106 protein-coding genes and 1 tRNA gene (1 of these 107 only partly in view) are annotated in these 114648 nt (G+C 63.6%); 47 read left to right on the forward strand and 60 right to left on the reverse strand.

The window, feature by feature from the left end; all coding sequences use genetic code 11:
* Positions 1 to 286 (forward strand): hypothetical protein (locus ACKVEX_RS04890; RefSeq protein ID WP_473214579.1); only part of this gene is annotated, 286 nt, incomplete at its 5' end.
* A gap of 58 nt (positions 287 to 344) precedes the next feature.
* On the opposite strand, the gene ACKVEX_RS04895 is transcribed toward ACKVEX_RS04890, so the two are convergent.
* Positions 345 to 1388 (reverse strand): nucleoside monophosphate kinase, encoded by a 1044-nt coding sequence (locus ACKVEX_RS04895; RefSeq protein WP_473214580.1) that lies wholly within the window; start codon positions 1386 to 1388, stop codon positions 345 to 347.
* Between the two features lie 466 nt (positions 1389 to 1854).
* Between ACKVEX_RS04895 and ACKVEX_RS04900 the strand changes: the two genes are divergently transcribed.
* Complete coding sequence (locus tag ACKVEX_RS04900) at positions 1855 to 2505, forward strand: hypothetical protein (protein WP_473214581.1); 651 nt, start codon at positions 1855 to 1857, stop codon at positions 2503 to 2505.
* A gap of 17 nt (positions 2506 to 2522) precedes the next feature.
* On the opposite strand, the gene gloA is transcribed toward ACKVEX_RS04900, so the two are convergent.
* From gloA to ffh, 4 genes are read right to left on the reverse strand one after another with little or no spacing between them, the layout of a single operon-like run.
* Positions 2523 to 2906: a lactoylglutathione lyase gene (gene gloA / locus ACKVEX_RS04905; RefSeq protein ID WP_473214582.1), complete on the reverse strand. Its 384-nt coding sequence runs from the start codon at positions 2904 to 2906 to the stop codon at positions 2523 to 2525.
* Between the two features lies 1 nt (position 2907).
* Positions 2908 to 3714, reverse strand: a complete 807-nt coding sequence (locus tag ACKVEX_RS04910; RefSeq protein ID WP_473214583.1) for a M48 family metallopeptidase — start codon at positions 3712 to 3714, stop codon at positions 2908 to 2910.
* Positions 3696 to 4445, reverse strand: coding sequence for a competence/damage-inducible protein A (locus ACKVEX_RS04915; RefSeq protein ID WP_473214584.1), 750 nt, complete (start codon positions 4443 to 4445; stop codon positions 3696 to 3698). The genes ACKVEX_RS04910 and ACKVEX_RS04915 overlap by 19 nt, the downstream gene beginning before the upstream one ends.
* Positions 4446 to 4458: 13 nt before the next feature.
* Positions 4459 to 5817, reverse strand: coding sequence for a signal recognition particle protein (ffh, locus tag ACKVEX_RS04920; RefSeq protein ID WP_473214585.1), 1359 nt, complete (start codon positions 5815 to 5817; stop codon positions 4459 to 4461).
* A gap of 198 nt (positions 5818 to 6015) precedes the next feature.
* On the opposite strand from ffh, the gene ACKVEX_RS04925 reads away from it, so the two are divergent.
* The 12 genes from ACKVEX_RS04925 to ACKVEX_RS04980 all read left to right on the forward strand — a co-directional run bounded on the left by ACKVEX_RS04925 (position 6016) and on the right by ACKVEX_RS04980 (position 18583).
* Positions 6016 to 6843 carry a cytochrome C assembly family protein gene (locus ACKVEX_RS04925; protein WP_473214586.1) on the forward strand — a complete coding sequence of 276 codons (828 nt, stop codon included), beginning with the start codon at positions 6016 to 6018 and terminating at the stop codon, positions 6841 to 6843.
* An 85-nt stretch (positions 6844 to 6928) separates the two neighbouring features.
* Entirely contained in the window at positions 6929 to 8218 is a 1290-nt protein-coding gene (locus ACKVEX_RS04930) for an HlyC/CorC family transporter (protein WP_473214587.1), read from the forward strand.
* A gap of 87 nt (positions 8219 to 8305) precedes the next feature.
* Positions 8306 to 10024 (forward strand): type IV-A pilus assembly ATPase PilB, encoded by a 1719-nt coding sequence (gene pilB, locus ACKVEX_RS04935; RefSeq protein WP_473214588.1) that lies wholly within the window; start codon positions 8306 to 8308, stop codon positions 10022 to 10024.
* Between the two features lie 29 nt (positions 10025 to 10053).
* A complete protein-coding gene (locus tag ACKVEX_RS04940; protein ID WP_473214589.1) occupies positions 10054 to 11286 on the forward strand; it encodes a type II secretion system F family protein in 1233 nt (410 codons plus the stop codon).
* A 118-nt stretch (positions 11287 to 11404) separates the two neighbouring features.
* Positions 11405 to 12256 carry a prepilin peptidase gene (locus tag ACKVEX_RS04945; protein ID WP_473214590.1) on the forward strand — a complete coding sequence of 284 codons (852 nt, stop codon included), beginning with the start codon at positions 11405 to 11407 and terminating at the stop codon, positions 12254 to 12256.
* 208 nt (positions 12257 to 12464) lie between these two features.
* Positions 12465 to 12755: an FmdB family zinc ribbon protein gene (locus tag ACKVEX_RS04950; protein WP_473214591.1), complete on the forward strand. Its 291-nt coding sequence runs from the start codon at positions 12465 to 12467 to the stop codon at positions 12753 to 12755.
* Positions 12756 to 13010: 255 nt separating this feature from the next.
* Positions 13011 to 14825 (forward strand): aspartate--tRNA ligase, encoded by a 1815-nt coding sequence (gene aspS / locus ACKVEX_RS04955; RefSeq protein ID WP_473214592.1) that lies wholly within the window; start codon positions 13011 to 13013, stop codon positions 14823 to 14825.
* Between the two features lie 86 nt (positions 14826 to 14911).
* On the forward strand, positions 14912 to 16588 hold the full coding sequence (locus ACKVEX_RS04960) for a tetratricopeptide repeat protein (protein WP_473214593.1): 1677 nt from the start codon (positions 14912 to 14914) through the stop codon (positions 16586 to 16588).
* Positions 16589 to 16603: 15 nt separating this feature from the next.
* Complete coding sequence (locus tag ACKVEX_RS04965; RefSeq protein WP_473214594.1) at positions 16604 to 17014, forward strand: guanyl-specific ribonuclease; 411 nt, start codon at positions 16604 to 16606, stop codon at positions 17012 to 17014.
* Entirely contained in the window at positions 17011 to 17526 is a 516-nt protein-coding gene (locus tag ACKVEX_RS04970) for a barstar family protein (protein ID WP_473214595.1), read from the forward strand. The genes ACKVEX_RS04965 and ACKVEX_RS04970 overlap by 4 nt, the downstream gene beginning before the upstream one ends.
* A gap of 8 nt (positions 17527 to 17534) precedes the next feature.
* Positions 17535 to 17957 carry a dihydroneopterin triphosphate diphosphatase gene (gene nudB, locus ACKVEX_RS04975; protein WP_473214596.1) on the forward strand — a complete coding sequence of 141 codons (423 nt, stop codon included), beginning with the start codon at positions 17535 to 17537 and terminating at the stop codon, positions 17955 to 17957.
* A 206-nt stretch (positions 17958 to 18163) separates the two neighbouring features.
* Positions 18164 to 18583, forward strand: a complete 420-nt coding sequence (locus ACKVEX_RS04980; protein ID WP_473214597.1) for an Hsp20/alpha crystallin family protein — start codon at positions 18164 to 18166, stop codon at positions 18581 to 18583.
* Positions 18584 to 18942: 359 nt separating this feature from the next.
* Here ACKVEX_RS04980 and ACKVEX_RS04985 read toward each other — a convergent pair whose 3' ends face one another.
* Positions 18943 to 20286: a UDP-glucose dehydrogenase family protein gene (locus ACKVEX_RS04985; protein WP_473214598.1), complete on the reverse strand. Its 1344-nt coding sequence runs from the start codon at positions 20284 to 20286 to the stop codon at positions 18943 to 18945.
* A 291-nt stretch (positions 20287 to 20577) separates the two neighbouring features.
* Here ACKVEX_RS04985 and ACKVEX_RS04990 point away from each other — a divergent pair, with 291 nt between their 5' ends.
* From ACKVEX_RS04990 to ACKVEX_RS05015, 6 genes are all read left to right on the forward strand, one after another.
* Positions 20578 to 21753, forward strand: coding sequence for a right-handed parallel beta-helix repeat-containing protein (locus ACKVEX_RS04990; protein ID WP_473214599.1), 1176 nt, complete (start codon positions 20578 to 20580; stop codon positions 21751 to 21753).
* A 245-nt stretch (positions 21754 to 21998) separates the two neighbouring features.
* Entirely contained in the window at positions 21999 to 22907 is a 909-nt protein-coding gene (gene argB, locus ACKVEX_RS04995; RefSeq protein WP_473214600.1) for an acetylglutamate kinase, read from the forward strand.
* Between the two features lie 105 nt (positions 22908 to 23012).
* Positions 23013 to 24635: an acyl-CoA ligase (AMP-forming), exosortase A system-associated gene (locus ACKVEX_RS05000; protein ID WP_473214601.1), complete on the forward strand. Its 1623-nt coding sequence runs from the start codon at positions 23013 to 23015 to the stop codon at positions 24633 to 24635.
* Between the two features lie 247 nt (positions 24636 to 24882).
* Entirely contained in the window at positions 24883 to 25131 is a 249-nt protein-coding gene (locus tag ACKVEX_RS05005) for a type II toxin-antitoxin system Phd/YefM family antitoxin (protein ID WP_473214602.1), read from the forward strand.
* The gene (locus tag ACKVEX_RS05010; protein WP_473214603.1) at positions 25121 to 25402 is read left to right on the forward strand and encodes a type II toxin-antitoxin system RelE family toxin; all 282 of its coding nucleotides are present in this window, start codon (positions 25121 to 25123) and stop codon (positions 25400 to 25402) included. The genes ACKVEX_RS05005 and ACKVEX_RS05010 overlap by 11 nt, the downstream gene beginning before the upstream one ends.
* Before the next feature lie 36 nt (positions 25403 to 25438).
* Positions 25439 to 26695 (forward strand): pyridoxal-dependent decarboxylase, exosortase A system-associated, encoded by a 1257-nt coding sequence (locus tag ACKVEX_RS05015; protein ID WP_473214604.1) that lies wholly within the window; start codon positions 25439 to 25441, stop codon positions 26693 to 26695.
* A gap of 7 nt (positions 26696 to 26702) precedes the next feature.
* Here the strand turns inward: ACKVEX_RS05015 and ACKVEX_RS05020 are convergent, their stop codons facing one another.
* A complete protein-coding gene (locus ACKVEX_RS05020) occupies positions 26703 to 27251 on the reverse strand; it encodes a Uma2 family endonuclease (RefSeq protein WP_473214605.1) in 549 nt (182 codons plus the stop codon).
* Between the two features lie 162 nt (positions 27252 to 27413).
* Between ACKVEX_RS05020 and ACKVEX_RS05025 the strand changes: the two genes are divergently transcribed.
* Positions 27414 to 29240, forward strand: coding sequence for an asparagine synthetase B family protein (locus ACKVEX_RS05025; protein WP_473214606.1), 1827 nt, complete (start codon positions 27414 to 27416; stop codon positions 29238 to 29240).
* Positions 29241 to 29347: 107 nt separating this feature from the next.
* On the opposite strand, the gene ACKVEX_RS05030 is transcribed toward ACKVEX_RS05025, so the two are convergent.
* Both ACKVEX_RS05030 and ACKVEX_RS05035 read right to left on the reverse strand, forming a co-directional pair.
* On the reverse strand, positions 29348 to 29509 hold the full coding sequence (locus ACKVEX_RS05030; RefSeq protein WP_473214607.1) for a hypothetical protein: 162 nt from the start codon (positions 29507 to 29509) through the stop codon (positions 29348 to 29350).
* A gap of 234 nt (positions 29510 to 29743) precedes the next feature.
* Complete coding sequence (locus tag ACKVEX_RS05035) at positions 29744 to 30250, reverse strand: DUF4351 domain-containing protein (RefSeq protein WP_473214608.1); 507 nt, start codon at positions 30248 to 30250, stop codon at positions 29744 to 29746.
* A gap of 4 nt (positions 30251 to 30254) precedes the next feature.
* On the opposite strand from ACKVEX_RS05035, the gene ACKVEX_RS05040 reads away from it, so the two are divergent.
* Complete coding sequence (locus ACKVEX_RS05040) at positions 30255 to 30626, forward strand: hypothetical protein (protein WP_473214609.1); 372 nt, start codon at positions 30255 to 30257, stop codon at positions 30624 to 30626.
* 66 nt (positions 30627 to 30692) lie between these two features.
* On the opposite strand, the gene ACKVEX_RS05045 is transcribed toward ACKVEX_RS05040, so the two are convergent.
* The 4 genes from ACKVEX_RS05045 to ACKVEX_RS05060 form a co-directional block, all read right to left on the reverse strand.
* Positions 30693 to 31064, reverse strand: coding sequence for a type II toxin-antitoxin system VapC family toxin (locus ACKVEX_RS05045; RefSeq protein WP_473214610.1), 372 nt, complete (start codon positions 31062 to 31064; stop codon positions 30693 to 30695).
* Complete coding sequence (locus ACKVEX_RS05050; RefSeq protein ID WP_473214611.1) at positions 31061 to 31261, reverse strand: type II toxin-antitoxin system VapB family antitoxin; 201 nt, start codon at positions 31259 to 31261, stop codon at positions 31061 to 31063. The genes ACKVEX_RS05045 and ACKVEX_RS05050 overlap by 4 nt, the downstream gene beginning before the upstream one ends.
* Positions 31262 to 31463: 202 nt before the next feature.
* A complete protein-coding gene (locus tag ACKVEX_RS05055; protein ID WP_473214612.1) occupies positions 31464 to 31886 on the reverse strand; it encodes a PIN domain-containing protein in 423 nt (140 codons plus the stop codon).
* On the reverse strand, positions 31883 to 32137 hold the full coding sequence (locus ACKVEX_RS05060; protein ID WP_473214613.1) for a FitA-like ribbon-helix-helix domain-containing protein: 255 nt from the start codon (positions 32135 to 32137) through the stop codon (positions 31883 to 31885). The genes ACKVEX_RS05055 and ACKVEX_RS05060 overlap by 4 nt, the downstream gene beginning before the upstream one ends.
* Before the next feature lie 25 nt (positions 32138 to 32162).
* Here ACKVEX_RS05060 and ACKVEX_RS05065 point away from each other — a divergent pair, with 25 nt between their 5' ends.
* A complete protein-coding gene (locus tag ACKVEX_RS05065; RefSeq protein WP_473214614.1) occupies positions 32163 to 32579 on the forward strand; it encodes a helix-turn-helix domain-containing protein in 417 nt (138 codons plus the stop codon).
* Between the two features lie 259 nt (positions 32580 to 32838).
* Here ACKVEX_RS05065 and ACKVEX_RS05070 read toward each other — a convergent pair whose 3' ends face one another.
* The 3 genes from ACKVEX_RS05070 to ACKVEX_RS05080 all read right to left on the reverse strand — a co-directional run bounded on the left by ACKVEX_RS05070 (position 32839) and on the right by ACKVEX_RS05080 (position 35174).
* Entirely contained in the window at positions 32839 to 33729 is an 891-nt protein-coding gene (locus ACKVEX_RS05070) for an Rpn family recombination-promoting nuclease/putative transposase (protein ID WP_473214615.1), read from the reverse strand.
* 528 nt (positions 33730 to 34257) lie between these two features.
* Positions 34258 to 34425 (reverse strand): DUF4351 domain-containing protein, encoded by a 168-nt coding sequence (locus ACKVEX_RS05075; protein ID WP_473214616.1) that lies wholly within the window; start codon positions 34423 to 34425, stop codon positions 34258 to 34260.
* Positions 34426 to 34925: 500 nt separating this feature from the next.
* Complete coding sequence (locus ACKVEX_RS05080; RefSeq protein ID WP_473214617.1) at positions 34926 to 35174, reverse strand: acyl carrier protein; 249 nt, start codon at positions 35172 to 35174, stop codon at positions 34926 to 34928.
* Positions 35175 to 35631: 457 nt separating this feature from the next.
* Between ACKVEX_RS05080 and ACKVEX_RS05085 the strand changes: the two genes are divergently transcribed.
* Complete coding sequence (locus ACKVEX_RS05085; RefSeq protein WP_473214618.1) at positions 35632 to 36348, forward strand: class I SAM-dependent methyltransferase; 717 nt, start codon at positions 35632 to 35634, stop codon at positions 36346 to 36348.
* On the opposite strand, the gene ACKVEX_RS05090 is transcribed toward ACKVEX_RS05085, so the two are convergent.
* On the reverse strand, positions 36315 to 39668 hold the full coding sequence (locus ACKVEX_RS05090) for a VanZ family protein (protein ID WP_473214619.1): 3354 nt from the start codon (positions 39666 to 39668) through the stop codon (positions 36315 to 36317). The two genes, ACKVEX_RS05085 and ACKVEX_RS05090, sit on opposite strands and share 34 nt — an antisense overlap.
* Before the next feature lie 150 nt (positions 39669 to 39818).
* Here ACKVEX_RS05090 and ACKVEX_RS05095 point away from each other — a divergent pair, with 150 nt between their 5' ends.
* Positions 39819 to 41000 carry a polysaccharide lyase domain-containing protein gene (locus tag ACKVEX_RS05095; protein ID WP_473214620.1) on the forward strand — a complete coding sequence of 394 codons (1182 nt, stop codon included), beginning with the start codon at positions 39819 to 39821 and terminating at the stop codon, positions 40998 to 41000.
* Between the two features lie 301 nt (positions 41001 to 41301).
* A complete protein-coding gene (locus tag ACKVEX_RS05100) occupies positions 41302 to 42153 on the forward strand; it encodes a GNAT family N-acetyltransferase (protein ID WP_473214621.1) in 852 nt (283 codons plus the stop codon).
* 4 nt (positions 42154 to 42157) lie between these two features.
* Here ACKVEX_RS05100 and ACKVEX_RS05105 read toward each other — a convergent pair whose 3' ends face one another.
* The 6 genes from ACKVEX_RS05105 to ACKVEX_RS05130 form a co-directional block, all read right to left on the reverse strand.
* A complete protein-coding gene (locus ACKVEX_RS05105) occupies positions 42158 to 43339 on the reverse strand; it encodes a sugar-transfer associated ATP-grasp domain-containing protein (RefSeq protein ID WP_473214622.1) in 1182 nt (393 codons plus the stop codon).
* Positions 43336 to 44199 (reverse strand): hydrolase 1, exosortase A system-associated, encoded by an 864-nt coding sequence (locus ACKVEX_RS05110; RefSeq protein ID WP_473214623.1) that lies wholly within the window; start codon positions 44197 to 44199, stop codon positions 43336 to 43338. Before ACKVEX_RS05110 ends, ACKVEX_RS05105 begins: the two co-directional genes overlap by 4 nt.
* Complete coding sequence (locus ACKVEX_RS05115) at positions 44193 to 45023, reverse strand: hydrolase 2, exosortase A system-associated (RefSeq protein ID WP_473214624.1); 831 nt, start codon at positions 45021 to 45023, stop codon at positions 44193 to 44195. Before ACKVEX_RS05115 ends, ACKVEX_RS05110 begins: the two co-directional genes overlap by 7 nt.
* A gap of 183 nt (positions 45024 to 45206) precedes the next feature.
* Positions 45207 to 46007: a dimethylarginine dimethylaminohydrolase family protein gene (locus ACKVEX_RS05120; protein WP_473214625.1), complete on the reverse strand. Its 801-nt coding sequence runs from the start codon at positions 46005 to 46007 to the stop codon at positions 45207 to 45209.
* Complete coding sequence (locus ACKVEX_RS05125; protein WP_473214626.1) at positions 46004 to 47620, reverse strand: amino acid adenylation domain-containing protein; 1617 nt, start codon at positions 47618 to 47620, stop codon at positions 46004 to 46006. Before ACKVEX_RS05125 ends, ACKVEX_RS05120 begins: the two co-directional genes overlap by 4 nt.
* 98 nt (positions 47621 to 47718) lie before the next feature.
* Positions 47719 to 47967: an acyl carrier protein gene (locus tag ACKVEX_RS05130; protein WP_473214627.1), complete on the reverse strand. Its 249-nt coding sequence runs from the start codon at positions 47965 to 47967 to the stop codon at positions 47719 to 47721.
* Positions 47968 to 48268: 301 nt separating this feature from the next.
* On the opposite strand from ACKVEX_RS05130, the gene ACKVEX_RS05135 reads away from it, so the two are divergent.
* Complete coding sequence (locus ACKVEX_RS05135) at positions 48269 to 50668, forward strand: hypothetical protein (RefSeq protein WP_473214628.1); 2400 nt, start codon at positions 48269 to 48271, stop codon at positions 50666 to 50668.
* Between the two features lie 600 nt (positions 50669 to 51268).
* A complete protein-coding gene (locus ACKVEX_RS05140; RefSeq protein WP_473214877.1) occupies positions 51269 to 52213 on the forward strand; it encodes a glycosyltransferase in 945 nt (314 codons plus the stop codon).
* 52 nt (positions 52214 to 52265) lie between these two features.
* On the opposite strand, the gene ACKVEX_RS05145 is transcribed toward ACKVEX_RS05140, so the two are convergent.
* The 5 genes from ACKVEX_RS05145 to ACKVEX_RS05165 all read right to left on the reverse strand — a co-directional run bounded on the left by ACKVEX_RS05145 (position 52266) and on the right by ACKVEX_RS05165 (position 59064).
* Positions 52266 to 53711, reverse strand: coding sequence for an oligosaccharide flippase family protein (locus ACKVEX_RS05145; RefSeq protein WP_473214629.1), 1446 nt, complete (start codon positions 53709 to 53711; stop codon positions 52266 to 52268).
* Between the two features lie 306 nt (positions 53712 to 54017).
* Positions 54018 to 55136, reverse strand: a complete 1119-nt coding sequence (locus tag ACKVEX_RS05150; RefSeq protein WP_473214630.1) for a CapA family protein — start codon at positions 55134 to 55136, stop codon at positions 54018 to 54020.
* A gap of 119 nt (positions 55137 to 55255) precedes the next feature.
* Positions 55256 to 56935, reverse strand: coding sequence for an asparagine synthetase B family protein (locus tag ACKVEX_RS05155; RefSeq protein WP_473214631.1), 1680 nt, complete (start codon positions 56933 to 56935; stop codon positions 55256 to 55258).
* Between the two features lie 56 nt (positions 56936 to 56991).
* A complete protein-coding gene (locus tag ACKVEX_RS05160; RefSeq protein ID WP_473214632.1) occupies positions 56992 to 58353 on the reverse strand; it encodes a putative O-glycosylation ligase, exosortase A system-associated in 1362 nt (453 codons plus the stop codon).
* A gap of 6 nt (positions 58354 to 58359) precedes the next feature.
* Entirely contained in the window at positions 58360 to 59064 is a 705-nt protein-coding gene (locus ACKVEX_RS05165) for a tetratricopeptide repeat protein (protein ID WP_473214633.1), read from the reverse strand.
* Positions 59065 to 59316: 252 nt separating this feature from the next.
* Between ACKVEX_RS05165 and ACKVEX_RS05170 the strand changes: the two genes are divergently transcribed.
* The 4 genes from ACKVEX_RS05170 to ACKVEX_RS05185 are packed head-to-tail and all read left to right on the forward strand — an operon-like array spanning position 59317 to position 64521.
* Positions 59317 to 60549 (forward strand): glycosyltransferase, encoded by a 1233-nt coding sequence (locus tag ACKVEX_RS05170; protein ID WP_473214634.1) that lies wholly within the window; start codon positions 59317 to 59319, stop codon positions 60547 to 60549.
* On the forward strand, positions 60546 to 61943 hold the full coding sequence (locus tag ACKVEX_RS05175) for a phenylacetate--CoA ligase family protein (RefSeq protein WP_473214635.1): 1398 nt from the start codon (positions 60546 to 60548) through the stop codon (positions 61941 to 61943). Before ACKVEX_RS05170 ends, ACKVEX_RS05175 begins: the two co-directional genes overlap by 4 nt.
* A complete protein-coding gene (locus tag ACKVEX_RS05180) occupies positions 61940 to 62902 on the forward strand; it encodes a polysaccharide deacetylase family protein (protein ID WP_473214636.1) in 963 nt (320 codons plus the stop codon). Before ACKVEX_RS05175 ends, ACKVEX_RS05180 begins: the two co-directional genes overlap by 4 nt.
* Positions 62903 to 62913: 11 nt before the next feature.
* Positions 62914 to 64521: a hypothetical protein gene (locus ACKVEX_RS05185; protein WP_473214637.1), complete on the forward strand. Its 1608-nt coding sequence runs from the start codon at positions 62914 to 62916 to the stop codon at positions 64519 to 64521.
* A 57-nt stretch (positions 64522 to 64578) separates the two neighbouring features.
* Here the strand turns inward: ACKVEX_RS05185 and ACKVEX_RS05190 are convergent, their stop codons facing one another.
* The 8 genes from ACKVEX_RS05190 to cysD all read right to left on the reverse strand — a co-directional run bounded on the left by ACKVEX_RS05190 (position 64579) and on the right by cysD (position 71597).
* On the reverse strand, positions 64579 to 65832 hold the full coding sequence (locus ACKVEX_RS05190; protein ID WP_473214638.1) for a TIGR03087 family PEP-CTERM/XrtA system glycosyltransferase: 1254 nt from the start codon (positions 65830 to 65832) through the stop codon (positions 64579 to 64581).
* The gene (locus ACKVEX_RS05195; protein ID WP_473214639.1) at positions 65819 to 67033 is read right to left on the reverse strand and encodes a TIGR04063 family PEP-CTERM/XrtA system glycosyltransferase; all 1215 of its coding nucleotides are present in this window, start codon (positions 67031 to 67033) and stop codon (positions 65819 to 65821) included. The genes ACKVEX_RS05190 and ACKVEX_RS05195 overlap by 14 nt, the downstream gene beginning before the upstream one ends.
* A gap of 175 nt (positions 67034 to 67208) precedes the next feature.
* A complete protein-coding gene (locus ACKVEX_RS05200) occupies positions 67209 to 67628 on the reverse strand; it encodes a PIN domain-containing protein (RefSeq protein WP_473214640.1) in 420 nt (139 codons plus the stop codon).
* Positions 67629 to 67640: 12 nt separating this feature from the next.
* Positions 67641 to 67880 (reverse strand): antitoxin, encoded by a 240-nt coding sequence (locus ACKVEX_RS05205; protein WP_473214641.1) that lies wholly within the window; start codon positions 67878 to 67880, stop codon positions 67641 to 67643.
* Between the two features lie 231 nt (positions 67881 to 68111).
* On the reverse strand, positions 68112 to 68411 hold the full coding sequence (locus ACKVEX_RS05210; RefSeq protein WP_473214642.1) for a CcdB family protein: 300 nt from the start codon (positions 68409 to 68411) through the stop codon (positions 68112 to 68114).
* Positions 68411 to 68653 carry a type II toxin-antitoxin system CcdA family antitoxin gene (locus ACKVEX_RS05215; protein WP_473214643.1) on the reverse strand — a complete coding sequence of 81 codons (243 nt, stop codon included), beginning with the start codon at positions 68651 to 68653 and terminating at the stop codon, positions 68411 to 68413. The genes ACKVEX_RS05210 and ACKVEX_RS05215 overlap by 1 nt, the downstream gene beginning before the upstream one ends.
* 137 nt (positions 68654 to 68790) lie before the next feature.
* Positions 68791 to 70698 carry a sulfate adenylyltransferase subunit CysN gene (cysN, locus tag ACKVEX_RS05220; protein WP_473214644.1) on the reverse strand — a complete coding sequence of 636 codons (1908 nt, stop codon included), beginning with the start codon at positions 70696 to 70698 and terminating at the stop codon, positions 68791 to 68793.
* Positions 70698 to 71597: a sulfate adenylyltransferase subunit CysD gene (gene cysD / locus ACKVEX_RS05225; RefSeq protein WP_473214645.1), complete on the reverse strand. Its 900-nt coding sequence runs from the start codon at positions 71595 to 71597 to the stop codon at positions 70698 to 70700. The genes cysN and cysD overlap by 1 nt, the downstream gene beginning before the upstream one ends.
* A gap of 121 nt (positions 71598 to 71718) precedes the next feature.
* On the opposite strand from cysD, the gene cysQ reads away from it, so the two are divergent.
* The 4 genes from cysQ to ACKVEX_RS05245 all read left to right on the forward strand — a co-directional run bounded on the left by cysQ (position 71719) and on the right by ACKVEX_RS05245 (position 73995).
* On the forward strand, positions 71719 to 72504 hold the full coding sequence (gene cysQ, locus ACKVEX_RS05230) for a 3'(2'),5'-bisphosphate nucleotidase CysQ (RefSeq protein WP_473214646.1): 786 nt from the start codon (positions 71719 to 71721) through the stop codon (positions 72502 to 72504).
* Positions 72505 to 72599: 95 nt separating this feature from the next.
* The gene (locus ACKVEX_RS05235) at positions 72600 to 72842 is read left to right on the forward strand and encodes an AbrB/MazE/SpoVT family DNA-binding domain-containing protein (protein ID WP_473214647.1); all 243 of its coding nucleotides are present in this window, start codon (positions 72600 to 72602) and stop codon (positions 72840 to 72842) included.
* Positions 72835 to 73239 carry a type II toxin-antitoxin system VapC family toxin gene (locus ACKVEX_RS05240; RefSeq protein ID WP_473214648.1) on the forward strand — a complete coding sequence of 135 codons (405 nt, stop codon included), beginning with the start codon at positions 72835 to 72837 and terminating at the stop codon, positions 73237 to 73239. Before ACKVEX_RS05235 ends, ACKVEX_RS05240 begins: the two co-directional genes overlap by 8 nt.
* 297 nt (positions 73240 to 73536) lie before the next feature.
* Positions 73537 to 73995 (forward strand): DUF411 domain-containing protein, encoded by a 459-nt coding sequence (locus ACKVEX_RS05245; protein WP_473214649.1) that lies wholly within the window; start codon positions 73537 to 73539, stop codon positions 73993 to 73995.
* Positions 73996 to 74064: 69 nt separating this feature from the next.
* On the opposite strand, the gene ACKVEX_RS05250 is transcribed toward ACKVEX_RS05245, so the two are convergent.
* From ACKVEX_RS05250 to ACKVEX_RS05300, 11 genes are all read right to left on the reverse strand, one after another.
* Entirely contained in the window at positions 74065 to 76005 is a 1941-nt protein-coding gene (locus ACKVEX_RS05250; protein ID WP_473214650.1) for an XrtA/PEP-CTERM system amidotransferase, read from the reverse strand.
* 50 nt (positions 76006 to 76055) lie between these two features.
* Positions 76056 to 77246, reverse strand: coding sequence for a TIGR03088 family PEP-CTERM/XrtA system glycosyltransferase (locus ACKVEX_RS05255; RefSeq protein ID WP_473214651.1), 1191 nt, complete (start codon positions 77244 to 77246; stop codon positions 76056 to 76058).
* On the reverse strand, positions 77243 to 78763 hold the full coding sequence (gene xrtA, locus ACKVEX_RS05260) for an exosortase A (RefSeq protein ID WP_473214652.1): 1521 nt from the start codon (positions 78761 to 78763) through the stop codon (positions 77243 to 77245). The genes ACKVEX_RS05255 and xrtA overlap by 4 nt, the downstream gene beginning before the upstream one ends.
* A gap of 10 nt (positions 78764 to 78773) precedes the next feature.
* Positions 78774 to 79820: a FemAB family XrtA/PEP-CTERM system-associated protein gene (locus ACKVEX_RS05265; RefSeq protein WP_473214653.1), complete on the reverse strand. Its 1047-nt coding sequence runs from the start codon at positions 79818 to 79820 to the stop codon at positions 78774 to 78776.
* Between the two features lie 17 nt (positions 79821 to 79837).
* Positions 79838 to 80677: an XrtA system polysaccharide deacetylase gene (locus tag ACKVEX_RS05270; protein WP_473214654.1), complete on the reverse strand. Its 840-nt coding sequence runs from the start codon at positions 80675 to 80677 to the stop codon at positions 79838 to 79840.
* Positions 80678 to 80684: 7 nt separating this feature from the next.
* Complete coding sequence (gene wecB, locus ACKVEX_RS05275) at positions 80685 to 81833, reverse strand: non-hydrolyzing UDP-N-acetylglucosamine 2-epimerase (RefSeq protein WP_473214655.1); 1149 nt, start codon at positions 81831 to 81833, stop codon at positions 80685 to 80687.
* Positions 81823 to 82911 carry an XrtA/PEP-CTERM system-associated ATPase gene (locus ACKVEX_RS05280; RefSeq protein WP_473214656.1) on the reverse strand — a complete coding sequence of 363 codons (1089 nt, stop codon included), beginning with the start codon at positions 82909 to 82911 and terminating at the stop codon, positions 81823 to 81825. The genes wecB and ACKVEX_RS05280 overlap by 11 nt, the downstream gene beginning before the upstream one ends.
* 11 nt (positions 82912 to 82922) lie before the next feature.
* On the reverse strand, positions 82923 to 84482 hold the full coding sequence (locus tag ACKVEX_RS05285) for a TIGR03016 family PEP-CTERM system-associated outer membrane protein (protein ID WP_473214657.1): 1560 nt from the start codon (positions 84480 to 84482) through the stop codon (positions 82923 to 82925).
* The gene (locus ACKVEX_RS05290) at positions 84448 to 85410 is read right to left on the reverse strand and encodes an XrtA-associated tyrosine autokinase (RefSeq protein ID WP_473214658.1); all 963 of its coding nucleotides are present in this window, start codon (positions 85408 to 85410) and stop codon (positions 84448 to 84450) included. Before ACKVEX_RS05290 ends, ACKVEX_RS05285 begins: the two co-directional genes overlap by 35 nt.
* Positions 85411 to 85422: 12 nt before the next feature.
* Positions 85423 to 86973, reverse strand: a complete 1551-nt coding sequence (locus tag ACKVEX_RS05295) for an XrtA system polysaccharide chain length determinant (protein WP_473214659.1) — start codon at positions 86971 to 86973, stop codon at positions 85423 to 85425.
* A gap of 64 nt (positions 86974 to 87037) precedes the next feature.
* Positions 87038 to 87634: an XrtA/PEP-CTERM system exopolysaccharide export protein gene (locus tag ACKVEX_RS05300; RefSeq protein ID WP_473214660.1), complete on the reverse strand. Its 597-nt coding sequence runs from the start codon at positions 87632 to 87634 to the stop codon at positions 87038 to 87040.
* Between the two features lie 350 nt (positions 87635 to 87984).
* Here ACKVEX_RS05300 and ACKVEX_RS05305 point away from each other — a divergent pair, with 350 nt between their 5' ends.
* Both ACKVEX_RS05305 and ACKVEX_RS05310 read left to right on the forward strand, forming a co-directional pair.
* A complete protein-coding gene (locus ACKVEX_RS05305; protein WP_473214661.1) occupies positions 87985 to 88662 on the forward strand; it encodes an N-acyl amino acid synthase FeeM domain-containing protein in 678 nt (225 codons plus the stop codon).
* 102 nt (positions 88663 to 88764) lie between these two features.
* Positions 88765 to 90171, forward strand: coding sequence for an MBL fold metallo-hydrolase RNA specificity domain-containing protein (locus ACKVEX_RS05310; protein ID WP_473214662.1), 1407 nt, complete (start codon positions 88765 to 88767; stop codon positions 90169 to 90171).
* A 105-nt stretch (positions 90172 to 90276) separates the two neighbouring features.
* Here ACKVEX_RS05310 and ACKVEX_RS05315 read toward each other — a convergent pair.
* From ACKVEX_RS05315 to ACKVEX_RS05340, 6 genes are all read right to left on the reverse strand, one after another.
* Positions 90277 to 90369: transfer RNA gene (locus ACKVEX_RS05315), tRNA-Ser, on the reverse strand.
* 101 nt (positions 90370 to 90470) lie between these two features.
* A complete protein-coding gene (locus tag ACKVEX_RS05320) occupies positions 90471 to 91880 on the reverse strand; it encodes an HlyD family type I secretion periplasmic adaptor subunit (RefSeq protein WP_473214663.1) in 1410 nt (469 codons plus the stop codon).
* 1 nt (position 91881) lies between these two features.
* On the reverse strand, positions 91882 to 94062 hold the full coding sequence (locus tag ACKVEX_RS05325) for a type I secretion system permease/ATPase (protein WP_473214664.1): 2181 nt from the start codon (positions 94060 to 94062) through the stop codon (positions 91882 to 91884).
* Positions 94063 to 94181: 119 nt separating this feature from the next.
* On the reverse strand, positions 94182 to 98246 hold the full coding sequence (locus ACKVEX_RS05330) for a calcium-binding protein (protein ID WP_473214665.1): 4065 nt from the start codon (positions 98244 to 98246) through the stop codon (positions 94182 to 94184).
* A gap of 130 nt (positions 98247 to 98376) precedes the next feature.
* The gene (locus ACKVEX_RS05335; RefSeq protein WP_473214666.1) at positions 98377 to 99222 is read right to left on the reverse strand and encodes a hypothetical protein; all 846 of its coding nucleotides are present in this window, start codon (positions 99220 to 99222) and stop codon (positions 98377 to 98379) included.
* 17 nt (positions 99223 to 99239) lie between these two features.
* Entirely contained in the window at positions 99240 to 99830 is a 591-nt protein-coding gene (locus ACKVEX_RS05340) for a hypothetical protein (RefSeq protein WP_473214667.1), read from the reverse strand.
* A 397-nt stretch (positions 99831 to 100227) separates the two neighbouring features.
* Between ACKVEX_RS05340 and ACKVEX_RS05345 the strand changes: the two genes are divergently transcribed.
* The 9 genes from ACKVEX_RS05345 to ACKVEX_RS05385 all read left to right on the forward strand — a co-directional run bounded on the left by ACKVEX_RS05345 (position 100228) and on the right by ACKVEX_RS05385 (position 108235).
* A complete protein-coding gene (locus ACKVEX_RS05345; RefSeq protein WP_473214668.1) occupies positions 100228 to 100653 on the forward strand; it encodes a c-type cytochrome in 426 nt (141 codons plus the stop codon).
* 37 nt (positions 100654 to 100690) lie between these two features.
* Positions 100691 to 102073, forward strand: a complete 1383-nt coding sequence (locus tag ACKVEX_RS05350; protein WP_473214669.1) for a cbb3-type cytochrome c oxidase subunit I — start codon at positions 100691 to 100693, stop codon at positions 102071 to 102073.
* Between the two features lie 167 nt (positions 102074 to 102240).
* Positions 102241 to 102855, forward strand: a complete 615-nt coding sequence (locus tag ACKVEX_RS05355) for a cytochrome c oxidase subunit 3 (protein ID WP_473214670.1) — start codon at positions 102241 to 102243, stop codon at positions 102853 to 102855.
* 11 nt (positions 102856 to 102866) lie between these two features.
* Positions 102867 to 103229 (forward strand): cytochrome C oxidase subunit IV family protein, encoded by a 363-nt coding sequence (locus tag ACKVEX_RS05360; protein WP_473214671.1) that lies wholly within the window; start codon positions 102867 to 102869, stop codon positions 103227 to 103229.
* Positions 103226 to 104026: an AAA family ATPase gene (locus ACKVEX_RS05365; RefSeq protein WP_473214672.1), complete on the forward strand. Its 801-nt coding sequence runs from the start codon at positions 103226 to 103228 to the stop codon at positions 104024 to 104026. The genes ACKVEX_RS05360 and ACKVEX_RS05365 overlap by 4 nt, the downstream gene beginning before the upstream one ends.
* 29 nt (positions 104027 to 104055) lie before the next feature.
* Positions 104056 to 104463 carry a magnetosome magnetite crystal formation protein family gene (locus tag ACKVEX_RS05370; protein ID WP_473214673.1) on the forward strand — a complete coding sequence of 136 codons (408 nt, stop codon included), beginning with the start codon at positions 104056 to 104058 and terminating at the stop codon, positions 104461 to 104463.
* A gap of 51 nt (positions 104464 to 104514) precedes the next feature.
* A complete protein-coding gene (locus tag ACKVEX_RS05375) occupies positions 104515 to 105582 on the forward strand; it encodes a 4Fe-4S binding protein (protein WP_473214878.1) in 1068 nt (355 codons plus the stop codon).
* A 7-nt stretch (positions 105583 to 105589) separates the two neighbouring features.
* Positions 105590 to 107458: a nitric oxide reductase activation protein NorD gene (locus ACKVEX_RS05380; protein ID WP_473214674.1), complete on the forward strand. Its 1869-nt coding sequence runs from the start codon at positions 105590 to 105592 to the stop codon at positions 107456 to 107458.
* Between the two features lie 6 nt (positions 107459 to 107464).
* Positions 107465 to 108235: a Crp/Fnr family transcriptional regulator gene (locus ACKVEX_RS05385; RefSeq protein WP_473214675.1), complete on the forward strand. Its 771-nt coding sequence runs from the start codon at positions 107465 to 107467 to the stop codon at positions 108233 to 108235.
* Between the two features lie 112 nt (positions 108236 to 108347).
* On the opposite strand, the gene ACKVEX_RS05390 is transcribed toward ACKVEX_RS05385, so the two are convergent.
* The 7 genes from ACKVEX_RS05390 to ACKVEX_RS05420 form a co-directional block, all read right to left on the reverse strand.
* A complete protein-coding gene (locus ACKVEX_RS05390; protein ID WP_473214879.1) occupies positions 108348 to 109871 on the reverse strand; it encodes a cytochrome D1 domain-containing protein in 1524 nt (507 codons plus the stop codon).
* Positions 109872 to 110109: 238 nt separating this feature from the next.
* Positions 110110 to 111315, reverse strand: a complete 1206-nt coding sequence (nirJ, locus tag ACKVEX_RS05395; protein WP_473214676.1) for a heme d1 biosynthesis radical SAM protein NirJ — start codon at positions 111313 to 111315, stop codon at positions 110110 to 110112.
* A gap of 64 nt (positions 111316 to 111379) precedes the next feature.
* Positions 111380 to 111871: a siroheme decarboxylase subunit beta gene (gene ahbB, locus ACKVEX_RS05400; protein ID WP_473214677.1), complete on the reverse strand. Its 492-nt coding sequence runs from the start codon at positions 111869 to 111871 to the stop codon at positions 111380 to 111382.
* Complete coding sequence (locus ACKVEX_RS05405; protein ID WP_473214678.1) at positions 111871 to 112395, reverse strand: Lrp/AsnC family transcriptional regulator; 525 nt, start codon at positions 112393 to 112395, stop codon at positions 111871 to 111873. The genes ahbB (ACKVEX_RS05400) and ACKVEX_RS05405 overlap by 1 nt, the downstream gene beginning before the upstream one ends.
* On the reverse strand, positions 112388 to 113434 hold the full coding sequence (gene ahbB, locus ACKVEX_RS05410) for a siroheme decarboxylase subunit beta (RefSeq protein ID WP_473214679.1): 1047 nt from the start codon (positions 113432 to 113434) through the stop codon (positions 112388 to 112390). Before ahbB (ACKVEX_RS05410) ends, ACKVEX_RS05405 begins: the two co-directional genes overlap by 8 nt.
* A gap of 2 nt (positions 113435 to 113436) precedes the next feature.
* Complete coding sequence (locus ACKVEX_RS05415; protein ID WP_473214880.1) at positions 113437 to 114624, reverse strand: cytochrome D1 domain-containing protein; 1188 nt, start codon at positions 114622 to 114624, stop codon at positions 113437 to 113439.
* Positions 114624 to 114648, reverse strand: the 3' end of a protein-coding gene (locus tag ACKVEX_RS05420) for a c-type cytochrome (protein WP_473214680.1). 338 nt of this gene lie beyond the right edge of the window; the window shows 25 of its 363 coding nt (coding positions 339–363); its start codon lies off the right edge, out of view; the stop codon is at positions 114624 to 114626. Before ACKVEX_RS05420 ends, ACKVEX_RS05415 begins: the two co-directional genes overlap by 1 nt.

Raw genomic sequence — 114648 nt, forward strand, 5'->3', positions numbered from 1 at the left:
GCACCACTCTCTCCTGGCCATTCCTCGCTCCGACCTCGCTCCCTGGATCTGGCCCGAAGTCCGCAAAGGCCGCAACGCAGGCCCATACAGATCAGAGGGTTACGCGCGGACGAATCAAGCGGTTGGATTGCAGCATTGGGTAGCAAAGGAAATGATCGTGTGCGTTGCGTTTGCGTTGCGTTTTATCGGTGCCGGCATGTTCATCGGCGAGCCACCCGCCTTCGATGCCATCGTCGATCGTCTGCGCGCGCTGAAAGCAGCGATCAATGGGTGCGGCAATGGTTGAAGCGTAAGCGTCCGACCCGGAGAGCAGACGAGGTTGCGGACTTCGCCAATCTTTTGGGCTACTCGCCTTTAGGATAAGGCCTCAGACCCAGCAGTATCTCCGCTTTTTCGCTCAGGGGCTCCGCCATCAGTTGAGGATCGGTGTATTCGGCGAGCTGATCGCGCAGCAGGGCATAAACGGTTTCGCGGTCCTGGCTCGTGTCCAACTCGACGCATTTGCCTTTGCTCTTGAACAATTCAACCGTAGGCAGAGTCTCCGCCTTGAAGGTGTCGAACCTCAGCTTCATGGCCTCGACGTTGTCGTCTGCCCGGCCGGAGTATCTGGCTCGGCCCAGAATGCGCCGTTCGAGCACCTCGAACGGGCACTCAAAGTACAACATGGTGGGCAACTCCGCCGTGCGGCCAAAGACTTCGTACCACGCCTCGAGGTTGGACAGCGAACGGGGAAACCCATCGATCAGGAAGTTTCGCTTACCGGTGGTCCGGGTGGTCCGTTCCATGGCGTCTTTCAACAGACGCACCACGATTTCATTGGGCACCAGTTTCCCTGCGGCGATGTATTCCTTGATGATCTCGGTCGTCGGCCCCCCGGCCGCCTGCTCGGCCCGCAGTAAATCGCCGGTTGAAAGGTGCGTCCAGCCCAGCTGGATTTCCGCCAGTTCACACATGGTGCCCTTGCCGGCGCCGGGACCACCCAGCACGTAAACCACATTGGGCGACGGGCAAGGCTGTCTCGGGTCGACGTAATGGATCACCACCTTGGGCGCGGGCGCGACACCCATCTTGTACACATTCCACGCCCGGTCCGTGGGCGGCAATTCGTCATCGCAGGTGATCTCGTAGGCAAGATGGCCATCCAGCCGGCTGATCCGCCACGACTTGTAACTGTTGGAGTAGGACAGTGCGGGGCTTCTGGCCGCCTTGCCATCGGCGCGGTCCCAGGCCATCCTGCCATTCCAGTAACCCTTGCTGGAAACGGTACCGGACTCCGACTTGGCGGGCGGCGCTTCGGAAGGCACATACAGGCCATCGACTTCCGGCAGGCCGGATCCGGTGACCTCGATGAACAATGTGTTGGTCAAGGCTTGTGTTCCTTTCGTCATGAATTCTCTCGTTTACGATTGACAGCTTGGCAGGATGCGTTGGCCTGTGCTGCGTGATGGGTCTCTCCCAGCAATTGAGGGTAGAGCGGATCAAGGCGACTCGCCGCAAATCAGCGAATGAACCGGACAACGCATTGTCCCCCGAGCTTCAATCCGGTTCAACGCGAACCGCACCCTCTAACAGGGCCTCGAATACATCCAGCACACTCGCGCACGCGCTTTCGCAGCCAAGGCCGTCGGCAAACCAGCGTAAGACAGCCCTTCGATTCACTGCTTTCAAGCTGGGAGCCGCAGTTGACGGGCGTATCCGCGAGGCATCGCCAAGCGTGCGTATTTCTACGGATGGCCATGTCCCTCCGGTCGATGACATACTCCCTTATCGAGGCGGGCAGGACCGTCGGCCGAGAGGCGCCTGTGATCCAGTTCGTATTGCAGCGACCCGCATAACCCCATGACCCATTCCCGAATGCGCCAGACCTGGTTCTTCGCGATCTGCCTCGCCAGCGTCTGCGCGACGCTGGTCGTGCTTGGCGCCGGCAGGCAGATCGCTCACAGCGCGAAACTTCTGCATGAACAGGCGATGTCGATTGGCCAGAGCATCGCCACCCTTTCCGCACAGGAAGTGGCGGCAAACGATCGCATCGCGTTGGCACGGCGGCTCGAGGCCTTCAACGATTTCGCCTCGGTCAGCGCCATCGTTGTGTCGGACCGTCGCGACGAACCGCTCGCCGCCGTTCGGCGGAATCTTGCCGGAAACCTCAGTGCCGCCGCAGTGCGGGACGTGTCGACGATCGCAACCGTACCGGAACTCGGCGCTTCCGTCTGGCCGCGGCTAAGTGCAGAAACCACATCGGTTCGGGTTCCGGTCGGAGAGATCGCGCCCATCGGTTGGGTGCGGCTAGAATACTCGCTCGCGTCGATCCTCCCCGGACACATGCTGCTCGAAGGGCTTCTGGCAGGGTTGTTGCTGACGACCGTTGCGACGGTCTTGTTCGCGGCCCTGGGCCGTAACGGTTCCAGCACCGAACAGGCGGGCCTCACCGTTCCGCACACTCACGCAGCGACGTCCCTCACGCCGTCCACCTCCGAGTCGCACAAACCATCCGCCAGAGCCTGACCCGCGACGCGCCGATATCAGCCGCGCTGGATGAGTTCCACCTTGTAACCATCCGGATCCTCGACGAATGCGATCACCGTCGTGCCGTGCTTCATCGGCCCCGCCTCGCGCACGACTTTTCCACCACGCGCGCGAAGCTCGTCGCAGGCCTTGTATGCATCCGGCACCGCGATCGCAATATGCCCGTAGCCGTTGCCCAGATCATAGGACGCGGTGTCCCAGTTGTGGGTCAGTTCGAGCACGGCGGCCTCGGACTCGTCCTGAAAACCGACGAAGGCCAGCGTGAACCGCCCCTCCGGATAGTCCTGGCGCCGTAGCAGACGCATGCCCAGAACCCCGGTGTAAAAGGCCAGCGAGCGATCCAGATCGCCCACTCGCAGCATCGTGTGCAGCAAACGCATGTCAGTCCTCCCGAATATCAGTGCCGGCGGTCGCGTCGATCAACGGCAGATCGCCCGCGGCCTTGCGCAGTTCGGCGCGCGCGGCGCGCCAGTCCGGATAAAGCGCCTCCACCACCGCCCAGAAGCGCGGCGAATGATTCATCTCGATCAGATGCGCGACCTCGTGCGCGACCACGTAGTCGCCCAGTGCGGCCGGCAGGTGAACCAGCCGCCAGTGCAGGCGGATGCCGCTCATGGCGCTGCAGCTGCCCCATCGGGTGCGGGCCGACGACACGCGCACCTGGGGACTGACGCGTCCGAGCCGATGACAATATTCGTCCACGCGTCCCGCGAACCACGCGTGGGCGCGCTTCTTCAGCGCCACGATCATCGCCTTGCGCGGATCGACGCCCGCCGCCAGCCGTAGCTCCTCGCCGCCATCGGACGCGGCGCTCCAGTGCGTGCCCCGCGGCCCGGCCAGCAGCCTGAGGCGACACGGGCGACCGAACAACGGAAAGATCGCGCCGTCCACGACCTCGAAGCGCTGCCGCGTCAGCCGTTCGGCACGCGCGTCGAGTTTGCCCAGCAGCCAGTTCGAATGACTGTGGATGAAGCGTTCGATATCCTCGATCCGGGCCCGCGCCGGCGCCGCGACCCGCACACCGGCGGCATCGACCTGCAGCGCAAAGCTGCGCCGCGCCGACCGCCGCAGCGCATAGGGAACCTCCCGCTCGCGCACCAGGATGCGGCGGACGCTGCCGCGGTTCTGCCGACCCCCTTCCACCTTGGGGTCGCCATCGAGAAGGCGCTTCAGGGCTTGTCCCGCCACACGTATCCTCGCGCCGCGACACTGTCCTTGATCACACGCATCGCCGCATCGACTGCAGCACACGGCCCCTTCATGCCGAGTTCGACCGAACGCTGCAGCCCCTCGCCGGCCACGGTCGGCAGGCTGAACAGCGTCGCATCCGGAAACTCGGCGGTGACCTGCTCCATCAGATCGATCAAGCGCCCTTCATAGGCGTCCTCGACGGTGATCGATAGCTCCACGTAATCCTCGGCATGATGCTGTGCCGCGAAGCGGGTATCGAGCACCCATTCCACCATCGGCCAGGCCATCACCGGAAAACCCGGCACGAAGAAATGGTTGGCGATCGAAAAACCCGGGATCTGGTTGTAAGGATTCGGGATGATCTCGCTACCGACCGGAAAGACACCCATCTGCAGGCGATGCGGCGTGATCTCGTCGCCGAAGCGCCCGCGGATCGCCACCTCCGCCTCCGGATGCAGCGCAAGCTCCAGGTCCAGCGCCGCCGCAGCCGACTGACGGGTCCGGTCGTCCGGTGTTGCGCCGATGCCGCCGAAACTGAATACCACGTCGCCACTCGCAAAACTCTCGCGCAAGGTCTGCACCAGGCGCCCGGGCTCGTCGCCCACATAACGCGCCGACGACAGCTTCAGGCCGCGCGCGCCCAGCAGTTCGATCAGCTTGACCAGATGCTTGTCGGTGCGACGCCCCGACAGGATCTCGTCACCGATGATGATTGCCCCGAAATTCATTTTTTCACCCCGATCACCTTGGCATGCCGGGCAGCATGCCCTTCATGCCGCGCATCATCTTCTGCATGCCGCCCCTGGAGAACTGCTTCATCATCTTCTGGGTCTGCTCGAACTGCTTCAGCAGCCGGTTGACCTCCTGCACCGACACCCCCGCGCCCGACGCGATCCGGCGCTTGCGGCTCGCCTTCAGGATCTCGGGTTTGGCGCGCTCGCTCGGCGTCATTGAATTGATGATGCCCTCGATGCGGCCGATCTGCTTCTCCTCCGCCCCGCCCTGCAACTTTCCCGCGGCCTGGGCGAACTGCGCCGGCAGCTTGTCGAGCATGGACGACAGCCCCCCCATCTTGCGCATCTGCGCAATCTGCTCCTTGAAGTCGCTCAGGTCGAAGCCCTTGCCGGTCTTGAGCTTCTTAGCGAAGTCACGCGCCTTCTCCTCGTCGACACCGCGCCGCGCCTCCTCGACCAGACCGAGAATGTCGCCCATACCGAGGATCCGGCTGGCCATGCGCTCGGGGTGAAACTCTTCCAGCCCGGACAGCTTCTCGCCGACACCGGCGAACTTGAGCGGCTTGCCGGTGACGTGACGCACCGACAGCGCCGCGCCGCCGCGTGAATCGCCATCGAGCTTGGTCAGCACCACGCCAGTCAGCGGCAGGGCCTCGTTGAACGCCCGTGCGGTGTTCACCGCATCCTGACCGAGCATCGCATCGACCACGAACAGCGTCTCGACCGGTTTGACTGCGGCATGCAGCGCGGTGATCTCGGCCATCATCGCTTCATCGATCGCCAGCCGGCCGGCCGTGTCGACCAGCACCACATCATAGTAATGGCGACGCGCATGCTCCAGCGCAGCCTTCGCGATATCGACCGGCTTCTGGTCGATGCTGGACGCGAAGAAATCCACGCCGGCCTGACCCGCGACGGTTCTCAGCTGCTCGATCGCCGCCGGGCGGTACACGTCGGTGGACACCGCCAGCACTTTCTTCTTCATCCGCTCGTGCAGCAACTTGGCGAGCTTGCCGGTGGTCGTGGTCTTGCCGGCCCCCTGCAGGCCGGCCATCAGGATCACCGCGGGCGGCTGGGTGGACAGATCGAGGCCGGTGTGGGTGCCACCCATCAAGGCCTTCAGTTCGTCATGCACCACGCCGACCAGGGCCTGACCGGGCGTCAGCGAGCCGATCACCTCCTGGCCGACCGCCTTCTGCTTCACGCGTGCGACCAGGTCCTTGACCACCGGCAGCGCGACGTCCGCCTCGAGCAGGGCCATGCGCACTTCGCGCATCGCCTCCTGGATGTTGTCTTCGGTCAGACGGGCCTGTCCACGCAGGGTCTTGACGACTTTGGAGAGACGCTGGGTAAGATTGTCGAGCATAAGGGTCCGGGCTGGGAGTATCAGGGGGAACGAGGGGGCGGATCGGGCTCGATCGGGCGCGGATCGAACAACCCGCTCACGCGCCGCAAGCGTTTCATCCGGGCAACGGAATCGACCTCGATTCCGGGCGACGCGAGCCATCGGGCGTCACCCAAATCCGCCAGTCTTCGCGAGCCATGGAGTAAACTGTGAGCATCTATGCTGACCATTCTACTTCATCTGTTCGCCGCCCTGCTCTATGGCGCCTTGGGGCTGTGGTTCTGGCGCACCTGCGTTGTCGAACCCGGAGCGCAGCCACGCCAGTGCATGACGAACGCCGAGCGCCTCGTATTGCTGGCCGCGCTGGTGCTGCATGGCCTGGCCCTGCATGGGTCGATGTTTCCAGGTCAGGACATGCGTTTCGGGTTCGGCCTGGCCGTCTCGCTGATCGTCTGGCTGGCGGTCTGCTTCTACTGGATCGAGACCTTCTATGCCCGCCTGGATGGCCTGCACGTGATGGTCCTGCCGGCCGGCGTCGTCGGAAGCCTGCTCCCGCTGATCTTTTCCGGGCCGCACGTGCTGATCAACGCCGCCTCGCCCGCGTTTCGCGCGCACTTCATCGTCGCGATGCTCGCGTACAGCCTGTTCACGCTCGCGGCCTTGCACGCGATGCTGATGGCGGTGGCCGAGCGCCAGCTGCACAGTGGCCGCATCAGCCGCGCCGTCGCGAGGCTGCCGCCGCTGCTGACCATGGAAACCCTGCTGTTTCGCCTGATCACCATCGCGTTCATGCTGCTGACGCTGACGCTCGCGTCGGGCATCGTGTTCTCCGAAACGCTGTTCGGCCAGCCCTTCCGCTTCGACCACAAGACGGTCTTCGCGATCACGTCATGGATGCTGTTCGGCGCCCTGCTGTTCGGTCGTCGGGTGTGGGGCTGGCGCGGTCGGGTCGCGCTGCGCTGGACGCTGGCCGGTTTCATCGCGCTGGTGCTCGCCTACATGGGCAGCCGTTTCGTCGTCGAGGTATTGCTTGATCGGGCCGCCTGAATCCATGTCGAGAATTCATGCCGGCCGATCCGCAGCGGCGTCCGCATCCGCCTCGACCATGACGACCCTCTGACGCGCGGCCGCAGTGGACGCCTTCTCGATTCAGACTCAGTTTGCCGCACTGGCCGTGCTGCTGGTGATGTCCGGCATGTCGTCGATGACCGAGACGGTCATGATGGCCTCCAATCGCTATCGCCTCCGAGCGCTGGCGAGCAACGGGCATCGAGGCGCACGCCTGGCGGTCGAACTGCTCGACAAGACCGACCGACTGCTCGGCGTCATCCTGCTGTTCAACAATCTGGTCAATGTCGCCGCGGCGACACTGGCCAGCGTGATCACGATCAACCTGGTCGGCGAGGAAGGCTGGGCGCTCGCGGCCGGAACCGTGCTGCTGACCTTTTTCATCCTGGTCTTCTCCGAGATCACGCCCAAGGTCATCGGCGCCCAGCATGCCGACCGGCTCGCGCTGATCGTCAGCTATCCGCTGACCGGCCTGCTCAAGCTCTCCTACCCGGCCGTCTGGTTCGTCAATCTGTTCGTGTCCGGGATCCTGTGGCTATTGCACCTGCAGCCCAAGGGCAACGCCCAGGCCAGCCTGTCGATCGAGGAGTTGCGCTCGATGGTGCTGGAGTCCGGCCAGTACATTCCGCAGAAGCACCGCGACATCCTGGTCAACCTGTTCGAACTCGAACACATCACGGTCGAGGACGTGATGACCCCACGCGGCTCGATCGAGAGCATCGACCTGCGCCAGGCGCCGGACAACATCCGAGAGCAGATCGCGACCTGTTATCACACGCGTCTTCCGGTGCTCGACGGCGAAAACGAACGCGTGATCGGTGTGCTCCATCTGCGTCGAATGCTGGCCCGCGCGCTCGATGCCGGCTTCGACGCAGAGGCGATCCGCGATCTCGTGGCCAAGCCCTATTTCATCCCGGCCGATACGCCGCTGTATTCCCAGCTTCAGTTCTTTCAGGAGAACCACCAGCGCCTCGCACTGGTGGTCGACGAGTACGGCGAACTGCTCGGTCTGCTCACGCTCGAGGACATCATCGAGGAGCTGATCGGAAAATTCACCACCACGCTGCCCGACAGCAGCCACAAGCTGGCCTGGGGCCAGGACGGCAGCGTCCTGGTCGACGGCAGCCAAAACCTCAGGGAACTCAATCGACGGCTGGGCCTGGAACTGCCGATCGAAGGCCCGAAGACCCTGAACGGGCTCATCCTCGAACACCTTCAGGACATTCCGGAGGCCGACCTGGCCTTCAGAATTGCCGGCGTGGTCATCGAGATCATCCAGACGGAGGACAAGATGGTACGCATGGTCAGACTGTTCCGGACCGAATCGGAGCGCGACCATGCCAGTCAGGATTGAGCCCCGCGCATGCCATGGGATTGTGGCTGACCCTTTACAACGCGCCGCAGCAAGGGCAACATCAGGCGTCGCTCAATTAGAGTAACCATGGCAGCCAATCCGCAGATCCCTCTGAGCGGGCTCGCCCGCGCGCTGATCCAGCAAGGTCGGCTTTCGGAAGCCGACGCCGTGTCGTGCACCAGCGCCGCCAAGGCGAGTCCCAGCGGATTCATCCTCGAACTGGCCCAGCGCAAGCTTCTAAGCACGCGGGACATCGCATGTGTCGCCGCCGAAACCTTCGGCTATCCCGCAATCGACATCAGCACCCTCGACCCCGCCACCGTCCAGCGCGACGCGATCGATCGCAAGCTCATGGGCAAGCATCAGGTCATCCCGCTGCTGAAGCGCCAGAACCGGCTCATCATCGCCACCGCCGATCCGTCCAACATGCGGGCGCTGGACGAGATCCGGTTCCAGAGCGGCATGCAGGTCGATCTGGTCGTGGCCGAGGCCGACAAGCTCGGCCGTCTGGTCGACAAACTGTCCGAATCCGCCGAACAGACGCTCAAGGAGTTGACCGGCGAAGACTTCGACATGGACCTCCTCGACCAGGAGGCGCCGGGCACCTCTCCGGAAGGCGACGATGCATCGCAGGAGGTGGACGATGCGCCGGTGGTGCGCTTCATCCAGAAGGTGCTGATCGACGCGATCAACGAGGGTGCATCCGACGTCCATTTCGAGCCATACGAAAAATACTACCGGATCCGGGTTCGCACTGACGGCGTGCTACGCGAGATCTCCCAGCCTCCGCTGGTCCTGAAGGACAAGATCGCCGCGCGGATCAAGGTCATCTCGCGCCTCGACATCTCGGAAAAGCGCGTGCCCCAGGACGGCCGCATGAAGCTGGTGCTGTCCAAGAACAAAGCCATCGACTTCCGCGTGTCGTCGCTGCCGACGCTGCACGGCGAGAAGATCGTGATGCGTATCCTGGATCCCAACTCGGCCATGCTCGGCGTCGATGCGCTAGGTTACGAGCCCGAACAGAAAAAGGCCCTGCTCGGGGCCATCGAGCGGCCCTATGGCATGATCCTGGTCACCGGCCCGACTGGCTCGGGCAAGACCGTATCGCTGTACACCTGCCTGAACATCCTCAACACCGCGGGCGTGAACATCTCCACCGCCGAGGATCCGGCCGAAATCAACCTGGCCGGCATCAACCAGGTCAACGTCAACGAGAAGGCCGGGCTCACCTTCGCTGCGGCCTTGCGGGCGTTTCTGCGGCAGGATCCGGATGTCATCATGGTCGGCGAGATTCGCGACCTGGAAACCGCCGAGATCTCGATCAAGGCCGCACAGACCGGCCACCTGGTGCTGTCGACGGTCCACACCAACGATGCGCCGACCACCCTCGAGCGCCTGAAGAACATGGGCGTGGCGCCCTTCAACATCGCGTCGTCCGTGATACTTATCACGGCACAACGCCTCGCGCGGCGACTATGCTCATGCAAGCAGCCGGTCGACATCCCGGTCGAGGCACTGCTGCAGGCCGGCTTCACCGCCGACGACCTCGACGGCAGCTGGCAGCCCTTGGGCCCGGTCGGTTGTGACCGTTGCGGCGGCACCGGCTACAAGGGGCGGGTCGGCATCTACCAGGTCATGCCCATCACCGAGGAAATTGCGCATATCATCATGACCAATGGCAATTCCATGGACATTGCCGAGCAGGCCCGCATGGAAGGCGTCAAGGATCTGCGTGAATCCGGTTTGCTCAAGGTCAGGCAAGGCGTGACCTCGCTCGAGGAAGTGCTGGCAACAACCAACGAATAGATTCAAGACTCATTCGGAAATCACCACACATGGCGACGACAGCCCAGGCCAGACGACTCCCGGTCGGCCCCAAGGAATACCTCTTTCACTGGGAAGGCAAGGACAAGACTGGCAGAATCCAGCGCGGCGAGATCCGCGCGACCGCGGAATCGGTCGTTCAGGCCACGCTGCGGCGCCAGGGGGTCATGACCACCAAGGTGCGCAAGCAGAAGATGTCGCGTGGTCACAAGATCACCGAGAAGGACATCGCACTGTTCACGCGCCAGCTCGCGACGATGATGCGCTCCGGCGTGCCGCTGCTGCAGGCCTTCGACATCGGCATCAAGGGCGCCACCAATCCCAGCCTCGCGCGGCTGCTCAACGAGGTCCGCACCGACGTCGAGACCGGGTCCAGCCTGTCGCAGGCCTTCAGCCGGCACCCGGTGTATTTCGACAAGCTGTTCTGCAATCTGGTCGCCGCCGGCGAGCAGGCGGGCATCCTCGACAACCTGCTCGAACGCCTCGCGACCTATAAGGAAAAGATCCTCGCGATCAAGAGCAAGATCAAGTCGGCCCTGTTCTACCCGATTGCGGTCGTGGTCGTCGCGGCGCTGGTCATCGCGGTGATGATGCTGTTCGTGATCCCCGAGTTCAAGAACGTGTTCACCAGCTTCGGCGCCGACCTGCCGGCCCCGACGCTGATCGTCATCGCAATGTCGGACTTTTTCGTCGAATGGTGGTACCTGATATTCGGCATCATCATCGGCTCGATCCTGATCATCAGTTACCTGTACAAACGCTCGCCCAAGATGCAGAACGCGGTCGATCGTATCGTGCTGCAGTTGCCGGTAGTCGGCGACATCGTGCGCAAGGCCACCGTCGCACGCTGGGCGCGCACGCTGTCGACGATGTTCGCCGCCGGGGTGCCGCTGGTCGAGGCGCTCGATTCGGTCGGTGGCGCGTCCGGCAACCATGTCTATCTGACCGCCACCAAGCAGATCCAGACCGACGTCAGCACCGGCGTCAGCCTCACGGTCGCGATGCAGGGCGTCAATGTGTTCCCGACCATGGTCGTACAGATGGTCGCGATCGGCGAGGAATCCGGCCAGCTCGACTCCATGCTGAGCAAGGTCGCCGACTTCTACGAGCAGGAAGTCGATGACGCGGTGGCCGGTCTGTCCACACTGCTGGAACCGATCATCATGGTATTCCTCGGCGTCGTCATCGGTGGCCTCGTGGTCGCGATGTATCTGCCCATCTTCAAGCTCGGCGCGGTCGTCTGACGCATTCGCGGCACTGCCTCCACACCCGTCCGGTCCTCCGTGGCCGGACGTCGCCTTTGCAGCGTCACGCCCCGACGCACCTCATTCGCACGGACCCACTCGCTCCGCGCCACTCGCCATGAACGTCACCCTGCTCGACCCTGCCGTTTTCACGGCCCTGATCGCCCTGCTCGGCCTGTTCGTCGGCAGCTTCCTGAATGTCGTCATCCATCGCCTGCCCAGGATGATGGAGCGCGAATGGGAAGCCCAGGCGGCCGAGATCCGCGGGGAGGAGGCGGCGCCCGCCGAGCGCTTCAATCTCGCCACACCGCGGTCGCGCTGCCCGCACTGCGGACACCTGATCACCGCGCTCGAGAACATCCCGCTGGTCAGCTACATCATCCTGCGAGGGCGCTGCGGTCATTGCGGGGCTTCGATCAGTCGTCGCTATCCGGTGGTCGAACTGCTGACTGCTGTGCTGTCCGGCTATGCGGCCTGGCATTTCGGCATCGGACTCGCAACCGCCGGTGCGCTGGTGTTCATCTGGGCCATGATCGCGCTGTCCTTCATCGACCTCGACACCCAGTTGCTGCCCGACCAGATCACGCTGCCGCTGCTCTGGCTGGGGCTGGCGTTCAACCTCACCGGCACCTACACGGATCTGTCGAGCGCGGTCATCGGTGCGATGGCCGGCTATCTCGCGCTGTGGTCGGTGTATTGGCTGTTCAAGCTCGCCACCGGCAAGGAAGGCATGGGCTACGGGGACTTCAAGCTGCTCGGCGCGATCGGCGCGTGGCTGGGCTGGCAGATCCTGCCGCTGACGATCCTGCTGTCGTCGCTGGTCGGCGCGATCGTCGGCATCAGCCTGATCGCACTGGCCCGCCACAAGCGCAACGTCCCGATCCCGTTCGGCCCCTATCTGGCCGCAGCCGGCGTCATCGCGCTGTTCTGGGGCGACGCGATCACGGCGAGCTACCTCGGCCGATTCTGATCGCGGCTCTCCTGCAAGCACTCCGACGCGCAGACTCACGGAGGGCAGATTGACCGGCCCAACGCGCGAACCCGCGAAGCCCCCGTAACGAATCCCTGCAGGAGCGCCGCAAGGCGCGAATCCGCCCTTGAAATAACCCTCACCGGCCCCATCTCATTGCCGCCGTTGCGAATCTGCTAGAATTCCGCGCTTGCCTGTGGAGGTTTTAATGCCCATCTACGAATATCGTTGCAACCAGTGTGGTTTCGAGAAGGAACACCTGCAAAAGCTCAACAGCCCGGTGCTGACCACCTGTCCGGCCTGCGGAGCGGATGCGTACATCAAGCTGATCTCCGCTGCGGGCTTCCAGCTCAAGGGCAGCGGCTGGTACGCCACCGACTTCAAGAACGGTTCGGGCAAGTCGATGCCCGCTTCGACCCCGGCCGCCACTGATTCGAGCAGCAGCACTGACGCCCCGGCGGCGGCCTGCGGCGGATCCTGCGCCTGCCATCCCAGCTGAACCCGATTCATCATGATTCACGCACGGCCCCAGGGTCGAGCGCCATCGAACCCACCATCAAACAAATGAGTCAGGTTCAGCACCCTTTCCTCCCCGTTCAAAAGGGAGGCCAGGAGGGGGATGGGTCACGACGTCGGCGGTGTCACCCATCCCCACCCCAGCCCTCCCCTTGAAGGGGAGGGAGCAACCGTGCCAGCCTCCGCTCAACATCACCTGATTGGCTGCCGCCTTAATAAATAGTATGGAAAAGAACCGATGCGCACTCACTACTGCGGCCAGGTAAGCGCCGCCGACCTCGATCAAACCGTCTCGCTGTGCGGCTGGGTGCTGCGCCGGCGTGATCACGGCGGCGTCATCTTCATCGATCTGCGCGACCGCGAAGGCCTGGTCCAGCTCGTGTGCGATCCGGACCGTGCAGACATGTTCGCGACCGCCGAATCGATCCGCAACGAGTACGTACTGCGGGTGACCGGCAAGGTCCGTCGCCGCCCGGCCGGCACCGAGAACCCCAACCTGGTCTCGGGCGAGATCGAGGTGCTGTGCCACGACATCGAAGTGCTGAACGCATCGGTCACCCCGCCGTTCCAGATCGACGACGACAGCAACCTGTCCGAGACCGTGCGTCTGACCCACCGGGTCATCGACCTGCGCCGCCCACAGATGCAGAAGAACCTGATGCTGCGCTACAAGGTCGCGATGGCCTTCCGCCGCTTTCTCGACGCGAACGGCTTCATCGACGTCGAGACCCCGATGCTGACCAAGAGCACGCCGGAAGGCGCGCGCGACTATCTCGTGCCGTCGCGGGTGCATCCAGGCCAGTTCTTCGCGTTGCCGCAGTCCCCGCAACTGTTCAAGCAGTTGTTGATGGTCGCCGGCTTCGACCGCTACTACCAGATCACCAAGTGCTTCCGCGACGAGGATCTGCGCGCCGACCGCCAGCCGGAGTTCACACAGATCGACCTCGAAACCTCGTTCATGGACGAGACCGAGATCACCGGCCTGGTCGAGCAGATGGTCCGCTTCGTGTTCAAGGAATCGCTGGACGTCGATCTGCCGAATCCTTTCCCGCGCATGAGCTACGCCGAGGCGATGCGTCGCTACGGCTCGGACAAGCCCGACCTGCGCGTCACGCTGGAACTCACCGATGTCACCGACGCGGTGCAGGACGTCGCATTCAAGGTGTTCTCGGGCCCCGCCACCAGCGGCGGCCGTGTGGCGGCGATGCGCGTGCCCGGCGGCAGCAGCGGCGACACGGCGCTGACCCGCGGCGAGATCGACGAGCTGACCCGGTTCGTCGGCATCTATGGTGCCAGAGGGCTCGCCTATATCAAGGTCAACGACGCGAGCCAGCCGAACGAGCAGGGCCTGCAGTCGCCGATCGTGAAGAACCTGCACGAGCAGGCGCTGCGCACCATCCTGGAACGCACCGGTGCGCAAAGTGGCGACCTGATCTTCTTCGGCGCGGACAAGACCAAGGTAGTGAACGACGCGCTCGGCGCGCTGCGCGTCAAGCTCGGCCATGACAAGGGCTACGTCACCGGCGAGGCCTGGACCCCGGTATGGGTCATGGATTTCCCGATGTTCGAATACGACGAGGAGGACAAGCGCTGGACCGCTTGTCACCACCCGTTCACGTCGCCCAAGGACGAGCATGTCGAACTGCTCGAGACCGACCCGGGCGCCTGCCTGGCCAAGGCCTATGACCTCGCCCTGAACGGTTGGGAAATCGGGGGCGGCTCGGTGCGTATCCATCGCGCCGACATGCAGAGCAAGGTCTTCCGCGCGCTGAACATCGGCGAGGAAGAGGCCCAGACCAAGTTCGGCTTCCTGCTCGACGCGCTCAGGTACGGCGCGCCGCCGCACGGCGGCGTCGCCTTCGGCCTGGACCGCATCGTCACGCTGATGACCGGCGCGGAATCCATCCGCGACGTCATCGCGTTCCCGAAGACCCAGCGCGCCCAGTGCCTGCTCACCGATGCACCGGGCAATGTCGACGAGCGGCAGTTGCGCGAACTCCACATCCGCCTGCGCCAGAAGGTCGAAACCCAGGTCGAGATCGCCAAGCCCTGACGCCATATCGGCACCTTCAGAAACGCCGCGTGGCGCCGTAGACTATCTGGTACGCTCGAACGTCCGTTCCACGTCACACGGCAGCCATGGCCCATCTGGAAAACCTCGAAGTCCTCGTCATCGAGTCGCAGCAGGGCATGCGTGCCCAGTTGCGCAGCATGCTCGACGGCTTCATGGTCACCGGCGTCCAGTTCGCACCGTCGGCCGCGGCGGCGGTGCGCAAGCTGCGCGGGCGTCGCTTCGACCTGATCCTGTGCGCATACGACCTCGGCGACGGCCAGAACGGACAGCATCTGCTCGAGGATCTGCGCACGCACAAGGTCATCCCGCTCGACACGCTGTTCATCATGATCTCGGGCGAACGCAGCTACGAGAAGGTCGTCGGCACCGCCGAACTCACACCCAACGACTACATCCTGAAACCGCTCACGCCGGGCACGCTGCTGATGCGACTGCAGCGTGCGGTGGCCAAACGCGACGTCTTCCTACCGGCCTACCGCATGATGGAGGCCGGCGAAACCCAGACTGCGATCGACTACTGCCTGGTGGGCGAGCGCGACCACCCCGCCTACCGTATCGACTTCATGCGCCTGCGTGCCGAACTGCACGAAGCCCAGGGGCAACCCGAGCAGGCCGAAGCGATCTATCGCGCCGTCCTCGAACTGCGCGCCGTTCCGTGGGCACGCCTCGGGGTGGCCAGAATGCTGTTCGCCGGCAAGCGCTACGAGGACGCCGAGCGCCTGCTGATGACGCTGGTCAGCGAGCACAGCTTCTATCTGGACGCCTACGACTGGCTGGCGCGCACCCGGGAGGCGCTGGAGCGCCCGCAACAGGCCAGGGAGGCGCTGGCCAGCGCGGTGGAACTGTCGCCCGACCGCATGAGCCGCCTGCGTCACCTGGGTGAAGTCTCGATCGCCGCGGGCGACTACGCCGGCGCCGAGAAGGTGCTGAGCGACCTGGTGCGCAAGTGCAAGTATTCCGATTTTCGCGATCCGGAAGACCATCTGCGCCTGCTCAGGGCGCATCTGATCCAGCAGAAGTTCGATGACGCCCAGGCCACGGTCAGCGATCTCGAGAAATCCATGATCGGGCGCCCGTCGGCCACCGTATGCGGTCCGCTCGCGCGCGCCCTGCTCCACCAATGCACCGGCAATCGCGAGGCCGCGCGCGAGGCGCTGCAGCAAGCGGTCCGCGCCAGTCGGAAAGGCACACTGCCCACGTCGCTGAAGCACGAACTGATCAAGGCCTGCCTGGACAATGCGCTCGAAGCCGAGGGCAGCGAACTGGTCGTCGATGTGCTGCGCAATGCGGCGGACCAGCAGACCATCGAGCAGACCCGCGCGTTGTTGCGCGCGCGCGGACGCGAGGATCTGACGGAACGGATCGAGGAGCGCCTTTACGTCGAGGTCAAGAGCTACGTCACGGCCGGAGCCGAAAAGGCCCAGGCGGGCGATTACGACGGGGCCGTGGCCGAGATGATGAACGCGGTGCGCAAGATGCCCGGCAACCCGCATGTGCTGTTCAACGCGGCCCTGGCCTTGTTGCGTCGGATGGAGCACAACGGCTGGAACGAGCGCTTCGCCGCCGAGGCGCGAAACCTCATCAACCGCACCCGCAAGCTCGATCCGCAGAACCCGCGGCTCGACGCGATCACACGCTTCATGGCAAACCTCGCGACCCGCTTCGGCATGGACCGGAACGCCGTCAAGCGCGGCAGCAAAGAGCGCCGGGCTGCGGCATCGACGCCCGGCGCAGGCCGTTGATCGGGTCGGCACGCCATGCGTAGGGGCACGGTCACGCTCGTCGCGCTGATCTTCGCGCTCGCCTTCGCGGCCTTGCAGACCCTGGCGCCGGACGCAAGCGTCCCGGGGCAATCGCCTGTCGCTCGCGGCACCCCGGCCACCGACCGCGCGGCCGCCCTCGGTCTTCCGGCCGAGGCGATCACGACGCTGGACCTGATCCTGGCCGGCGGTCCCTTCCCGTACCGGCAGGACGGCACCACCTTTCAGAATCGCGAACGCCTGCTGCCGAACCGCCCACGCGGCTACTACCGCGAGTACACCGTCCCGACGCCGGGCGCGCGCGACCGCGGTGCACGTCGCTTCGTCACCGGCGGCGACCCGCCCGAGGTGTTCTATTACACCCAGGACCACTACCGCAGCTTTCGCCGCATCGAGATCAAGCCGTGACCGACCACGCCCGCCCTGCATCCGAACTGCCCGAACTCGACCGGCCGGACCTCGCCGGCATTCACCCCCTGCCCCGAGTCGGCGCGGACGCGATCCGGATCGCCGCCGAGGCCATCGGCTACGACTGCATGCGCGTTGATCTCGACGCCTGCACCGACAAGGCCTCCCTGCTGCAGCGCATCGCGGCAGGGTTGCGGTTTCCGCACTGGTTCGGCCACAACTGGGATGCGCTGGCCGACTGCCTGAGCGATCTCGGCTGGCTTCCGGGAGCCGGACATGTGGTCATCCTCGCGCATGCAGATGCGTTGCGCAGCGCGGCGCCCGACGCATGGCATACCGCGCTGGAAGTCTTCGCCGACGCGTCGCGCGAACAGGCTGCACACGGCATCGCGCTGTGGGTGTTCATCGACACCCCGGAGCAACGGTCGACCAACGCAGCCAGCGACGCAGCGCGCGATGCGCCCTGCAACAACTCGGTCGAACCATCCGACCACGCCTCGGGCACACGATGACGCACGCGGTGTTCAAACGACCCGAATCGGTCCTGGTCGTCATCCACACCCCCCGCCTCGAGATCCTGCTGCTGGAGCGTGTCGCGCCGGCGGGCTTCTGGCAGTCGGTCACCGGCAGTCTGGAGGACGAAGAGACACCGATCGACGCGGCGGTGCGCGAAGTGTTCGAGGAGACCGGGCTCGTCATCGGTGCCGACGACCTGCGCGACTGGCAGCAACGCAACACCTTCGAGATCAGCCCCCAGTGGCGTCCGCGCTATGCCCCGGGCGTGACCCGCAACACCGAACACGTCTTCAGCCTGTGCGTCCCGCAACCCCGGCCGGTCCGGCTGGCACCCGAGGAACATCTGGCGCAGCTGTGGCTGCCCCGCGAAGCTGCCGCGGAAAAGGTCTTCTCCTGGACCAATCGCGACGCGCTGCTGAAGCTGTAGCCCGCCTCGGCCGCAGCGCGGCCGGAGCCCGGCCGCCGTCGATACGCGCCGTCGATACACGCCGATGCTCACGGCGACGCCCACGGTCCTGAACAGACTGCCCAGAAATGGGCGCACAGACGTTCGCGCCCCTTGAAATGTCCGGATCCGCACCTATATTCAGCACAGGAGCACAAACGCAACACACTGAACACATGGAGGAAATCATGGCCAATATCATCCGTCGCGACCCCTTTGACGAACTGTTCCGCGGCTTTTTCGTGCGCCCGGTCGAATACGGCAGCGGCGTGTCCGCCGAAGCCCCGGAGATGCGGGTGGACGTCAAGGAAGACAGCGATGCCTACCAGATTCACGCAGAACTGCCCGGCATCACCAAGGAAGACATCCACGTGCATGTCGACGGCCCGGTCGTTTCGATCAGCGCCGAGCGCAAGCAGGAGAAGGAAATCAAGGACGGCGAACGCGTGCTGCGCACCGAGCGCTATTTCGGCAAGGTGTCACGCAGCTTCCAGCTCGGGCAGGAGGTCGATGAGGCCAACGCGAGCGCCAAGTTCAACGACGGCGTACTCGAGCTGAGACTGCCGAAAAAGGCCGCCGCGCAGGCCAAGCGCCTGACGATCGACTGACCGCACCGGTTCGCGTGACCCATCCCCATCCTGTCCTTCCCCTTGAAGGGGAAGGCACCTTCTATCGGCTCTTGGCGAACTCCGCTCACCAGGCGGCTGTTATGCCGGTCGACGTGAATATCTCATCAAGAGCGCAGCACTACACTAGGAGGCTGTCGGTCTTGAGCGATCGTCACGAGCCGGGTGGGGGAGCGAGGACAGATCTGGTCGATTTTGAGGCGCATAGTGGTTCTATGCAACGAAAAATCGGGCAGATATGGACCGCTTCTCCCACCGGCGCAGTAGATCAGCCTCAAGTCCGACAGCCTCCTAGGCGCCGCGGGAGCTGCGAAAACGGCGTTCTTGCAGCTGCCCGGCGCTCAGATCACCGGACGCAGCGAATCGGCTCGACCCACCGCGTAGTACATCAGCCCGGCCGCCTTCACCTGCGCCGGATCGAACAGGTTGCGCCCATCCACCAGCACCGGTGTCGCCAGCTGGTTCCTCAACCATTTGAAGTCCACGGTGCGGAACTGCTTCCACTCGGTGCAGATCACCAGCGCATCCGCCCCGGACAGCGCATCGTTCTGATACGCGACCAGTTGCAGATCGTCCCGCTCGCCGTAGATGCGAGCCGTTTCCTTCATCGCCTCCGGATCGTAGGCCCGCACCTTCGCACCCGCGGCCCACAGGGATTCCATCAGCACGCGGCTGGGCGCGGCGCGCATGTCGTCGGTGTTGGGCTTGAATGACAGGCCCCAGATCGCGATCGTGCGGCCCGCGAGCGCGCCGTCGAAGGCCTGGTTCAGCTTGTCGAACAGCACGTGCTTCTGGCGGTTGTTGACCGCCTCGACCGCATTCAGCAGTTCGGCCTCGTAGCCGACCTGGCTGGCGGTGTGCGCCAGCGCCTGCACGTCCTTCGGAAAGCAGGATCCGCCGTAGCCGCAACCCGGATAGATGAACTGGTAGCCGATGCGCGGATCCGAGCCGATTCCCTGGCGCACCTGCTCGACGTCCGCGCCCAGGCGTTCAGCCAGATTCGCGATCTCGTTCATGAAGCTGATCTTGGTCGCCAGCATCGCGTTGGCTGCGTACTTGGTCAGTTCGGCCGCGCGCACGTCCATGAACATCAGCTTGTCGTGATTGCGGCTGTACGGTGCATAGCACTCGCGCATGCGCTCGCGCACCGCCTCGGAATCGGTCCCGACCACGATGCGCGCGCTCTTCGTGAAATCCTCTATCGCCGCGCCTTCCTTCAGGAATTCCGGGTTGGAACACACGTCGAAGGGCAGTGTGACGCCCCGCCCGGCGAGCACCTCGGCGATCGTCGCCTTCACACGGTCGGCCGTGCCCACCGGCACGGTCGATTTATCGACGACCACCTTGTAGCCGTCCATGTGCGTGCCGATCGACCGCGCCACCGCCAGCACATACTGCAGATCCGCCGATCCGTCCTCGTCCGGCGGCGTGCCGACCGCGATGAACTGCAGCTCGCCGAAGGCCACGCCCTCGGCCGCATCGGTCGTGAAACGCAGGCGCCCCTCGTCGAAATTACGCGTCACCATCGGCTCCAGACCGGGCTCGTAGATCGGGATGACCCCGTTCTTCAACCCCTCGATCTTCGCCTCGTCCACATCCACGCACATCACGTGGTGACCGACATCGGCCAGACAGGTCCCGGTGACCAGCCCCACATACCCCGTTCCAAAAACCGTAACGTTCATTGCGACCCTCTATCGAAATGCATGAAAAATACGACAGCCGCGATCCTAGCACTCGATCGGCCGAAAGTGCGCCAAGGATCGCACGGGCAGGTTTGACAGCGCTTGCGGTGGCTGCGATGGCGAACCAGAATGAAGACAGACTTCGACCACTGTACGGTTTCTCATATCCTGGCTCTCAATCCGGTGATGTCGATCGCAGCGCAGCACGGTAGCGCCCTCCCCTTCAAGGGGAGGAAAGAGTGCCCGAACTGGCCTGGTGTGTTCGATCGCCACCCCGACAGGCAAATCGTCGTGCATCCACTCTCAAGGCTATCGTCCAAACTGCTGCTTCCCTGTCTGTCACTGTCGCTGGCGTCCCCGGCCGCGTTCGCGGAAACCATCGTCGTCGGGCCCAACGAGGCGATCACCCGCATCGCAGATGCCGCGCGCATCGCCCAAGACGACGACACGGTGCTGATCATGCCTGGGGAGTATCGCGGAGACGTCGCGGTATGGCTTCAGAAGCGGCTCACGATCCGTGGCGCCGCCGAGCGCCCGGTGCTGATCGCCGACGGCGCCGACGCGGAAGGCAAGAGCATCTGGGTGATCCGTGACGGCGAGTTCATCGTCGACAACATCGAGTTTCGCAATGCACGGGTCGCCGACGGCAACGGCGCCGGGATCCGATTCGAGCGCGGCCGGCTGGAGGTGCTCAACAGCCATTTCATCGACAACCAGAACGCCATCCTGACCGCAAACCAGCCTGATGCCGAACTCGTCATTCGCGACAGCCTCTTCGCCGACGCTCCGCGCCCCAATCTGACGCTGCCGCACCTGCTCTACGTCGGCAAGATCGCGCGGCTGGAGCTGACCGGCAGCCGCTTCCACAACGGCTACGAGGGCCATCTGATCAAGTCGCGGGCGCGCGAGAACGAGATCCGCTACAACCTGATCTACGACGGCCCGAACGGCGGCGCCTCGTACGAACTCGAGTTTCCCAACGGCGGCATCGCCCGCGTGGTCGGCAACGTGATCGGCCAGAGCGGAACCACCCAGAACCCGATCGTGATCTCCTATGGCGCCGAGGGGCAGATCTGGTCGGAGAACACGCTGCAGCTGGCGCACAACACGCTGGTCAGCGCCGGCCTGCGCGCCGCCCGCTTTCTGAACCTGTGGGATCACGACTTCACCGACCCGATCACGGTCGAGGCCCATAACAATCTCACCGTGGGACTGGGCGCCTTCACGCTGGGCCTCGGCGGCACCTTCAGCGGCAACTACCCGCTCCCGCCCGGCGTGCTCAACCCGGATTCGCTGGATTTCAGGCTCGGCCCCAGATCCGTGCTGCGCGGCTGGGTCGAACCTCTCGCCACCGATGACCCGCTGCGACCGACCGCGGAGTTCGTATTGCCGATCGGCACGGTACCGCAGCAGGTTCCCTCCGAATGGGTACCCGGAGCATTCCAGTCCTACGACGCGGAGCGCTGAAGGCCGGCAAGTGCACCATCTCCCCGGTGCCATCCCCCTGCAGGAACCGCGCAAGCGGCGAACATGCCGTGTGAGCACATGATGCGGTCTATCGTCATGCAGACGCTGCTTTCGCGGCTGGCACCACGCCCGCGGCCGTAGCATGCTTGCCTCACGGCGCGGCACGGGCGCTGCGGTGCATACATCCATCCGGCTGTCCTTGTAGAATGGCGCGACTGCCGTATTCGCCGTACAAGGACGCCGACATGAACGACACGCCCAAGCCCAGCACCAAATCCGTCGCCCCGGCGCTCAAGGCCGAGATCCTGGCCGAGGCGCTGCCCTACATCAAGCGCTTCTTCGACAAGACCATCGTCATCAAGTACGGCGGCAACGCGATGACCGACGCGCATCTGAAGGACTGCTTCGCGCGCGACGTGGTGCTGCTCAAGCTGGTCGGCCTCAACCCGGTGGTCGTGCACGGCGGCGGCCCGCAGATCGAGAGCCTGCTCGCGCGGGTCGGCAAGAAGGGCGAATTCATCCAGGGCATGCGGGTCACCGACGCCGAAACCATGGAAGTGGTCGAGATGGTCCTCGGCGGCCAGGTCAACAAGGAAATCGTCAATCTGATCAACCAGGCCGGCGGCAAGGCGGTCGGGCTGACCGGCAAGGACGCCAACTTCATCCGTGCGCGCAAGCTGCTGATGCAGAAGAAGGACGCGCCGCTGGGCGATCTGATCGACGTCGGCCAGGTCGGCGAGATCACCAGCATCGACCCAAGCCTGATCTCCTTCCTCGATCAGGGCGACTTCATCCCGGTCATCGCGCCGATCGGCGTCGGCGACGAGGGCGAAACCTACAACATCAATGCCGACGTGGTCGCCGGCAAGCTGGCCGAGATCCTGAAGGCCGAAAAACTCGTCCTGCTCACGAACACCTCCGGCGTGCTCGACGAAAACGGCAAGCTGCTCACCGGCCTGACCCCTCGCGAGATCGACCAGATGGTCGCCGACGGCACATTGTCCGGCGGCATGCTGCCCAAGATCGGCTCCGCGCTGGACGCCGCCCGCAGCGGCGTGAAGTCGGTGCACATCATCGACGGCCGGGTCGAACACTGCCTGCTGCTGGAAATCCTGACCGACCACGGGGTCGGGACGATGATCAAGAGCAAGTAGGCATCTACCCGTGCCACGCATAGCGGGCCATGCAATAACACACATGGATTTCATGGCAGTCGATGCGAGAATGAGCGACAAGATCTTGCGCATTCAGGACAATCCATGACCGTCAGTTACCTGCTCCACCACCTGATTCTCGCCTCGGCCGAACGCACGCCGGAGGCCTCGGCGCTCACTTTCGGGCCGGATACGCTGAATTACGCCGAGCTTCAGCGTCAGACTGCTTCTTTCGCCAGCGGCCTGATCGCGCTCGGACTGGCGCGTGGCGAGCGGGTCGCAGTCTATCTGGACAAGCGAATCGAAACCGTCGCCGCCTTCTTCGGTGCGTCGGCTGCGGGCGGCGTATTCGTGCCGGTCAATCCGATCCTGAAGGCAGAACAGGTCGGCTACATCCTGCAGGACTGCAATGTGCGCGTGCTGGTCACCTCGCCGGAGCGCTTCGCAACGCTCGCCGACACGCTCGCACACTGCCACGACCTGCGCCACGTGGTCCTCACGGGCAGCGCCGAACCGCTCCCGACGCTGTCGGGCGCCTCGGTGCACGGCTGGTCCGCGCTGTGCGATACGCCCCCGGCAGGCGGCCACCGCGTCATCGACACCGATATGGTCGCGATTCTGTACACTTCGGGCAGCACCGGCCGGCCCAAGGGCGTCGTGCTGTCCCATCGCAACATGGTCACCGGCGCAAAGAGCGTGGCCGAGTATCTCGAGAATCGCGCCGACGACACGCTGCTGTCGGCGCTGCCGCTGTCCTTCGATGCCGGCTTCTCCCAGCTCACCACCGCCTTCCATGTCGGCGCGCGCGTCGTGCTGCTCAACTACCTGATGCCGCGCGACGTGATCAAGGCGCTCGCCAAGGAACGCGTCACCGGGCTGACCGCGGTGCCACCGTTGTGGATACAGCTGGCCGCACTGGACTGGCCGGACACCATCACCGAGCATCTTCGCTACATCGCCAACACCGGCGGACGCATGCCGCTCGAAACGCTCACCACGCTGCGTCGCAAGCTACCCCAGACCCGCCCCTACCTGATGTACGGCCTCACCGAAGCCTTTCGCGCCACCTATCTGCCGCCCGATCAGGTCGACCTCCGGCCCGACTCCATCGGCAAGGCCATCCCCAACGCCGACGTCTTCGTCCTGCGCGAGGACGGCACACCCTGCGCCCCGCATGAACCGGGCGAGCTGGTCCAGCGCGGCGCCCTGGTCGCGATGGGTTACTGGAACGACCCGGACAAGACCGCCGAGCGCTTCAAGCCGCTGCCGGCCCACGCCCCCGGTCGCGAAGCCGGCCTCGTGCTGCCCGAGATCGCCGTCTTCTCCGGCGACACGGTGCGCATGGACGAAGAAGGCTACCTGTACTTCATCGGCCGCCGCGACGAGATGATCAAGACCTCCGGCTACCGGGTCAGCCCGACCGAAGTCGAAGAGATCCTCTACGCCACCCAGCTGGTCGGCGAATGCGTCGCCTTCGGCGTCCCGCACGACACCCTCGGCCAGGCCATCGCCGTCATCGCGACACCGCCCGCCAGCGGCACTTTCGACATGGTCGCGATCCTCACCGAATGCCGCGCCCGCATGCCCGCCTACATGGTGCCGAGCCGCCTACAGGTCCGCGCCGGCCCGCTGCCGCGCAACCCCAACGGCAAGATCGATCGCAAGTTGCTGAGCAGCGAGGAGATCGAGCGGATGGCCGAGTCATCGTCCAGCGGGAAGCCAACTTGAACGCCCGTCAGGACTCGCCTGACGGCGATCTCAGCATCCATCCGGGTCCATCATCGCGGGGCCAGGCCTTGGTCGACGCAGCGACTGCGTTCGATCCGGATTTCATCCAGCAGCTGGAGGCCAGCTGCGCAGCGCCGTTGCCGTTGCAGGAGCGCGAAGCACTGTGACCGTCTCGAACGAGTGCACGAATTCTTCAACTTTCTCTCAGTGCTATCATGAGCACCTTTAAAGACACCTTTAAAGAACCATGACCCACATCATCCTCTCCCAGACCACTGCCAGCATCTCGGAATTGAAGCGCAACCCGATGGGTACGGTCGCGGCCGGAGAAGGTTTTCCGGTGGCGATCCTCAACCGCAACGAACCGGCGTTCTACTGCATCCCGGCCGAGGCCTACGAGGCGCTACTGGACCGTATTGAAGACCTCGAACTGAACCGGATCGCCGACGATCGATCCGGCCAAACAGAGATCGAGGTGACGCTGAGTGAGCTATAAGCTCAAGTTCAAGGACGAAGCGCTCAAGGAATGGCACAAACTCGACGCCACTGTCCGCGCTCAGTTCAAGAAAAAACTGGGCGAGCGACTCGAGCATCCGCGCGTATCGGCAGCGCGCCTCGCCGGACACCCCGATCGCTTCAAGATCAAGCTGCGCAGCGCAGGTTTCCGGCTGGTGTATGAGGTACGCGACGCCGAAATCGTAGTCGTCGTCATCGCCGTCGGAAAGCGCGAGCGTAGCGACGTTTATCGAACCGCCGCGCGACGATAGCACCTCACACAACGCAAACGCAGGTATCTTTAGTCCATGAGCACCCAGCCCCTCCGAGACACCCGCCCCCCCACCCACACGCCGATGACCCAGTTCCAGGCCTGGAACGACGAACTGACGATCGGCGGCATGACCCTGGGCCGTCTGGCCGCGCGCGTGGGACGCACACCCTTCTACGCCTACGACCGCAGCCTGCTCGACGCGCGGGTCGCCCAGTTGCGCGCAGCGCTGCCGCGCGGCATCAAGCTGCACTATGCGATGAAGGCCAATCCGATGCCGGCGGTGGTCGCCCACATGGCGCGGCGGGTCGAAGGCATCGACGTCGCGTCGGCCGGCGAACTCAAGATCGCGCTCGACGTCGGAGCCGATCCGGACGAAATCAGCTTCGCCGGCCCCGGCAAGACCGATGCCGAGCTGCGGCAGGCGGTCGCGGCCGGCATCATGGTCAATATCGAGTCCTTCCGCGAAGTCGGCGTACTCGCCGCGGCCGCCCGCGAACTCGGGGTGCCGGCGCGGGTATCGGTGCGCGTCAATCCGGACTTCGAGCTCAAGTCCTCCGGCATGAAGATGGGCGGTGGCCCCAAGCAGTTCGGCGTCGATGCCGAGCAGGTGCCGCAACTTCTCGCCGAGATCGGCCAGGCCGACCTCGCCTTCGAGGGCTTCCACCTTTTCGCCGGTTCGCAGAACCTCAAGGCCGAGGCCATCGTCGAAGCCCAGCGCAAGTGCTTCGACCTCGCGCTGCGCCTGGCCGAACACGCCCCGGCCCCGGTCAAGTTCCTCAACCTCGGCGGCGGCTTCGGCATCCCCTACTTCCCCGGCGAGCAGCCGCTCGACCTCGCCCCGATCGGCGACAACCTGGCCACGATACAGATGGAAGCGGCCAGCAAGCTTCCGCAAGCCGAGATCGTCCTCGAACTCGGCCGCTACCTCGTCGGCGAGGCCGGCGTCTACGTCTGCCGCATCCTCGACCGCAAGATCTCGCGCGGCCACACCTACCTCGTGGCCGACGGCGGCCTGCACCACCACCTCGCCAACTCCGGCAACTTCGGCCAGGTCATCCGCAAGAACTACCCGGTCGCGATCGGCAACCGCATGACCCCGCCCGAGGGCGTCGAACCCGCCTCGGTGGTCGGCCCGCTATGCACCCCGCTCGACATCGTCGCCGACAAGATGCCGCTCGGCCATGCACAAGTCGGCGACCTCGTCGTCGTGTTCCAGTCCGGCGCCTACGGCGCCAGCGCGAGTCCACAAGGCTTTCTGGGGCATCCGGCGGTGATGGAGGTGCTCGTTTGAGGTCTTCTCAAACCCCTTCGAAGATCTCGTCCTGCGTCAGCTCGCACTCGATCGACGTCAGCGGAAACCGGTCCACGCCGGTGTAATCGTGCAGCGTGAACAACCCATCGTTGCCGCGCCGGAACAACTCCACGCTACGCATATCCGGGTCGATCAGCAGGTATTCGCGCAGCGACGGAATCCGTCGGTAGCATGAAAACTTGACGCCCCGGTCGAAAGCCTGGGTGCTCTCCGACAGAACCTCGACGATCACCGTCGGCGCGCGGAAGATGATGTCGGTCGCGAGGTCGGCCGGATCGCAGGTCACGAACACATCCGGGTAGAAAAGGCTGTCATCGCCGACCTGCAGCTTCATCGCCTCGACAAATGCGCTACACGGCGAGCCCTTCAATTGGTGCTTGAGCGATGTGGCTACATTGAGCGTCACCAGACCGTGAACGCGCCTGGCCCCCACCATCGCAAATACTTCGCCGCGATAGAACTCGTTCCGTTCCGGCTGCGCGTTTTCCCACTCGAGAAACTCGGCCAGCGACAGCTCGTGGACAGGTAATGCCATGTCGCACTCCTCGGGCTATAAGACCTATTCTGCAGGACAAAGCCAATCCCTGTCCAACCGTGGAAAAGTCGGCTTGCCATGTCATGCGCTTTGGCCGACCATTCTGCGTTGTCATGCTGCGCCGGAGCCTTCGCGCAACGAAGATCACCGCACGATCCACTCATGGAGAACGTCTTGCACGCACGGTTTTTCGGTCGAGTCGCTCACCCGTCGTCCTCTACGAACGTACCAGCTTCGCATCTAGCCGCCGACCACCCGGGACACTCGGTCATCGCCTTCGATGGCGGCTATGTCGCGCACACGGCGGACACGCCGGCACTGCGCGATGGCACGCTGATCTGCGTCGCGCCGGGTGAACCGCGCTTCGACGACGCCGAGCTCGCCGCGCTGGTCACCACGCGCGGCCCGGCCGCCGCCTGGATCGAAGCCTTCCGCCGCCACGGCGACCGCGCGACAGCGCTCGCCAAAGGCCGCTTCGCGGTCGTGCTGATCGATGCCGACACCCGCCAGACCCGGCTCATGACCGACCGCTTCGGCACCTGGCCGCTGTGCCACGCCGAGCACGACGGTGCACTGTGCTTTTCCGACCGCGCCGACAGCATCCCGGACGTCGCGCGCCGGCTGTCGCACCAGGCGGTGTTCGACTACCTGTATTTCCACATGATCCCGGCGCCGCAGACCATCTTCGACGGCATCCGGCGCCTGCCCGCCGCGCACGCGCTCAACTGGTCCGACGGCCAGACCACGATCACGCCGTGGTGGACGCCGCGTTTCGACGAACACCACTTTCCCGACCTCGAAGACAGCAAACGCCAGTTCCTGGACATCGTCGAACGCTCGGTCGCGCTCGAAGCCCGCGGCCATGAAGACCACATCGGCTGCTTCCTGTCCGGCGGCACCGACAGCTCCACCGTCGCCGGCATGCTCACCAAGGCGCTCGGCCAGCCCGCAAAGAGCTACTCGATCGGCTTCGACGCCAGCGGCTACGACGAGATGGAATACGCCCGCATCGCCGCCAATCGCTTCGGCGTCGATCACCACGAGTACTACGTCACCCCGGACGACCTGCTCGGTGGCATCCCCAAAGTCGCGGTGCACTACGACCAGCCCTTCGGCAACTCGTCCGCGGTACCCGCCTGGATCTGCGCCAGCCGCGCCCGTGCGGACGGCGTCGACAAACTGCTGGCCGGCGACGGCGGCGACGAACTCTTCGGCGGCAACACCCGCTACGCCAAGCAGCGCGTCTTCGGCTGGTACGACACCATTCCGGGCCTGATGCGCAAGGCCGCGCTGGAACCGGTGCTCGCACTGCCCGGCATGAACCGCATCCCGCTGATCAAAAAGGGCGTCAGCTACGTCGAGCAGGCGCGCGTGCCGATGCCGGACCGCCAGCAGATGTACAACATGCTGCACCGACTGGGCCCTGCAAGCGTCTTCACGCCAGAATTCCTCGCAGGCGTGGACACCGGCCTGCCGCTGCAGCAGCAGCGCGACACCTGGCAAGGGATCCATGCCGGCGCACTGATCAACCACATGCTCGCGTGGGACTGGAAATACACGCTATCCGACAACGACCTGCCCAAGGTCATCGGCACCACCCAGCTTGCCGGCCTCGATGTCGGCTTCCCGCTGCTGTCCGACGAACTGCTCGAGTTTTCCCTGTCGATCCCGCCCGACTGGAAGCTCAAGGGCCTGACCCTGCGCTGGTTCTTCAAGGAAGCGCTGCGCGGTTTTCTGCCGGACGAGATCATCGCGAAGAAGAAGCACGGCTTCGGCCTGCCCTTCGGCGTCTGGGCCTGCCAGCACTCCGGCCTCAAGGCCCTCGCCCGCGACACCCTCGGCACCCTCAAGCAACGCGGCATCGTCCGCACGGCCTTCATCGACGAACTGCTGGACACCCATCTGCCCACCCATCCGGGCTACTACGGCGAGATGGTATGGATTCTGATGATGATGGAGCTGTGGCTTCGGCAACATTCGAACGCGTAGGAATGAGCCGAAGGGCCGGAGAAATAAATGTGGTGCCTGGGTAATGCGCAAAGCGTAGATCGCATCAATGCCGGGCGGCGGCTTGATGCTGGTGATCTTCTCCCACCTCAAACCTGGGTCGCGCGGTAGACCTGGTTCCACGTCAGATGGCGAATCTCGTTGAGAGTGTCCAGCGCCGCAAGCCGGCAGCCAGCGCCCAACCCCACCGCGTTGATCGCTGCATCCCCCATCGCCGGATTGCGCCCCGGCAACCACAGAACAGGCGCCACGATCTAGACTGAGCGCATGCAGCCCGCAAGGCATCACTTCGTCCGACCATCCTGTTGCAGAGCAGTCGCACCGATTCTGCTCGTATTCGCCTGCACCACCCCGCTTGCCGACACCATCGTCATCGGCCAGGGCAGACACACCGAGAATCCCGTACTTTGGGAACACGTGGACATGGTGGCGGCATTGCCAAGGCGATGGACGGGCCGTCAAGCACGATCGTGCCGAACAGCGCTTCACTGCTCAGTAAAAACCGCATCCACCGTTTGCGCATCAAGAATCCGGTCGGCCCAACATTCGAGTTGCTCGACCGTCGCGGTGTGCAGGCGAGCGCGGCATGCATCGTCGAGCGGGCCGAAGCGTTTGGTTAACTGACGTTCGAGGATTGCGGCCTCGCCCTCGAGTTTGCCCTCGAGTTTGCCCTCGAGTTTTCCCTCGAGTTTTCCCTTCTCGCGTGCCGCACGAAGTTCGCTACGCTCGTCACGTAGCGCGCGCTCGCGCACAAAGGCCAGTCGACGCGTTTCCTCGTCGGCGCTCAGGTGTTTGATGTGCTCGAGTGCCTGCTGAACCGGCGGGTAATCAATTTGCGCCATCGTGTGCTCCTCGTGCCAGTGCTCCAGAAAGGCAATCCAGGCCGCCAGTGCCGGGTTGCCCGCACCCAGGCGGTCGGCCTTGGGCAGTTCGAGCAGATTCAATTGTAGTTCATCACCGAGCTTGAGCGCGGGCTGCAACCGGTCGCGCAACCCCGTGGCCAGCCTGGCCGTGCTGGCCGACGGCGATCCCGCGTGGCGTGTGTCGAACTTCGGCTTCGAGCTATTCGGCTGCCGACACCACCTGCACTACCCCGTCGCCAAACTCACCGATCTGACCGACGATCTCCACGCGCTGCTCGAAAATCCAAACCCTTTCGCCCTCGTTACCGCAGCGCACCACCTGACCCGCCACACTCGCCGCAACCCCGAAAGTCGTTTCGAAGCCAAGCGCCGCCTCGTACGCTTGCTCTACGCACGTAACTGGAACCGCGAACGCCTGTCCCAAGCCACCCCCGAGCAGCTCGAACTATGGGCCGAGCGCGTGCTCGACGCCCCCAGCCTTGACGACATCTTCGCCGGCAATTGACCATCGTTGCACGACCCGTTCCCTGGATTTCGGCCGGAGCGTTTTTACACCGTAGATACTTACTGATCAATGCGCTTGTGAATACGCGAGACCGAGGCGAGCACTCGCGGCGCTCAGGCGCCGGTCCCGCGTCCACAATCTTGCGCCGGGCGACAGTCTCACGGCGGCAAGCAGATGCGCGTCGATGTAGCCAATGCCCGGCCCGAAGAGCGCATGCGTGTCGATGAACCGGAGCACCTCGTCGTCTGTCGCCACGACCGACTGAGGAAGGTCGCTCATCGAACCCAGCACGACCGCACGGTTCTTCAAATTGCCCAGTGCCAGTTCGCCCAGCACATACGAGTGCATCAACACGCTTCCCCCGACGAGCAGGCCGGAGAGGTGTTCATCCGATCGCCGCAGGTGATCGATCCAGATCGACGTATCGACGAGGATCATGCAGCGGGCTCAGACTGCCGCCGGGGAATGTCTTTCAACTGCAGCTCGGAGCCGCCCAACAGTGCCAGGCGCCGTGCGCTTTCGCGTTGAATCAGCGCGCGCAGGGCTTCCTTCACCAGAGTGGATTTTTCAGTCAGCCCGGTCAGCGCCCGGGCCTTGGCAAGCAACTCGTCGTCGAGTGCGAGGGTGGTGCGCATGGCGGTCTCCTCGTGAATGCGTGCATCATTAATAGCATCGCATGACGCCTGAAAACGTGCCTACAAACACCAGACCCGGCTAGCAGAACCTCCGGACGACACTGGATTTGCAGGATTGATCCACTGCGTAGATCAGCCAGGGCAATCGTTTAGACCCCTCAAGAACGCAGCGCCCGGGCTGCCGGTCCGAAACCTCCTTGCCTCATTCGCCGTCCCAAGGATTGATAACGGTCAGGCCAGCAGCCTGGAAGGGGCTGGTGTCGCGTGTAGCAACGGCAAACCCGTTGGCTACGGCGACCGCCGCAATGCAGGCATCTGCAGTCTCGATTCCGCTGCCAGCCTTGCGAATTTTCGCCAGCAGTTCGGCATAAGCGTTTGTGCAAGCCATATCGAACGGCGACACGCGACCGACGAACATCGGCAACACGCGCTTTTCAAGGCTCTCATGCAGCACCGCCCGGCGCTTCCCGGCCGGCAACAACGCCACCCCGGCGCGCAGTTCGGCAACGGTCATTGCGGAAAGGTAAAGCGTTTCCAGAGGTTGCGCGTCTATCCAGTCTATGACGCGGGCCTCAGGGGCACTACGCAGCGGCTCCGAGACCACGTTGGTATCGAGCAGAATCATTCAAAGCTCGCAGTACGGGCCGGGGTTCTGTCGCGCGCACTCTCGAACACGGCGAACTCCTCATCGGTCAGCTTGGCCTTGCGGCCGATCTCGGCCAGTAGCGAACCCAGCTTGACCCTTCCCTGCGGCTTCACGGCGGACTCCAGGATGTCACGCAGCTCGGCCTCGATGCTGCGGCCGTGTTGAGCGGCCCGCACGCGAATGGCGCGATGCACTTCATCTGGTAGGTTTCGAACGGTTACTGACGGCATATTGCAAATCCTATTTTTGATATCAATGCATGCACTCTATCAAAATGCAATCATGGTCGCAATCGACGCGCCCCACAGCAGACCAGCAAGACGCACCTGCCGCACCCACTACGCGCGGATGACCGAGATGCTTGAAGCCCTGCTCGAGGAAACCCGAGGTGACGAAACCCATCCCGCCATGGGTTTGGTCGATATCGTGGGCGACCTCATCGAGGACTACGAAGCCGAACACCCTCCCCTACCCGAAACCACCGGCGTGCAGGCCTTGAAGTTCCTGATGGAGCAGCACGGTCTGAAGCAAAGCGACCTCGCCGAAATCGGCAGCCAGGGCGTCGTTTCCGAAATCCTCACGGGCAAGCGCGAGCTCAATATTCGGCAAATACGAGCGCTGAGCGAACGGTCCGGAGTCTCAGCAGCGATCTTTTTTAACACGTTCGCATGAACTGTCGTGGGAGATTTCAGTGCCGGTGACCAAGCCCGTTTCGCGCCTCGCGGCGCTCCCACAACGGGAGCAAGCTTCCGGGCGGCAGCGCCTCATATGCGGTCGACCTGCCCAACGGCGGCAACGCACTGCTCGTGGGCAACATCATCGGCCAAGGCAGACACACCGAGAATCCCGTACTTTGGGAACACGTGGACATGGTGGCGGCATTGCCAAGGCGATGAACGGGCCGTCAAGCACGATCGTGCCGAACAGCGCTTCACTGCTCAGTAAAAACCGCATCCACCGTTTGCGCATCAAGAATCCGGTCGGCCCAACATTCGAGTTGCTCGACCGTCGCGGAGCGCAGGCGGGCGCGACATGCCTCGTCGACCGGGCCGAAGCGTTTGGTCAACTGGCGTTCGAGGATCGCGGCCTCGCCCTCGAGTTTGCCCTCGAGTTTGCCCTTCTCGCGTGCCGCACGAAGTTCGCTGCGCTCGTCACGCAGCGCGCGCTCGCGCACGAAAGCCAACCGTCGAGTCTCCTCGTCCGCGCTCAGGTGTTTTATCTGCTCGAGTGCCTGCTGAACCGGCGGGTAATCAATTTGCGCCATCGTGTGCTCCTCGTGCCAGTGCTCCAGAAAGGCAATCCAGGCCGCCAGTGCCGGGTTGCCCGCACCCAGGCGGTCGGCCTTGGGCAGTTCAATCAGATTCAATTGTAGTTCATCACCGAGCTTGAGCGCGGGCTGCAACCGGTCGCGCAACTCGAAGCACCACACGGCTTGCTGTTGGTGCTCGAGGGCGGTGAAGAGTTCAAAATCGAGCAGGTGAATGCCGATGGCCGACTTCAGGCTCTGGTAATCCTCGCCACCGTTCAACTGCTGGGTGAGCGTGCGCGCAAGATAGTAAGCGCTGCGCGCGCTCCACGCGCCGTAGCGGCGTACCTGCATTTCGATGTTGTAGCGCCGCCCGTCCGCGTCCTGCGCGAGCACATCGAGCACGATGAACTTGCCCGCAAGCTCCTCAGGTTCGATACGGGGATTGAGCACCTCGACGATCTCCACCGCCGGCTCGGTGCTGCGCACCGCGTTGATGAGCGCCGCAAGCAACACGGGCGCGTCGACAAACAAACGTTTGAAGACGAAGTCGTTCTTGGGATCAAGGAGAGTCATTGAAGCACTATCATTTAATGCCAATCGGGTAATTTTAGCACTTATCTACACATCATCTCCCAATGCGACAGAACCAGTAGCGCCATCTTGCTTCCTTGTATTTGCGCACTTGTTGATCCGTAATCTTCTTGCCGGGCACTGCAGCGCCGCCCAACGTCTCTCGTGAGAAGGCACTGTATCCTTCGCTTGCGGACACTTCCCAGTTCCAGATCCAACCGGCGCATTGGGTGACCAGGAAACCAAGGGTATGAGGAATCCGTTCGCAACGCGAATCGAAGACAGAACAGGCGCCACGATCTAGACTGAGCGCATGCAGCCCGCAAGGCATCACTTCGTCCGATCATCATGTTGCAGAGCAGTCGCACCGATTCTGCTCTTATTCGTCTGCACCACCCCGCTTGCCGACACCATCGTCGTTGGCCCGGGCAGACACACCGAGAATCCCGTACTTTAAGAACACGTGGACATGGTGGCCGCATTGCCAAGGCGATGGACGGGCCGTCAAGCACGATCGTGCCGAACAGCGCTTCACTGCTCAGTAAAAACCGCATCCACTGTTTGCGCGTCGAGAATCCGATCGGCCCAACATTCGAGTTGCTCGACGGTCGCGGAGCGCAGGCGGGCGCGACATGCCTCGTCGACCGGGCCGAAGCGTTTGGTCAACTGGCGTTCGAGGATCCTCCATATCAAGCGCACCAGTGACCGTTCTCGACGCTTAGCAGCGTAAGTAAGGCAAAAGCATCGCTCGGGTATCGATAATCGTGAGGCAACACGCAGGTCAGGCTAATTGTCGCCGGCCACGCATCTCGGCCTTCAACCCGTCATCCCTCGCTGCACACCGAAGGCTAGGAGGCTGTCGGACTTGAGCGATCGTCACGAGCCGGGTGGGAAAGCGAGGACAGATCTGGTCGATTTTGAGGCGCATAGTGGTTCTATGCAACGAAAAATCGGGCAGATATGGACCGCTTCTCCCACCGGCGCAGTAGATCAGCCTCAAGTCCGACAGCCTCCTAGGCATCCAGACGATCGCCTGCGCGAGCTTCGTCAAATGGGGTGCCATGCAGCTCAGCCTTGTGGACCGATGGCCATACATCCATCTCAGCTTCACCAATCGCCGGCCAGTCCTGAGACTCCGTCCATCGCAACCAGGGGCAGCGGTGCCTGCCAAACCGGGCCATCGACCCGGCGGAGTACCCTCACCCCAGCTTGCTCTCGACAAATTCCACCAGCGTGCCGACCGTCTCGAAGGTCGCGCCGTCGATTTCGTCATCATCCACGAAGAAACCGAAGCGCTCTTCCAGCATGTTGATCAGCCCAACCACCGCCATCGAATCCAGCTCCGGGATCGCACCCAACAGCGGGGTGTCATTACCAAAGTTTGCGGCACGGCCATTTAGGCTGAGCACATCATCGATGATCGACAGAACTTCCTTACGGATATCCAAAATCTTCTCTCCCTTGTCGTCGCTTCTCTCGCCGCACGGGCAAGCGACTCAACACCTTGCAGTTGGCCCCCGCAGGCTTTCAGGGACGGGATTATATCCGGCCGGCGGCCTGCGTTGTCCCCCAACATCAGACCCACTCGAGGGGATGCAGATCAGCCCTCAAGCATCGCTCATGCGATTGCCCTGACGCGAAGGGACGCTTGACCTGGTCGCGACGTGTTCATCAGGACCGGTTCGTCGTGTTCGGTTAGCATGCTCGGGGACACCCCAGCGAAGACAGCAAGGTCGATCTGCGAATCAGGCTGCGGACACTCAAAGCGGTCTAAGCTCGCAAAAATCGACCGTTCCGCGTAAGGGCGATAACGAACAATCAACCGCAGAGGCATCCCCCACGCGCAAAACCGAAGGCATAATTGTCAAACGCCCATGCAGTTCAAATCCCGTACCCACCGCTGACATGCCCCGTTCCCAGTTCGAAGAACACTGGCGCCGACGCTTCACCGAGCGTGGCCAGGCGCTCGATCACGATGCCGGCATCGCCGGCTGGAGCGAGAGCGGGCTACAAACCCGCATCCGCGCCTTCCGGCGGCACTGGTCTGGCGCGCGGGCCGGCTCGCGCTGGGTAGACATCGGCTGTGGCGCAGGCAGCTACAGCCGCATGCTTGCGGACGAAGGGCTCGAGGTCATCGGCGTGGACTACTCCCAGCCCAGCGTCGCCAAGGCCGCCCAGCGCAGCCCCTCGGTGGCCGGCTGGGTGGTGGGCGACGTCACCCACCTGCCGCTGGCGCCGCAAAGCGCCGACGGCATCCTGTGCTTCGGCGTGCTGCAGGCGCTATCGAGTTCGGACCGGGCGTTGGCCGAGATGAGCGCAGCCATCAAGCCCGGCGGCACGCTATGGGTGGATGCCCTCAACGCACATTGCGCCCCACACCTGCTCAAAAAACTGCTGCGCCGCCCGGCCAACCTCCGCTACGAGACCGCCGGCTCGCTGCGCCGCCAGCTTCGGCAAGCCGGCTTCACCGTCGAAACCCACTGGGTCCCGATCGCCCCGGGCCGCCTGCACGCCCTACAGCCGCTGCTGGAGTCCGGCCCGGTGCGCGCGGTACTCAAACTCATCCCGCCTCTGGGAGCGCTGCTGAGTCACTCGGTGCTGGTCGTGGCCCGCAAGCCCTGATCCTTTCGCGCTTCGGCCGAAGCCAGCAGGCCGAGCAACAGGATCAGGTAGAACATGAACATCAGCCTCGGCGACCAGAAAACCGAACTGAAAAAACCCACCCCCAGCACACCGGCAAGACTGGCCAGCATCACGGCATCGTCGAAACGCCCCCTGATCGCGCCGGCCGTCAAGCGCGCCATCGCCACGCCCACGAGCAGCGCGAACGCCGCCAGCCCCAGCCAACCGTGGTCGAACAGGATCTCGATAAACTGGTTCTCCACCCGCCACGGCAAAAAATGATCGGTGGTGAAGAACCAGTGCGTCGCGCCCGCGCTGAAGTCGCCGTTGCGCAACAGCGCGCCACCATCCGGCCCGGTGAGGCTCACGCTGTCGATTTCGATCAGACTCCCCGAGGTGGCATTGCTGAGCGACAACACCAGCCCCCGCCGGGCAAACCACGGACCCGTGCCCAAGTCGCCGGTTTCAAACGTCCAGCTCACATCCCCGAACTGATCAACGCCCACAGGCAATCCAGCGGTCCGGCATTTGAACGAGTAATAGACGAACTTCTCGCACACATGTACCCGCAGACGGGATGCCCGGTCGGCCCTGACCCTTGCCTCGAAGCGGTGTTCGCCCTTGGCCAGCATGCCCAGACGCTGATCCACATAAACCGAATCCCCGCTCCCGATCACCAGCAGCCCGCGATCGGCAAGCACTGCGTAGTTGCCCGGCACCCGCCCCTCCGACAAGTGCAGGCGATACGCCCCGGGGAACGCGCCCGGCCCCTCCCCAAGCAAGCGCGCCGCCACACCCGGCCCGCGAATCGCGAGCGCCTGCTCCCAGTGCTGAGTGCGCAGGTCGAAATCGCCCGAAACTTGCGACATCCTCTGCTCGAAGAAGCTGCCGGTCATCACGGGTAGCGCCGCCGCGGCTAGCACCAGCGGAGCGACCACGGCAAAGACCAGCCGCCAGCGCCGCTTACCCGCGTGTCGCGCAAGGCCCACCACCGCACCGAGCACGATAAGCGCCAGCGCCAGCCCCAGCCCCACGTAACCGGCACGCGAGTAGGTCACGACCAGCGCGTACAACCCGCCCAGGAAGACCAGCAGCAGCGGCGCGAACCAGCGCTTTCTCGCATACCAGAAGCCCAGCATCGAGAACGGCAGGCTCATCGTCAGCCAGGTTTCGATCGAGGGGCCACCGACGTGCATGTCGGTGAACAGGCCACTGATCCGATAGCGGCTGCCCAGATTCAGCAACCCCGGATAGGTGGCGCGCTCCCACAGCACCAGCACAACGGTAGCCGCCAGCGCCAGCAGAAGCCCAGGCAGCAACCACCGCCGCAACAAGACCTCCACGCGCGGGCCGCAAAGTCGGAGCAAGGCGACCAACAAGACCGCCCAAAGCAGCCCCTTCACCGCCCTCACACCGTTCCACGCCCCCGCGTAGTGAAAGCCCTGCCCCCATTCCTGCAGCAGCGCCGGCAAAAGCATCGCCAGGCCAAGGAAAACCACCAGCAGATAGCCCGCCAGCGACAAGCCGATTGCCCAGCCCAGCCCGACTGAACGCGGCCACCACTGCCCGCGCAGCAACAGCATCCCGAGCGTAGTCAGCAGAAAAAGATCGAGCTCGTCGAACAGCATGAAGCCGGTAAACAGGCTGAGATCGAGCACTGGCACCATCACCGGCACCACCAGCAGCCAGGCAGCGGGAAATCGCCACAGCAAGGCCGCGTAGAGCGCAACCCCCAGCGTCAGCGCGATCGCCCCGCTCGGCCAGCGTAGAGCAAACCCCAGGGCCAGAATCAGCAGCACACCGCCAGCCAGGCGCCATCCCACCCAGAGGCTTGCATACCCCACGCCGCCCGCCCCCTGCGACGACGAACGCCAGCTGCCGTCGTCCCGGGGCAAGGTTGTTCTCCGGCCCTCGACGGGCGCGGCCCGGGCGCTCGCGCCTTCAAGCTCCGCAATCGGCCTGTCCACCAGGGAGTTGTCCAGCGCGCGGCTCAACCACTCGAGCACGCTCACCCCGAGCCACCCAGCAAACGCCGCCACCAGCAGGTTGGACGGGTCCGGCCGCAAGTCCAGAGCGAACAGCTTCAGGGTCTCGACCACAAAAGCCAGCATCACCGCCAGCGCCGCCGCCAGCCACGCCAGTCGCCGCCCCGGCTTCTCCCAGGGCCAGAGCAGCACCCCCACCGGCAGATACAAAAGCGTCGTCTGCAACAGGCTGGCCATAGCCGCCTGCTCGGTGACAAAGTAGTGATAGTAGAAAGGCAGAAAATTCAACCGGCCCAGCTGCACCATGGCACTCGCCCAGTCACCCCAGGCCACGCTCAGAAAACCGGTCAATACGAAAACCGCAACCAGATACGGCAGCAAGACAACCGTCGCCAGCGGACGAACCGCCAGTTGCAGGGTCCGCAAGCCCCTGGACTGGAGCACCCCCACCACCAGGGCGCCGGCCGCGACACCGACCGCACGCGTGATCACCGACACGCCCTGACTCACCCCGCTGAAGGTCAGCAACTGCACCAACTCGATCACGACACCAAGTGCGGCTCCCAGCCCGCCGGCCAGCAAGAATGTACGCAACGAAACAGGCCAGCGCAGCCACACCGCCAGCAGCATGCCGAACGGCACGGCCACCACCACCTCCTGGACCACCTGGCCACCGCACCGCGCCCACGACGCGCACGAACCCGCGAGCAACAGCGCATGCCTGCCGGAATCGAGCCGATGCGAAAGCTCATCCGCACTCAGAACGAAATCGTAGGGGAACGGGCTCAACGCCAGGTAGAAGACACAGTACAAGGCCAAGCCGGCCAGCAGCGCCTGCCGCCCGGGCGCTGCCGCGAGCCGCGCCATCTCCCACAACCGGCGCCCCATCAGCAACCACACCGCCAGGCCAATCACCCCCCCCAGCGACGCCGCCAAAACATCGTTGAGCGACACCGTGCGCTGCGGCACCAGTATCTGCAGGCTCTCGATGGCAACCGCCAGCAGCACCACGACGACGACGCCAACCGCCAGCGCGACAAGCCGCACCGCCAGTCGCGCCGACCGACCGCCCAGCGCCGTACCCAGCAGAAAACCAAACGGCACGAACATGAACAGGTTGGCAATCCAGTCCGCCCGCCGCGCCACCGAAAGCGACAGCCACGGCATCGAAAGCGCCGCCTGCCACCACTGCTCGAGCGGCAACCAGGTCACCCGCAGCGGAATCAGGTTGAGATAGGCGAGCACCAGGGCGAATGCAAGCGCCGTCCAACCGGAAATCAGGGGAGAATGGATTCCATTGTCCGGGCGAAACCCGTCCGAGACGTTCGAAGTCATGTGAACCGGCACGAATGTCTGCTGAAAACCACGAATCGGGTTGAATTGCCCACGCAACGATATGAACAAAGAGTATCCAATGCGCCACGATACCCACAAACGACCCTCACCACCAACTGGCAAGTGCTGTCGCCGTGTCATGGTGCAAGCATGAAGGGAGCAACCTGGGTTTCGCAAGCATTCATCCCGGGCAATCGCGCCATGCGGACTGCCGCGATTCGGAGGGCTCTCCGCCTCACGTTGCTACTTACACTCGCGCTTGCGAGCGTCGCCACCCACGCCCAACGCACCCTCGTCGTCACCCCCGACACCTACCGCCAGGCCCTGCCCTCGCTCCAGGCCGGCGACATGCTGATTCTTGCCCCGGGTGAATACACCCGTGGGCTGCCGCTGCGCAACCTGGCCGGCACCGCCGAAGCGCCGATCACCATCACCGGCCCGGATTCGGGTCCGCCCGCGGTGCTCTTCGGCCGCGATGGCCAGATCACGGTGAGCCTCATCAACGTCAGCCACATCATCCTGCAACACCTTCGGCTGGAAGGGCGCGGCACCCGCTCGCACGGCATCGTTGCCGAAGGGCGTGGCAGCTACGCCCACCATGTGACCCTGCAAAACCTCGTCATCACCGGCTTCGACGCCGCCCAGGCCTTCAACGGCATCTCCACCAAAACCACCGCCTGGGGCTGGGTCATTCGCGACAACCACATCAGCCATAACGGCACCGGCCTCTACCTCGGCAACTCCGACGGCCGCGCGCCCTTCGTCGCCGGGCGCATCGAGCACAACCACATCGAGCACACCACCGGCTACAACATGCAGATCAAGCACCAACTGCCGCGGCCGGACCTGCCCGGCATGCCCACCGACCCCAGCCAGACCATCATCCGCCACAATGTCTTCGACAAATCCGCCGGTGGCGCCACCGCCGAACGCGCCCGCCCCAACCTGCTGCTCGGCCACTGGCCACTGCAAGGCCCGGGCACCGAAGACCTCTACCTGGTCGAGCACAACCTCTTCTACCAAAACCCCACCGAACGCCTCTTCCAGGCCGAAGGCCACGTCACCGCCCGCTACAACGAGTTCATCAACCTATACGGCGAGGCAGTCAGCTTTCAGCCCCACAACCACCTGCCACGCGCGATCGACTTCAGCCACAACACAGTCGCAGGGCGCGGCCCCGCGGTGCGGATCACCGGCGCCGACCCCGCGTACCGGCAGGGTGGCGAGCAGAACCGTATCTTCAGCGAATCAGCTCCAATCGGGCTGCCCGAAACGAGCAACGCAGTTCATCCGTTGAGCAGCTTTCCCCGCTCAACGTCCGAGCCCGACTAACGCCAAGATTTGCGACACACACGGCTCCCGATCCTTCCACAAGCGCCTCCACCCCCTGTCGGAGCGGCGTAAGCCGCGACCCCCAGAGCCAACAGAACCACCACCGCAGAGATCAAGCGATGCCACACACCCTGGCAAGACAAATTTCCAAAGACGCCGCACCCAACCGGCATCCAAAAGACCCCAAGCACCACTGACGACAAAACCTTCATCGCAATCCCGCCACGCCTGTGCTAAAAACCCACTTACCAATGTCGCGCAAGCGATCGCCACTCACCGCCCCGGACAGCCCGATCTGCCCTTGAACACCACCTACCCTGATGACCTGGCCTTGCTGGTCGAATCGAGCGAAGCGTCGGCCTACCGAAGCTTGGTGGATATCGCTCGCGAAGCCGGTCTGGAGCACTGTCACTACGCAACGATAGGCGGCGCCACTGCGATCGTGTCGCCCACGGTCCGCACGCCGCCGATTCTCAACAGGGTCATCGGCCTTGGCCTGGCCGCGCCGGCAGACGAAGCCCAACTGGATGCGATCGCCGCTCTTTACGAGCAACACGGCTTGCCTTGGGCACTCGAACTCTCGCCTGCCGCCTCACCGCCAGAGCTACTCGACTGGCTCAAAGCCCGTCGCATCAGACGCACACAGGCCACCGCCATGCTCTACCGAGCCTGTGACGACCCGCCGGAGCCCCGCACAAGCCTCGAAATCAGACCGTGGCGCCCCGAAGACGGCGACACCGGCGCACAACTAGCGGCCGACGTTTTTCAAGTGCCCGACCCGGTTCGCGAGATACTTGCCCTGCTTCCTCACGATTCTCGCTGGCGCCAGTGGTTGGCGCTGGACAACGGCCAGGTCGTCGCAACCAGTCTTCTGTATCTCGGTGACGAAGTCGCGTGGTCCGGTTGGGGCGCAACCCAACCGACCCACCGGGGCATGGGCATTCATGGCGCCCTGCTTGCTGCCAGGCTCAAGAATGCACGCGAGCACGGTTGCAGCTGGCTGACATCGGAAACCGCGGTTGGCACGACAGATACGCCTGATCAGTCACACCGCAATCTCACACGTCTGGGCTTCCAAGTCGCCTCCCTTCGACACACTTTTTTGGGCATGCGACGCGCTCAGAGGACGAAAACTGGTGGCACCTTTACGTAGAAGGTCACCACCATTTCCAATGCTGCGATCGTCGCCCCCTTCTAGCGCCACCATGATGTGAGAGCCATCGCAGACTGGGCCCTTTTAGTAGGCCGGCAATGCCCAGCTCATCCAGATATCGCAGGTAGTGTTGGTCCAGAAAGCCCCTGCCATGGCAATGCTGGGTAATGCTGACGTTGCCAATGTTCACCTCGAGCAAAACAGGACCCTTATCGGTTAGCGCGACGTCCCATCCCTGCGCCAAGAAGCCGGGAAACGCGCAGGATGCAGTGAGAACAAGTTCCTTGGTCTCTTCCCAGTCGGGTAGCTCGAAGCCAACCAGCTCACATGCTGTAATAGGATGCCTCCCATCCAAAGACTGTTCAAAGCCGACGCCGGACACGACCCGCTCAATCACCCCTGTATCGAGGTTAAGCTGTCCGACCATATTGCCAGTTGCGCCTTGGCTAAAGTGGTCCGTAATACGGCCGCCAACATTAATCTTCCACACAGCACGATGAATCACGGGTCCACTCTTGGTCTGAACCGTATAGATACGGAGACCTGAAATACCACAACCAGCAGCAGTAACGATCTCGTGGTGCGGTTTCAGTACGCTCTGAACAAGCCATCCGAGCGTAGAGTTGTCCGAGAGACTCTCCACGAACGCCGGAAGCGAATAGCGCACCCCATCGCTTGTCACAAGCCTTTCGTTCTCATAGCGGTCGATCTCGACATTTCCTCGCCCGAAATTACCATGACATCTCTTCAGATAGAGCGGGAACCTGGCACTCTTAACGAGAAAATCCTCCCAGTGCTCCACACTCTTAATGACCTTAGCCCTGGGGGCCACCCGGTACGACTCGGGCACGTACAGCGCTTGGAGTTCCGGCACTGGACACCCTAAGCCGGTGAGAATCAAGTGCTGGACAAGCTTGTCATATGCGATGAACGTGGAGTACTCATCGCACATCAACTCGTTAAAGACTTCCTGTCCACGTCTGCCAAGAAAACATCGTTTCTCATCGTACGAGAGAGCATCATCAAACAATCTAAAGTCCATATACTCCGACGTACCAAGCCGACCTATGTCCAGCCGAAGTCTGAGCATCTCGTAGCCGATGGCCAGAATGGATCTACTAGTCAGACGGCTTGCTCGCCTCGCATCGTGATTCAATCTATTAAAACTATCGAAGTAGTGCTTCATTCCACCCCCTGATCCACCCTCAGTCCATTAACCCACTCCACGGTGGTCCCTTCAACGCGCTGCCGTGCAGCGTGGCTGGAGAAGGTGTGATCGTCCTCCTCGAAACGCTGGATGGTGACCGTGCCGGACTGCTCCAGCGCCTTGAACCCGGGGGTCGCCATCAGCCCCTGCTCGAAGGTTCGTGCCACGTAGTCCCGACCGCTCAGAAACACCGCAGAGCGCCCCTCCAACAGTCGGATCGCTTCAATGATGCGCCCTGGCAACGGATCCTGCGTCGCGGCTGCAGGGCCAACGGCGCCGCGCGCCTTGCGAGCCGTGTCGAACAGGCCGCGCACCGACCCGAACACATCGAGCCCGCCACGCACCAGCTTTTTCCAGAAGGCGGGATCGACGAATCTGCGCAGATAGTAGTGCTTGAGCGCAACCCTGGCGGCCGTGTTCTCGGCCGTCAGCCAGGGATTGACGAGAATCAGGCCGGCTACGCGTGCATCCTCCTGCGCATAGAGGCAGGCCGCGCTGGCGCCACCACACAAGCCCCACAGCACCACGCCTTCCAGCTGAGGCACTTGGGATAGCAAGGCGTCAACTGCTGCGGCGACATCTTCGGCGACGAAGCGGAAAGTACGTGACTCGCCCGACGAATCCCCCATACCCCGGAAGTCGTATCGCAGACTGGCGATGCCCGCCTGCCCGAGGCTTCGAGCAAGGTGCACGAACTGCCTGTGCGAGCCCACCCTGTATTGCGGGCCACCGACGAGGATGATGACACCCAACCGGCCAGGGGACTCCGGTCGCGTAATCACGCCTACAAGGGTCTCGCCTTCGCAACCGAAGACTATCGGCTGTTCCTGGGTCAGCATGGCAGCAAGCCGGCCATTGCTTCACGCGAGGCATCGAGCATTTCCGGCGCGGTCATGATATCGGTCGTGCTCCAGAAGGCCGGCCCCTCCACGGCTTGCGACTTGCAAACCAGACCCGATCCGCTCCAGTGTTCAACACTTCGGGACAGCGCAGGAGAGAGGTCTCCACCAGAACCGCCAAGCTCGACAATGGAAATCGGGTGGCGATGCGCGTCGTCGAGCTTGAGGGTCGAAGCTGTCAGGCCCGCTGCCAGCGGCGCGCACAAAGTGTACCCCGCCACCTCGACACACTCGCCCGCATCCAGACGCGAACGCAGCGCAGCGACCGATCCTCGCGCATCCGCTTCGGTCAGCATCTCGGCGGCGGCCTTGATGCGCAGGAACTGCGTCAGGTGCTGCTTGCCGTTGACCACCGGCTGCCAGAACAATACCGGCAGACTCCGCGCGCGCGTGCGCAGCCAGTCGCATATCAGCAGGCAGCCCGCCCGCAAGCCCCACAGGACCAGTGGGCCTCCGGTCTGTGTTTCCGCCCACCGTACTGCCGCGTCGATATCCTTCAGCCAGTCGTCCCAAGCAAAGTCTTGCATGTCGCCACTGCTGTCGCCGCAACCGCCAAGGTCCAGCACCAGCGTGGCCCAGCCATCCGCGGCAAACGCGCGTCCGGCAAGGGCCACCATGCGCCGCGACTTGTTCATCTCCTCGGCGAACGCGGGCACATGCACCAGAACCCCGCGAATCCCCCCGGCGGGCCGATACAGCACGCCAAAGCAGCGCGCGCCGCTCGCGGATTCGAGAAAGAAAGCGTCGGTGACGATACGCGTCATGTGCGTATCCATCGAAAACTAGGAGGCTGTCGGACTTGAGCGATCGTCACGAGCCGAGTGGGAAAGCGAGGACAGATCTGGTCGATTTTGAGGCGCATAGTGGTGCTATGCAACGAAAAATCGGGCAGATATGGACCGCTTCTCCCACCGGCGCAGTAGATCAGCCTCAAGTCCGACAGCCTCCTAGGCACGACGCAACTCCAGGCTGAGGCACTTGACCCCGCCGCCGGACTTCTGGAACTCGCTGATCGACGTCGGACACACCGTCATGCCGCGCCCACGATAGGTCTCGATCAGCCCGGTTGCACGGTCGCTCAGCACGATGCTGCGGCCGTCGCTCATCGCGTTCAGGCCGTAAGCCATGGCGTCATCGGCGCTGGCCTCGATCACCTCGGGCACAATGGCCCTGACCGCTTCCAGACTTGCCGCCGTAAACGCTCCGGGATACAGCGCAACCGTGCGCTCATCGACAATGGTGAGGGCGGTATCGAGGTGATAGAAGCGGGCGTCGGTCAGCTGCAGGCTGACCACCTTCAGCCCAAGCATTCGCCCAAGCTCCAGGTGTGCAGGCTTGTCGCTGCGCCACGGATAGCCGGCGAACAACACATCGTTCCAGAGCAAGGCGTCGCCCTCGCCCTCGAAGTCATGAACCGGCTGCAGAACAGGGCCGAAATCGTTGGACAGAAACCACTCGGCGAAACAATCGGTTTCGCCCTGTCGCTCAGGCTGGCGAAACTTTGGCAGCACGACCTGGCCAGCTACGGTCAGCCCGCCGTTGGCCGTAAACACCATGTCGGGCAGCAGCGGGCGCGGCTCGATCAGTTCCACACACCAATCGAGCACCCGGGTGTAGATATGATGGAGTGCCTGCCACTGCTCCCGCGCCCGTTCAGGCAGCACCGGGTCGTCGACATGCATCCAGGGATTGATCTCGTACTCGATGTCGAAGTGCTCCGGGGCGCACATCAGCACGGTCTTGCTCATTCGCCCGCGTCCTCGAGGCTCGCGAGCAAGGCTTTGCGGTCGATTTTGCCATTCACATTGATCGGGAAGGCATCGAGGCAGTGGATCTCCCGGGGCACCATGACGCCAGGCAGACGCTGCTTGAGCGACTCGCGCAAAGCCGCGACATCCGTGTCGGCGGGCGCCACGAGAAAGCCGACCACACCCGCCGCCCCGCTGTCGGTGACCGGCCAACCCACGGCCACGGACAACTCGGCGTTTGCCGCATCACGCATCGCCTGCTCGATCTCGCCCAGTTCGATACGCACACCGGATATCTTGATCTGTTGGTCCATCCGCCCGAGATAGACGATAGGCTGGCCCGGCTCAGGCCTGCGCACCAGATCGCCGGTGCGGTAATAGATGGCGTCTCGTCGCGGCAGGCGAATGAATGCGGCTGCGGTGCGCTCCGGGTTGCGCCAGTAGCCCGGGGTGACCTGAGGGCCGGCAATCAGCAGCTCACCGGCACCGCCCACTTCGACCTCGGTGAGGTCGTCGTGCACCACCAGCAGATCCACCTGATTGCCAGCGTAGCCAATTGGTACGATGCCGTGTTCGCATTCGCCCGCGCTCTTGTCCGAATCCCAGCGATAGTAGGCGGCGTCCACCGTGCACTCGGTGGGGCCGTAGACGTTTTCGACGATCGCGTTGGGCGCCGCTGCAGCAAGCTTTGCCGCCAGGCCGGCGGACAATGCCTCGCCACCGAAACGGCACAGGCGGAGGTTCTCGAAACGACCGGGGCGCCACCCGGTGCCGCGATCCATGTTGTGGCCGGTGGAGGGCACGATGTCGATCACCGTGAGCCCCTTGGAAACGATGTACTTGTTCGGATTGACCCAGTCGAATGTCGTGGGGCAGCACAGGCAAGCCCCGAAAGCCCAGCTCACGTAGAGGTCGAACATCGACGAATCAAAGGTGATGTCGTAGAACTGCGAGAACCGGTCCCCAGGCCCAAGGTTGATCTCCCGGTAGCGCTCGAGCGACATTTCCACGAAGCGGATGACGTTTCGATGCAAAACCCCGACACCCTTTGGAATGCCGGTGCTGCCGGAGGTGAAGAACACGCATGCGAGCGAATCCGGGTTGACGGACACCGGCGTCCAGCGCTCCGGGAGCACGAGCTGGCCGCGCCCGAGAAAAACATGTTCCGGCCACTGATCAGTCAGCCCGGCCACGTCCTCCCGGTCGGGCATGACGAAGACCATCTTGCGGGAAAGCTCGGGAATCAGAGTCTCGAGGAGAGATTCGCTTGCCGTATCGATAACGATCGCCGACAACCCTGCCTGGTCGACCATCTGCATCGTGCGCTGCACCGGAAACCCGGGATTGAGCGGCACCAGCGCGCAGCCGGACATCAAGGTCCCCAGGATCCCGCTATAAACGGGCAGAGACCGATGAGCGAGCACCCCGACCACTGCCGGCTCGGCGCCGAGCGCCCCTTGCAACCCCGCCGCAATGCGCGATGCTTCGGCATAGAGCGCCGCATAGCTCAGCTGCCGCCCCTCCACTTCCAGCGCGGGCCGCTCGGCATGGGCGCGAACCGATCGCAGGAAAAAGGAATGCAGACCGTAAACGTCACCAATCCCCTCGGTCATCAGACATCTCCTGACAGCATTGACGCTCGATTATGCCATCCCGCTGACGAAGGCACCCGGTAAGGTGTCACGGCAGCCTCAACACGGCGATGTCGAGTTCAGGCGCCACGCGAACGCACGAAGTCGACCAGCGTGCCCACCGTTGCGAATGTCGAGCCATCTATCCGGTGCTCGTCATCGACGAAACCGAACTGCTCCTCGAGCATCTGAATCACCGTCAACACCGCCATCGAGTCCAGCTCGGGCAATGCTCCGAGCAGTGCCGTGCTCTCATCAAAAGCCGTCGCACGGCCATCGAGAGACAACGCCTCATCCAGAATACGCAGGATTTCTGCCGTCGTGTTCAACGCGAACCTCCGATGTCGGCGGGCAGTCACAAGTGTGCCTCAGCCGAGCAAAGCGCCGATTATATGAAAAATACGGTGCAGACTGCGCTTCGGCGGCTCGCAAGACGCGGCTCCCAGACTGGGCTATGCTGAAAAGCACGATTCAACACCTCAGAGGATCAGCCTTCGAACAATGCTCTCAGCCGCCAAAGCTCACACCTATCAACTCCCTGCGCAGTCTCGAGCTTCGTTCGGAGCAATACCTTCAGGGTTGCTCCGCGTAGCAGCAATCCTCTCGATCTGCCTCTTGTTGACGGGTCCCTTGCTGCCCGCCCGGGCCGCCGGACTCATTTACGAGCAGGCCGCTCTGATGGCCCCTGGAGAGTGGAGGAACATCGGCCACCTTACAAACTGGCCAGGCAAAAATGATGGCACCTCCTTCAAGAGTTTCCAGTATGTACGCCGTACCGATGGCGGCGATGGAGGCGCCGACGGCATGGGGTGGACAAATGTGCTCGTTGAGTATCAAGGCAAACTGATGATGGTCTTTTCTCGATCAAGCTTTGAGCATGGCCTCATGGTAATGGAAGCGGACGGTACCTTCTGGCGACTGAACCACCCTCAGGGTTTCACAGAAGGCAAGGCAAGCGACCCTGGTGGCCGACGGCCATTCAATCGGCTGAGCAGCGACGGAGAGCACCTGTATTTCGCACCGGCGGACGCGCGGTACGAGATGGGCTATCTCATCCGAACACCATTGAAGACTCCTGGAGTCTTCGAACGCATCGGCCCATCGTTCAATGATGGTCAGATGGACGACGTCGGAAACTTCGCTGTCACCTATGTCCCGGACTGGGGGCGTTTCTACGCCTACACACCGGGTGGCAAGGTCTGGTCTTGGGCAATCGACGAGTCGGACTGGACACTGCATGGCCGACTCCCGACGAATGCCGAAGGGCGTCGACCGACCGGCTATGCGGGCTACCTGCTCTGGAACGAGATCAAGCAAGAGCTCGCCATCATCGGCGGACAACACTTCGACCGACGCCAGCCATCCGTGAGCTACATGCAGTATCGCTTGACCGAGCCGCTTGGAGCCCCGGAACGCATGGCAGACCGGCGCAATAGCGACGGTGGCCTTCTGAACTGGTCAAGCAATACATCAAGTATGCTCATCGACCCGCGCGACGGCGGTTACATCTTCCGGCCCGGCACCGACACGATCTGGTTCAAGGCGAATGACTTGAACTCACCATTCGTCGAGTTCGACGACATGGGTGGTACGCAGCCCTTCGGTCGTTACAACTACTGGGCACCGCACATCCGGCTCCCGGGAACCGACGTGATTGCTTTCATCCACCACATCAATGGCCTGATCTTGTGGCGTTTGCCTGCTCTGAATGCCACTCGTGATGCACCTGCGCTTGGTTCGCGACCTGCCGTCACTCCCGATAATCACGCCAACCACACCGCCACTTCGGGAACTGCTTCGCTTGACCTTTCCGGAACGAGGATCGGCCAGATCGCCACATCGCTGAAGGCGGGAGAGGTTAGCAAGATCGAGGACTCGAAAATCCCGCCGGGATACGCAGACTTCACACGCTGGTTCCTGAAAGACAGGGAGCACGACAAGTGGGGCGACGTGATCCATTGGCACCCATCTACCGCAAGCATCTATTTTCAGGGTCTGGAGCGCGACGGAAACACCTTCATTCGCTACGACGCGATGGATGACGCCTGGTCCGATCTACCGCTGGAAGGCGGGCCAGTAAAGGAGACTTCCAGCTATCACGTCTATAACAAGCTCGCGTTGGATGCGGAGCGCGGGCATTACTACCGCCTCTGGCGTCGCACCGGGCGCAGGAACGCACTTCTTCGTTACGACATAAGCTTGGGCAAGTGGGAGATGCTCGCCGATCCGATCCCGATCCGCCCTATTGAGGCTTCAAGCGAGCACAGCTTCATTCCCATGCTTTGGCATCCCGGCCTGCAACGCCTCGTGATCGTACGCAACCGCCACGCCTGGGCAATCGACCCCGAGCGTGCAGCCTCAATGTACGGCTACACCGATCTCGGGAGAGTTGGAGTGCATGGCTACCATTCCACCAGTGAATACAACACAGTTCGAGGCGACATGATCTGCCTCGGCGGAAACTACAGCAGAACTACAGTCACGCTTATCGGCCGGAACGGCGAAATCACACGCCTGCCCGATCTGCCCTTCCCGCACAAGATCTCCGCAGACAGCCTGACGCATGATCCGGCCTCGGGACGATATCTGATCTATCGATCCGAAACTCATGAGCTTTGGGAGCTAGACGATCATCTCGATCTATGGCGGGTGTCCCGTCGCTTCGATAGAGATCCCTGGCAACCACGATATGGGGGGCTTCGCCTCGCGCCCATTCCAGAGTTGGGTGTAATCTTCATCCAATCGGCTGACGTTGCCAGGCTCTACAAGCACTCTGACGAGGTCGCACTCTCGAACGCGCGCATGACAGAACAGCCCACCGCCACATCGCCCCAACCGAAGCCTGTCCCGCCCCCCTTTTACGCCCCACCCACTCCGGAAGCAGCAAGCCCGCCGATGCGAACCTCCAATAGCAGTAACGCGTCTGTGACCGCACCGGCACCCAACGCCAGGGCACTCAGTGCCTCAATGATTCGGGCAATTCGTGCCAGCAGGTCACAGCCCCACAAGTCGTCATTCTCCGATCACTGATACACTTTATGGGAAGTCTACCCTTCGACGCAGCCAGCAGGCCGGACATATGGGATCAATACTCGCACGATCGGCAGCACCAGTTCAAAAGGCCCGCAAGCTTGAATCGCCCAAATGGTGGCTAGATGGTGCGGGGGTCCGAGCCTCGGCCGTTCAGGAGACTTTTGGGCTTATCGCTAGCGCATCCCACAACCAGATGCGCGAAGCACGACTTTGTGCTAACCGTCTGGCACGAGATTTGAAGGAGGCTGTTGGCCGAATTATCCGATCAGACTCGTTGGCTGGGACGTGGCGTTGACCGACCGCGGCCTTGTCGTGATCGAGGGGAACTACTGGTTTGATCCAGACAACGCATCGATGTCTCAACGAGACTTGATCCGTTAATTCGAAGCTCTTTAGGCGGCAAACGCCGACTTTAAGAATGCTGAAAAACCATCATGTCAGAAATGAAACGTCCTGCAGCTTTGCCTTGGCCCGCCTGAAGATGGCCTTTCATCGAGGCTTGCGAGTTCCTGATCCCACCGTAACTGACCCCTACCGTTGAAAGATCACGTGCCTAACATTCAAGACGGCCCTGCTGCCTTGCAGCCCCTCATATCTGTGATAATGCCATCCTACAACACGGCTCCGTACATTCGAGAAGCCATAGAAAGTGTGCTCGGACAGAACTACCCGAGTCTCGAGTTGCTGGTTATCGACGATGGATCGACTGACGACACGCCCGATATCGTCAGAAGCTACGGAGAGCGGGTGAGGTTTTTCTCTCAACAGAACCAAGGTGCGGGTGCCGCGCGCAATCTTGGATTGCGGGAGGCTCGTGGCGACTTCATTGCCTTCCTTGATTCCGACGACATCTGGTTGCCAGGCAAATTGAGCGCACAGGTCGCCTATCTCACGATCAATCCCGACATCGGCGTGGTGTATAGCCGCTGGCGGCCCTGGAGACCCGAGCAAGATGGCCACTTCCGTATGCCGACTTTGCCCGAGCAGCCGAACGCGCCTGGCTTCATAGCTTCCCAATCAGGATGGCTATACAACAGACTGCTTCTTGGCTCCATCCTTCACACTATCACCGTGATGATGCGCAGAAGCGTCATCGACCAGATCGGGCCATTCGATACCCAGTTCAAGCGCGGTCAGGACTACGACTACTGGTTGCGTGCCTCACGCATTGCCCCTATTCACAAGCTCGACGCGGTGCACGCGCTTTACAGACTACACGGAGAGGGGTGCATAAAGAAGTGGCCGAAGGACAACTACGAAAAGATAGTGCTCGAAAAGGCTCTGAATACATGGGGTAATACAGGACACGACGGCGAAATCACACCGAGGAGCGTAATCAGACGCCGAATCGCCGACATCTGTTTTGACTTCGGATATCACCACTATTGGGAGGGAGACCCGCGGATCGCATTGGGATCCTTCGCAGACACGATTCGGCGTCATCCGCTCAAGGTCAAAGCCTGGCCCTACTTGTTCGCCAGTATGTGTAAGACTTTGCTGAGTAGCTTGCCTGCAAAAGACCGTCCGCAGAAGCGAAGCTGAGACCATCACTGAAACAAACCACCCTAAGGTGCGTTGCTGAATCTCATGCAGTCTAGCGCCCCCGGATTTTGCGAAGAGCCAGCCGGACTTCATCGGCGATGGGGTGCTTGGTGTAGAACGCCCCCCCCACCCAACCGACCGCAAACAAGCCCCCCCCGATAAGCAGTTGCGCCAGCCGTGTGATCGCGCCCTCATCTTGATGCCCAGCAACCAGCGCAATCGCCAAAGGTCCAATCAGTGAAAACGGCAGCAAGCGAAACGCAGGTGCAACCGCTGTCATCAACGCAGGAAATGACAACCCGAATGCCTTCTTCAGCGCCAACTGGGAAAATACGGCCTCACCCACGAAAGCCACAAACAGAAGCGCCGCGACCTGCTCGAGCGGCAACCAGATCGAGGATAGCAGCACTGCAATCAGCAACCACTGCACCGCCAACTCAACCTTAAGGAGCAGCCCGACCCTCCCCGCTGCCGTCAGTGACGATGAGAATAGCATGTACGGTGTCGTGAGCATTGTGAATGCGCAAATCATCGTCGCAATGGGAACGGAACGCGTCCATTGATCACCGAAAAGAAACACGATGAGCGGCTCCGCCATGATCGCCATGAACCCCAGCGCCGGGGCAACGACGGCGACCAGATAGTTCATCACCTGCGCGTAAAGCTTGGCTGGATCATGACCTTCGCGCAATTTCTTGGCGTAAGTGGGGAAATACACACTCCTGACCAGACCAACCAACTGTTGCAGCAGCATCCGCTTCAGGCCAACTGCACGGCTGTAGAGCGCAACCTCCGCGAAGCCGAGTGTTCGCCCGAAGATCAGGTCAGGAGCGCTGCTGCCCAGTTCCTTGACGAGCGAAGCCATGCTGGCCACTGACCCAAAGCGGACAACGTTCCCGATACCACGAAACGTCGGCATCATGAAGATTTCGCCGGGTCGCATCAGGTTGAGCACTGAAGTTTTCACGATATGCGACGCAAGCGCGCCCCAGGCCATGCTCAGATAGCTCTCACCCATCATCGCTGCCCCGATTGTGACAGAGGCATGCGCTACGGACCCGCATATCTGGCCAATTGAAATCCGGCCAAACTGCAGATCCCGGTTCATCATCGAGAGCAGCGGCGTGCCAAACGGCATGATCATGAAGTTGATCGCCAACAGGGTGAGCACCTCGGCCACGCCGCGATGCCCATAGAGGACCGCGAGCGGATCTCTGACCAGGAAGAGCAAGCCAGCGAGTGCCCACGCGGTGACGAGGCTGACCGTAAAGGCCGCCCTGCGCTCCTGCAATCCAATCTGTTTGGCTTGAATCAGGTACTGACCTACCCCGAACTCACGGAATATGTGAGCGAGCCCAAGAACAGCGACGGCGACCGAAAAGATCCCGATCTCCTCGGGGGTGAGGAGGCGTGAAACAACGACCACGCTCGCAAACCCGAGCACGAATGAGACCAGCTGAGAGATGCCCCTTATGCCCAGGGCTCGTCGTACACTCACGTCGCAAGCCCCGTCTTGTCGCGAACCAAAGCACTCTGCGAAACGGCCACTCGGAGTGTGCCCGCGCCGAACCGTTGGTCTCTTGGCGGCCCGAAGCTTTCAGCGAGGCAAGCCACCCGTTCAGCCTCGAAGCAATTCGCCCTAGGAGGCTGTCGGACTTGAGCGATCGTCACGAGCCGGGTGGGAAAGCGAGGACAGATCTGGTCGATTTTGAGGCGCATAGCGGTTCTATGCAACGAAAAATCGGGCAGATATGGACCGCTTCTCCCACCGGCGCAGTAGATCAGCCTCAAGTCCGACAGCCTCCTAGGCTCCAAGACCAAGCGCCCCTCTGACCAAAAGGCGCATTTCCGGCTGACCAATGACCCGCCTCACCTCTGCCCAAGCCCCGCGAAACTGGAGGCGACGCAAAGACCAGTATGCGTCGGCAAGTCCGCTCAACACCTCATCCCGCGCTCTTGCGCGCCATACCGTCCGCAGAAGTCTGGGATCGGCAAGACCCTCGCTAAGCTCCGCTAGTCTGGCCAGATGAGGCGCCGCAGCCGCACCCGTCAACGGCCGAGGCGCACCATGCTCGTCGATCTGTAAGGGCACGGCATTCCATCTGATTGGCTTCGCCTCTGCAGGCGCGATCTCTACGCACAGAAGCATCCCAAGATCGGTTCCACGATGGCGATTCTGGTAGTGATTGTCCTTGACGGAGAACACGAAGTTACCCAAAGAGTAAGCGATCAACCCCCCGTTGTACTCCTCTATCCCCTGAATGACGTGGGGGTGATGCTGAATCACCATGCTTGCTCCGCAATCAATAAGCTCTCTCGAAAGACGGACTCGCCAAGGCGCCGGATACTCCACGAACTCGATATCGGCGTGCAGGGAAACCACCACGATATCGGAGCGCGTTCGTGCAGCCGACACCGCGCTCAACAAGCCCCTACGTTCCACTGGAAACACACCGGCAGCATTCCTTGACGCATGATGCGGGGAAAAATCACACGCTCCGATGAGTGCAACACGTGCACCATTAACGCTGATGAGTCTAGTCGAACCCGCATGGCTCAGCTGCGCACCAGCCCCGAAATGATCGATCCCAACGTCGTTCAGAACTGAAATCGTATTTTGGAGACCACGCTCGCCAACATCCATGACATGATTGTTGGCGAGGCAAACCACGTCAACGCCGGCCTCCTTGGCCCGTTCGACAGCTCGACTATCTACCCCCATTCGAGTACCACGGGTGTTCGCAATCATCCATTCGTCATTTACAACAAACCCTTCAAAATTGGCTATCGTGAGATCGGCTGAAGAAAGCAAACGGGAAACGCTCTCGAAGGGATAACTGGGCTCGAGGGCCGCCATTGACGCCTTGACACTCCGACCTAGGGCAAGGTCTCCCACAAAGCAGAACGATATTGTCGAATTCATCTTGATTCACATAGGCACGTTATGGCGATCAAGCGAATGCCATAGAATCTTCATCCACAAAGGGCTCCGCCCGATTGCGATCCCCCTTCGGTCGCCGGAACCATATATGCACATCATCCTCAGCTACCTGCGCCGTGCCCACTCGTCCCCTGATGCTCTAGCGCGGCCAACGTCACGAGGGCACCAACCAGATCTTCGGACGGCCTACCCTTGCGCCTCTCAGCATCGAGTCGTTCCACAACCTGCTGCCCGAACAACTCGCGTACCCACTCGGAACGGTCCACCTGCTTTGCAAGCCGGTGGCGAAACTCGACATCGTGTGCAAAGAGTCGCGAAAAATTCGTCCCCGACTCGCGCATCCAGCTACGGTTCGGAAAAACGTGGTTGAGATTTCGCTTGATGGTTCCGAGGACTTTCTTTCTTAGGGAACGACGGCGCATATCCAGTAGAGGCAACCCGGATTTGTCGTACCTTATGGTCGCAAGTGCCGGGCTGAGTTTGGCAATCACATGGCGATAAAGCAGCGCATTCGTTCTAAGCGATTTCGGAAGGCGGAAGGCAAAATCGGAAAGCTCGTGATCCAGACCGGGGGTTCGCACATCGAGGTAATTCTGATTGAGCCGAACGATGTTGTACACGAGGCGCCGACTGCGGTTCTCAAGGTAGTAGTCTTGTGAAACGGCCCACGCGCCATCCTGACGACCGCGGTCCGTCGCTGCATCGATGGACGCCTCGAGATCCTTCAGCATTTGGCTATCCGGTTGAAACCCGAGCATGCGTGCACGATAGCGTGCGATTCCCGTCTGTTGCGCGAGAAGCGCTTCGACCGAATCATCCCTAACGAAGCTCGCCTTGAAGAGAAAGTCCTGGAAAAAGCCGTCGATCGTCGCCTCCGCGCCGTGCTCTTCGGCCAGACGACGCGCGGTATCCACAAGACGCCAATGTCCCGCATTGAACTCGCCAGACTCTTCGTCAAGGTTCAAGACCGGTCCTTTCTGCAGCCAGTCGGAAGAATCGTAAACAACGAGATCCTTGCCGTAGTGGTCTGAAATCTCCCGAGCGATCGGTAGTTCGAAGTTCCCGAGATCTTGCGTGTGGAACAAGACGCTCTTATGAAGACTGCCAGCCCAGATCGCCAGGTTGCAGCGTGAGTCGAGCCCGCCTGTAACCGGTAGCGCGAGTCGAGCATCTGCATCCGGTTTCGCGCGGCGGTGTGCAGACTCGAGTTTGGCGACGGTTTCGTCGACGAAATCCTCGACCCGGCCAGCGCTTTCGACCTCGCGACCAATCTGCCAGTACCTGCAGCTTATCGGCTCACGACCCGGCTCGCACCTGATAGTGTGCGCTCCGGGCAGCGCCTGCACCCCAAGTACTGGGGTGCTCAACCCAAGCGGCTGCCCCAGGCAAACCCACTGCATGACGCCCAAGGGGTCGGGGCTTCGCCATCCGGCCCGGACGAGATCAACCAGTCTCGACGAGAAATACGAAACACCGTTCCGGACGGCAAAATACACGGGTATCGAGGCGAGGCGATCTTGCACAATCTCCAGACAACGCCCCTTATGTGGGCGAAGTACGAGAAATGCACCATTCAGGCTTTCGTCCGACAGGCTCTCGAAAAGCCTGGGGCGGTCCCGAATCACGACAGCGCCGTCGGACTGCTGGTCAAACACATGGCTTCGGTCCATCTTTATCCGAAGCTGCCAACCGTTGATCGAGAAGCACTGAGCGCTGCCGGAGGCCCCAAAAAGGGCCTCAAGCGATAGGTTAGTGTCAGAAACGCCTTGAACGATGACCATGCGGGAGAGTGAAATCCGTGTTGCGCATTGACGCGCGCGCGTTCGTATTGAGAAATTCAGCCGCGAGGCGCCGCGGTCGCAACAGGACGGTCGACGGGCACCGAAGCGCCGTTGAAATCCGGTGCGGTAGCAGGCCGATCGAGTTCACGCCTCATGATGATCGCAAGGGCGATGAAGGCATAGAGAAGGTTGAAGTACGCGACATCAAGAAATGCGCCTGCGACAAGATAGCCTATCAGGCCGACACGGAGCGCCCATGCATACTCTGCCAACCAGATCTGGCCTGATTGCTGAACCGCTGTTTTCTGAATCCGTCGTAATGTCAGCAAGGCGAACGCGATTAGCACAAGAAACACGGCGAGACCCGCGAATCCATGCTGGCCGAGCCACTGAAAGTAGATGCTGTGAGGTGAGAGCGCATGCGCCCATGAACCCTCGAAGTTCGCATAACTGACCCACCATGCGTATCCCATCTCGACATTTCGAAAACCCTTGCCGACAAGCGGGCTTTCCGTTGCCATATTCCAATTGACGCCCCAGGCCTGAATCCGCTGCATCGCCGACTGATCTTCCTCGAATGTCTTGATGGTACCCCAGCGCTCCGTGAGGCGCTCCGGCGCCGAAACACCTGCTACAGTCACCGCAAGCACCGCGAGCAGAACAAGCACGCCCTTGCGTTTCATTCGCATGAAGACGAACGGACCGATTGCCAGCAAACCAACAAGCGCACCCCGGGAGTAGGTTGCGAGAATCGCGATGGCCGTCAACCAGAAGACTCCGTAACAGAAGAATCCGATCGTTCGCGCATGCCGGTCCACGACCGCCACGCCAGTCTCGCCCCACCCCTGAGAGAAGAACCTTGCGGTCACCAACACCGCGGGCAGCACCATGACCATGGCAAGTCCCACGTAGGTATTGCCTTGAATGAAAGAGCCAGGCGGCCCGAGCACCATATGCGCACCACCTGTCGTAATCGCGAAAATGCCACCCTTGAACCCAAAAAACGCCACCGAGAACGTCGCTACAAGCAACAACCAGATGATTCTCTTCGGGCCGAAAACAAGCATCGGCGTCACGAACGTCATGAGCAGAATCTTCATGAAGTGCTGCCACTGCAACCACGCGGATGAAGGCAGAATCGCAAAGAACGAGGTCACTGCGGTATAGCCTGCAAGGACAAACATCATGATCATTTCCCGACTACCGGGTAGCGGCTTGCGATCCTTGGCCAAGAGCAACGCCACGAGCGTCACACCACCTATCAACGTCGCAATCGGAAAGCTTTGCATGAACCCCCAGGTCAAGCCGTGCGGCGCCATCAGCCCCACCCAGTACCAGGTCAGCACGCCGAGCCAGGGTCGCCAGAAAATACACGGGACCAGTCCGGCTACAATGCAGAAGAGCAGCAGATCGCGCATCTATGCTCAATCCCCCAGGGGGTAGCCCGAACGACGTAACTGATCTCGCAAGCCGGGGAGCGGAAAGCCCATGCCATACGCGGCTCGTGCTTGCTCGCGTGCATCCTCGAAACGTCGTGCCTGAACAAGGACGAGGCCGAAGTTGTAACGCACGGTGGCGTTGTGCGGAGCCAATTCGACCGCCCGCTCGAACAGAGGAATCGCATCGGCATGACGGCCCAGTCTGTGATAGTAGAGACCCTGGATCATCGGGACCATTTCGTCGCGTGGACTAACTTGGCGAGCCCACTGAAACCTGCACTCGATGTGCGCAGAAGCACCCAATGGCTGTGGATTGCGTTCGCGCACGGCGAGTCGGCCCAGGAGATCGAGTGCCTCATGATGATTCGGAAACCAGTTCAGCGTGTACTGGACGTCTCCGATCAGCGACCCTGTTTGCCCACGCGGGTTCAGGCTCCGCACTCGATCGGTGAAGTGGTGGGTTTCCACTGCGTTCAAGAACCGCCTCCGAGCCGATGTATCAAGGTAGTCGTGCGGCCCGAACTTTCGCTCCAGCGGAGGACAGACAATTTCTCCCTGCTGCGCCAGTACCGACTGCGTGGGCAGCAAAACCATGAGCGCAACAACGAACGCAGTCACCACACTACCGCCGAGCCAAGCAGGCTTCCACCTATTGGTTATCAAGTCGCAAGCAAGGGGAGTCGCTTTCATTACAACCTCATCGGAATCACGGAAACGGCCTTTCAGTGACTCGAAGTATCATCGCTGAACGACAATGGTTCAGTCTCGTTCATACGTGCGTTCGCAGTATCCAGTGCCGAATTCTATCAGCATGCGGGTTTCTTACCGTGATCCAGTCGACGTCTGGCCCGCGACCGGCGTGTTGCATAATACAGCCATGAGCGAACAAGTCGCCGAGCGCAATCTGGCACACTCCCAATTGACAATGCTGAGACTCCTTGCATGACCCGACCACGACTGGTTGTCTACAGCCGCGTCTACCCTAATCACGCCCAACCCAACTACGGCCTGTTCGTGCGCGAGCGCATGCGCCGGGTGGCCGGCGAACTTGATCTGGTGGTGGTATCGCCGGTACCGTGGTTCCCGTTTCAGGGGCTGATCCGTCGGTTCCGACCGCACTTCCGGCCGGAGGTTGCGCCAGTCGAGGATCAGCACGGGGTTCGGGTTTATCACCCGCGGTTCTTGTGCTTTCCCGGCTTTCTCAAGTGGACCGATGCCTGGTTGCAGGCGCTAGGGTCTCTGGGCACCATGCGCCGGCTGAAGCAGGATTTCGGCTACGACGTCATCGATTCGCACTTTGTGTATCCGGACGGAGTGGCTGCACGCCTGCTTTCGCGCTGGCTTAAGGTGCCCTACACGATCACGCTGCGCGGTAGCCTGTTGCGCTTTGGCGCGAGCCGCCTGCAGAAGACGCAAATCGATCAGGCCTTGACCGATGCGGCGCGGGTTTTCTCGGTGGCCGACTCGCTGCGGCAGGACGCGATAAGCTGGGGCCAGTCGCCAGATCATGTTCAGGTGGTCGGCAATGGTGTTGATCTGGACCGCTTCGGCCCGGAAGACCCGGTGAAGTGCCGTGAAAAGCTGGGATTAGCGGCTGATGCCAGAGTCCTGGTTTCGGTGGGCGGGCTCACCGAGCGCAAGGGTTTCCACCGGGTAATCGAACTGATACCTGCCCTGCGCGAGCGTTATCCGACGCTGCAATTCGTGGTGGCGGGCGGCGCCAGCCCAGAGGGCAACAACCGGGACGAACTTGTCGCACAGATCGAGCGGCTGGGGCTGAAGGATTGTGTGCATCTCATCGGCGCGGTGGCACCGGATGCCCTGCGTCACGTGTATTCGGCCGGGGATGTGTTCGTGCTGGCGACCCGCTTCGAAGGCTGGGCCAACGTGTTTCTGGAAGCATCGGCCTGCGGGGTGCCGATCGTAACCACTCGCGTGGGTGGCAATGCCGAGGTTGTGGCCAACGAAGAAATCGGACTGCTTGTGGACTATGGCGACGCCGATGCGCTGCGCGATGCCCTGATCCGCGCGCTGGACAAGCAGTGGGACCAGAGCAGGATTCTTGCGCACGCGCGAGCAAACGCATGGCAGACACGCATTCCGCAACTCGTTGAGGCTTTCGGCGCCATACACGATGCCGGCACCGACACCCGGACCGCGACGGCAAAGGCGTGAGCGCGTTATACAGTCGTGTGGTGGCCGGGCTGTTGTTCCCCCTGCACGAGCGCCTGAAGGGCCACGACACGGTTTCGATACTGCGCGAGATCGAGCGCACCCAGTGGCTCCCGGCGGAGGCTTTGCGGGCCGAACAGGGGCAAAGGCTGGCGGTGTTCATGGCCAGCGTGGCCGAGCAGGTGCCGTTTTACCGGGACCTGTTTCGCGAGCGAGGTCTGCGCGCCGGGGATTTCACCGACGCGAGCGCGCTGGCGATGCTGCCGACGAGCGACAAGGCGATGATCCGCGCGAACTTCGCCGGCTTGCGGGCCGATGGCGCGAGCGGCCTGGCGCAGCAGCGCACCAGCGGGTCGTCCGGCGAGCCGCTGGCCTTTCTGCTGGGGCGGCATCGGGTCGCGTTTGACATTGCGGCAAAGTGGCGTGCGACCCGCTGGTGGGACGTGGATCTGGGCGACCGGGAGGCGGTGCTGTGGGGTTCGGCGATCGAGACCGGGCATCAGGACCGGGTGCGCGCGCTTCGCGACGCGCTTTTCCGATCGCGGCTGATTCCAACCCATGGCCTTAACGCGGCACGTATGGACGCGATTCTTGCCGGCATGCGCGACTACCGGCCGCGAATGCTGTTCGGCTACCCTTCGGCCCTCGCGCAGCTTGCCTTTCGCGCCCGCGAAACCGGCATGCGCATGGACGACCTGGGGATTCGGGTGGCGTTTTGCACCTCCGAGGTGTTGCGGCCGGAATGGCGCGAAGCGATCTCGGGCGCTTTCGGTTGTGGCGTGGCCAATGAGTATGGCGCCCGGGATGCGGGTTTCATCGCCCGCGAGTGCCCGCACGGTGGGCTGCACATCACCGCCGAGGAGGTGGTGGTGGAGGTGGTGGACGAACACGGTCAGCCTCTCGCCCATGGCGAGGAAGGCGACATCGTGGTTACCAATCTGGCCGGACCGGAGTTTCCCTTCATTCGCTATCGCACTGGCGACAGGGGCGTGCTCGGAGATGAGCCCTGCCCCTGCGGCCGGGGGCTGCCCGTGCTGGAGAAGGTGGCCGGTCGGGCAAATGACGGACTGGTGGGGGCGGACGGCGCCTGGATACACGGCAGCGCGGTCAATCACTTGATGCGCGATATCGCCGGCTTGCGCGCCTACCGCATCGAGCAGCAGACGCTGGAGCGGGTCGAGGTGCTGCTGTGCCTCGACGATGCCCTGACCGACGCGTGCGCCGACAGGCTCGGCCGCCACCTCGAAACCCTGCTCGGAGGCCGGCTCGAGGTCGGGATTCGGCAGGTTGACACCATTCCCCCCCTGCCCAACGGCAAATTCCGGCATATCATCTGCAACGTCCACCGCGAACAAGGGCCGCAGAGCCACGCGCAACCTGCACGAACCGAGCAATGAGCACGCTTTTCCACCCGCTGACCGCTGCGCTGTCGCTGGCCTCGCCCGCCGGGCCGAGGAGCCGGCTGACGATACTGATCTATCACCGAGTGCTGCCGACCCCTGACCCACTGCTGCCGGATACGCCGGACAGGGTCGCTTTCGACTGGCAGATGGCCCTGGTCGTGCGCCACTTCAAGGTGTTGCCGCTGGCCGAGGCCGGCCGCCTGCTGGGCGAAGGGCGCCTGCCGGGCCGTGCGGCATGCATCACTTTCGACGACGGCTACGCGGACAACCTGACCGAAGCCTGGCCGATCCTGAAGCGACATGGGCTGCCGGCGACGTTTTTCGTGGCGACCGGATTTCTCGATGGCGGCAGGATGTTCAACGACACCCTGATCGAGCTGGTGCGCCGTTTGCCCGAAGGCTATTGCGACCTGGCGGACATCGGCGTGGGCACGGTGATGCTCGACGGGGCGGCGAGCCGCATCGGGCTCATCCACAAGCTGATCGGGCAGTTCAAGTATCAACCGATGGCCCAGCGGCAGGATGCGGTCGAGGCGCTGGCCGAACGCTTTGGGGTGAGCCTGCCGGACGACCTGATGATGACCAGCGACGAACTGCGTGCGCTGGCCGGTTCGGCCGGGGTGGAGATCGGCGGGCACACGCGCAACCACCCGATTCTGACCCGGCTCGAGCATGAGCAGGCACGGGAAGAGATCGAGTGCGGCAAGCGCGACCTCGAGGAATGCCTGGGTCGGCCGATCCGCCTTTTCGCCTACCCGAACGGGCGGCCGGGCAAGGACTACGCGGAGGGGCATGCCGCAATGGCGCGCGAGTGCGGTTTCGAGCTGGCGGTGTCCACCGCGCCGGCTGCGGCACGTGTCGGCGCCGACCCTTTCCAGCTGCCGCGCTTCACGCCGTGGGACCGCACGCCCGCCCGCTTCGGACTGCGCCTGCTGCGCACCCTGATGGCGTGAGCCGGGTGGCGATGAATTCCGCGCTGAGCGACCTGCAAAAGGGTTTGCTGCCGTCGCTGGTGGCTTTGCTCGACGATGCGGGCACCCTGCACGACCCGCATGACGATGCGCCCACGCCAAGCGACCACTACGCGCAGACAAGCCTCGCGCTGGCGATGGCCTGCGACGAGGGGATTGTGCTTGAGGACGCACTGGCGCCAATCGACGCATGGACCCGGCTGGATCCGAAGCAGATCGGGCACCTGCCCTTCAACCGGTTGCTGCTGGGCTTGTGCAGGCAGGTGTTCGAGAAACGTGGCGCCAGTGCCCCTCAGCTCGCACGCCTGACGGCCGCCCATGCGCGTTGTACGCTGGCCCGGGATTACCCCTCCAACAACTGGGTACTGCTGGCGCAACTGTCGCGCCTGATCGAGGCCCCGGAAGCGGAGCTTGCCGTCGAGCAACAAGCGTTTTGCGACCTGCTCGCGCACTGGACGACGCGCGACGGCGCCTTCATCGACTACCCTGCCCAACCGGCAGCCGACGGACGGGTGGCCACGCCCTTCGCCTATCACCATAAGGCCTTGCTGCTGACCGCGCTGGCGGCAAGACTTCGACCCTGCCCGGCCCTGTTCTCGCAGCTGCGCCGGCTTTTCGGCTGGTTGGTCCATTGCTGGGATGCTGCCGGCTATGCAGGCGGCCTGGGACGCAGCAACCACGCGCTGTTCGGCGACGCTTGCCTGCTGGGGACGATGGCGTTGCTGGGACAGGACGTAGACCACCAGGCCTCGCCGGTGACCGCGCTGGCAAGCCGCGTTTCAGCCCAGCGGCGGGCAGACGGCCTGTTGTGGCTCGACCCCTTCGGGCACCAGCAGGCCGATGCGGCTTGGGACAACTATATGCACCTGTCGGTGTACAACGCCTGGGCCGCAGCGATGACTGGCATCTGTCGCTGGCTGGGACCAATCGACGCCGACGGGCTTGCAACGCACCGGGTTGCATGGCGTGGTGACGAGCCGGGAGTCTTCCACGACCAGCAGGCGGGGGTATTGTGCATGCGTAATGCCGCAGGCGGGTGCCTGGTGCTGGGCACGCGTGGGCAGCTGCCGCAGGCCTTCAGCCTGACCGAGGCGGAGTTGCGCTATGCCGGTGGGGTGCCCTTACATGCAAGCGGACGCGGTGATGCGCTTTGCGAGCTGGTTCCACGCCGGTTGGCGCTGGCACGCTTGCGCAAAAATCCCACCCTCGCCGGTTGGACGCCGGTGATCGAGCATGATGGGCTCTTCTACGGCCTGACCGATTTCGACGAAGTCGAGGTACGAGAAGAGCGCGATACGATCGTGATTACGCTGCACGGGCATCCGGTAGCCTTGACTCGTCGCCCGCCGGGAGGCCTCGTCGCCCGCGCCATCGCGGCGCTGGACTGGCGCTTTCTTGGCGGTCGACTGGGGCGACGGCAGGCGAGCAGACGCGAGGTGTTGAAGCAGGTGCGCGGCGAGTTGCTCTGGCGTGTCGACCTGGGTGGGATGCGCTTCGAGCGTGCATTGCGGATGACGCCTGAGACAGTGCGGGTGTTGAATCCGGGGCCCACAACCCATCCCCCTCCCAGCCTCCCCCTTGAAGGGGGAGGAGCACCCTAGCCCGCTCGCCGAGGGCTGATTGATTGCCCGGCGCATGGTGACGCCACTGGCATTCGGTCAGCTGGCGTCGAGCAATTGGTCGAACCGCGTGAGGTGCGCCTGCCAGCTGTATTTTTGCTCGACACATTCGCGCGCGCTGGCTGCGACCCGCTTGCGGCGTTCCGGGTCGCCGAGCAGTGAGAGACAGGTGTCGATGAACTGGGCAGCGCTGACGGCGGTGACGAAGTCGTGCCCCACTTCCCCATCGAGACCAGTCGCGGACGCGGCCGACACGACGACCGGCTTGCCCATCGCCATGGCTTCAAGCACCTTGTTCTGGATGCCACGGGCGATGCGCAGTGGCGCGACGATGAGGTCGGCATGGGCGATCCAGGGACGCACGTCGGGCACCTTGCCGGTGACGACGACGCCCGAGCCGGCCAGCGCCTGCACCGCGGGGGCCGGGTTCATGCCGACGATGGTGAAGCGTACCGCGGGCAGTTCGGCACGAATACCGGGCAGGATGTCGTTAACAAACCAGGTGACCGCGTCGATGTTGGGCCAGTAGTCCATGGCGCCCGTGAATACGATGACCGGACCGCCCGCGGGATACGGTGATTCGAATGCGTGCGCGGGCGAGAAGAACTCGGCGTCCACGCCGTTCTGCACCGCGTGGATGCGGTTTGCCACCGCAGGCAATTGATGTCGCAGCAGGTCGGCTTCGGCCTCGGTGACGAAGGTGCTCGCGTCGACCCGCTCCGCCCACTGGCGCTCGAACGCGAGCAGACGCTCGCCCTCGCGCCGGTACAGCCACGACATCGGCCAACTGCGGTCTGGCGCGTACTGGGTCCATTTGGACGAGTCGAGATCGCAGAAGTCGATCACGCGGCAGGTCAGGCCGGGTGCATCCAGGTACTGCGCCATCGGGCCCGAGAAGGCCAGCGCGTCACGAATGCCATGTGCGGCGACGGTTTCGGTGACCCAGCGACGCATGCCGGCATCGCGGTAGTACGGCAGGCTGAGCGCCTCGCCGGTCAGCAGGCCGCGCAGGCTGGCGATGCGGGCGCGGTGCGGATCGATGGTCACTGCGAACACGTCCGCACACCACTCGCGCAGTCGCGCCACATGCGCAAGATCGTCCGGATCATCGACGAAGGTCCCCAGATACACCCTATGCCGCTTCGCGAGTTGGCGCAGGATGTTGAACGAGCGCAGTTTGTCGCCCTTGTTGGGGGGATACGGTATGCGGTGGACGAGATAGAGCAGTGGCGGCAAGGATTCCGACGGCTGCGTCACCACGCTGTGGGACGGTCCGTGCTCAGGCGCGCGCATGTGCGACACGTGTGCTCAGCCGCTGATAGACGGCCGCGTAGTTGGCGACGCTGTTCTTCCAGTTGCGCACGTCCTCGACGAAGTGACGTCCGGCCGCGCGCATGGCGGGCCACTGGTCACGGTTTGCGAGCATGTCCTCGGCCGTGTCGGCCAGGGCGGACGCGCTTCCGGCGGCGAACAGGCGGCCGGTTTCGCGGTCGCGGATGAGTTCCTTGTGTCCGCCGACGTCGGACGCGACGAACAGCCGCCCCTGCGCCATGGCCTCGAGCGGTTTGAGCGGCGTGACCAGTTCGGTCAGGCGCATCGAATGGCGCGGGTAGGCGAGCAGATCGATCTGGTCGTAGTAGCGGCTGACTTCGCTGTGCGGCACGCGGCCGGTGAAGACCACCTTGTCGGACACGCCGAGCCGCTGCGCCTGAGCCTTGAGGTTGGCATCCTGCGGACCGCCGCCGACCAACAGGATGCGCAGGTCCGGACGCCGCGCGAGCATGGACGGAAAGGCGTCGAGCAACAGGTCGAGGCCTTCGTAGGCATAAAAGGAGCCGACGAAACCGAGCACGGTGGCGCCATCCAGGCCGAGCTCGGCGCGTAGCACCGGGTCGGGATCGCCCGAGAGCTGGAAGTTGTCGATATCGACTGCGTTCGGAATGACGGTGACCTTGTCTGCGGCAATGCCGCGCCCGACGATGTCGGCCCGCAGGCCCTCGCAGATGGTGAACACGTGATCGACCCGGCGCAGCGCCCAGGTTTCCAGCGCACGCGTCAGGCGATAGCGCGCGCTGCCCTCGCGGGTGCTGCCATGATCGACCGCCGCGTCTTCCCAAAAGGCGCGGATCTCGTAGGTCACCGGGATACCGAGCCGGCGCCCGACCCGGACCGCCGGAATCGCATCGAGCACCGGTGAGTGCGCATGGAGCACGTCCGGCCGCAGGTGTGTGGCAAGTTCCTCCAGGCGCCGCTCGGTCGCCTTCATCTGGCGCAGCAGGCCGAGCACCGGGGGTTCGTCCGCGACGAAGGGCGTGCGGTGAAACTCCAGGCCATCGACCACTTCGCTCGAAACGTCGACCCGGCCCTGCTTCGGCGAGGTCAGGTGATGGGTCTCCCAGCCGCGTGCACGCTGCTCGCGCAGGATCGCGGCGGTGCGGAAGGTGTAGCCGCTATGCAGCGGCAAGGAATGGTCGAGGATGTGAAGAATGCGCATGGGGTCGCATTGTAGGTCGCATCGGGTTCGCTGGGGCGGTAATAGCGCACGGATCACCGTCCGGACCGCTTCGCCAATAGGCCAAGCCCGCGTGCCCGCTCAGACCTAGTCGAGAAAGAGTTAAAGTTCCCGAGCCGGGGCATAGGCGATACAAGATCGCCATGAACCACGCCCGTCATGCATCCCCGCCGTCGAGCCAGTTCTCGACCGGCAGATCCGGCACGCGAGCAAACTCGACCACGTTGCGCGTCACCATCACCATGCCGTTCGCCCGCGCGTGAGCGGCAATGAGCATGTCGTTTGGCCCGATCGGCGTTCCACGCGCCTCCAGGTGCGCCCGGATCGAGGCGTAATGGTGATCTGCAGGGGGTTCAAGCGACAGGATCTCGAGTTCGTTCAGGATTTGCATCAACTTTTGCTGAAGCTTGGATGAGCCGCTTTTTCGCGCACCAAAGCGCAATTCGGACGCGACCACGATACTGGTGCAGATGTTTTGCTCCCCGACCCGCGCGATATGTTCGGCAACTTCACCGCGCGGATTCCGGATAAGGTCGGAAATGATGTTGGTATCGAGAAGGTAACGCACACTCGGCACGATTCGATTCCGTTACAGCTCGACGTCGTCGTTTTCAAGCAGATCGGAATCGACGTCCGGAAACGCATCCCCTTCCGGCTCCAGCGTCGCCAGCAGTGCGAGCAGGCGGCGCTTGCGCACCGGCTGGATCACCAGATTATCCCCGTCGCGATGCATGATGGCCTCATCGGTATCCAGTTCGAACTCGCGCGGGATGCGAACAGCCTGGTTGCGGCCATTGCGAAACAGACGAACGTGTCGTGCAGACTCCATTTGATTTCCTGATTTGACCTATGCAAAAGCATAGGCCGGACGCAATCGGCGGTCAAGGCCGGTAGGGGGATCAGCCGAAGGCGCTGTTCACCGCGGCCGACGTGTCGATCGTGGCTGGCGGAGAATGGTGCCCTACGTCTGGCTTGGTGGGAGGCGCTTCGCTTTTCCACCCTACTACGGGCTTTCCCGCGCCACGGGCTACAACCGCGCTCCGATGGGACTGCGGCGTAATCAGAAACCTTGAAACAGGAAGTCCACCGCCGCAGCGATCTCGGTTCGCCGCTGCTCGAGCGAAGTCACCGGATGTTTCAGGATGGCCAGCGGAACCGCTGCCAGACCTTGGGTTGCCATCACAAACCGCGCCCCTTCGACTTCGAAAACCGGGTTGAGCGTGGCTGCGGGGAAAGGCACCTCTTGAACCGGAAGCAACGGCACCACCACGCGTGTCGCGAAATGACTGTTGATGTCGGCTTGCAAGTCCAACAGATAGCCCGGTCCGTCAGGATTCTTGTAGACGGCGAACCGTGCCATCAGAAGCTCCTGTACTTGCCAAGCGGCAACCCATTTTTCTCCACGTAGGCATTCCAGCACTCGAATGCTTTCTGATTCTCGGCGACCCAAAGCTCGGCACGTTTCTCGGCGACCGCCCTTGCCACACCCGCTTCAGCAGCTTGCGAGACATTGATACGCAGTTCCTTGGCTTCCGCCAGGAGGGACTCGTCCAGCGAGACGTTGGTCGCCTTCTTGGGTGCTTGTACGTGTGCGTATGCCATAGCAGCAGCCTTAATCTATGCGATGGCTCGATGCTAGTGGAAGTGCGCATACTTTACAACATCGTAGATGTGCATCTACCGCAATCGCATGGCCACCCGAGTGACCTGATGTCGGCCTCAAGTGACATGGCCCCTTTTCACGCTTCGATGATTCCCCGCTGCCGCAGTGTCTCGATGACGGCGTCGGCGGCCTTTTCCGGGTCGAAGGTGACGGTGTCCAGGCGCAGTTCCGGGGCTTCGGGCTGTTCGTAGGGGGAGTCGATGCCGGTGAAATTCTTGAGATCGCCGCGACGGGCCTTCTTGTAGAGGCCTTTGACGTCGCGCTCTTCGGCGACGGCCAGTGGCGTGTCGACGAAGACCTCGATGAACTCGCCCTCCTCGACCAGACCGCGAGCCATCTGCCGTTCGGCGCGGAAGGGGCTGATGAAGGCGGTCAGCACGATCAGGCCAGCATCGACCATGAGCTTGGCGACTTCTGCGATGCGGCGGATGTTCTCGACGCGGTCGGCATCGGTGAAGCCGAGATCCTTGTTGAGACCGTGGCGCACGTTGTCGCCGTCGAGCAGGTAGGTGTGGCGGCCCATCGCATGCAGGCGCTTCTCGACCAGGTTGGCGATCGTCGACTTGCCCGCACCGGACAGGCCGGTGAACCACAGCACGCAGGGTTTCTGCCGCTTGGCGGCGGCGCGCGCGGCCTTGTCGACATCGACGTGCTGCATATGGATGTTGTGCGCCCGGCGCAGCGCGAAGTGGATCAGGCCGGCGCCGACCGTGCCGTTGCTCATGCGGTCGATCAGGATGAAGCCGCCGGTGTCGCGGTTGTCCGCATAGGCGTCGAACGCGACCTGGCGGTCGAGGTTGATGTTGCACACGCCGATCGCGTTGAGTTCGAGCGTCTTGGCGGCCATGTGTTCGAGCGTGTTGACGTTGACCTGGTACTTGATGTCGGTGATGGTCGCGCTGACCGTGCGGGTGCCGATCTTGAGCAGATACGGGCGACCGGCCAGCAGCGGCTCGTCGCTCATCCAGATGATGGTGGTCTCGAACTGGTCGGCGGTGCCGGCCGGGGTGCTGGCGGCGGAGATGACGTCTCCGCGCGAGATGTCGATCTCGTCGGCGAGCGTGAGCGTGACCGACTGGCCGACGATGGCCTCATCGAGATCGCCGTCGCCGGTGACGATGCGGGCCACCGTGCTTTCCTTGCCCGAGGGCTGGACGCGGATGCGATCGCCGACCCTGACCACGCCGCCGGCGATGCAGCCGGCGAAGCCACGAAAATCGAGATTGGGGCGGTTGACCCACTGCACCGGCAGCCGGAACGGTTGGCGCTGCATGCGCTCCTCGTCGATCTCGACGGTCTCGAGAAAGCCCATCAGCGTGGTGCCGTGGTACCACGGCATGTGGTCGCTCGGCGCGGTGATGTTGTCGCCCTTGAAGGCCGACATCGGGATGAAGGTGATGTTCTCCAGGCCGATTTTCTCCGTGAACGCGAGGTAGTCCTCGACGATGCTGCGGAAGGTGGCCTCGGAATAATCGACCAGGTCCATCTTGTTGACCGCGACGATCACGTGGCGAATACCGATCAGCGACACAAGGTAGCTGTGGCGTCGGGTCTGCGTGAGCACGCCCTTGCGCGCATCGATCATGACCACCGCCGCATCCGCGGTGGAGGCGCCGGTGACCATGTTGCGGGTGTATTGCGCATGGCCCGGGGTGTCCGCGACGATGAATTTGCGCTTGTCGGTGGAGAAGAAGCGATAGGCCACATCGATGGTGATGCCCTGCTCCCGCTCGGCGGCCAGCCCGTCGACCAGCAGCGCAAAGTCGATCGCCTCGCCCTGCGTGCCCCACTTCTTCGAGTCGGCCTCGATCGCCGCGAGCTGGTCCTCGAAGATCATCCTGGATTCGTACAACAGCCGCCCGATCAGCGTGCTCTTGCCATCATCCACGCTGCCGCAGGTGATGCAGCGCAGCAGACTCTTGGTCTCGTGCTGCTTCAGGTATTGGTCGATGTCGGTGGCGATCAGGTCGGATACGTGAGCCATCAGAAGTACCCCTCCTGCTTCTTCTTTTCCATCGATGCGGCCGAATCATGGTCGATGACGCGGCCCTGGCGCTCGGAGGTACGGGTGAGCAGCATTTCCTGGATGACGGCGGTGAGCGTCTCGGCGCTGGACTCGATCGCGCCGGTGAGCGGGTAGCAGCCGAGCGTACGGAAGCGGACGCTCTTCATCATCGGCTTTTCGCCCGGATGCAGCGGCATGCGGTCGTCGTCGACCATGATCAGCGTGCCGTCGCGCTCGACCACCGGGCGCTCGGCGGCCAGGTACAGCGGCACGATCGGGATGTTCTCCAGGTGGATGTACTGCCAGATGTCGAGTTCGGTCCAGTTGGACAACGGAAACACGCGTATCGACTCGCCCTTGTGCTTGCGCGCGTTGTAGAGCTTCCACAGTTCCGGACGCTGGACCTTCGGATCCCACCGATGCTGGGTCGAACGGAACGAGCACACGCGCTCCTTGGCACGGGACTTTTCCTCGTCGCGCCGCGCCCCGCCGAAGGCCGCATCGAAGCCGTACTTGTCGAGCGCCTGTTTGAGCCCTTCGGTCTTCATGATGTCGGTGTGGATGGCCGAGCCGTGCGTGAACGGGTTGATGTCCTTGGCGACACCGTCCGGGTTGATGTGCACCAGCAGGTCCATGCCGGATTCCTTGACCATGCGGTCGCGAAAGATGTACATGTCGCGGAATTTCCAGCGGGTGTCGACATGCAGCAGCGGAAACGGCGGCACCGCCGGGTGGAAGGCCTTCATCGCGATATGCAGCATCACCGCGCTGTCCTTGCCGACCGAATAGAGCATGACCGGATTCTCGGCCTCGGCGACGACCTCGCGCATGATGTGGATGCTCTCGGCTTCGAGGCGCTGAAGGTGGGTGAGCGGCATTTATTTCCTCTGACGATATGGCGGTGCGGGTTCGCGGCACAGTGACAAAATCGTCATATGCCAGCAGGCCGGTTAGCTGACCATATAATGGTTCGATCACATGAATGTTAATCCCGACCGGATGACAACAACCACTAACTCTTCGCCTCGCCAGGAACTCCTCGAAGCCCTGCTCCCGATCGTACGCGACGCCGGCGCGCTGATCATGCAGGTTTATGCGACCGATTTCGCGGTGCGGGGCAAAGGCGACGCGTCGCCCGTGACCGAAGCGGACGAGCGGGCCGAAGCGCTGATCCTGCCTGCGCTGGCGAGGCTGACCCCGGACATCCCGATCGTGGCCGAGGAAGAAGTCGCCGCCGGGCGCATCCCGCAGGTGGGAGAACGCTTCTGGCTGGTCGATCCGCTGGACGGCACCAAGGAGTTCATCAGCCGCAACGGCGAGTTCACGGTGAATGTCGCGCTGATCGAGGATGGCGAACCGGTGCTCGGCATCGTGTTCGCGCCGGCCCTCGATCGCCTGTTTGCCGGGCTCGTCGGCCATGGCGCCTTCGTCGAGGAACACGGCAAGCGTCGTCCGATCGAGGTGCGCACGCCCCCACCCGAAGGCCTGACCGTGGTGGCGAGCCGCTCGCATGGCGACCCGGCCGCGCTGGACGCGTTTCTGGCCGGACGCAAGATGGCCGCATTGCGCAATGCCGGATCGTCGCTGAAGATCTGTCTGGTGGCCAGCGGCGAAGCCGACCTCTATCCACGCCTGGGGCGCACGATGGAATGGGACATCGCCGCGGGGCACGCAGTGCTGTCCGCGGCCGGCGGACGTCTGACCGAACTCGACGGTGGTCCGCTGCTCTATGCGAAGCCGGACTTCGCGAATCCGTTCTTCGTCGCGGCGGGGCGGGACGCCTGATGCGGCCGTCCGATTCGGGCTTCAGCACCACACATCGTTGCGCTCACCCTTTTCGGGTATTACACTTTTCACGTTAGTAATACACGAGGTAGGTCATGTCGACGACAATCACCAGCAAGGGACAGGTCACGGTGCCGAAGCACATCCGGGACGCGATGCACCTCGAACCCGGCTGCTCGGTCGAATTCTCGGTGGACCGGAACGGCAATGTGGTGTTGCGTAAGGCGGATGAGGACGAAGGTCGAACCCGCCCCGATCGTTTCGACGCGGTGCGCGGCAAAGCGGATGTCAAATGGCGCACCGATGCGTTGATGGCCTTGTTGCGCGGCGATGAGTGACCTGCTGGTCGACACCAATGTGCTGGTGGACGTGCTCGAGGACGATCCCGACTGGTCGGACTGGTCGATCGCGGCGTTGCGCGCGCAGTCAAAGGTCCATCGACTGACCATCAATCCGATCATCTTCGCCGAACTCTCCCTGACTTTTTCCAGTTTCGAGAGTCTGGATGAGACGATCGGGACGCTTGGTCTCGCGTTTGAGGAGATCCCGAAACCGGCACTGTTTCTCGCCGGAAAGGCATTCGTGCAGTACCGCCGCGCCGGCGGTCACAAGACCAATGTGCTGCCGGACTTCCTGATCGGTGCGCACGCCGCCGTGATCCGCGCTCCGCTTCTGACCCGCGATGCGCGCAGTTATCGGCAATACTTTCCGACGGTGGAGTTGATCACACCTTAGCGTTGAGAGCGACGTCCGAGAACGCCACAGTGAATTGCAACGAATAAGCTTAGATCGCGGCTCGCGCCGCTTACCCCGAAGCTTGCGATGGCCTGTATGGGAGCGCCGCGAGGCGCGAAAGGCGCTTGGTGACCGGGACTGAAGCCTCCCACGACCGTTCATGCGCTTGCCCGACCATCCCGAAGCTTGCAGATCCATTACATCTTTGTAAGCTTCGTGCGATGACGCCCCCGACTGGCAGAATGTCGCTTGAGCACATCGATGTGAAGCACATTGTTCGACTTGTTGGAGTTCGATATGAGGTCAATCAAGAAACTGACGCACTTCGTCACCGGGCTTGTGTTTGCCGGTACGCTGTTAGCGGGTGTCGTGCAGGCGGCAGACCCGGAAGTGATCGTGTACAAACACCCGCAGTGCGGCTGTTGTGGCAAATGGGCCGACCATATGCGCGAGAACGGCTTCGAGGTGAAGGAAGTGAGCACGCTGGACATCGCGCTGGTGAAGAGCGAGGCCGGCGTGCCGGAGGCGCTCGGCTCCTGCCATACCGCGACGGTCGGAGGCTACGTGGTCGAGGGCCATGTGCCGGCTTCCGACGTGAAGCGCATGTTGGCAGAGAAGCCGGCAATCGCGGGCATCTCCGCACCCGGCATGCCGCTGGGCTCGCCGGGCATGGAAGGGCCTTACGCGGCGGACAAGTACGACGTGATCAGTTTCGACGCGGATGGCAACACCGTCGGGGTGTTTTCCAGTCATTGAACGACGCCGTCGGGCAGACGTCGCAAGACGCCCGGCTAACGCAATAATGCATTCGAACGATGCGCAGGATCAGCAGGTGAGCGCGGCTGCTTCGGGTTGCTGGTTCGCCGTTGAACCGGCGCCCTGCTGATTGCGGACAAAGGCCTCGAACATCAGCAGAGTCCATAACGGTGAGCTGTAGTCACGCCGGCCGGACTGATGCGCATCGACCAGATGACGCAGGTACTGCGGGTTGAAGATGCCCGTCGAGGCCAGGGTTTCGCCCAGGACCGCGTCGCGTACCCGCTGCTTCAGCGGTCCGCGGAACCAGCGCGCCAGCGGCACCGCGAAGCCCATCTTGGGTCGATACAGCACGTCGTTGGGCAGATGCGGCTCCATCGCCTTCTTGAATACATATTTGCCCTCCTGCCCCTGGACCTTCAGGCTGGACGGCAGCGTCGCGAGCCACTCGACCAGCTCGTGGTCCATGAGCGGTTCGCGCACCTCGAGCGAGTGCGCCATGCTGGCCCGGTCGACCTTGGTGTTGATGTCGCCGATCAGGTAGGTCTTCAGGTCCAGATACTGCACCAGCGCGAGCGGATCGTCCGTGCCGGCATTCGCGCCGTGGCGCTGGAACACCTCTTCTGCGCTGTAGCCGGCCAGTTCGCGCTTGAAGGCGTCCGAATAGAGGCTGTCGCGCATCTCGTTGCGCAGGATAGACACCGAATGGAAGTAGGCGGGTACCGAGTCGCGTGCGAGCGTCTGGAAGGTAGTCTTGGCGCGAAACATGCGCGGCGCCCAGTCGGCCTTGGGATACAGTCGTCCCAGCGCGCCGAAGAGCGGACGCCGCACGCCTAAAGGCATCGCACTGCGCAGCCGCTCCTCCATCAAGTGCAGCCGGTAGCGGCGATAGCCGCCGAAGCTCTCGTCCCCCCCGTCGCCGGACAGGGCCACGGTGACATGCTTGCGCGCGAGCTGGCACACGCGATAGGTCGGGATGGCCGAGCTGTCGGCGTAGGGCTCGTCGTACAGCGCGGCCAGCGTGTCGATGAGGTCGAAGTCGTCCGACTGCACGGTTTCTAGGTGATGATTGGTCTTATAGCGGTCGGCCACGAGCTTGGCGAAGGCGGATTCGTTGAAGGCGGGATCGTCGAAGCCGATCGAACAGGTGTTGACCGGCTCGCCGGACAGACCGGCCATCATCGCGACCACGGCGCTGGAGTCGACGCCACCCGACAGGAAGGCCCCGAGCGGTACTTCCGAGATCATGCGCAGGCGGATGGATTCGCGCAGGCGCCCGGTGAGTTCGGCGGTCGCGTCCTCCAGGCTGAGCGGATTGTCCAGCGTGAAGCGCACGTCCCAGTAGACCTGTGGTTTCGGCACGGCCTGGCCGCGGCGGATGGTCAAGGTTTCGCCCGGGCCGAGCTTCAACGCGCCCCTGAAGATGGTGCGTGGCTCGGCCACGTAGCCCAGCGCGAAATACTCCTCGACCGCGTGCGGATCGATGCGCCGATCCAGCCCCGGGACCTGCATCAGCACCTTGAGCTCGGATCCGAACGCGACCGAGCCGTCGTCGAGCGCCGCGTAAAAGAGCGGCTTCACCCCGAGCCGGTCGCGCGCCATGAACAGGGTTTCGCGATTGCGATCGTACAGCGCGAAAGCGAACATGCCGCGAAAGCGCGCGACGCAGCCCTCGCCCCAGGCTTCCCAGGCGTGCACGATGACCTCGGTGTCGCTGCGGGTGTGGAACACATGGCCGAGCGCCTCGAGTTCCGGCACGAGCGCCTGGTAGTTGTAGATCTCGCCGTTGAACACGACCGCGACCGAACCGTCCTCGTTGAACAGCGGCTGCTGCCCGGTCGACAGGTCGATGATGGACAGGCGCCGATGCGCGAGCGCGACACCGGGTTCGAAATGGAAGCCACCCTCGTCCGGACCGCGATGAAACTGCACGTCGTTCATGCGCTGGACCAGCGCGCGGTCGAAGTCACGCCTGGCGCGAAAGTCGAAGAGTCCGGCGATTCCACACATTGTCTTAGTTCGCTTATTCGAGATCGTGCTCGGTTGAATCGGGGAAGGATCTAGCGCATCGACGGGTCGACTGCCTGCCGGTGGCCTCTAGCGTGCCGACCGTCATGCAACAGATCCTCGTACATATTGGCATAAGTATCGACCATGCCGTCGAGGCTGAACATCGATTCGGCACGATGGCGTCCGGCCGCGCCATGCCGGGCTGCTCGCTCGGGATCGTTCGCATAGGTCAACAGTGCATTCGCCAGCGACGGACTGTCGGATGGCGGAACGAGCAGACCGGTCTCACCCTGCTGCACGAGTTCGCCGTTGCCGCCGACCGCAGTCGCGACGACCGGCAGTCCGCTGGCCATGGCCTCGAGTATGGTGTTGGAGATGCCTTCCGCACGGGACGGCAGCGCGAAGACATCGAGCGCGCTCATGATGTCCGGGATGTCATGACGCTCGCCGGCGAGCCAGACGCACTCTTTGATGCCCTGCGTTTCGATCTCGACCTCGACCGCGGCACGCAAGGGCCCATCGCCGACGATGATCAGGCGCAACCGGTCTGCACCACCGCGATCGCGCGCCAGTGCGAACGCCCTGACGAGGTTGACCTGGTCCTTGATCGGTTGCAAGCGACCGACCGTGCCGATAGTGAGGAGCCCCGGATCATTGAACGGCGACCCGTCCAGCCGACGGCGCGTCGGGCCCCGGTTACGGAACCTTAGGATATCGACGCCATTGCAGATACGCTCGACTCGGGCATCGGGGATTCCGACACCGTCGATCAGGTAGCGCTCGATATGGCCGGACAGGGCCACGTAACGCGACACGAAGGGCCGATACAGCCGCCGCATCAGGCGATACTTGACGCTGACACCTTCGGGGTCGGAAACGTCCCAGCCGTGTTCGCCGTGGATGCGCACCGGAACACCGGCCACCCATGCGGGCACCACTGCTTCGAGCGCTGCCAGATTGCGGGTGTGCACGATGGCCGGCCGCAATCGCCGGAACAACCGGTACAAAGCCGGGTACAGGGCGATCCCGTGCCCCGGCGCCTTGTGCATGTCGAAGTATTCGACATCGTCGAGTTCGACGCGTGCGGCGAAGTCCGGGTCGTGATCGGTCAGCGAAATGATCGCGTGACGAAAGCGATCCGGTGGCATGCGGTTGATCAGATTGACGACGCCGTTCTCGAGCCCTCCGGTACGAAAGCTGAAGACCACGTGAGCGACAAGAGGTCGGTGGTCCTCCCTCATCTTCCCACCTCGACGCCTTGGAGCATGCTCTCCAGCTGGTCACGATGATCGCCGAGGAAGCGCTGGATGAGCGGCCGCACATCGTCCGGTTGATCATGGACGGGCGAGAAGACTGCAATCATTGCGGCGTCGTCGGGCCGTCCGGTCAGTCGGTCAGCCGCAAGAATGATCTTCGCAAGCATGTCGCTGGAGACGGTGCGACCATTCGACCAGTACCAATGCCAGACACCGATTCTTGCATTGCCGCTTCTGAGCAAGCCTCGTCTCACGGTGCCAGCATCCAGCGCATCCCGGCCCTCTGCATACAGTTGCCAGTCGGCGAATTGACCCCGATTGGCCAACCTGTTGCCCCATGCGACCAGCTCGGACCCTTCCCGCTGGTCGGCATAGTACGCCACGTAAAGACCGACGATCCCCCCATCGGCATGGCGAAAGGTCTGCAGCAGTTCGCCCCTGTGACCCGAGAAGGCCGGACGATAATCCAGGATGTCGCCCTCCAGTGCCCAACCACCTGCGGGTTGCAGCGAAGCCAGCTCGACCGAGAAGGGTACGACTGGCCTGTCGAGATGGCTCAAAGCAAGCGGGAACATGGCACTCGCCGCGAAAATGGCGACGACCGGCAAAGCCTGCACCTTGGATAGGGCCGCCATGGGGTGCCCAGGCGTGGCGACACTTTGGACCACCTCGTCCTCGCGCCAGCGCGAGCCGATCCAGAACATCAGCAGGATCACAATGCCGAAGAAGACCCAGCCATACAGGATATGGTCGACGCCCGCCGCGAGCCGGTTGTCGGTCAAGTAGCCGAGCATCACGATAAAGTACGCGCGCACCCAGTTGGCGATGATGGGCACGACCAGTGCGACCACCATGAAAAGCAGACGACGCCCGGTGCTGCGGTAATTCAGGTAGGCGTACAGCGATCCGACCATCAGGGAAGCGATCAGATAACGAATCCCGCTGCACGCCTCGACGACCGACCAGCGACCGTTTGGCACGATGAAGAACAAACCTTCCTGGTACACGGGAACGCCTGAGGCTCGCAGTGCAAAGACGGTGAACTCCGCGGTGTAATGCATCAATGTCGGCAAGAGGAAGTCGCCGATCGGCAAACCGAAGAACAGGAACAGCAACGGGAACAGCAGGATACGCGCAAGACGCCAACCCAGCATGCCGGCAAACCCGAGGACGACCATACTGACCAAGGCGAAATGTGTGAGCCCGTCGACATTGACCATGCTGCCGAGCAACCAGGCGGACCCCATCATCGCGACCGGGATGGCCATCCATGCCACTGGCTGCGGGGTCAATCCCCCGATTGCATGTCTCTTTCGCCATACGAGCCAGATGAACACCGGTATCACGACCATGCCGTGCGCGTAGGTGTCGGAGCGCTCCCAGATGCCCGCGATCTGTGACGCCGTCGGCCAGTACCACGCAACCAGCCACACGAAAACGGCGAGCAGCGACGCGGAAACGATCGCGAAGCCGTTGGAAGGAGTCTGATTCGTTGTGCTCATGAGTGCCCTGTCAACCAAGGTTCCGCACGATGTGCGGCCCGAGCGCATTCGCCACGCCGACCGGCAGGCGTTTCCACAGCGCGATGAACAGGCGGTACTTGGGGTTCATCGGGTTGTTCTGCGGGACGGTGTCGCGCTTGTACAGGCGATACTCGTAGGACAGCGGCTGCGGCTCGAAACCCCAGTTCTTCTTGAAGCTGAACGGGCCGGTACCGAGCTTGCTGCGACCGTAGTCGAACACCTTGCAGCCGCGCTCGCAGGCGCGGCGCATCAGCTCCCAGTACTTGAAGTCGTTGGCGGCGAGATCCCGTGCCGACATTGCGTCGCCGGCGTAATAGGGCAGGACTTCGTCGCGAAAGTAGAAGCTCAGCACCGAGGACTGCGGCGTGCCGGCGGCGTCGACGACGGTCAGAACTTCGCACTGATCACCGAAGGCCTCGCGCAGCTTCTCGAAGAAGCGCCGGGGCAGCGCGGGGGTGCCGTGCCGCAGCACGTTGTCCGCGTACAGCGCGAAGAAGCGCTCGACCGTGGCGTCGATCTCGCCGACCAGCCCGTTCTTGATGCCCTTGCGCACCATCGCGCGCTGCTTGCGCGGGATCGCGAGCATGTTGGCTTCGACGTCGGGCAGGATCGCCTTGCGGAAGGTGAAGTAGAGGTCCTGCTGCGGCCAGTCGGTGTGGCGTGGCTGCAGGTTGCGGTATTCGAGGTGCGCGACGCCGAGCTCGCGCGCGATCCGGTCGGCTTCGGCTTCCAGCGCGGCCACCGCATCCGCGCAGTCGGCCGCGGCGGCGATGCCGCCATACACGCAGAACGGCAGCGAGGTCAGCGCGTGGCCGAACAGACGGCTTTTGACCTCGGCGAGCGGCAGCACCGCGACGATGTCGCCGGCGCGCTCGGCATACAGAAAACAGGTCTTGTGACGAAAGACGTCTTCGATGATGTCGGCCCAGGCCGACAGATGGAAGAAGGTCGCCTGCGGACAGGCCTGCACGAAGGCGTCCCAGCGCGCGCGATCGGAGGCAGCGAAACGGCGGACGGTGAGCACCGGGCGATCCATGACTTCGGCGCTCCGGCTCAGGCCGCGTCGCGGAAGACTTCGTCCGCGCGCCCCCAGGCGAAATCCTTGAGCAGGCGGTGCAGCCGGCCCTCGGTGCGCTCGAGATTGACGTAGTGCCGGAAACGGGTCTTGGCGGTGGCCTCGCGCACCCGCGGTTGCTCGGGGTCGACTTCCCACGGGTGGAAATAGAAGATCGCCGGCCGCCGGTCGTCGGCGTTGACCCGGCGAATCTGCCAGCGCGACAGCGCGTAGGGCAGAAACCTGAAATAACCGCCCCCGCCCGCCGGCCAGTTGCGCCCCATCCAGCGCATCGTGGTGACTGGCACCTCGATCAGACCGCTGTCCAGTCGATACGGAAAGCGCGGCGCATCCGGAATGCCGTAGTGGTCGTGTTTGACCGGATAGACGCTGGAGCTGTAGCGGTAGCCCGCCTCGGCGATGCAGTCGTGCGCCCACAGGTTGCCCAGGCCGATCGAGAAGCTGGGCGCGCGATAGCCGACGACCGGCTGGCCGATGATGTCTTCCAGCACTGCGCGCGCCAGGCGGATGTCGGCCAGGAAGGACTCCGGCGTCTGCGCGCTCGCGCGCTCGTGGCCGTAGCCGTGGCTGGCGACTTCATGGCCGGAGTCGGTGATGCGACGCACCAGCGACGGATAGCGCTCCGCGATCCAGCCGAGCGTGAAGAAGGTGGCCTTGGCGTCGTGCGTATCGAGCAGTTCGAGAATCAGGTCGACATTGCGTTCGACCCGGCACGGCACACCGTCCCACTGACTGCGTGGAAAGTGCGGTGCAAGCGCCGAAACCTGAAAGTAGTCCTCGACGTCTATGGTCAGCGCGTTGGTGATGCGGTCGCTCATGCGTTTCTCAGTTCTTTCCGTGGCTCGTGAGCCACCCGTGCAGATGGGCGGCGATGCGTTCGGCCGCCCTGCCGTCCCAGTATTCCGGCACCCGACCCCGCTTGCCGCCACCGGCCAGCAGCTCGTTCGCCGCGGCCCGGATGGCGTCGGGATCGACGCCGACCAGCGTGTTGGTGCCCTGCTCCACCGTGATCGGCCGCTCGGTGTTCTCGCGGATGGTGAGGCACGGCACGCCCAGAGCCGTAGTTTCCTCCTGCATGCCGCCGGAATCCGTGAGAACCATCACGGCGCCGGACATGAGGCCGAGCATCTGCAGATAGCCCTGCGGCGGAAGGATCATGAAACCGGGGTGATCGAGGCGGTCGAACATGCCGAAGCGCTCGAGATTGTTGCGGGTACGCGGATGCAGCGCGAAGACGAGCGGCAGGCGCGCGGCCACATCGGCCAGCGCGTCTATGATGCCGCCGAGCGCCTCCGGATTGTCCACGTTGGACGGGCGATGCAGCGTGACGACGCCGTAGCCGTCGGCGATGCGGGCCGGATCCAGCCCCGCGCCGCGCAGCAATTCACCCGCCGGGACCGCCTTGGGCAGACTGGCGCGCAGGCTGTCGATCATCACGTTGCCGACGAACTCGACACGCTCGGCCGGAATGCCCTCGCGACCGAGGTTGTCCAGCGCGCTGCGCTCGGTGGTGTAGAGGAGATCCGAGATCTGATCCGTGAGCAGGCGGTTGATCTCCTCGGGCATTTTGCGGTCGTAGCTGCGCAGACCGGCTTCGACATGGACGACCGGCACATTGCGTTTGACCGCGACCAGCGCGCACGCGATCGTCGAATTGACGTCGCCGACGACCAGCACCGCTCGCGCACCAGACTGGTCGATGACCGGTTCGAAGCGCTTCATGATCTCGGCGGTCTGCACCGCATGGCTGGCGGAGCCGACCTCGAGGTTCACGTCCGGCAACGGCAGATCCAGATCCGCGAACAACTGGTCGTTCATCGCGGCGTCGTAATGCTGGCCAGTATGGACCAGCAGCGTGCGCAGCGGCGGATTGTGTGCGGAAAAGGCGCGAATGATGGGCGCCATCTTCATGTAGTTGGGCCGGGCGCCGACGATACAGAGGATCGGCGCGTCCGCGGGATTTTCAGCGTTCATTCTTGGCTCCGTCGGACGGTTGATCGCGCCGCACCGCCTGCAGCAACTGGTTGAGCACGTTCAGCGTCGCGGCCATGGACTGCTCCAGCGCCGCCAGCCTCGCCTCGATGCGGCGGGCATCGAAGCTCGATGCGATGCCCGCCGCCTGATCGGCGAGGCTGCCCGAGGCCTGCAGGCGACTCGCGTCGATGGCCGCGAGATCCAGCGCATCCGCACTTGCGCCTGTTCCACGAGACCTGCTGGCGAGGCTTCGGCGCGGCCCCGAATCGAACTCCTGACGCAGTTCGGCCACGACTTCCTTCACATCAGACTCGCCGATGCTGTGGCGGTCGGACAGATAGGCGGCGAGCAGCAGCCGGTCGCACAGGCTGTTGATGCGCCGTGGCACGCCGCCGGTGTAGCCGTAGATCACGCTGAAGGCTTCGTCCTGGAAGGACGGATCGTTCTTCCAGCCGACATGGGCGAGCCGGTGCTCGATGTAGGCGCGGGTCTCGGCCGAATCCATCGGCCCGAGGTGGTAGGACGCGATGACCCGCTGACGCAACTGCTGCATCTGCGGGCTCTGCATGATGTCGCGAAACTCGGGCTGTCCGACCAGAAAGCTCTGCACCAGCGCATGGTCCTCGAGCTGGAAGTTCGACAGCATGCGCAGCTCCTCGACCGCCTGATGCGACAGGTTCTGCGCCTCGTCGACGATCAGCAGCGCGCGCTTGCCGTTGGCCGCGAGCGACACGAAGAAGGTTTCGAGCGCGAGCAGCAGCCCCGCCTTGTCCAGCCCGCGACACGGCACGCCGAACGCGGCCGCGACCATGCGCAGGATCTCGTTTTCGTTGACCTGCGTGCTGACCAGGTTGGCCGCGACGACCTTCTTCGCATCCAGATGCTCAAGCAGGCTGCGCAACAAGGTGGTCTTGCCGGCGCCGATCTCGCCGGTGACGACGATGAAGCCCTCGTTCTGATGCAGGCCGTACTCGAGGTAGGCCATCGCCCTCCGGTGCCCGCGACTGCCGAAGAAGAATGCCGGGTCGGGGTTGAGCTGGAAGGGTTTGGCACTGAGATTGAAGAAGGATTCGTACATTCGGAGCCTGGTCAGAAACGTATGCCGAAGTTTGCGGATATGACGTTTTCGGTAAAGTCGTCATTGCGATCGGTGCCGTCCGAGCGCTCGTGCCGATAAGTCAACCCCGCGACCGACCTGGCCCCCAGGTTGGTGCTGTAGCCCACCGAATACACGTACCTGCGTGTCTCCCGCGCTCGACCTTCCGTGCTCTCTGTATCGGTACGGGTGACATTGGCATTGAGCGTGCTTCGACTGCCCAGGCGGCGATTGAAGGACACCGCTCCGCCACTGGATTCGACACGATCCGAATCCAGGAAAACATCATCGGCCCGAAGCCCTGAGGAACTTGCGACCCTGGAACGATCGTTGCTGAACACCGAGAAGGAAACCGAATTGCGAACGCCCGAAAGGGTATAGGTGGCGCGGACGTACTCTGTTTCGAAGAAGGCATTGCTCAGAAAGCTGTCGTTGGCCAGGCCGAGCAGGTCCCTGACGAAATCCTCGCGGTCGAGATCATCGGGCAGCAAGGCGATCAGGGATGGATCATTGAAGAAGGCATTGAAAAAAGGGTCCTGAAAGACGCTACCGAAACGTTCCCGCGACGACTGCACATCGCGGCCCGCCGCAAGTTGAAAGCTCGACCGGGCACGACGATGACTGACGCTGACGTCGTAGCCGGTCCCGAAGAAGCGGTCTTCGGCGGTCGCCGAAATCGACGTCCGCGGCGTTGGAAACCAGTCGAAGCCGGCCCCGACTATGTTGTTACGATCGCTTCGCCCCAGTCCGAAATCGTTGTCTTCACGTCCGACGATGCCGCGCAATTGGACTTGTGGGGTGAGGGCGTATGTCAGCGTTGCGCGCAGGGACTCCTCGGTGATCTCATCGAACTGGCTGTCGCCATAACGGGTATCGGCGCGCTCGTAATTGAGCATCCACCCGAAAGGTCCGAATGCCCGGGCGCTCGTTACGTCGGCACGCCACTCGGACAGGCGCTCGCGACTCAGCGTGTCGCCGCCGCCACTGAACCACTCGTGACGATAGCGGACCGTGGCGTTGGCATAGGAACCCAGCGCAAACTCCAGGCGGGGCGCCAGACCAAACGAGCGGGTTTCATCGTCCGAGGTGTTTCTCGATAGGTTGTTCGACGAACGGCCGGAAAACGTCGACAGATTGTCGCGCCTGATCGAGGCATCCATCTCGATGAAGAGCAGGTCTTCGACGGCTTCGACCTCGGCCACGCCATCCAGCAGGAGATTCGGGTCCTCCAGGCCCTCATCGGTCGAATACTGGAACCCGCTGAGCCCCAGATTGAACCGTGTGCTGACCCGTCCGCCTTCACGACCGATCCCTCCCCGAATAGACGGGGAAACCTCGACGATCCAGGCACTGCGCTCGTTCGTCGATGTCGCGTCGATATTGTCGGAGTAGGTCAGCCGGGTATCCAGGCGTGGCTGGACATTGAAGACCTGCCCGTATGTGTGGCCCGCGATCGACATGAAAAGCGGGACGACCAGGAAGACGCATGGACGACGGCTCCGGAACACTATGCCCATACTATGCAGCCGCTTCGGTCTTGGAATCTGACCCATAGCCATATCCATAGCCATAACCGTATCCGTACAACCCGGTCCTTTCACGTGCGGCAGCCTTGTTGAGCAGCATCAGCTTGACCGGGCAGTTTTCGATCGTGGTCAACGCCTGCCTGAGCGCGCCCTGAGAGGTGCGATCCGCCTCGACCACAAGCACGATCTGACCCATGTGGGTCGCAAGCACTCTTGCCTCGGTCGTCGGCAACAGCGGGGGCGAATCGAACACGATGATTCGATCGGGATAACGGCTGGCTATTTCTTCCAGCATGCGCGTCATTGCGTCGGACGCAATCAGTTCGGTCGCCCTGGGATGCGGCATGCCCGCAGGCAGGATGGTCAGCTTTTCGATATTGGTGCGCAACAACACAGCCGAAAGATCGGGAACGTCACCGGTGAGGACGTCCATCAGCCCCTTTCGCTCCTTGATGCCCAACCTGGACAGGATGGCCGGTTTGGAAAAGTCGGCATCGACCAGCAACACGGTGAAGTCGAGTTCCATCGCCATGCTGATGGCGAGGTTGATCGCGGAGAACGACTTGCCTTCACCAGGCAATGCGCTGGTGACCATGATCAGGTTTCCATCCTTGATCGGTGCGGCACCCTGGCCCTTGGCGTTCTGGATGAGCGGGCGCTTGATGACCCGGAACTGCTCGGCAAGGCCGGATTTGGGTTTGTCCGGGGTCACCATGTGCAGGGCCGACAGGCGGCCGATGTCGATCGTGACCACTTCGGCCGGACTCTTCTTCGGTACGGGCCGTGCCTCGGCCTGCGGCGCCGGAACGCCTGCCCGTTGCGCTGGCGCATCGATGCGCTGTTCGACCTCGGTAGCGCCGACCGGGTCGGGGCTGGCTTCCTGGGACGAATCGTGACCGGCTCCCGCCTTCTTGAGCAGGTCCAGGCGCTCTACCGCTTTCTCGATAAGACTCATGATCGGTTTTCCTCAGCCCTGCAGCATCTGCAAGGCAACGGTTGCTGCACCGACCGCTGCGCCAAGCAACAGGATCAGGCTGGAGAACATGAACAGGCCGACGCGTCGCGACCGAACGACCGCCGGGTCGCGCACCAGGGACACCGTGCCGAGCAGCGGCAGCCCGGTCACGCTACGCAGCATGCGGGCATCGATGATGGTCGGCCGGATCTGAGCGAGCAGAAAGGCCAGTGCGATGCCGGCACCGAGCCCCAGCACACCGGCGAGCGGCACCAGCACGAGCCGGTTGGGGGCGGATGGCGACGTCGGCAGGCTGGGCGGATCGATCACCCGAAATTCGGCACCCGACTGCGCGTCGAGCTGCGCGGTCATCGCTGCGGACTCACGGCGCGAGACCAGTTCGTCGTAGTTGCGCTTGTGCACCGCGTAATCCCGGTTGAGCTGCGCCTGTTCCGCTTCGATCTGCGGCAACAATTCGGCGTAATTGCGCAATGCGTCGATCCGCGACTGCAGTTCGGTGGCTCGCGCGGTCAGCGATGCGACACGCGCATCCGCACTGGACAGGCTGATGCGCATCTGCTGGAACACCGGATTCGAATCCAGTGCGCCGAACTGCTCCGGAGCGATCTCCCGGAGCAGCGCGAGCTCCCGCTGCTTCTCCTGCTCGAGCGACTCGATCACGCGGCGTGCGCCGACGACATCGGGGTGCTGGTCGGTAAAGCGCAGCAGCATGTTGTCGAGATTCTGTTGCTGGGCCTCGATGCGACGGTCGAGTTCGGGGATCGTTGCGCTCATCGCACGACCAGGCGACGGCAGCAACACCGGCTCCTCGCCCTCGATCTGACGCTGCAGTGAGCTGCGGGTGTTCTGCGCCTCCTTCAGCTCGAGTTCGGCCTGCGCGAGTTGCTCCGAAAGGGCCGCAATCTGGGATACGAAATCTCGGCTGCCATCGCCCAGCAGCGCCATGTTGCGCAGCCGGAAATCCTTGAGGCGGTTCTCCGCATCGACCAGCCGCTGTTCGTAGTTCGAGATCTGAGCCTCGATGAAGCGCCGCGCATCGTCGGTGCCCTGCCGCTGCGACACAAGCCCGGACTCCACGAACAGCGACACCAGCGATTGCACGATGCGCTGGGCCCGTTCCGGGCTTTCGTCCTGGAAGGACAGGGTAAAGATGTTCTGGGTACCGCGCGAGCCGTCTCCGCCGATCCGCAAACCACCCTGCAGCCGCGAGATGAGTTCCTCCCGTTCGGTTTCAGTTTTTACGGTCAGGTCGAGATCCGCCATGGTGATCAGCTTTTCGACATTGGGCCGGGTGATCAGCGTGCGACTCAGGATCGCGACCTGCTGCTCCACATTGGGCTGCACCGCGAGCCCCCTCATCAACGGCCTGAGCACCGATTGCGTATCGACAAAAACGCGCGCAGAGGATCTGTACTGGTCGGGCATCTGATAGACGAAGGCGATGCCGCCTGCCGCCACGATCCATGCGACGGCCAGGCCCCACCAGCGGTAGCGCCACATACCACGAAGGTATGCATTGATCTGAGCGAGTAGTTCTTCCATGAGCCTGCTGAGCGTGACGCCGGCAACGACTGCACATTGCCGGCTTTTGATTGAAAGGCGGTGATCAGAACCAGCTTTGCGGAATGATCAACACGTCGCCGGGACGCATCTCGACGTTGGCCGACACGTCGCCGCGCTTGATCAGGTCGTCGATCCTGACGTTGTACTGCTTGTTGCCTTCGGCTGTGCGCAGAATCGAGGCCTTGTTTCCGGCGGCGAAATCGGTGATGCCGCCGACCTGGATCATGACGTCCAGCAGGGTCATGTTCTGATCATAAGACAGCGCCTGTGGCTGAGCCGCCTCCCCGACGACCCGGATCTGCTCGCCGAACGGGCCGCGGAACCCGGTTACGATCACCGTGACGACCGGCTCGCGAATGAACTGCGACAACTCCTCCTCGATATCTCTCGCAAGATTCGTGGGGCTCTTACCCATCGCGGGGAGGTCTTCGACCAGTGGCGTCGTAATCCGGCCATCCGGCCGGACCGGCACCGACATAGACAACTCAGGATTGCGCCACACGATGATATTGACGTTGTCACCTGGCCCGATTATATAGTGATAGTCGATGTCGGCTGCCTGCGTCGGTGCGGGCGGAAACGGACTTGAACTACACCCCGCAAGCAGCAATGCCGCGGCGATCGCGAGGACCCAGCGCATACCCGCTCCTGACCTGGAAACGTTCTGTGACATCTTCGGATAACCCCTTATCGAAATTGTTGAGCAGCCCGGATTCTATGCCTGTTCCCTATGCTACAGAAATGGAAGCCCGGAACTTAAGGAAAAATTACACAACCGCTTACATCCGGCGGGTTTGGCTCAAATTATAGTGGCGCCAGGATTTTAGGCGAACCCGGCTTGGTCCGGACCATTATTGAACGGCGATCGTGCAAGGAGTCACCTTGATGCACCGAGTGAGCGTTTTTACGGGAGCAGAGGCGCGGAACGACCAGTTTTTTCCAGCGACCGGGCATGCCCCCACCGCTGAACAACGCGCCGCAAGCGCCCCGATGATCAACCCGGACTTCGCCTTCGTGCGCGACGGCTATCATATCCGGCTCGCGAACGGCGCGCCCCACTTGCAGACGCAGATCGGTCGTCTCATCGGCGACATGTATGGCTCGAGAGGCCTGCAAGCTTACACGACCGTCAGCAGCACCGCGGGGCCGGAGCAGGTCACGCTGGCCGCATGCACCGGCGACAAGGTGTTCGGGACGCTGACGCTGGGCGTCGATACGGGCTCCGGCCTGCTGGCCGACACGCTGTATCGCGACGAGATCAACCGTGTGCGCGCCGGCGGTGGACGGGTGGGTGAAGTGACCCGCCTCGCGCTCGACCCCGAGTTGAGTTCGCCGGATGTGATGGCCCACATCTTCAACATCACCTTTCTGCTCGCCCGCCAGATCCATCGCGTCACCGATTTGTTCGTGGAGGTTCATCCGCGGCATGCGGGTTTCTACCAGCGGATGATGGGCTACCGGGTCGCCGGCCCGGTTCGGACCTGCCCGCGGGTGAACGCGCCGGCGGTGCTGCTGCATCTGTGCCTGGATTATGCCGAGCAGCAGATCAGTCGACTGGCTGGCCGCAAAGAGCCGGGCGACCGCAGCATGTACAGACGGTGCCTGTCGCCGATCGAACAGCATTCGCTGTTGCAGAACCTTGTGACACGGGTACCGATGGCCGCTTGACAGCCCCTCCGGACCGAGCACCCAGCCGTTCACGACGACTGCCCTTTGTCATCGTTTTCGGCCAGATCTTGCGCATGTCATCATGACGGATAAAATGAAGTCATGGACATTCAAATCATTCATCATGGTGCCAGGGACGGGGTCACCGGATCCTGCCACCAACTCGTCGTCGACCGCCGCAACAGCCTGCTGATCGACTGCGGCCTGTTTCAGGGTGCGGAAACCTCGCAGGACGGTCGCGGCAGCGCGGAGCAACTGCAGATCGGGTTCCCGATCGACACCGTACGGGCGCTGGTCGCGACCCATGTGCATATCGACCATGTCGGACGCATCCCGTACCTGCTGGCGGCAGGTTACACTGGGCTGATCCTATGCAGTGAACCCTCCGCACGGCTGCTGCCGATCGTGCTCGCGGACGCGTTCGCGCTCGGTTTCACGCGTGATCGACGTCTGATCGAACGCTATCTGCGCATCGTCGAATCCCGCATCGTCGCACTGCCGTACCGCCAGTGGCACACCGTGGTCGACAATCCGGACTCGAGATGCCGCATCCGGCTGCAGCGGGCCGGCCACATCCTCGGTTCCGCGTATGTCGAGTGCGACCTGCACGATCTGAAGTCGGGCGAGCGCAAGCGTGTGCTGTTCTCGGGCGATCTCGGCGCACCGCACGCACCCATCCTGCCTGCGCCGACGCCGCCCTGGCACGCCGACGTGGTCGTGCTGGAGAGTACCTACGGCGACCGCGCCCATGCCAATCGGCGCACCCGTCGCCAGTATTTCGAACAGATACTGGTGCATGCGCTGTCAGATGGCGGCACGGTGGTCATCCCGGCCTTCAGCATCGGCCGGACCCAGGAACTGCTTTACGAACTGGAGGACATGCTGCATCGCCATCGCCAGTCCGGCAAGGCCGCGCCGCTGTGGTCCAGGCTTCGCGTGTATCTGGACTCGCCGCTGGCGAAGCGCTTCACCGACGAATACCGGCGCCTGAAGCCGTTCTGGGATGCGGAGGCGCTCGCCAGGATCCGCGCCGGCCGCCAGCCGCTGGCCTTCGACCAACTCGTCGCGATCGACGCGCATGATGCGCACCTGGCCAATGTCCGCCGGCTCGCGGGCAACGACGAGCCCGCGGTCGTCATCGCGGCGAGCGGAATGTGCGCGGGCGGCCGTGTCGTAAACTACCTGAAGGCGATGCTCGGCGATCCGCGCAACGACGTGCTGTTCATGGGCTATCAGGCGGCCGGCACGCCCGGCCGGACGATTCAGCAGTATGGGCCGCGTGGCGGCTATGTGGATCTGGACGGCGAACACGTCACGATCCGCGCCGGCATCCACACGTTGTCCGGCTACTCGGCCCACGCCGACCGCGACGACCTCACCCGCTTCATCACCCGCATGCGCCACCTGCCGAGCGAAGTGCGCCTGATCCACGGCGAACGCACCGCGCGCGAAGCCCTGGCGACACACCTGACCGAACGCACCGGCGGCAAGGTGAAGGTCGTGCCGTAGGGATGGCTTCGGCGCGGACGTATGCCCGATCCGCGCCCATGCGGCCCGATCACCCGCGAAAAGCAGAAAAGCCCGGAAAACTCCCGGGCTTTTCTGCTTTTGATATGGCGGAGAGGGTGGGATTCGAACCCACGTGCCAGGTTTCCCTGACCATCCGATTTCGAGTCGGCGCCGTTATGGCCACTTCGGTACCTCTCCGGATCCGGCGGCAATCGCCGGGAGGCCGAATTATACGCACAAGCCTGCCGTGCGACAACGTCGACGGCGCGCATATTGCGGGGCCCGCAGACTCGCCCGGATCAGCGTTCGCGCAGACTCTCGCTGGCGACCTGGAGCAAGGGGCCGAGGAAGTATTCGAACAGGCGGCGCTTGCCGAGCCGGATCTCGACAAGCACCGACATGCCGGGCGATAGCCGCACCTGACGGCCGTCGACATTCAGGTGATCCCGTGCAAGCCGCACCCGCGCGGCGAATACCAGGCCGAGGGTCTCGTGCTGGATCGCATCGGACGACAGGCTTAGGATCTCGCCCTCGATGGTGCCGTATCGGGTGAACGGAAAGGTCTCGACCTTGATCTCGACGCGCTGGCCGGGCACGACGAAACCGATGTCCTTGTTCGCCACCATCGCCTCGACCTCCAGCGGACTGTCGAGCGGCACGACGACCATCAGCGCTTGCGCCGGCGTCACGACACCGCCGACGGTGTGAACGGCGAGCTGCTGCACGACGCCGTCGACCGGCGCGTCCAGCCGAAACGCGCGCTCGCGGGCCTCGGCCTTGCGCAGTTCCTGCGTCAGCACCGCCCGGCGTTCCTCGGCAGCCAGCAGTCGGTCCAGCCATTCCCGTCGCGTCTCCGCGATGATGCGCGCCCGGTTGCGGTGCGCCTCCTCGATCGCGGCATCGATCTGGGCCAGCGTCTCCAGTTGCGCCGCGAGTTCGCGTTCCTGTTCGATGCGGGTTTGCTCCAGTTCCAGAAAGTGGTGGCGCGACACGAAGCGTTTGTCCAGCAGGTCACGAAGGTCCCTCACCCGCTGTTCGACGATGGGCAGCGTGCGTTGCAGCTTCTCGGTCCGGGCCTGCGTCGCGCGGCGTTCGGCCTCACGGCGGGCGATCTCGGCATCAAGTTGCTCGATTGCGGACAGAAAGGCCGCGTAGGTGCCTTCGACCACGCGCTGAACGGTTCCGAGTCCGGCCGGACCGAAATCCGTATCCGACATTGAACCGCGTTCGAGCGCGGCGAGCAGTGCCCGGCTTCGGTGCGCGTCGAGCACGAGGCTGTCCCGCTCGCCTCGCAGGCGCTCGACATCGGCGCGCGCCTGCGTCGGGTCGAGCACCAGCAGCGGCTCGCCGGCGCGCACCGACTGGCCATCGCGCACATGGACGGCCTGGACGGTGCCGGCCTCGATCGACTGGATCAGCTTGCTGCGGCTGTCGGGCACGATCTTGCCGCCGGCGGTGGCGACCACGTCGATCTGCCCGAATGCGGCCCAGCATACGGCCAGCAGTGCGAACAGCAGGATCAGACCGATAACGATGCGCGGCGCCGGATGGACCGGGGTCTCCTGCAGGGCCAGGGTCGCCGGCAGGAAACGCGCCTCGTGCGGCAGACGCTGCGGCGGCTGCAGGTCGCGGCGATGTCGCCAGGCATGGCCGAACACCTTGCGGTAGCGGTGCAGCAGTTCTCGAAATGCGTCGAAGCGGACGCCCATGTCAGCGCCCCTGCAGACGCAGCAGCTGCGCGTAGGCGCCCCCTTGCCGGCGCGCGAGTTCGTCATGCGAGCCGACCTCGACGATCTCGCCACGCTCCATCACGACGATCCGGTTGGCGTCGCGCACCGCAGTGAGCCGATGCGCGATGATGATGACGGTGCGCCCGCTGCAGATCGCGCGCATGTTGCGCTGAATCACGCTTTCGGACTCGTAGTCGAGCGCGCTGGTTGCCTCGTCGAAGATCAGGATGCGCGGACGCCCCATCAAAGCCCGTGCGATCGCGATGCGCTGTCGCTGCCCGCCGGACAGAGTGGAGCCGTGTTCGCCGACGACAGTGTCGTAGCCGTCGGGCAGTTCCAGGATGAAGTCGTGCGCACCGGCGAGCTTCGCGGCGTCGATGGCCTGTTCGATCGGTGCGCCCGGTTCGGTCAGCGCGATGTTCTCCCGGATCGAGCGGTTGAACAGCAGGTTGTCCTGCATCACGACGCCGATCTGGCGGCGCAGCGACGCGGCATCGGCCTGGGCGAGATCGATGCCGTCCACCAGCACCCGACCCCGCTCGGGCACGAACAGGCGCTGCACCAGCCGCGCGAGCGTGCTCTTGCCCGAACCGGAGCGGCCGACGATGCCGACGACCTCGCCCGGTTCGACCGAGAGGCTCACCCCGCGCAGCACCTCCGGTCCGTCCGGTCGATAGCGAAAGCGCACCTGGTCGAACTCGATCCGGCCGGTCAGCGGCGGCATCGTCGAGCGGTTGCCACGCACCAGTTCGGTTCGCGTATTGAGGATGTCGCCGAGGCGCTGGACCGAGATGCCGACCTGCTGGAAATCGGTCCACAGTTGCGCCAGACGCATGATCGGCTGGGCTACCCGCGCGGCCAGCATGTTGAACGCGATCAACTGCCCGACCGTCAGCTCGCCGTCGATGACCAGCCGGGCGCCCAGCCACAGCGTGCCGACGGTGACCAGCTTGCCGACCAGATTGACGCTCTCGTGCGCGAGCGTAGACAACGTGTTGGCGCGGAAACTGGCCGACACGTAGCTGGCGAGCTGATTGTCCCAGCGGCGCGTCATCTGCGGCTCGACCGCCATGCTCTTGATCGTATCGACCCCCGACACCGCCTCGACCAGAAAAGCCTGATTTTCGGCGCCGCGGTTGAACTTCTCGTGCAGCCGCGCGCGCAACAGTGGCGTGATCGACACCGAGATCAGCGCGTACAGCGGCAGCGACGCCAGCACCACCAGCGTCAGCCAGCCGCTGTAGAACAGCATCACCGCGATGAACACGACCGAGAAGAACACGTCCAGCACGACCGTGATCGCGTTGCCGGTCAGGAAGGAACGGATGCTCTCGAGCTCGCGCACCCGCGCGACCGAATCGCCCACCCGCCGCGCCTGGAAGTACGCCAGCGGCAAGGCCAGCAGATGCCGGAACAGGCGTGCGCCCAGTTCGACGTCGATGCGGCAGGTGGTGTGCGCGAACACATAGCTGCGCAAGCCGGACAGCACCACCTCGAACAGCGACACCGCGAGCAGCCCGATCGCGATCACGTCCAGCGTCGTGAGGCCACGATGAACCAGCACCTTGTCCATCACCACCTGGAAGAACAGGGGCGTGACCAGCGCGAACAGTTGCAGCACGAAGGACACCAGCAGCACCTCGCCGATCAGCCGCCGATGCCTGACCAGCGCCGGGATGAACCACGAGAAATCGAAGCGCGCGAGTTCGCCGGTCATCGACGCGCGCGACGCGAACAGGATCAGTTGCCCGTTCCAGGCCTGCGCAAACGCGTCCCGGCCGATCACCCGCGGCCGAGGGTCCCGTGGATCATGGACCAGCACCTTGTCCGCGTCGGCACGTGCGAGCACGATGAAGTCGCCGCTTGTGGTTACCGCTATCGCCGGCAACGGGGTACGGTCCAGGCGCTGCAGCGACGTCGTCACCCGGGTGGCCTGAAGCTGCAGGTTTTTTGCCGCGAGCAGGATGTCACTGACGCTCAGGGGCTGACCGTCATGGGCGAACTCGTGCGCGAGCTGATCGGGATCGACCGCCACGCCGTGATAGCGGGCGAGCATGACCAGGCAGGCGAGCGCGGTGTCGGGCGCCGCGTCCGGGGCGGAGCCGGGCGACGCGTGTGCTTCGCGGGCGTTCGGCGCGAACGCGAGTGTGTCTGAAGTCATCCGGGCGCGATGTGGGTTTGATCGGGTAAGGGTGAGGGTGAGAAGGGGCGCGCCCGCGCTTCTACCCCTGCGCGGGCGCGCGCTTACACCCTCCGGACAGGAGAGTGCGCGAGCCGGATCTACTGCCAGCTTGCGGCGATCACCGGATCGAGCGTCTCGCGATAATGAGCCGGCAGACTGCTCTGGCCCGCCGCCGGCGGCGCGAATGCGGCCATCGCCGAGACCAGCGCATCGACCTGCCCGTCCTCGAGCAGGCCACCGTCATGGGTGCGGATCTGCTCGATGCGGTACGCGTCGTCCGCATACCAGTTCATGACGGTGACACTGTCCGGCGTGCCGACGATGCTGACTTCCAGATCCGACCCGTTTCGGGCGAACCAGAGCTGATCGGCGGTCACGCCCGCTGCGAACTTCAGTACATCGACGTTTCCGGGCGTAAGATCGTGATCGAGAATCGTGTCCTGACCCGAGCCACGCCCGAACAGATAGGTGTCGTTGCCGCGTCCGCCTTCGAGATGGTCGTTGCCGATGCCGCCGTCCAGCACATCGTCGCCGTCGCCCCCATACAGCTGATCGTCACCGGCCCCGCCGCGCAGCACGTCGTTGCCGTCCCCGCCATGCAGACGATTGTTGCCATCGTTGCCGACCATGATGTTGTCGAGTTCGTTACCGCGACCTTCCAGATGCTCCGCTCCGAGCAGGGTCAGGTTCTCGACATGTTCGGGTAGCTTGAAGCTGACCGTGGACCTGACTGTATCCACCCCTTCGCCTTCGAACTCGATGACCTTGTCGCCCGGGTTGTCGACGATATAGATGTCGTCGCCCGTCCCGCCGTACATGAAGTCGGCGGCCGCAGCGCCATCGAGGGTGTCGTTGCCGGCGCCGCCGTACAGGCGGTTGGACGCACCGTTGCCGATGATGGTGTTGTCGAGATCGTTGCCGGTGCCGTTGCGCGCACCGTCGCCGATCAGGTGCAGATGCTCGACATGATCGGGCAGCGCATACGAGATCGTGCTGAACACGGTGTCGATGCCTTCGCCGGCACGCTCGACCACGACGTCGCCCCGATCGTCGACATGGTAGAAGTCGTTGCCGCGGCCGCCGATCATCCGATCGCGGCCCGGGCCACCGTCCAGCACGTCGTTGCCGTCGCCTCCGATCAGCGTGTCGTCACCGGCGAGGCCGAGCAGCGTGTTGTGGCCGGCGTTGCCTACGATGACGTTGTCGAACGCGTTGCCAGTGCCGGAGATCGACGCGGTGCCGACCAGGCGCAGGTTCTCGACATGCTCGCCCAGCGTCCATGAGATGCGGCTCTCGACGGTGTCGATGCCGCCGTCGGCATGTTCGACCACCACGTCGTCCGGATCGTCGACGATGTAGGTGTCGTCACCGTCGCCGCCGCTCATCACGTCGGCGCCACCGCGCCCGTCGAGCCAGTCGTTGCCGTCGCCCCCGATCAGCACATCGTCGCCGGCACCCCCGACCAGGATGTTGCTGGCCGTCTGGCCCTCGAGCGTCTCGCCCGCATCCCCGGCCCACTGGATCGCATCCAGGGCAAAGCTCCGGCCATCGTCGAAGCCGACCGTGTCGAGCCGGTACGCATCCTCGGCCATGGTGTGGAACCAGTTTGCGATCGCGATGCGATCACGGCCGTTCGCATGCACGAAAACCAGTCGGTCGGCCTCGACCACGATCGCAAGGTCCGATGGATTGATGCCGGGGCCGAACCGCAGTCCATCCTCGCCCGCATCGCCATGGGTCTCGACGATGATGTCGGCACCGTCGCCAAGCCTGAAGACATAGGTGTCGTCGCCTTCCCCGCCATACAGGATGTCGTCGCCCGCGCCGCCGTGAAGCACGTCGTCACCCGGCCCGCCCAGCACCAGGTCGTGCCCGGCCCCGCCGGACAGGGTCGCGCCCACATCGGCACCGATGACGACGTCGCTGCGGGGAGTGCCCGCGCCATCCACCCGCAGTCCCGAATAACCGAAATCGGACAATGCCGCGACGATGCCGGGCAGCAGATGGGGATCGTCGACTGCGAGTGCCAGCCAGTCCCGCAGTTGTCCATGACCATCCCAGCCCAGGCCGGCCAGCCGGGTCCCGACGAGGCGCTGCAGGTCCAGCAGATCCCGAACCGCCTCTCCCGGTGCGTCGGCGAAGCGGGCCTCGAAGGCCGCGTGCATGCCGTCGAAGCTGAACTGGATGCCGGCGTCGGTGATGGAGAGGCTGAGCGTCGCGACATAGGGTTGGAGCCGCGTCTGCAGCAGCAGCGCATCGTAGACCGACGTGCGCAGCGCGTTCCACGCCTGGTCGAGCAGATGGCGTCGCTCGGCGAAGAGATCCACGGCGACCTGCGGGGCATCGGCTGCCGGCACGCCGAAGGCGCGTCCGCTGAAGCGCTCCAGCGTCTGCAACCGGTCCATCCACACGTCGAACGCGTCGCTTCCCGCGACGACGCCGGCGATGTTAACGGTCGTCGGTCGCCCGCCGTAGGCTCCGTCGCCGGTCACCGCCAGTTCGGACGTCCTGCCCCACTCCACAATCAGCTGGTCGAGCAGCGCCATCTGTTCGGCACGGGTGTCGGCGACGGAGTAGGCCTGCAGCAGTGCGGCCAGATCGGGCGACAGCGTCGCCGCCTCGCGCAGCCCGCGCACCGCGCCCGAGCCGTTCATGTCCGGCAGGATGGCGGTCACCTCGGTCAGCGGGATCGCGTCGGTGAAGCGGCTGCGGAAGGTGTCCTCGATCAGGTCGATGTCGCCCATTTCGGCGGTCACCTCGCCCAGCGTGCCCGACGATCCGTCTAGCCGCGTGAAGGTGCCGAGATCCGCGATCAGGTTGCCATTGGCCAGCGGGGTGCGGTTCGCGCGCTTGTCGACGCTCAGCGCCACGATACCGAGTTCGTCGAGCGTGAACAGCTCGTCGGCCTGGCTGACCCCGTCCTGATTCAGGTCCCGCCACACACGGAGCGCGCTCCAGTTGGCATCCTCGACATCGACGACACCATCGCCATTGGTGTCCTGCTGTGCCAGCGCATCGAATCCGTCCACCGCCCGCCCGATCACGGCACCGGTCTCGTCGTGCAGCGGCGTCGAGTCACCGAACAATTCCGTGCCGTCGTCGATTGTCCCGTTGCCGTTGCGATCGAGCACCAGAAACCCGTCATCCGGAAGCACCCAGCCCGACGCGGTACGCACGCCGTCACCGTTGTGGTCGAAGAACACCGGGTTCGCGGCGTCGATGCCGATCGTCTCCAGACCGTCGCCATCGAGATCGAGTGTGAGCGGGTCGCGACGGAGGATGGCGGCCTGGGCTGAATTGAACAGATTGCCGATCGCATCGGGGATTCCGTCGATGGTTGCGCCCACACCGAAAGCGAACTCAAGAAATTCGGCGGCGAACAGATCAGAAACACTGTGCCCGGGCAACGGCATCGCCTCATTGGTGAAGCGATCGATCGAATGCGACCACCACCCGAGCGTACCGATGCCGGCTGCACTCAGAAACGGAAATCTCGACGCGAGCAGCACCGCTGCTGCGGCCGCGACCTCGGAAGGCACCACATGCGTTTCCACCGCACCGAGATGAGACGTTCCGGGAGCAATCGAAAAAGGGTCGAAACCGGTGCGGTGATTGGTGATGTGGTCGAAGTCGCCGTTGGGGTCGATGTCTAGCCTGTACAGATCATTCAGGCCGGCAATCAACTCCTTCGTTCCAAACGCATTGAAGGTGACAGCCTGGAACCCGGTCTCCGCGGCCAGGAGTTGAGTCAGGGAACCCCCAAGCGAGTGACCCGTCAGCGTAATCTGGGCACCGGGATTCGCCGCCCTGACAGTGTTCAAGAACCTCTTTGCGTAGATGTACTGGTACGGCAATTCACCCTTCGCCATCTGGATGTCGGCCTGCACGTCACCGTCAGCACCGAGAATCTCCGTACCACGACTTGCAACCACGACTTCACCAGTTGCGGTTTTGACGAACGCCACCCCCTGGAATCCCGTCGGATTCTCGAGAGGTGGAATGTCGAGCCTCTCCCAACCGGGCATAGCTCCCTCATTTTCGTATGCAAGCGCCGAAAGCTTCGCCAACTCTTCATTCGTTGCCATCCTCGTCTCCTCCACTACGATTTTGCCGATGATTGTTGAGCCCGCCATCAGGAAACTGATTGCGGTCGAAACACCCATTCCCTCCCCCTTCAAGGGGGAGGCCAGGAGGGGGATGGGTCATGGGCGCGCGCCGCTTCAGACCCATCCCCTCCCCAACCCTCCCCTTGAAGGGGAGGGAGAGTTGATGTCGGCCTTCTGTCAGGCCCGTCTAATTGGTACTGTCCTTACCTTCAATCGCATTGACCGGTTCGCACGAGACTCCGTGAAGCCGATCCCGCTGCTGCTGCGTGCGTCGCCCCAGATTCTTCATTCCGCTGCGATGCATAAGACATAATGTCCAGTCCGCCGCCAGCTCGGTCACTCGAAACATCTCCAGCATGATGCGATCGGGGATATCGAAGGACAGAGCCTCCGGCTTGAAGGCTCGGGACGCTGGCTGCTCGCCCTGACCCACTTCCGTCGGTAAACTGAGACGGTTGATCAGTTTCTGCGGTGTGCCAAAGTACGCACACGCAGCTTCAAGTTCGAAGTATGCGAGACCATCGTCATAGCCTCGATGAAAGCTGAGGTAGGGCGCAGCAAAGCCGGCCTCGGCGTACCTTCTTTGGTTATCCGTTTTCGGGAATCTGTGCCAAGTCGAGTGACCCGGCGTAAATGTCTTGGCGCCGACGTCCCGCCTGTACATCCCCTGCCCCGGCAACCCACCCCCCATCGGCAGCTGCGACGGGTGCATCACGTAGCGCTCGCCGGGCGGCCATACGATCGGGGCCTGGTTGTCGAGCAGGCCTACGATGCGGCAGCGGTAGGTCGGGCGGTCGTGGAACTCCATGCGGACGACCTTGATGCCGATCAGCCACAGGTAGCCGTCTTCGAGACCATCGTCCTGCACAGGCAGACCGAAGCGCTCGGCGTACTGGGGGCTCCAGGCCCATTCGACGACGGCGGCGCGGTGGCCGAGGACCGGGTCGGAGGCCTCCGGCAATAGCGGGGCGGGTTCGGATGCAAAGGCCGGCAGCGCCACGACGATGGACACGAGCCGGGCGACCCACAGCATGTGATTGCTCGGCGACATCACCGGACCTCTCCGTTCTTCGGTGCGCATTTGGCCCATTCGGTCAGCACCTTCTCCCAGGCCGAATCGGCATCGAAGCCCTCGACGAGACCGTCGCCGGTGGTGGACCCGGTGAAGTTGCCGATTCCGTGACTGGTCATATAGACGGGCTCGTAGGCTGGATGGCCGATGCGCCGGAGCGCTCGACAGGCACTGACATGCCTGGGCGCCTCACTGTCGATTCCCGTGACTGCAAGCTTGAAGGCGTTGCGGTCTTTCTCGTCGAGGGCCCCAAAGGCATTCGCGATCACGATCGACATTGCCTGATGCGCTGTCCGGTCCTTGACGCGATACATATCGAAGCGACCATATGCCCCACCGAGCATGTAGAGCCCCAGCGCATCGTCGATCCGGCCCGCCCGCGCACACTCCGCCGCGCCGCTGACCAGACCGACCGGGTTGTAGCGATTGTCGAGCTCATGCAGGCCGGCACAGCGATCGAGCACCCGCCCGAACTGGTCGCGTGCGTAGAGCTCCAGCCCGGCGACCGACAGCCCCACCAGCAGCACGAACACCAGCAAACCCTTGAATATCCTCTTGACCCAGACCATCCGCGATCTCCTCGAACGATTGCGACGACCGCTTGCACGGCCAGCGGCGCCCTGAATGGGTGATTCGCGCTGCCGGGCTTGTCGTCGGATTCATGCTGCGTCAGTCGACGCCTGAGATTCTGCATCAGCGAGAATGCTTTTGGAATACCTTTATTGCATATTTTTTAAGTGACCGGGCGGCAGTCGGACACTTCGCGGCGTGCAAGTCGGTCGTCGCCGTCCCGCGAGCGAGCCTTCGCATGGCTGCGTGGCCGGACCGGCGCACAGAAACCTGATTTCGCTGCTCAGGAATTGATTCAAATCATGGAGACCCCTCCGACGCGCCCACAGAATGCGTTCAACCTTCGGGTTGCATGGCGTTAACGCGCATTCCGTAAAAAACAATGAGGGGAAAACCATGAGCGGCACCTTCACCAAGGCGATGGCCCGCAATATCTTCTACGGCGGGACCGTCTTCTTCTTCCTGCTTTTCCTGGCCTTGACCTTCGACACGATGAAGGTACTGCCCAAGTCCGACAACCGCGGGGAGCTGACACCCGGCGCGATTGCGGGCAAGCACATATGGGAGACACGCAACTGTCTCGGTTGCCATACGTTGCTGGGCGAGGGCGCCTACTTCGCACCCGAACTGGGCAACGTCTATGAGCGCCGTGGCCCGGACTTCATCAAGGCCTGGATGCAGGCGATGCCGACCAATGCACCGGGCCGGCGGCAAATGCCCCAGTTTCACCTGACCGACCAGGAGCTGAACGATCTCGTCGAGTTCTTCCGTTACACCAACGGCATCAACACGCAGGACTGGCCGCCAAACATCGAGGGTTGATCAGGTTCGCGAATCGGAAACTGAAAGGGGATAAACAATGAAATATCAATCACAAGCGGTCGCGATGCCGTACTTCATCGCGGCGATTGCACTGTTCGTCGGGCAGATCCTGTTCGGTCTGGTACTCGGCTTCCAGTACGTGGTCGGCGATTTCCTGTTCCCGGAAATCCCGTTCAACGTCGCACGTATGGTCCATACCAACCTGCTGATCGTATGGCTGCTGTTCGGCTTCATGGGCGCCGCCTACTATCTCGTACCCGAGGAGGCCGAGACGGAGCTGTACAGTCCGAAGCTCGCGCTGGCGCTGTTCTGGATCTTCCTGGTCGCCGGCGTGCTGACGATCCTGGGCTATCTGCTGGTCGACTACAACACGCTCGCGTCGATGACAGGTAATGACATTCTCGCGACGATGGGTCGAGAGTTTCTCGAGCAACCCTTGCTGACCAAGATCGGCATCGTGGTGGTGGCGCTGGCCTTCCTGTTCAACATCAGCATGACCATGCTGAAGGGCCGCAAGACGGTCATCAACATCGTGCTGCTGCTCGGCCTGTGGGGCCTCGCGATCTTCTTCCTGTTCGCGTTCTACAACCCGTCCAACCTGGTGCTCGACAAGTTCTACTGGTGGTGGGTGGTTCACCTCTGGGTGGAAGGCGTCTGGGAACTGATCATGGCTGCGCTGCTGGCCTTCGTGCTGATCAAGGTCACCGGGGTCGACCGTGAGGTCATCGAGAAGTGGTTGTACGTGATCATCACGCTGGCCCTGGTCACCGGCATCATCGGAACTGGTCACCACTACTTCTGGATCGGCACGCCGAGCTACTGGCAGTGGTGGGGTTCGATCTTCTCCGCACTGGAGCCGATCCCGTTCTTCGCGATGACCGTCTTTGCGTTCAACATGGTCAACCGCCGCAAGCGCGAGCACCCGAACAAGGCTGCCGTGCTGTGGGCACTGGGCACCGGCGTGATGGCCTTCCTCGGCGCGGGTGTATGGGGCTTCCTGCACACGCTCGCACCGGTGAACTACTTCACCCACGGTTCGCAGATCACCGCGGCGCACGGTCACATGGCCTTCTACGGCGCCTATGTGATGGTGGTCATCACCATCATCAGCTACGCGATGCCGATCCTGCGCGGCCGTGCCGCCAACGACGAGCGGGCGCAGGTGCTGGAGATGTGGAGCTTCTGGGTCATGACCATCGCGATGGTGTTCATCACGCTGTTCCTGACCGCCGCCGGCATCCTGCAGGTGTGGCTGCAGCGGGTCGCCGACACGCCGATGCCGTTCATGATGGTTCAGGACCAGGTCGCGATGTTCTACTGGATGCGCATCTGGGCCGGGGTCGCGTTCATGATCGGTCTGGTGATGTATGTCTCGAGCTTCTTCGTAAGGGGTCAGAGCCGACCGCTGATCACCGCGTGACATTGCGCTTCATCCCCGCCGCGCCCCGGGCCTGACCGGAACGCGCGGCGGCTCTCCCGGAAGGCGACCCCCAGGTCGCCTTCTTTCGTTTTGCGGTCGCGACCCCGGCGCGGTCGAGTTAACCAGCGTCAAGGTGCGACGCTGTGCCCCGCCCTAGACTGCGGCGCATGACTCTGCAATCGAACGCGTTGCCGCTACCCATCGAACCGGTTCGAACCGCCGTCCCGGCGCCGCGCCTGCATGGCGATCTTGCGATCTGGGTGTTCATCCTGGCCGAGTTGCTGGTGTTCGGCGTCTTCTTCGCCGCCTACGCATTCGCCCGCGCGAACAACGTCGAGCTGTTCAATGCCGAGCAGGCCACGCTGGACCGCGATGCGGGCGCGATCAACACGGTGCTGCTGCTGACCTCGAGCTTTTTCGTCGTGCGCGCGGTGCAGGCAGCCGCGGCCAGCCGTGGCGCGGCCGCGTCACGCTGGCTCATCGGCGCGACCCTGTGCGGTCTGGGCTTCGTCGCGATCAAGCTTTTTGAATTCGGGGTCAAGTTCGGCCAGGGCATCAGCCTGTCTTCCAGCACCTTTTACATGTTCTACCTGTCGCTGACCTTCTTCCATTTCATGCACGTGCTGCTCGGCCTGGTGATCCTGGCCGCGCTGTGGCACAACGCGCGCCGCAATCGCTACGGGCCGGGCGCGATGAACGGCATCGAGAGCGGCGCAGCCTACTGGCACATGGTCGATCTCGTGTGGCTGGTGCTGTTTCCGCTCGTCTATGTGATGCGATGAGGCCATCCACGATGACTGCACCCGATCCGACCTCCCCCGTCACGCCTGATGCGCCCGGTTCATCGACCGGTCGCATGGCGCCCGACGCGGATCTCGACCACCGGGTCCATGGCACGCCGCAACGGGCGCTGGTGATCTGGCTGTTTCTGATCGCCGCAACGATTCTCGCGTGGGCGATCGGCGAGCGCGGCATGGCCGGGCCCGCCATCGTCGCGCTGCTGTTCGTGCTCGCGTTCGTGAAGGGCAGCCTGGTGATTCTCGACTTCATGGCGGTACGGCACGCGCCGCGTCTGTGGCGCTATGTGATGCTCGGATGGCTGGGCGCCGTATGCGCGCTGATCGGATTGGCTTACTGGAAAGGACTGAACCTATGAAACTCGAAACACCGGGAACGCAACTCCCCTTCTACCAGGCCAGCAACGACGAGATCGAGGTGTTCGAGCACGCTTGGAAGAACCGCCTGCCGCTGCTGATCAAGGGTCCGACCGGCTGTGGCAAGACGCGCTTCGTGGTACACATGGCGGCGCGGCTGGGTCTGCCCCTCTACACGGTCGCCTGCCATGACGACCTGACCGCGGCCGATCTGGTCGGGCGTCACCTGATCGGCGATGGCGAGACCACCTGGTGCGACGGCCCGCTGACCCGTGCGGTGCGCGAGGGCGGGATCTGCTATCTGGACGAAGTGGTCGAGGCGCGCAAGGACACCACCGTGGTGCTGCACCCGCTCGCGGACGACCGGCGCATCCTGCCGATCGACCGCACCGGCGAACTGCTCGAGGCGCCGCCGTCGTTCATGCTGGTGGTGTCCTACAATCCGGGCTACCAGAACCTGCTCAAGGGCATGAAGCCCTCGACCCGGCAGCGTTTCGTCAGCCTGCGCTTCGACTTCCCGCTGGCCGAGCACGAAACCCGCATCGTGCTGGGCGAGTCCGGTTGCACGCCGGATCTCGCCACCCGCCTGGTCAGCATCGCGCAGTCGCTGCGCAGCCTCAAGGATCAGGATCTGGAGGAAGCGGTCAGTACCCGCCTGCTGGTCTACGCCGCGCTGCTGATCCGCGACGGCATGCCGCCGCTGACCGCCTGCCGGGCCGCGATCGTCGAAAGCCTGACCGACGACCCGGAGGTGGCCGAGGCGCTGATGGAAGTGATCTCCGCCACCTTCGGTCACTGACCGCCGACCTCACACCCGGAGTACCGCACATGGCCGAACGCAAACCCAATCTGCTCAAGGAACAAATGCCCGGACCGCCGCTCGCGATCCTGGCCGAAGCATTGTTCCTCGCCAACCTGATGATCATCCCGGTGCTCGGCTTCGCGCTGAACGTGTTGCTGTGGCACAGGCACCGGCATCATGAGTCGCCGATCGTGCGCAACCATGTCGAGCAGACGATGTTTACCAGCATCTGGGGCGGTGCGATCCTGGTCGGGGTCAGCGTGTTCGTATTCCTGCTCGGGGGCCTGGACAATCCGATATCGTGGGTGGTCGGCGTGCTGTACTTCGTGTGCGTGCATGCGACCCTGATCCTGCTCGGTGTGCTGGGCCTGAACAAGGCCATGCTGGCGCAGAAGTGGCGCTACCCGATCCTCGGCCCGGTCGTCGAAGACTGAGTGGCCGCGATCGAGACCGGCATGAATACACACGGCGAAACGCTACACGCGATGGGCACCCCGGTCGCACCTGTGCGGAGCGCCGCCGCTGCGCGCGGGGTGCACGCTCGCCGCGTGATCCCGATCGCGTCGGCGAGCCCGGATGCCTCGTGCCGACCGGATACCGGCCACACCCAGCGCAAGCGTTCGCTGTGGCAGATCGGCTTCTTCGTGCTGTTCATCCTCGCACCGGTGTTCGACCTGCTGCGTTTCGACCTCCACGCCGGTCATGCCTGGCTGCTCGGCATGGAATGGCGTCTCGGCCTGAATGCGTTCTTCGCCGGACAGATCGGCGCGCTGGAGATGGGGGCGAACCTGATGTTGCGCCTGTTCCTGCCGCTGGTGGGCGGTGCGGCGCTGTTCCTGTTCGCGGCCTGGAAATGGGGGCGACTCTATTGCGGCTGGCTGTGCCCGCACTTCTCGGTGGTGGAGACGATCAACCGGGTCATGACCCGTGCGTCGGGCAAACCCAGCGTGTGGGATCGCGACAAGTTGCCGCCCTGGCGGCCGGATGGACGCCCGTGGCGGCCGGATGCGCGCTGGTGGGCCGTGGTGCTGCCGGCGGCGGTCGGCTTCGCGTTCGTTTGGGCGGTCGTGCTGTTGACCTACCTGCTGCCGCCCGCCGAAGTGTATGGCAACCTGTTCAACGGCACGCTGACCCGCAACCAGGCGATCTTCATCACCGCCGCCACGCTGGTGCTGTCGGCCGAGTTCCTGTTCGCGCGGCATCTGTTCTGCCGCTTCGCGTGCGCGGTCGGACTGTTCCAGAGCCTTGCCTGGATGGGCAACCGCGATGCGATGGTGGTCGGCTTCGCGCGTGCCCGGGCGTCCGCATGCGGCACCTGCCTGCCCGACCGCGGCTCTGCCTGCGAGGCGGCCTGCCCGATGCGGCTGGCGCCACGCAACATCAAGCGCCACATGTTCACCTGCACGCAATGCGGCCAGTGCATCGATGCGTGCAACCAGACCCAGCACGACAACCCGGACGGGCCGCTGCTCGAATGGGTCAGCGACGAGGCCGCACGGCAGAACGAAGCCGGATTCCGCTCCGGCGCGCTGATGCGCAGGCGACAGGAGTAGTCGGGCAATGGAAGAGACCATCGGCAAATTCTGGCACCGACTGATCACCCGCGCCGCCGAGCGGCACTATCCCGAGGCCGCGGTGCGGCTCAAGGAGATCGAGCGCACCGCCGGCGTGTTCTTTCGTGCGATGGGCGGCGACCCCGGTCTGCGGGTGGCGGCCGCGACGATAGACGAGCACGGCGCGCGTCGCAGCCTGCTCGCCCGCATCGCCGGCGTCGGCCAGCATGCCGCACGTGCGCGCATGGACCCCTCGACGCTGAGGCTGCCGCCCGAGATCGATGTATTCCCGGAGCGGACACTGAACCGCGACCTCTACCTGTGGCTGGCCGCGCTGGCCGCCGCGCACGACCGGTTGCCGCCCTCGGCCGCCTACATGCCGGACACTGCGGGCGACTTCCTGCGCAACCAGGCTGCCACCTGCGCCGCGCTCGAGCGCTGGCCCGGTATCGCGCCGCGTTACCGCAGGCTGGTCGAGGCCTACCGCGGCGCGCGCAACACGCCCAAGGGCGGCACAGCGCAGGAGGCTCAGCGCGAAGCCGCGATCATGCAGGCGCTCGAGGATCCCGGCAGCGTGCCGGCCCTGCCGGAAGTGCCGGCCGGCACGCCCGAACCCAGGCCCATCCTGCTGTGGCTGAGCGGCTCGCTCGGCGGGGTCGGCGCCGCGGTTCGCTCCGGCGAGGCCGATCCGGAGCAGACCACCCATGGCGCCCCGCAGTCCGAGGAATCCGAACGACGCGCCTATCGCGCGCAACGCGAGGACATGCCGAAGGAGAAGAACGGCGTGTCCATCATGTTCCGCGCCGAGAGCCTGCTCGCCGTGGCCGAATTCCTGCGCATCAACCGACCGACCGACGACGACCCGGACCCGAACGCAGCCGATGCGGCGCGCGACCTCGATCATCTGTCGCTCGCGCAGGACAAGGACCCGGTCGCCTCCAAGGTACGCTTCGACCTCGACCTGCCTTCGGCGGCCGAGGACGACATCGTGCTCGGTCCGGGTCTGCCGCTGCCCGAATGGGACTACCGCAAGAGCCGGCTGCTCGAGGACCATGTACGGCTGACCGAGATGACGCCGCGCCACGCCTCGCCACAGCGACTGCCGGCGGACCTGCGCCGCACCGCGCGGCGCCTGCATCAGCAGTTTGCCGCACTGCAGCCCGGACGACGCTGGTTGAAGCAGCGCCCCGACGGCACCGAACTGGATGTGGATGCCGCGGTGCGCGCGCAGACCGACCGCAGCATCGGCCGCAATCCATCGGACCAGTTGTACCTGTCGCTCGAAAAGCGCGAACGCGACCTGTCGTGCATGGTGCTTGCCGACCTGTCGCTGTCGACCGACACCTGGGTGTCCTCCGAGGCCCGGGTCATCGACGTGATCCGCGACGCATTGCTGCTGTTCGGCGAGGCGCTGGGTGCCACCGGCGACCGTTTCGCGCTGTCGGGCTTTTCGTCGCTGAAGCGTTCCAATGTGCGCTTTCACCGGCTCAAGCATTTCGACGACCGCTTCGACGATGCGGTGCGCGGACGGATCATGGCAATCAAGCCCGGCTATTACACCCGGCTCGGCGCAGGCATCCGGCGCGCCAGCCAGCTGCTCTCGCGCGAAGATGCGAGCAGGCGCATTCTGCTGATCCTGTCCGACGGCAAGCCCAACGATCTCGATCTGTACGAAGGCCGCTACGGCATCGAGGACAGCCGCGTCGCGATCGGCGAAGCGCGCAAGCTGGGCCTGGTGCCCTTCTGTGTGACCATAGACCGCGAAGGCGCGGGCTATCTGCCACACCTGTTCGGACCGGCCGGCTACGCCGTCATCCGCAAGCCGGAAGAACTGCCTGCCCGGCTCCCGATGTTCTATGCACAACTGACGAGGTGATGCGACATGTGCCCGACCAACTGTCTGCTTGCTGACGGAGAAGCCGCGACCCACGCCACCCCGAATCCGGACCATCCGGACACGACCGGCCTGGACCCGCTGTTCAAGGTGCTGATGCAGATCCCGCTGCTGCATGGACTGAGCACCAGCGAGATCGCGCGCTTCGCGCGTGGGGTGCGGGAGGTTCGGGTCGGCAAGGGCGAGGTGCTGTTTCATCGCGGCGACCCGTGCCAAGGTTTTCATTTCATCATAGACGGACAGGTCAAGCTCGCCTTCACGTCGTCGGACGGACACGAGAAGGTGATCGAGATCCTGCGCCCCGGCCAGAGCTTCGGCGAAGCCGTGATGTTCATGGACAGGCCCTATGTGGTGATGGCCCAGGCCCTGACCGAATGCACGCTGCTGCATGTCGCGAAGAACGTGGTGTTCGAGGAGATGGGACGCGAACCTGCGTTCTGCCGCAAGATCATCGCCGGCCTCGCGCAGCGGCTGCATCAACTCATCGCCGACGTCGAGGCCTATTCGCTGCGCAACGGGCGCGACCGCATCATCGGCTATCTGCTGCGCGAGGACGAGATGAACGGTGACGCCAGCTCATGCGGTCGGGTCAGCATCCGCCTGCCGACCAACAAGGGCACGATCGCGTCACGCCTGAACCTGACGCAGGAGCATTTCTCGCGGGTGCTGCACGAGCTGATCGACGCCGGCCTGATCGAGGTCGAGGGCCGGACGGTTCATGTGGTCGATATCGAGCGGCTGCGCGCGGCGCTGAGCTGAGTCACTGAGCACAGCAGGACTTTTTTAAGCTTCGGATTCCTTTCCCTTCAAGAGGGAGGTCAGGAGGGGGATGGGTCAAGACCTCAGCGCTTCAACCCATCGTCTTGCAGCCTCAGTGGCTGGTACCTTCTTCCCGCATGACCTTGTTCCACACGTTGTACTTGCCGACCGGTTTGCGCATCGGCAGACGCTTGACCTCCTCCAGCGTTTCGGCGTCGTAGACGACGATCGCGCCGTCGTATTCCCAGTGGCTGGCGAGCGCGTAGTGGCCATCGCGGGTGTATTCGATGTGCGCCAGCGTCTCGCCCGGCGTACCCACGATCTCATGCACCACCTCGAGCTTCTGCTTGTCGATGACCTGCAGGATGTGCTTGGCCTCCGGGCTCATCATCGAATCGACGAAGGCGTAGCGGCTGTTCTCGTGGCTGCGCAGGAAGAAACCGGGGCCCCGGGTCGGAATGCGTGCGACCACCTCGAAGGTCTCGGTGTCGATGACGGTCACTTCGGCCGCCTGCAGGTTCGTGCTCGCCATGACCCTGCGCCCCTGCCACTCCCATGTGATGCCCGAACCCAGATGCGGCATGCCTTCCAGCGGCAGGTCGGCGATACGCCTGCGCGCATCCAGACTCACCACCTGGCCGGTGCCGTTACGCGAGGCACCCATCAGCAGCGAATAGTCCTGGGTGAAGAAGAAATCATCGAGCACGTCGGTCAGACGGGTACGGCGCGGATTCAGGTAGCCGGGGATGAACTCGCCCTCCTTCATGCGGTAGTCGTGCACGACGCCGACCGGAATCGGATCGGCATCCGGATCGAAGCTGATCTCCCACACTTCCGGCACGTCCTTCAGCGCCGCGACGAAGGACTTGCGTGGCGTCGCCTCATACACGGCCGACACGCGGGACGTCTGCGAGCCGTCGCTGGCGGTCACGTCCAGCACCTTCAGCAGGTTCAGGTCGCCGTCGAGCAGCACCAGCGTGTGCGGCAGATAATTGGCTACCGCCACATAGTTGCCGTCGGGCGACACCGCCACGTTGCGGGTATTGATGCCGGCGCGCACCTCGGAGACCACGGTGAGGTTCCAAAGATCGAACTTGGTCACCCAGCCGTCGCGGGAACCGAAGAACACATAACGGCCCTCCTGCGCGAACTTCGGTCCGCCATGCAGTGCGAAGCGGCTCTGAAAGCGATGGATGGGTTCGAGCTTGTCGCCGTCCAGCACCGACACATGGTGATCGCCGGTTTCGACCACGAGAAACAGGTTCCAAGGATCGGCATCGAAAACCGGTGTGTCCGACAGCGTCGCCGGGTCGACATGCTGGATGCGCGATGCGCGTATGTCGGCCTCGGACCAGGTCGGTGCGGGCACGACCGGCGTGTAGATGTAGTCCGCGATCGCGGCGATCTGTTCGGGCTCGAGCACATTTGCGAAGCCGGGCATCTGTGTGGCGACCAGGCCGTCGGTGATCGCCGCGATCGCCGCAGGCTTGCGCAGCCTCGACAGGTTCTCCGGCAGCAGCGCCGGCCCCATGCCGCCCAGCCGGTCCATGCCGTGGCAGGTGGCGCAATGCTGGATGTAATGTGTCTGCACCGACGGCGCCGCGTCGTCCGCGAGCGCGACCGGCGCGAAGATCAGCCCCAGCACCGACGCGATCGCGGCCCAACGTAAGCTTGCACACCGGACGAGCGTTGTCAGCCCTGATCCGGTATTCAGCTCGATGCGATCGATTCCGGGAGACTCTTCCTCCCCCTTCAAGGGGGAGGGAGCAACCTTGCGGCCTCGAACACGCCATCGCGTATTTGATTGCCGTTTCGTAAAAAAATCGTTTGCGACCATATGCATTTTCGTGACTCTCGTCCGGGTTGCGCGCCGCTCACGCACTGCGCCTGATCGGAATGAAGGGGGTGGTCTCGACCCGCTGGCGACCGCGCGCGCTCTCGGCCAGTCCGATCTCGTCGTCATCGAGATAGCAGGCCGGGTCCTCGGCCCACACGTCGCCGGTGATCTGCCCGGCCCTGACCCTGGAGCTGCCGTTGCAGATATCCAGATGACGGCAATCGCCGCAGCGCCCGGTCAATGTGCGCGGATGCTGCTTGAGACCGGCCATCAGCGGATTGGACAGATCGCTCCAGATCTCCGAGAACGGCCGTTCGCGCACGTTGCCGATCGGCACATGCCACCACATCGTGTCCGGATGCACGATGCCGAGATTGTCGATGTTGGCCACATTGACGCCGCTGGCGTTGCCGCCCCACTGCCGCAGCTTGGCGTGGATGTGCTCCACCCTGTCCGGGAAGCGGGCCGCGACCCAGTGCAGCATGTAGACGCCGTCGGCGTCGTTGTTGCCGGTGACGAACTCCTTGTGGATGCCACGCCGATGAAGGTCCAGGCAGGTGTCGAACAGCAGGTCCATCGCGCGCCGCGTGGTCCGGTGATGCGCGTCGTCGCCACGGTACTTGTTGCCACGACCGGCATAGTTCAGGTGCGAGAAATAGAACTTGTCGATGTTCTCGTCCTCGACCAGCTGCAACAGGGCCGGCAGGTCGTGCGCGTTGTCCTCGGTCATGGTGTAGCGCACGCCGACCTTGATGCCGCGCGCGTGACACAGGCGGATGCCCGCCATGGACGCGTCGAACGCGCCGGCCTTGCGACGGAAGCGATCATGCGTGTCGGCGATGCCGTCCAGGCTGACCCCGACATAGTCGTAACCGATGTCCGCGATCGCGTCGATATTGGTCTCGTCGATCAGGGTGCCGTTGGTCGACAGACCCACGTAGAAGCCCATCGCCTTGGCGCGGCGCGAGATGTCGAAGATGTCCGGCCGCAGCAAGGGTTCGCCGCCCGACAGGATCAGCACCGGGACCCGAAAGGCTTTCAGGTCGTCCATGACGCGGAAGACCTCGTCACCCGACAGTTCGCCCGCAAAATCGGTGTCGGCCGAGATCGAATAGCAATGCTTGCAGGTGAGGTTGCAGCGCCGGATCAGGTTCCAGATGACGACCGGACCCGGCGGGTTGCGGCGCGGTCCGGCCGGTGTGGGCTGATCGAGTTCTCGGATGAACTGGGAGATTCGGAACATGAGCGTGGCCTTGGAAGAATGACTCGATTACAACCCGCCACCCGCCGGATGCAAATGACCCCGGTCAATTGCGCAGGCGCAGGCCGGTCTTTTTGAGGATGGCTGACGAGAACAGCACGTCGTGCGAACGCAACGCGCCGGCAAAGCGCGTGACCAGAACGTGACGAATCTCGGCCACATGCACCCGGGCAGCGTCACGGTCGCGACCATGGACCATCGCGAACAGATTGTAGGGCCACAGCGGCAGATGGCGCGGACGGCGATAGCAATGGGTCACGAAGGGCAGCGCAGCGATGCATTCTCCGGCCGCGTCGACGGACGCGTCATCCACGTCCCACACGCTCATGCCGTTGGCCACATAGCCGATCGCATAATGGTTCGGCACCGCCCCGATGCGACGGATCACGCCGCTCGCGAGCATCGCCTGCAGCCGCGCACGCACGTCCGCCTCGGCGATGCCCAGCCGTTGCGCGATGTCGGCATAAGGCCGAGGCACCAGCGGCAGGCCGGCCTGGGTCGCGCGAATCAGCTGGCGATCGATCGTGTCGATGCTCATCACACCTCCAGTTGCATGCCGACGAAGTACTCCTGCTCCTTCGGAAACAGCAGGACCGGGATACCGGTTTCGGCCTCGATCGCGCGTGCGCACAGCTCGATCTCATCGGGCCCTTCGGTCGCGAGCACGAACCACATATTGAGCCGGTGTTCGCGCCGATAGTTGTGCGCGACCTCGGCGTGGGCATTGACCTGCGCGACGACCCGCGACCAGTCGGCCTCGGGCACTTCCATCGCCGCGAGGCAGAACGCGCCACCGGCCCGTTCGATCTGGAACATCGGTCCGAAACGGGTCAGCACCCGATCATCGAGCAGCCGCCCCACGCGCGCGATGACCTCGTCCTCGTTCAGGCCGAGCTGCGATCCGACGTCGGCAAACGGCCGCTCGGACAGCGGAAACCCCCCCTGCACCTGGTTGATCAGCGCGCGGTCGATGCCATCCAGTTGCGCGGGTGCGTGACGCAATGCAGCGTCCGCAGGCATCGCGCCTGCATCCGGTTGTGGGGTCGCGGATGTGTCACGCATCGACCTGCTCCGGCAGATAGCATGCCCCGCGCTGCTTGAAGCGCCGTCCGCTGAACAGGATGGAATGCGGCCATACGTCCAGATCGAGCTCTTTCGCAATGCGGTCGCGCGTGTCGAGTACCGTGTCGCGCGCCTTGCCGTGAATCATGCAGAACAGGTTGTAAGGCCAGTGTGGCAACGCACGCCGGCGCCGATAGCACAGCGTGACTCCGGTCTGGTCGCCGAGAAGGCGCCCGACTGCCTCGACCCTATGGTCGGGGACGTCCCACACGCACATCGCGTTGGCCGTATAGCCCAGTTCATGGTGTCGTACCACGACGCCGAAGCGACGCAGCACGCCGCTCGCCTGCCAGCCGTCCAGCGTATCGCGCACCATCGCACCGCTGAGGCCGATACCCTGGCCCAGCGCGTCGTAGGGGCGCGGCACCAGCGGCAAACCCGACTGCAGCGCGCGCATCAGCAATCGCTCGATGCCCGCCAGCGCGCACGGGCCTTCGACCGAAGCGCTCAAGTCGTCGCAGCGACGGCCCGAGCGGGGGCGGTTGGTCGCAGCCCCCCCATCCGGGGCGTCGCTGCCAGGGCGGTCGAGTTCGAAGCCGAGATCGATGTGATGCGCTTCCTCCATCGGCAGCACGATGACGTCACATCCGGTTGCCGATTCGATCTCCTCGACGACCGCGTCCAACCTGCGTGCATCTGCCGCAGTGATCACGAACCACAGATTGAAGCGATGCTCGCGCTCGTAGTTGTGATTGACCTCGGGCACGGCACTGACCTTGGCGGCCACCTCGGCGAGGCGTTCCGGTGGCGCGGCGAGTGCCGCCAGAGCACTCGCCCCGACGCGCCCGGTCGCGAACACTGCGCCGATGCGACTGACCACCCCGTCGGCCTGCCAGCGCTCGAAGCGCTCGAGCACGGTTCGTTCGGTGACGCCCACCTGCCGCGCGAGCAGCGCGAACGGACGCTCGACCAGCGGAAAATCGCGTTGCCAGTCGTTGAGCAGGCGAAAGTCCTTGCTCGCAATCGCGTGGCCCTGCATGGCTAGAATCCGATGCGCGCGGCGCGCGACGTGAAGAAGATGCCGCTGGGATTGGCCGCGGGCAACTCGGTGACGACCTGACGGCTCTCGGTATCGTACACAACGACTTTGTCGTCGTCCCGCGACGACACCCACACGTTCTCGCCACGCGGCGTGAACTCCATGTGCAGGATCGCACGCCCCGGCGACAGCGTGTCGATGACCTGGTGTGTAAGCGTGTCGATGACCTGCACCTTGCCGTTGTCCGGAAAGGCGAAATTCACCCACACCTGGCGCCCGTCCGGTCGCGCCATGACGAACACCGGCTGGCTCTGCACCGGAATGCGTGCGACCTCGCTCCAGTCACGGGTGTCGACCACGAGGACCTCGTGGCGACCGATCGCGGGCAGATAGGCATGACCACCGGCCACCGCCCAGCCGCGCAGATGCGGCATCTTGTACACGGGCAGCGGTTCGTCGCCGCGCCCGTAACCCTCCAGAATCTTGCGCGTGCCGCGCTCCGGATGCCACAGGTCCAGCATGGCCAGTCCATCCTCGCCGAAGAGGCCGGCGATGAAGTAACGTCCATCCGGCGTCACCAGTCCGTCGTAGGGCTGGCGTCCGGCCGGATAGCGTTCGGTGGTCGGATTGCGCGGGTCGCTCAGATCGGTCACCCAGATCTCGCCGGCGTCGAACAGCGCATAGACGAAGCGCTGCCCCGGAATGTCGGCCAGACCGACCACCTTGGAGCGCAGCCCCGGGGCGTACTCCGCCGGCACCTCGGCCAGTTGCTCCAGTGTGTCCGCATCGAAGACCTTGAGGCCACCCGGCTCGTAGTTCTGCGCGACGATCAGGCGTCCGTCCTGGGAGATCGAACCGCCGATCGAGTTGCCGGCCTGGATGATCCGCTTGTCGATGCGCCCGAGCAGCAGGTCGACCTTGGTGAGCCCGCCGTCGCGTCCGAACACATAGCCATAGCGACCGTCACGCGAGTAGGTCACATGGGCATGCGACAGGTCGCCCAGCCCCGGAACGCTCGCGATGCGCTCCCGCTCGGTCGTGCTGACCACCGCGACCTGTCCGGTCGCACGCTCGATCACCAGTCCGAGGTCGCCGGTTCCGCGCACCGGGTCCTGCGCGAGCGTCTGCGTCGCACCGCCGGCCAGCAGCGACGCGGACAGCAGGGTCGCCAGAGTCAATCCATAACGCATCATTCAGCTCCCTTCAGTTCCGGA

This window comes from Denitraticella aggregata (genome assembly GCF_048158365.1).
Classification (GTDB): domain Bacteria; phylum Pseudomonadota; class Gammaproteobacteria; order Burkholderiales; family Rhodocyclaceae; genus Azoarcus_F.

Excerpts from the sequence above, each read along its gene's own strand:
- ACKVEX_RS05120 (WP_473214625.1), bottom strand. The coding sequence starts at position 46,007 with ATGAGCAAGACCGTGCTGATGTGCGCCCCGGAGCACTTCGACATCGAG.
- ACKVEX_RS05240 (WP_473214648.1), top strand. The coding sequence starts at position 72,835 with ATGAGTGACCTGCTGGTCGACACCAATGTGCTGGTGGACGTGCTCGAG.
- ACKVEX_RS04950 (WP_473214591.1), top strand. The coding sequence starts at position 12,465 with ATGCCCATCTACGAATATCGTTGCAACCAGTGTGGTTTCGAGAAGGAA.
- ACKVEX_RS05025 (WP_473214606.1), top strand. The coding sequence starts at position 27,414 with ATGGAGAACGTCTTGCACGCACGGTTTTTCGGTCGAGTCGCTCACCCG.
- ACKVEX_RS04940 (WP_473214589.1), top strand. The coding sequence starts at position 10,054 with ATGGCGACGACAGCCCAGGCCAGACGACTCCCGGTCGGCCCCAAGGAA.
- ACKVEX_RS05405 (WP_473214678.1), bottom strand. The coding sequence starts at position 112,395 with ATGCGTGACACATCCGCGACCCCACAACCGGATGCAGGCGCGATGCCT.
- ACKVEX_RS05160 (WP_473214632.1), bottom strand. The coding sequence starts at position 58,353 with ATGCGCGATCTGCTGCTCTTCTGCATTGTAGCCGGACTGGTCCCGTGT.
- nirJ (WP_473214676.1), bottom strand. The coding sequence starts at position 111,315 with ATGTTCCGAATCTCCCAGTTCATCCGAGAACTCGATCAGCCCACACCG.
- cysD (WP_473214645.1), bottom strand. The coding sequence starts at position 71,597 with ATGCCGCTCACCCACCTTCAGCGCCTCGAAGCCGAGAGCATCCACATC.
- ACKVEX_RS05340 (WP_473214667.1), bottom strand. The coding sequence starts at position 99,830 with ATGGTCTGGGTCAAGAGGATATTCAAGGGTTTGCTGGTGTTCGTGCTG.
- ACKVEX_RS05290 (WP_473214658.1), bottom strand. The coding sequence starts at position 85,410 with ATGAGTCTTATCGAGAAAGCGGTAGAGCGCCTGGACCTGCTCAAGAAG.
- ACKVEX_RS05325 (WP_473214664.1), bottom strand. The coding sequence starts at position 94,062 with ATGACTTCAGACACACTCGCGTTCGCGCCGAACGCCCGCGAAGCACAC.
- ACKVEX_RS05070 (WP_473214615.1), bottom strand. The coding sequence starts at position 33,729 with ATGACTCTCCTTGATCCCAAGAACGACTTCGTCTTCAAACGTTTGTTT.
- ACKVEX_RS05170 (WP_473214634.1), top strand. The coding sequence starts at position 59,317 with ATGACCCGACCACGACTGGTTGTCTACAGCCGCGTCTACCCTAATCAC.
- ACKVEX_RS05285 (WP_473214657.1), bottom strand. The coding sequence starts at position 84,482 with ATGGGTCAGATTCCAAGACCGAAGCGGCTGCATAGTATGGGCATAGTG.
- ACKVEX_RS05165 (WP_473214633.1), bottom strand. The coding sequence starts at position 59,064 with ATGAAAGCGACTCCCCTTGCTTGCGACTTGATAACCAATAGGTGGAAG.
- ahbB (WP_473214679.1), bottom strand. The coding sequence starts at position 113,434 with ATGCAGGGCCACGCGATTGCGAGCAAGGACTTTCGCCTGCTCAACGAC.
- ACKVEX_RS05355 (WP_473214670.1), top strand. The coding sequence starts at position 102,241 with ATGACTCTGCAATCGAACGCGTTGCCGCTACCCATCGAACCGGTTCGA.
- ACKVEX_RS05015 (WP_473214604.1), top strand. The coding sequence starts at position 25,439 with ATGAGCACCCAGCCCCTCCGAGACACCCGCCCCCCCACCCACACGCCG.
- ACKVEX_RS04900 (WP_473214581.1), top strand. The coding sequence starts at position 1,855 with ATGCGCCAGACCTGGTTCTTCGCGATCTGCCTCGCCAGCGTCTGCGCG.
- ACKVEX_RS05385 (WP_473214675.1), top strand. The coding sequence starts at position 107,465 with ATGTGCCCGACCAACTGTCTGCTTGCTGACGGAGAAGCCGCGACCCAC.
- ACKVEX_RS04915 (WP_473214584.1), bottom strand. The coding sequence starts at position 4,445 with ATGAATTTCGGGGCAATCATCATCGGTGACGAGATCCTGTCGGGGCGT.
- ACKVEX_RS05335 (WP_473214666.1), bottom strand. The coding sequence starts at position 99,222 with ATGCTGTGGGTCGCCCGGCTCGTGTCCATCGTCGTGGCGCTGCCGGCC.
- wecB (WP_473214655.1), bottom strand. The coding sequence starts at position 81,833 with ATGAACGCTGAAAATCCCGCGGACGCGCCGATCCTCTGTATCGTCGGC.
- ffh (WP_473214585.1), bottom strand. The coding sequence starts at position 5,817 with ATGCTCGACAATCTTACCCAGCGTCTCTCCAAAGTCGTCAAGACCCTG.
- ACKVEX_RS05045 (WP_473214610.1), bottom strand. The coding sequence starts at position 31,064 with ATGATCCTCGTCGATACGTCGATCTGGATCGATCACCTGCGGCGATCG.
- ACKVEX_RS05150 (WP_473214630.1), bottom strand. The coding sequence starts at position 55,136 with ATGAATTCGACAATATCGTTCTGCTTTGTGGGAGACCTTGCCCTAGGT.
- ACKVEX_RS05365 (WP_473214672.1), top strand. The coding sequence starts at position 103,226 with ATGAAACTCGAAACACCGGGAACGCAACTCCCCTTCTACCAGGCCAGC.
- ACKVEX_RS05115 (WP_473214624.1), bottom strand. The coding sequence starts at position 45,023 with ATGACGCGTATCGTCACCGACGCTTTCTTTCTCGAATCCGCGAGCGGC.
- ACKVEX_RS05055 (WP_473214612.1), bottom strand. The coding sequence starts at position 31,886 with ATGATTCTGCTCGATACCAACGTGGTCTCGGAGCCGCTGCGTAGTGCC.
- ACKVEX_RS04980 (WP_473214597.1), top strand. The coding sequence starts at position 18,164 with ATGGCCAATATCATCCGTCGCGACCCCTTTGACGAACTGTTCCGCGGC.
- ACKVEX_RS05095 (WP_473214620.1), top strand. The coding sequence starts at position 39,819 with ATGAAGGGAGCAACCTGGGTTTCGCAAGCATTCATCCCGGGCAATCGC.
- ACKVEX_RS05110 (WP_473214623.1), bottom strand. The coding sequence starts at position 44,199 with ATGCTGACCCAGGAACAGCCGATAGTCTTCGGTTGCGAAGGCGAGACC.
- ACKVEX_RS05375 (WP_473214878.1), top strand. The coding sequence starts at position 104,515 with ATGGGCACCCCGGTCGCACCTGTGCGGAGCGCCGCCGCTGCGCGCGGG.
- ACKVEX_RS04985 (WP_473214598.1), bottom strand. The coding sequence starts at position 20,286 with ATGAACGTTACGGTTTTTGGAACGGGGTATGTGGGGCTGGTCACCGGG.
- ACKVEX_RS05125 (WP_473214626.1), bottom strand. The coding sequence starts at position 47,620 with ATGACCGAGGGGATTGGTGACGTTTACGGTCTGCATTCCTTTTTCCTG.
- ACKVEX_RS05310 (WP_473214662.1), top strand. The coding sequence starts at position 88,765 with ATGGACATTCAAATCATTCATCATGGTGCCAGGGACGGGGTCACCGGA.
- ACKVEX_RS05305 (WP_473214661.1), top strand. The coding sequence starts at position 87,985 with ATGATCAACCCGGACTTCGCCTTCGTGCGCGACGGCTATCATATCCGG.
- xrtA (WP_473214652.1), bottom strand. The coding sequence starts at position 78,763 with ATGAGCACAACGAATCAGACTCCTTCCAACGGCTTCGCGATCGTTTCC.
- ACKVEX_RS05050 (WP_473214611.1), bottom strand. The coding sequence starts at position 31,261 with ATGCGCACCACCCTCGCACTCGACGACGAGTTGCTTGCCAAGGCCCGG.
- ACKVEX_RS05065 (WP_473214614.1), top strand. The coding sequence starts at position 32,163 with ATGCATGCACTCTATCAAAATGCAATCATGGTCGCAATCGACGCGCCC.
- cysQ (WP_473214646.1), top strand. The coding sequence starts at position 71,719 with ATGACAACAACCACTAACTCTTCGCCTCGCCAGGAACTCCTCGAAGCC.
- aspS (WP_473214592.1), top strand. The coding sequence starts at position 13,011 with ATGCGCACTCACTACTGCGGCCAGGTAAGCGCCGCCGACCTCGATCAA.
- ACKVEX_RS05185 (WP_473214637.1), top strand. The coding sequence starts at position 62,914 with ATGAATTCCGCGCTGAGCGACCTGCAAAAGGGTTTGCTGCCGTCGCTG.
- ACKVEX_RS05195 (WP_473214639.1), bottom strand. The coding sequence starts at position 67,033 with ATGCGCATTCTTCACATCCTCGACCATTCCTTGCCGCTGCATAGCGGC.
- ACKVEX_RS05020 (WP_473214605.1), bottom strand. The coding sequence starts at position 27,251 with ATGGCATTACCTGTCCACGAGCTGTCGCTGGCCGAGTTTCTCGAGTGG.
- ACKVEX_RS05190 (WP_473214638.1), bottom strand. The coding sequence starts at position 65,832 with ATGCGCGCGCCTGAGCACGGACCGTCCCACAGCGTGGTGACGCAGCCG.
- ACKVEX_RS05370 (WP_473214673.1), top strand. The coding sequence starts at position 104,056 with ATGGCCGAACGCAAACCCAATCTGCTCAAGGAACAAATGCCCGGACCG.
- ACKVEX_RS05415 (WP_473214880.1), bottom strand. The coding sequence starts at position 114,624 with ATGCGTTATGGATTGACTCTGGCGACCCTGCTGTCCGCGTCGCTGCTG.
- ACKVEX_RS05205 (WP_473214641.1), bottom strand. The coding sequence starts at position 67,880 with ATGGAGTCTGCACGACACGTTCGTCTGTTTCGCAATGGCCGCAACCAG.
- pilB (WP_473214588.1), top strand. The coding sequence starts at position 8,306 with ATGGCAGCCAATCCGCAGATCCCTCTGAGCGGGCTCGCCCGCGCGCTG.
- ACKVEX_RS05005 (WP_473214602.1), top strand. The coding sequence starts at position 24,883 with ATGACCCACATCATCCTCTCCCAGACCACTGCCAGCATCTCGGAATTG.
- ACKVEX_RS05380 (WP_473214674.1), top strand. The coding sequence starts at position 105,590 with ATGGAAGAGACCATCGGCAAATTCTGGCACCGACTGATCACCCGCGCC.
- ACKVEX_RS05245 (WP_473214649.1), top strand. The coding sequence starts at position 73,537 with ATGAGGTCAATCAAGAAACTGACGCACTTCGTCACCGGGCTTGTGTTT.
- ACKVEX_RS05085 (WP_473214618.1), top strand. The coding sequence starts at position 35,632 with ATGCCCCGTTCCCAGTTCGAAGAACACTGGCGCCGACGCTTCACCGAG.
- ACKVEX_RS05295 (WP_473214659.1), bottom strand. The coding sequence starts at position 86,973 with ATGGAAGAACTACTCGCTCAGATCAATGCATACCTTCGTGGTATGTGG.
- ACKVEX_RS04960 (WP_473214593.1), top strand. The coding sequence starts at position 14,912 with ATGGCCCATCTGGAAAACCTCGAAGTCCTCGTCATCGAGTCGCAGCAG.
- ACKVEX_RS05330 (WP_473214665.1), bottom strand. The coding sequence starts at position 98,246 with ATGGGTGTTTCGACCGCAATCAGTTTCCTGATGGCGGGCTCAACAATC.
- ACKVEX_RS04895 (WP_473214580.1), bottom strand. The coding sequence starts at position 1,388 with ATGACGAAAGGAACACAAGCCTTGACCAACACATTGTTCATCGAGGTC.
- argB (WP_473214600.1), top strand. The coding sequence starts at position 21,999 with ATGAACGACACGCCCAAGCCCAGCACCAAATCCGTCGCCCCGGCGCTC.
- ACKVEX_RS05300 (WP_473214660.1), bottom strand. The coding sequence starts at position 87,634 with ATGCGCTGGGTCCTCGCGATCGCCGCGGCATTGCTGCTTGCGGGGTGT.
- ACKVEX_RS05350 (WP_473214669.1), top strand. The coding sequence starts at position 100,691 with ATGAAATATCAATCACAAGCGGTCGCGATGCCGTACTTCATCGCGGCG.
- cysN (WP_473214644.1), bottom strand. The coding sequence starts at position 70,698 with ATGGCTCACGTATCCGACCTGATCGCCACCGACATCGACCAATACCTG.
- ACKVEX_RS05060 (WP_473214613.1), bottom strand. The coding sequence starts at position 32,137 with ATGCCGTCAGTAACCGTTCGAAACCTACCAGATGAAGTGCATCGCGCC.
- ACKVEX_RS05270 (WP_473214654.1), bottom strand. The coding sequence starts at position 80,677 with ATGAGCGACCGCATCACCAACGCGCTGACCATAGACGTCGAGGACTAC.
- ACKVEX_RS04925 (WP_473214586.1), top strand. The coding sequence starts at position 6,016 with ATGCTGACCATTCTACTTCATCTGTTCGCCGCCCTGCTCTATGGCGCC.
- ACKVEX_RS05215 (WP_473214643.1), bottom strand. The coding sequence starts at position 68,653 with ATGGCATACGCACACGTACAAGCACCCAAGAAGGCGACCAACGTCTCG.
- ACKVEX_RS05000 (WP_473214601.1), top strand. The coding sequence starts at position 23,013 with ATGACCGTCAGTTACCTGCTCCACCACCTGATTCTCGCCTCGGCCGAA.
- ACKVEX_RS05345 (WP_473214668.1), top strand. The coding sequence starts at position 100,228 with ATGAGCGGCACCTTCACCAAGGCGATGGCCCGCAATATCTTCTACGGC.
- ACKVEX_RS05180 (WP_473214636.1), top strand. The coding sequence starts at position 61,940 with ATGAGCACGCTTTTCCACCCGCTGACCGCTGCGCTGTCGCTGGCCTCG.
- ACKVEX_RS05320 (WP_473214663.1), bottom strand. The coding sequence starts at position 91,880 with ATGGGCGTCCGCTTCGACGCATTTCGAGAACTGCTGCACCGCTACCGC.
- ACKVEX_RS05265 (WP_473214653.1), bottom strand. The coding sequence starts at position 79,820 with ATGGATCGCCCGGTGCTCACCGTCCGCCGTTTCGCTGCCTCCGATCGC.
- ACKVEX_RS05155 (WP_473214631.1), bottom strand. The coding sequence starts at position 56,935 with ATGGTCATCGTTCAAGGCGTTTCTGACACTAACCTATCGCTTGAGGCC.
- ACKVEX_RS05280 (WP_473214656.1), bottom strand. The coding sequence starts at position 82,911 with ATGTACGAATCCTTCTTCAATCTCAGTGCCAAACCCTTCCAGCTCAAC.
- ACKVEX_RS05250 (WP_473214650.1), bottom strand. The coding sequence starts at position 76,005 with ATGTGTGGAATCGCCGGACTCTTCGACTTTCGCGCCAGGCGTGACTTC.
- ACKVEX_RS04965 (WP_473214594.1), top strand. The coding sequence starts at position 16,604 with ATGCGTAGGGGCACGGTCACGCTCGTCGCGCTGATCTTCGCGCTCGCC.
- ACKVEX_RS05105 (WP_473214622.1), bottom strand. The coding sequence starts at position 43,339 with ATGAAGCACTACTTCGATAGTTTTAATAGATTGAATCACGATGCGAGG.
- ACKVEX_RS05235 (WP_473214647.1), top strand. The coding sequence starts at position 72,600 with ATGTCGACGACAATCACCAGCAAGGGACAGGTCACGGTGCCGAAGCAC.
- ACKVEX_RS05090 (WP_473214619.1), bottom strand. The coding sequence starts at position 39,668 with ATGACTTCGAACGTCTCGGACGGGTTTCGCCCGGACAATGGAATCCAT.
- ACKVEX_RS05360 (WP_473214671.1), top strand. The coding sequence starts at position 102,867 with ATGACTGCACCCGATCCGACCTCCCCCGTCACGCCTGATGCGCCCGGT.
- ahbB (WP_473214677.1), bottom strand. The coding sequence starts at position 111,871 with ATGAGCATCGACACGATCGATCGCCAGCTGATTCGCGCGACCCAGGCC.
- ACKVEX_RS04945 (WP_473214590.1), top strand. The coding sequence starts at position 11,405 with ATGAACGTCACCCTGCTCGACCCTGCCGTTTTCACGGCCCTGATCGCC.
- gloA (WP_473214582.1), bottom strand. The coding sequence starts at position 2,906 with ATGCGTTTGCTGCACACGATGCTGCGAGTGGGCGATCTGGATCGCTCG.
- ACKVEX_RS05255 (WP_473214651.1), bottom strand. The coding sequence starts at position 77,246 with ATGAGGGAGGACCACCGACCTCTTGTCGCTCACGTGGTCTTCAGCTTT.
- ACKVEX_RS05210 (WP_473214642.1), bottom strand. The coding sequence starts at position 68,411 with ATGGCACGGTTCGCCGTCTACAAGAATCCTGACGGACCGGGCTATCTG.